Below are 115,343 nucleotides of genomic sequence, written 5' to 3' on the forward strand. Positions count from 1 at the left end.
CGAAGTCCTGTACACGGCCCTGCACCATGCCCGTGAACCGGCCGGAATGAGCCAGATGCTCTATTTCATGTGGTATTTGCTCGAAAATTACAACCGCGATGCGTCTGTGAGAACGCTGGTCAACGAACGCGAGCTGTTTTTTATACCTTGCGTGAATCCCGATGGTTATCTGTACAACGAAGAAACAGAACCAACTGGTGGGGGGTTCTGGAGAAAAAATCGAAATCCCAATCTCGACGATATAGGTACCGACCTCAACCGGAACTATGGTTATGGTTGGGCTTACAACAACTCGGGCTCGAGCCCTTCAGGTACCTCCGATGTTTTCAGGGGCGATGTTGCTTTTTCTGAGGTAGAAACACAGGCCGTCAAGTTTTTCTGCGAAAATCGGGATATTTCTATAGCTTTAAATTACCACAGTCACGGCAATCTGCTCATCATTCCCTGGGGTTACCTCAACCAGCCTACTGAAGATTCACTGCTCTATTACGAGATGGCAAAGGACATGACGCGGTACAATAAATTTCAGGTAGGCACTTCCAACGAAACACTTAATTATTCGGTAAATGGTGTATCCGATGACTGGATGTATGGAGAGCGCAGTTCAAAAAAGAAAATATTAGCGTTCACGCCTGAAGTGGGTTACGCATTCTGGCCTAACAGAATAGATATATATGCCATCAATCATTCGGCGCAATACATGAATTTCATGGCAGCCTGGAATGCCGGTAGCGCAGCACATGTACACGAAACCAGTTCTGTTTCCGTATCTGGAGATACCGCCTATTTGCAACTGGAAGTCAGTCGCACCGGGATCCAACAAAACACCATCACTTTGGAATTGACGGCTTCAATTCCGGAGATCACATTTTTAGAAAACGATATTCAATTTCAAATCGGACCTGGCGAAACGATCAAAAAGCAAATCGCTTACGTTTTTAGTTCAAAACCCAAAAAAGGAGATTCAATCGATTTTCAGGTTAGACTGACCACCGGTTCTTTTACTGAATCCATTTCCAAAAAGAAAATTTATATCGGCAATTCAAATTGGTCTGAAAATTTTGAAGATTTAAACCGCTGGTACCATAGAGGCGATCAGGGTTGGTTGCTTACTACCGAAACTTTCTACACGGCTCCATATTCGCTGACGGATAGTCCGAATGCGCCGATGGATCCCAATATTCTAAAAATCCAGCAATACACAAATACCATTGATCTATCCAATGCCAATTATGCTTTTCTGAGATTTAAAGGGAAATGGCAAATGGATAATGAAACTGATTTTGCTCAGATCAAAGTATCCGACAATGGTCAGCATTTTGAAGCTTTATGCGGTTATTATACCGTCAATGGAACTTTGTCACAGGCATTCGACGAACCCGTATATTGCGGCGTTCAAAATGATTGGGTAACAGAATGGATCGATCTGAGTGCCTATCTTGGAAAACAAATCCAGTTGCAATGTTATATGTCCTCCGGTCAGAATCTCGACCTCAACGATGGAATTTATCTGGATGATTTCGAAATTTATACGGACATCGCAACAAAAGGAGAAGAGCTTGAAGGAAATTGGAATTCTATGATTTACCCACAGCCAAACCGGGGTATATTTACTTTACAAATCGACAGCGATTTGGATTTAGCGACCACTAAATTTATCATGACAGGTAATTCCGGAATCAGTACAGAACTGCATCCCACTTCAGATAAAGCTCAATTAAGATTTCAAATTTCTGATTTCAATGCTGGAATCTATATTTTGTCTGTAATCCCAAAGAAAGGTGTGCCCAGGCAGCACAAGATCGTAATACACTGATATGGATTTAAGTTTTTTAAATAGGCTTCAGCTGCTTTCTGATAATCACGGCAGCTGGTGTGGCTCTGCTTCATTTCCTTCTACAGAACAAATCGCTTCCCGTTCGCCTGTAAATGGTCTGCTCATCGGCAAGGTTGGAGTGACCGGAAGAGAACATTACGACGAAATTGTTCAACAAGCCATTCAGGCACAAAAAATCTGGCAGTCAGTTCCTGCTCCCAAAAGAGGAGAGATTGTCCGGCAATTTGGCGATGCCTTAAGTCATTATAAAAATGAACTGGGGCAACTGGTTTCCTATGAAATGGGAAAAAGTCTTCAGGAGGGTCTCGGGGAAGTCCAGGAGATGATCGACATCTGTTATTTTGCAACGGGACTTTCAAGGCAGCTATATGGATTGAGTATGCACTCAGAAAGGCCTAAACATCGCATGTACGAGCAATGGCATCCCCTGGGTTTGGTAGGCGTGATTTCAGCTTTTAATTTTCCGGTTGCAGTATGGTCCTGGAATGCCGCACTGGCCTGGGTGTGTGGTAATGCGGTGATCTGGAAGCCTTCCGAAAAAACACCGCTCTGCAGCATAGCCTGCCAAAACATTATTCAACAGGTATTTGCACAAAACGGCGTTCCCGACGGAATTTCTTGTATCGTCAATGGAGATTATCGGGTTGGAGAATATTTAAGCGAGGATTCGAGAATTCCATTGGTTTCTGCTACCGGTTCTGTCCGTATGGGCAAAATTGTAGGGAAAGCGGTTGCATCCCGGCTGGGTAAAAGCATACTCGAACTTGGAGGCAACAATGCCATCATTGTTTGTCCAAGTGCAGATTTGAAAATGGTATTGACAGCAGCCGTATTCGGTGCCGTAGGGACAGCCGGACAGCGATGTACAACAACCAGAAGATTGATAGTACACGAAAGTATTTATAGCACGGTAAGACAAAAACTGATCGAAGCTTATTCACAGTTGAAAATCGGAAATCCTCTCCAAACTGAAAATCACATGGGGCCATTGATCGACGAACAGGCCGTTGAAAATTACCTCAATACTTTGAAAGAAATTGAACTGCAGGGAGGAAAATTCGCAGTACCCGGGGAAGTGCTTACCGATCCCGAATACATCAGCAAGTGTTATGTAAGGCCTTGTATTGCAGAGATCGATCACCAGGCGAGTATCGTTCACCACGAAACCTTTGCTCCCATCTTATACCTGATCCCTTATCGCACACTCGATGAAGCCATAGCCATCCAAAACGAAGTTCCTCAGGGGCTTTCTTCCTCGATCATGACGCAAAATCTTCAGGAAGCCGAATACTTTTTATCGCAATTGGGATCCGACTGCGGCATTGCCAATGTCAACATCGGCACCAGCGGAGCGGAGATCGGTGGTGCGTTTGGGGGCGAAAAAGAAACCGGTGGAGGACGCGAAAGCGGTTCCGATGCCTGGAAAGCATACATGCGCAGACAAACCAATACCATCAACTATTCATCGGATCTGCCTTTGGCACAAGGCATTCAATTCAACTTATAAACTAACAGTTGTTAGTAAATTTTTAAAATGATGTCTGAATTTAAAAAATCTTTATTTAAATATTTACAAAAATATTTATAGAATTATGTAAAAAAATGTATTTTTGGTGAAATCTTGGACTGTAAATGAATGAAATTATTTTTTTAATTGAAGAATCTTTGGAAGGTGGATATGAAGCTCGTGCTTTAGGGTATTCAATTTTTACACAAGCTGAGTCCATTGAAGATTTACATGAAAAAGTCAGGGATGCAATCCAATGCCATTTTGAAAATGGAGATACTCCTTCAATTATCCGGTTGCATTACGTAAAGGAAGAAATATTGTCCTATGAAGTTACCTAGGGATATATCTGCTGAAGACCTGATTAGACTTTTAAGGAAATTAGGCTACGAAATAACAAGACAGACCGGAAGCCATATCAGACTAAGTTGTAACCTCGAAAATTTCCAGTATCACATAACGATTCCAAATCATGACCCTATTAAAATAGGAACGTTAAATTCTATTTTGAATACAATTTCAGTTCAAATGAATGTAAGCAAGGAGAAATTAATCGAGATGCTTTAAATTTTTTAATTTATTCCTTGATTTCTTGAAATTTTGTATAAAAATGGGTTAAAATATAAAGTGTAAAATATGCCCACTTTGAATACAGATAATATATCTTCAATTTGATCAGTAATTCATCCTAATTAAGGCTTCAATAAAATAGATGATCCCACCTTAAACAAGCTAAACTTACCTTTGTTAGCGTTAAATAACAGATTCAGCAACATGAAATATCTTGTACTCCCATTACTTTTCCTGATTTCAGCCATCCAGGCTCAGGATCCGCGCCTGGCTCAGGAATATTTCAACAATGGCGAATTTGAAAAAGCTGCATCCCTCTATCAGGAAATGTTGAAGAAAAATCCGGCAAATCCGGGTTTTTTCGAAAAATATTTCGAATGCATTCTTGCCCTTAAAAAATATGACGATGCTGAAGAAATTCTGAATAAGGAAATCCGTAAACGGCCCAAAGAAGCCTTACTTCATGTTTTCTATGGCAATTTGTGGACCTATAAAAATGAAGTCAAAAAAGCCGAGCAACAATACCTTTTAGCTGTAGAAAAAACGCCATCAGATGTAATGGGTGTACATAAATTGGGCAATGCTTTGATTCAGCTCACGCGTTATGATCTGGCCATTCAGGTTTATGAAAAAGGGGAAAAGAATATCAAACCGCAAACGAGGTTCACCTACAACCTGGCCGATCTGTACAGAAGGAAAGGCGATTATTCTAAAATGATCCTGTATTACCTGAACGGGGTTGAGGAAAAAACGGTTCAACTCATCAATGTCCAAAGCATCATTGTGGCGTATTTCTCTGAGGAAGAATACCGCGAACTTCAGGCTCAACTATACGAACGCATCGAAGCTAAACCAGAAATTCCGGAATTTTCAGAATTGCTCATGTGGTCTTATGTTCAGTTGAAAGATTACCAGGGAGCCATGCAACAAGCCAAGGCGCTGGACCGGCAGTTCAACGAAAATGGAAATCGGGTTTTTCAATTGGCCATGACAGCCTACCTCGATAACGATTATCATACCGCAATTTCAGGTTTCTCTTACGTTCGCGACAAAGGGCCTTCGAATTCATTTTACCATGAATCTTACAGACAACTTTTGGTTTCACGGCGCAATTTGATCGTCGAAAAAAAGGACTATTCAAACACTGACCTGATTCAATTGGAATCCGATTATCAAAAATATCTGGCGGATTTTGGAAGGAATTATTTGTCTGCTCCTCTGATCATTGAATTTGCCGAACTGGAAGCCAGATATCTGGGAAAAGTAAGGGAAGCCATCATGCTCCTGGAAGATTTGATTAAACTCAGTTATGTCGATAATCATATCAAATCCAAAGCCAAACTCAATCTGGCAGATTATTATTTAATCATTGGAGAAAGATGGGAAGCAACCTTATTGTATTCTCAGGTGGATAAAGATTTTACTGAAGATGAACTCGGAGAAATGGCACGTTTTAAAAATGCACGGCTCTCCTATTTTGCAGGCGACTTTCAATGGGCGCAGGAACAATTTGACATTTTAAAAAATGCAACCAGCAGACTGATCTCAAACGATGCAATCGATCTCTCGGTTTTTATTCTCGACAATCTGAACCAGGACTCAACAGGTGAAATACTTTTGAAATACGCTTCAGCAGAATTAAAATTATTCCAGAATCAGTACGATTCGGCACTGTGGATACTCGACAACATCTCGTTTACGGATCCTGAAGTAGTTTTCCTGGAAGACGACGTGTGGTATCTCCAGGCTAAAATTTATCAGCAGCAGCAACGTCTGGATGAAGCCATTGAAAAATATCAGAAGATCCTCGATAAACATCCGGAAGAGATCAGAGCCGACAATGCCTTATGGGAAATGGCTAAAATATACGATCAGCATTTAAATAACACAGCTAAAGCCATGGAGCTCTACGAAAAATTGTTTATTGATTTTAGCAACAGCGTACAGGCCGTGGAAGCCAGAAAACGATACAGACAACTCAGAGGCGATAAACTTCAATAAATTGCTACTGAGCTTAAGGGGGGGGGGAAAATTTGGGGGGGGGGTGGGTAGGGAGGAATTTTTTTTTTTTTAAAAAAAAAAAAATTTTTTTTTTTGTTTGGGAAGAGGGAAAAAATTTGGGGGGTCTTTTTTTTTTTTTGGGGGAAAAAAAAAAAAAAATAATATATATTTGGGGGGGGGGGGTTGGTGTTTCCCCCCCCCCCTGTGTGGGGGGGGGGGGCGGCCGCGGGGGGGGGGGTGTGGGTTGGGTCTCGAAAAAAAAAAAAAAAAAAAAAGGTGGGGGGGGGGGGGAGGTTTATTTTTTGTTTTTTTTTTTGTGTTTTTTTTTTTTTTTTTTTTTTTGGGGGGGTTTTTTCCCCCATTAAGGGGGGGGGGAACCGGGGGGGGGGGGGGGGGGGGGGGGGGGTTTTTGGGTTTTGAAAAAAAAAAAAAGTTTTTGATTTGATCCCTTTAAAATTCCAAACGGAATTTATCGCTTAAATAGAGTACCCAAAAGTTTTCCAAACAATCCTCCACCACTGCTTTGATTTGCGGCAGGTTGACCGCCACTCAAAACTCCTCCGATTACATTTCCTAAAAGGTCTCCAAAGGCACCTCCCTGGGCAGATTGTGCAGAGCCCATGAGAATGCTGGCAAGATCGATGATCTGTCCGGCTCCACCCGAGGGCGCAGCTTGTGCTTGTGGGGCATTACCCCCGGAGCGTAATAATTTACCCAAAACCGACATGACAACAGGTGCCAATATGGGCATCAGTTTCATGATCTGCGATAAATCCAATCCTGATTTCTGACTGATGTTTTGAGCGACTGCTTCCTGTTTATTGCCAAGAATATGGCCTAAAATTCCCATACCATTGGCCTGATTGCCGCTTGCGGTTCCCGACATCATACCACCAACAAAACCCATGATATCGTCCAGCGAACTGCCATCGTGGTCGCGGTCCAAAGCGCTAAGAAGGGAGTTCAACCCGGTTCCCGAAGAAGTATTGTTTGCCAATCCACCCACCAGGGCAGTAAAAATTCCTTGGGTAGCGGTTGCAGTCTGGTCTTCAGAAGCTCCAATCTGCTGACTGATTTGGCCAAGAACCTGATTATTCATCTGGTCCTGCAGCATTTTCATGAGGTCCATATTTCTTTTTTTAAAATTAAGGTACAAAGGAACACAATTGCAAACAGATTTCCTAATGCTTATGTCTTGCTTAAATGAACAGGAATGTTCTGCCTTCTAAATTATTTTTTTCTGAAATTTAAACTTTCTGAAATTAATAAACTAACGTTCGTTAGTAATTATTCTGACTTTAAATACAAATCAAATAAAAAAACCTCCCAGCCTCCCAGCCTATATGCCTACATGCCTCCAAGCCAAGCCTCCAAGCCTCCAAGCCTACATGCCTCCCAGCCTCCCAGCCTCCCAGCCTCCCAGCCTCCATGCCTCCAAGCCTACATGCCTACATGCCTCCAAGCCTCCCAGCCTCCAAACACTTTGCTCTCCCCTCCATCATCCCTTCTCCAGCTCTTTTTCGATCAACGGTTTTTCATCGCTCACGTGCTGACCGCTTAACGGGGAAGGTTCTGCTGATTTGTCTTTGTGATAGGGCGACGGACCAATCAATCGCTCTACGTCGGATTTGTGTAAGACTTCTTTGCGAAGTAATTCCTGGGCAAGAATTTCCAATTCTTTTCCTTTATCCTTCAATAAATTTTGAGCACGCAGATATTGAGATTCAATCAGAACTCTTACTTCCTGATCCATGATGCGGGCTGTATCTTCACTGTAGGGTCTTTGAAAGGCTTCTTGTGAAAGTCCGTAGTAAGATACGTTGCCTATTTTATCGTTCATCCCAAAAACATTGACCATACTGTAAGCCATTTTTGTGACGTGGTCCAGGTCGCTTTGAGCTCCGGTCGATATTTTATCAAACATGATCTTCTCCGATGCTCGTCCGCCTAATGTCATGCACATGCGGTCGAGTAAAGCTTCGGTGCGCGTAATGTATTCCTCCTTGGGCAGATACTGAGCGTATCCTAAGGTCCCAATCCCTCTTGGAACAATCGTGACTTTGACCAACGGAGATGCATATTGCAAATACCATCCGATAATGGCATGTCCGGCTTCGTGGTAAGCAATGATCTCCTTTTCTTCGGGGGAGATCAGTTTGTTCTTCTTTTCCAATCCGCCGATGACGCGATCCAGAGCATAGTTGAAGTCATCCAGGTCGATGGCTTTTTTATCTCTTCTTGCTGCAACCAAAGCGGCTTCATTGCAAATATTGGCAATTTCTGCACCAGCAAATCCGGGCGTCATTTCGGCAAGAACATAAGGAGTCACATCTTCAGCAAGTTTCAAGGGCTTCAAATGAACCTTGAATATTTCCTCGCGCCCCTTGAGGTCAGGAGGATCTATACCAATTTGCCTGTCGAATCTTCCGGGGCGCAGCAAAGCGCTGTCTAAAACATCCGGACGATTGGTAGCTGCCATCAGGATTACACCAGACTCTGTTCCAAACCCATCCATTTCCACCAGCAACTGATTCAGTGTGTTTTCGCGTTCGTCATTTCCCCCCTGAATTGTGTTTCTGCCCCGGGCACGGCCCACGGCGTCGATCTCATCGATGAAAACAATACACGGAGCTTTTTCGCGGGCCTGTCGGAATAAATCCCTTACCCTCGAAGCCCCGACACCCACAAACATTTCCACAAAATCGGAACCCGATATGGTAAAGAAAGGAACAGCGGCTTCTCCAGCCACAGCTTTGGCCAACAGTGTCTTTCCCGTTCCGGGAGGCCCTACCAGCAAAACTCCTTTCGGAATTTTTCCTCCGAGCGAAGTATATTTTTTAGGATTTTTTAGAAAATCCACTATTTCCATAACCTCTTCCTTGGCTTCGTCCAATCCGGCCACATCTTTGAATGTCACATTGGTCGATTCATCTTTTTCAAACAGCGTAGCTTTCGATTTGCCAATGTTGAAGATTTGCGCTCCCGGACCGGAACCTCCACCGCCGACGCGACGCATCAAAAACATCCAGATGGCCAGGATGATGAGAAAAGGAACAACAAAAGACAAAATCGGACCCAGCCAATTTTGTTTTTCTTCATAACTGATGCTGATTTTATTGGGAAGATGGTCGTTATACTTGTCGATTTTCTCCTGGAATTTTTCAGCAGGTCCGATATTAAAATAATATTGCGGACGACTGCCTTGAGTTGCACTCAACTTGTCTTTGTAATCATCTTTGTTGATCGATTCAGGCCTTAAATAAACATAAGCCTGTTTTAGATTGACCACTTCAATTTTCTCGATATCGCCCCTCAAAGCCATATCGTCAAATCTCACTGAATTGATGTTGCCTTTACCGGGTGAAGCCATATAAAATAAATTCACTCCGATAATGACCAGTAAAATGATTCCGTATATCCAATAGGCGTTAAACCCCTCTCCGGGTTTTTTTGGTTGGCCGCTGGGCGATGGTTGTTTTTGCTCCATGTTGATTGAATACTAATTCCAGATGATAAACGATGTACTTCAAATTAAGTTGCGGCTCCTACAGATTCTGGTACTCTGTAATGCGGGCATCACTCCATAAATCCTCGAGTTCGTAGTACCTCCTCGTTTCCTTATCGAAGATGTGCACGACTACGTCAAAAAAATCGACCAATACCCATTTTGCCCCAAGCTGGCCTTCTGAGTGGGCTATATTTCCGGTTTCTTCTTTGACCCGGCGTTCCACATTCCCTGCGATCGCTTTTATTTGTGTGCTGCTGTCTCCCTCGCAAATGATAAAATAAGAACTTGGCGCATCGGGAAGCTTTCGCAAATCAAGAAGGACGATGTTTTTACCTTTGATATCGCGAATGGCATCGATGATGAGGTCCAGAAAAACTTGATCTTTTTGGGAGGCGGATTTGGATTTTGATAACAGTGTTGACAATATTAACTATTGAATTTTAAAGAAGTAAATATATAAATATTTTTGAATATAATATTATAAATGCTGCCCATGCGATTTGATTTTCCACACCTGTCATTTACAAGTACGGACTCTACGAATTTGCAGGCACTAAATTACCTATCAAAAACCAATCCAGAGTCGGGTTTTATGCTGATTGCAGACTTTCAGACAGCAGGCAAAGGACAATTTGGCAGAAATTGGGAAAGCGAGACGGGTACGAACCTACTCTGCAGTTTCATTTTTGGTCCGCTAAACTGGTCAATCAAACAATTATTTAATCTGCATTTAATATCCGCATTGGCTATTTTCCGGTTACTGGAAGAAAATCAACTCAATAAACTGAGTATCAAATGGCCCAATGACATCTATGCAGGCAACAAAAAAATAGCAGGAATATTAATCCAAAACATCATCAAAGAGCAAAAACTCCAATGGACGGTGATAGGATGCGGAATAAATGTCAATCAATCCCAGTTTTCAGATACCATAAATGCAAGTTCCATATTCCTCGAAACCGGAATGAAATTTTCAATAGATGTTTTGGCCTGCCGCTTAAGAGAATTACTTATTGAATATTTTCAAGCCGGGCACCGGATGGAAGATTTGTTGGCCAAATACAACGCTGCCTTATATGGCAAAAATCAATTGAAATCATTACGCTTAAAAAATGATGAATCAATTCGCGTAGAAATTCAATCCGTCAACGCGATCGGAAATTTAATCGCCAAAAATGAACATGGCGAATTTTTAGAACTGACTCATGGCGAAACGAATATTGATTGGTAATGCATGTATTTTCTGCTATGGTATTGGATTTAAAATCATTCCATTGAAATATTACAAATTCGCAATCAAATTTCACAAGCTTAACTTCAACTTTATTTTCCAAGGTTTGATTACCTAAAAGTCAAAAAGTCGAAGGGCCGAAATGTCAATTTATTTCCCGCACCGGCCGGGGGGGTTTTTTTTTTTAAAAAAAAGAAAAAAATTTTGGGGGGGGGGGGGGGGGGGGGGATTGGGGGGTTTCTTTTAATTAGTTTTTTATCAAAATTTCAAAAAGTCGAAACTTCGAAACTTCGAAACTTCGAAACTTCGAAACTTCGAAACTTCGAAACTTCGAAACGTCAAAAGGTCAAAAAGTCAAAAAGTCAAAAGGTCAAAAAGTCAAAACCTCTCAAATTAATACCGCCCCTAATTAAAATGTTTTCTATCCTTTACTATAATTTGAACCGGATTTTCTCCTTCTCCATTTAAAGAACTCCATCCATATCACACTTAATAATCCCAACCCCGCACACATCATAACTTCAGCAAACTTTAGAGCTTCAAATCTGAAAACCGTTTGCAATGCAGGATGATAAAGTGTTGTCATCAAGGCCAGAATGGAAATTCCAAGAATGAGCGGAACCAATTTATTTTTATAACGCAGCGTGGTCCAGATCGATTCGATAAATGAGCGATTAACGAGCGTTAGGAACACGTTTGCAAAAACCAGGTTCGTATAAAGCAAACTCCTCACTTTTTCTTCCGGATAGGAAGCATACATCGCGTACCGGGCAACGGCCAGACAAAATGCTGTGATCACAAGTCCCTGGACGATGCTGGTATTTAACTCACTCCAGGTGAACAATTCATTGGTGGATTTTCTCGGAGGTTTGACCATCGATTGTGGCTCAATGGGTTCATTTTCAAATACAATAGAACAAGTTGGCCCCATAATGAGCTCTAAAAAAACAACGTGAACCGGTGAAAAGAAATCGGTATAATCCCAAAAGAAGATCAGCGGCAAGGTCACAATCAGGATGATGGGGATGTGGATGGATATAATGTATTGTATGGCCTTCTTCAGGTTTTCGTAGATACGTCTTCCCAGTGCAATTCCATCGACCAATTTAGAAAGATCGTCATTGGCTAAGATCAGAGAAGAACTTCGCCGGGCCAATTCGCTGCCTTTGCGTCCCATGGCAATGCCGATGTGCGATGCTTTAAGGGCCGGGCCATCATTGACACCGTCGCCCGTCATCGAAACAATTTGTCCGGAATTCTTCAAGGTTTCAATGACCTTCAATTTGGCTTCTGGGTACATTCTGGAAAATACTGCGGTCGAGTTCAACTCCAAAACTAACGATTGTTCGTTCATCGCCATGACTTCATCTCCCGTGCAAAATTTGCTTGTCTGCTGAATGCCGATTTGCCTGGCAACAGCAAGCGTGGTGTTTGAAAAATCACCGCTTAGAATTTTTACGTCAATGCCTGCCTGATAAAATTTCCGGATGGTATCTTTTATATTTTTTTTCGGGGGATCGTAAAAGCTGACTAATCCCAGCATCTGCATTTTAAATTCAAAGGGATCCGCCGGAAAATCAGATAATCGTTCGTTGCTTCCTGCGACGGCAAGCACCCGATGCCCTAAATCAGCCAGACTTTGCGATTGTTCAACAAGCCGTTTTTCCTCTTCTGGAGTGAGGCCGCAAATTTTTATGACGCTTTCCAACCCACCTTTACAGGCCAGAAGCTGTTGGCCTTCCGGGTTTTCAAATACATGAATCATCATAGGAGGCCTGCCTGCTAATGGATATTCCCGGACCATGCTAAACACCAGTCTTAAATCTTCCGTGCAAATTTGTTCATAGGCCTGGTGAATGGACTGCTCCATGGGATCAAAGGGCGATTCCTCCGAACTCCACATGGCAAATTCAATCACCTTGTTTGCCGAAGCATGTCGTTCTTTCAACTGAGAAAGTTTACCCTCCTGAAATGAGTAAATCCCTTCCAGCTGCATTTGATTTTCGGTGATGGTTCCGGTTTTATCCAGACATAGCACGCTGACACCGCCCAGCGTTTCAACCGTCATGGGGTTTTTTACAAGCACCTGATTTTTATAAAGTTGTAAAGCTCCCAGGGCCATGAAAGTGCTGAAGGCTACCGGAATTTCTTCGGGTAAAACAGACATACTCAAGGTCAATCCTTTCAATAATCCAAAAATAAAGTTTTGTGTAATGTAATATTGAATGGCCCAGATGATCGCGAAAGCAACCAATCCGAACTGCACCATTTTCTGAACAAAATTTTGAATCTGGATTTGGATCGGGGTTTTTACAGCTTGGATATTTTTGAGTTGCTGCTGTATTTTTCCCAATCTGGTTTCTCTTCCTAAAAACTTAACTTCTGCGATGCCATAACCCGACATGACTTGTGTGCCTTGAAAAATGTCGCGGTCATTCGAATCCAGGCCTTTATATAGGGGAATCGACTCACCAGTCAGGATACTTTCATTTATAGTTAGATCGTGACTTTCCAACAGCTTCGCATCGGCAGGGATCAGATCTCCATCTTCGATCAAAAAAACATCTTCCAATACCAAATCATCCTGTTCTATCATCAGAAATTCGGCATTTCTGAATACTTTGATTTTTGGTTCGAGTAGCGATTTCAACGCCTTCTCGGCCCTGGAGCTTCGATGTTCCTGAAACAGGCTGATGCCCGAAACAAAACCAAGTGCAGCAAGCATGATCCATGCTTCTTCGTTCTCACCAAGTAAAAAGTAAATTCCGGCAGTTGCGACAAGAATAAGAAAAAGAGGTTCGGTGATGATGGAAAGCAAAATTTCCAACCAACCGGGCAGCCCTTCTTTTTGGAGCTTCTGAACTTCCGATTTTTTTCTCTGAACCTTGACCTGTTCGCTGGTCAGCCCGGTATATTTTCCTGTGATCACTCTGATATATCTCTATGATCCCGTTTTCAAAATCTCATATAGTCGGAGGGATTGACAGGTTTCCCCTTATACCACAATTCAAAATGCAAGTGGGGTCCGCTGGTCAATGTGCCCGTATTTCCAATGATCGCAATGGCTTCACCGGACCTTACCCGGGAACCGGTTTTCTTCAGGAGCGCTGAATTGTGTTTGTAAATGCTCACCAGATTGTTTCCATGCTGAAGCGCTATGGTATGCCCATTTTCGATGGACCAGTCTGCCTGGATCACGGTTCCTTCGAGGACTGCTTTGATGGGTGTGTTTTGGGCAGCCATGATATCGACCCCCAAATGGCCGGTTTCGGGATTGTATTTTGCACCCATGGGTCCACGGATCGGAGATATCAGTTGTACCGGTGAATTGACCTCAGAGACATCGGTTCCCAGACTTCTGGAAATGGGGATGGATTTGCGCTCCTGATTTTTGTCTTTTTGGGGATTTTCACGGGCCAGTAATGACTCAAATTCAGCCCTTAGAAGACTGTCTTCTTTGACCTTTGGCTCGGATTCCGGTTTAACCTGCTTGATTTGCACGTTTTTGGTGACCTCCGACCGGGTTTGCGGTTTGCCCTCCAATATTCTTTGGATTCCTTCTATGTAAGTGTCGCGGGCTGCGATTGATTTTTCCAGTCCCTGAATCTTCCTGTCCAGTTCCATAAACTCCCTTTGAGACCGGACATCCCCGTAGCCGGGTATGTACTTTTTCACAGGGGTAAATATGATCAGCAACAACAGAAATAAACCCAAAACAAAAACCAGGGTGCTGGCCAACAGATAAATATTCTTCAGCGTGACCCGGTAACTTGCAGTTTCTTCAAATGTTTCTTCATTCCGGATGATGAAAAGGAACCGTTTTTCAAGGTGTTGCTTGAGCCATTTTCTCGCTTTTTGGACATGAATTGACATTCTTAAAATTACTTTAAATTATAATAAATTTGCGCGAATTCAGTTATAATAGACATCTTTGATCGCATTCATGAAAATTTCCATTCAAACCCTGTTTTTAAGCCTCCTCATTTGTGCACTCCTGACCGATGGTTGTGTTAGTCGGAGAAAGAAAGGAGAAACTTCTGCCCTGGGTCGGTTTTATCATAATACTACGTCAAAATACAACGGTTATTTTAACGCCAACGAAATCATGCAGGAAGTCGTTCTGACTTTACATCAGAATCACAAAGATAACTACAATAAAATTTTACCGGTTTTTCCATATAATGCTGTCGAATCTGCCGATCCGGTGAAATCCAAACTGGACAAAGCCATAGAAAAAGTAGGTGTAGTCATTACCAACCACCGGGTGAGTCATTGGACAGACGATTGTTATTTATTGCTGGCGAAAGCCCAATACCTCAAGAAAGATTACGAAACGGCCGAAAGTTCCTATAAATTTTTTCTGGAAGAATACGATCCTTTTAAGAATCGATTGAAATCTAAAAAGATCAAAGCAAAAACCAGCAAAGAGAAAAAGAAGGAAGCCGAAGAATTGAAAAAAGAAAGGCAAAAGGCCGCTGAACAAAAGGCAAAAGATCGCAAAAAAGCCCAGAAAGAAAGAGCAAAAGCCAGAAAGAACAAATCAAAGCCATCTGAAGCTAAACCAGCCGACGATAAAAAACCTGCAGCCGATAAATCTGAACTGGCTACACCAACCCCGGTTACCCCTAAACAAGACCAATCTGATCTCACCAATGAAGGCTCCTGGTTGTTTCCTCATTATCCCGCCTATTGGGAAGGTGCTATCTGGGCTGGTAAAAACCTCGTTGAACGCGGTAAGCCCTACGAAGCAGAACAACTGTTCCGAAAAGTTGAAAACGATCCTTATGCAAGAAGTGAACTGAAAGCAGAACTCTATGCTTCCTACGCAGATTTGTACCTCAAAACGGATCAGGATGCAAAAGCAATTTCCGCCCTGAAATCGGCCATCGAATTTTCCGAAGAGAAAAAAGAACGTGCACGTTATGCATACATCCTCGGACAGCTTTACCAAAAAGCAGCACGCTATGAAAATTCAAACGAGTATTTTAATGCATGCATCAAAGACAAAGCAGGTTACGACTTGGTTTTCCATGCCCGATTGAATGTATTGCTCAATGATGCTGCGGCAGGAAATTCTGTACAAGAGATCGCTAAAAAGATGGAAAAACTTTTGGAAGATCCTAAAAACAGCGACTACAAAGGAGAAATGTACTATGCTCTGGGTATGATTTCTTTAAAAGACGGGAACAAGGATACCGCCGTTTCCTATTTTAATCTGTCGCTTCGATCTCCAAACGTAAGTAACACGCAAAGGGCAGAGTCCTTTTATCAGCTTGGGGAATATTATTTCGAACAACAGGACTATCTCAAAGCCAAAAACTACTACGACAGCACCATGACCATGATGGGCAAGACCGACCCCAGAAGAATTGCAGTAGCTAAGGTGGTTGCGAATCTCGAAGAAATTGCGAAACATCTGGAAAGCATTAGTCTGAACGATAGTTTGCTGCGCATTGCAGCACTTTCAGTAAAGGACAAACGGGCATTAGCCATTCAATTGAAAAACGCGAAAAAAGCCAAAGTACCCGAAGCGGTAAAAGATAACCGCTCGCGCTTTGCAGAACTCGACGGACTGGCAGCCAATCCATTTGGCAGAGAGAATTTTGGAAACCAGGATTCCAAAAAAACACAGAGCAATTTCTTTGCTTACGATCAAAGATCCATCAACCGGGGCAGGTCCGAGTTTGAACAAACCTGGGGAAACCGAAATCTGGAAGACAACTGGAGAAGAAAAAATAAGAATACATTTTCTATCAATGAAATTGTAAGCGAAGAAGTGGAGGAAGAGCAAGATAGCCTGGAAGCCGATCTGGCTCAGATTCTGAAAGGGATTCCGGAAACTCCCGAGCAGATCCTCGATGTAAAAAATAAAATAGCTGAATCCAAATTTCAATTAGGGGTTCTGTATCGCGAGAAACTGGACAATTTTGTCAAATCTTCTCAAAGTCTGAAAAATCTGCTCGAAGAGTATCCTAAAACTCAACGTAAACCCGATGCGCTTTACTATTTATATCTCAATTGCCTGGATCTCTCAGACGATGCATGCATGCATTCCTATAAAGACCAGATCATTTACGAATTTCCCGGCAGCCATTATGGCAAAGTATTAAGCGATCCGGAATACGTGAAAGGCCTGTTGGCTAAAAGAGACGAGATCACAAACGAATACAATAAAGCATACAGCTATTATTCCAACAAGCAATTCAAAGAAGCACTGGATTTGCTTCAATTGCTTAAAAACCGCATGGGCGGAGGACATAAATTATTGGCGAAAGCAGCCTTGTTGTCTGCATTCTGCATTGGCAATACCGAAGGCAAAGATGTTTATATGAATGCTTTGAAAGATGTGGTGGCCAATCACCCGTCGACCCCTGAAGAAATCAAAGCCAAAGAAATTTTGAGATTTTTAAAAGGTGATCAGGATGCATTTGTACAGATCAGGGCTTCGGAATTGGATAAATTCAATTTCAAACAGGAGGATGAAAAATTGCATTTTATGTTGGTGGTGTTGTACAATCCGGAAGATAAAATCGAAAATAAAATTAAAATATCCATATCCGACTATAACGTCAATTATCATCAGCCGGAGAAACTGAAAATGACCAGTGTGGAACTCGATACCGAATCCAACAATCCCATCCTCGTCATCCGCAAATTCGATACCAAGAAACAGGCCATGAAATATTTCGAAGGCGTCATGAAAAAACCCGAAGAATTCATCCCGGATTTTGACAACTGGGAATTACTGGCTGTTACCCAAAATAACTATCGCGAAATCCTCCGGCTCAAAAGCCTCTCCGAATACAAAAGCTACTTTAAGAAAAATTACGAGGGGAAGGAGTAAGAGCAAAAAGCTGAAAGGAAAAAAGGCTAAAGGCCAAAGGATGGAGAATGGATTAAGGAGCAAAGCTTAAAGCATAAAGCTCAAAGCATAAAGCTCAAAGCATAAAGATGAATGTTCGTTCAGCTGAAATTTCAAAAAAAGTTTAATTTATAGGAACTTTTAGTTTTTACACTGGATTTGCCAAAAAGCCAAAAAGCCAAAAAGCCAAAAAGCCAAAAAGCCAAAAAGCCAAAAAGCCAAAAAGCCAAAAAGCCAAAAAGCCAAAAAGCCTTCTCTTCCCTCAACACGTCATCCCGATCGTCAGCATCGAAATCCTGCAATGGGAAGCTTTTAATAGCTGCAGTGCACAGGCCTCCAACGTGGCTCCCGTAGTGAGAATATCATCCATGAGAGCGATGTGTTTGTTTTCGATTTTCTCAGCCTGTTTAACAGAAAATACCGAATGCATGTTATCGATGCGTTCCATCCGGTTTTTATCGACCTGACTTTTGGTTTCTTTGCTTCTGAGCAGCACATTTTCCACAACCGGAATCGAACTCACTTCCGAAAACCCCCGGGCGATCATGGCCGATTGATTGTAACCACGGATTCGTTGTCGACTTGGATGCAATGGGACAGGCATTAAAAGATCGACGTTTTGTAGCAATTCGTTCTGCTTCAACAATTGGGCGTAATATGCACCAAGGGAAATTCCGATGTCCGGTTCGTTTTTGTATTTGAGTCGCTCCATGGCCAATTGAAGCCGGCTTCCTTTCTGGTAATAAAAAAGTGCAGCTCCCAGGCTCAGTGGAACCCTTCCTCTGAACTTTAGTGTAAACTCATTTTCGCGATACCGGTACATCTCACTGGGGGGCAACTGGCTTTGGCATTCCAGGCAAAATTTCTGTCCGGGTGTCAGACATTTCCCTTCGCAACAAATACATAAATTGGGGTACAGCAATTCCAGACAGCCATCCCACGAATTCTTAAGCAGTTCAGTGATCCATCGGGTGTTCATAGCAAAAAAAAATCCCGGCATTGCTGCCGGGACCTTCAAACAAAACGAAAAACCAACTTTATAGAAAGCTACAAAAGGCTACTATACAAGCTTATATCATTTTACGGATTTTGACGGGTATCTCTTTAATTTGGCCGTTGCGAATGACCTTAGTATAGAGTGTCTCGCCAACCTTGGACAAAGCTACAACTTTTTGTAATTCTTCAACCGTTTTAATCGATTTATTATTTACTTCGATGATCACGTCATTGGGAAGTAAACCGGCATATTTTGCCGAACCTTTGTCCTCAAGTTCAGTAATTAAAACGCCGTAATCCGCATTTAAGTTCAGCTCTTTTTTCAATTCTTCATCGATGGGAACTACTCCTACCCCGAATCGCCCTCTGTCGAAACTACCATGCTGGATCAGTTCGCGCACAATTTTAGTCATGAGGTTGGATGGGATCGCAAACGAATAACCGGTATAGTATCCGGTTTTACTGGCAATCGCCGAATTGATACCAACCAGCCGGCCATTCACATCGACCAGTGCGCCTCCACTATTTCCGGGATTTACTACGGCGTCTGTTTGGATGAATTCTTCAATGCCAGCTCCTGAAGAATACCGATTTCTTTGGAATGGATTGTAATATTGGTTGTCCTGATTGTCTAATAAATTCAAATCTCTCCCCTTGGCACTAACGATTCCGGCGGTAACAGTGGAAGTCAGATAACCAAATGGATTTCCGACGGCCAATACCCATTCGCCTACTTTGAGTTCATCTGAATTAGCAATGGGAAGTACGGGCAAATTATCAGCTTCTACTTTTAAAACGGCCAGATCGGTTCTGGGATCTGTACCGATTTTCTTAGCGGCTAATTTTCTGCCGTCTTCTAAAATCACTTCAATATCATCTGCAAATTCAACAACGTGGTTGTTGGTGACGATGTATCCATCCTGTGAGTAAATAACTCCGCTGCCTGAGCCTTTTTTCTGCTGGTAGGGCATTCCAAATCCAAAAGATCTCAAATCGAAGTCGCGAAATAAGGGATGATTTAAAAACGGATCGGTTTCCTCCATTTTTTGTCTGGCCAGTTTTTCGCTTTCCTGCGCATTGATTTGGACTACAGAGTTTAAGGCTTTTTCAGCAGCCATCGAGAAATCGGGACCCGTTGTCGGGTAGTGAAGCGAACTAACTGATTGCGCGATGGGAGTATTTTCCGGTCTTGCAATGTTATTGTTTTGATACCATAAAAAACCACCCATAACGAGCATCCCACCTACGATTCCGGATAACACAGGTTTCAAATGATTTTTCATATGCAATTTGTTTTTAGTATTTAAACATTCAAACGCTAAATTATAAAGAGAGATTTTGCATGGAATTGCTTTAACTTGGATTTAACGAGTATCTTTTATATGGCTTTTCAGGATTTTTCCAATCAGAGCCCGGCTTTCGTTAATAGGGCTGCTCTTTTGACTATCTATGTATAGAAATTCTTTTTCCAACATTTATTACACTAACAGCATAAACAAGGCCTACTTTATCTAAGATCCCGGAGGGATCTGACACCGTTCCCGGGAAGTCAAAAGTGAACGGCGACCACAACAAATGAATTCTTTTTCCAACATTTAAAAGACTAAAAGCCTAAACAAGGCCTACTTTATCCAAGATCCCGGAGGGATCAGACACCGTTCAATTCCCCTTCAAACCCCGATCCCGGAGGGATCAGACACCGTTAACGAGATGACTAAAATGAAACGTCAAGCAAAGCAACGGAATTTTTTTCCAACATTTAAAACACTAACAGCATAAACAAGGCCTACTTTATCCCCGATCCCGGAGGGATCTGACACCGTTCAATTCCCCTTCAATCCCCGATCCCGGAGGGATCAAACACCGTTAACGAGATGGCTAAAGAACACGTCGACCACAGCGTGGTCGGATACTTCCCGAACCTCATCACTACTCATCGAATGAGATAAGTACCCCCACACCCCTGATTCCAGGCAGCAAAAGAATAAGTGGTTAAATACACAGCAACATTTTTATTGTGAATTCTATTTGAAATCAATGGTTTTACGAAGTTTATAAAGATGATTCGATTAAAACCCTGCCTTTCGATCATAAGGCTGCCACGTTGAAGATATCTATATAGAAGAGGAATTTTTTTCCAACATTTAAAAGACTAACAGCATAAACAAGGCCTACTTTATCCCCGATCCCGGAGGGATCAGACAGGCTTCAAAGCTTCCTCATTTTCGGTTCGACCTTTCTACCGGAACCAAAACATATAATATTTTTTTATAATTTGTAAATTATTGTAATTTTGCATTTATTCTCATATAAAATTTTAGAAATGAAAGATACCGTTAAAATATTGCTCTACGTGCTCCTGGTTCTTTTAGTGGGCGCGATTGTTTTCATGATCTACAAAAGAAGTCAGGCACCAGCTGAAGATATTTTGCCTGCCGCTGAAATGGCAGACAGCCTGTTTATGGACCAACACCACGCGCCCGGCACGGCCTTGACGGGTGAAGACAGCATGATCCTCGATTTGACGGGACAGTTGCCATCTCAGGTGGGAGCACCAGCAGAAAGCCAAACACCGGAACCCGCGCCACAATCGGGAACTGGAGTGGACTATACACAAAAAGAAGTAAAAACCGAACCACAGGCAGCAGTCAACACCGACCCGAAAGCCCAGAAAGTCGCTGATAAGCCTGCGACGACGGAAACCAAAACCAAAGCCGAAGAAAAAACAAAATCATCTGCGACTTCTACAAAAGCTGCATCGAAGCCTGCAGCATCCAAACCGGAGACCAGTAAGTCCAAAGCAAGTGCTGCCGGATTTTATGTGGTATGCGGTAGTTTCATCAAGGGAGAAAATGCAGACGACCAGGTGAAGAAGCTCAAGAAGATGGGTTATTCAGGCGCGCACCGGAAGGTCTTTGGTTCATCTGAATATTACTCGGCGGTAGCCGGATCTTACAATTCGAGAGCAGAAGCCGAGAAGATCGTGGCAAAACTCGAAAGCAAGGGAGAAAAAGCATTTTTAAAAGCGAAATAAAACTGCATTCATGTGTGGCCGGGGTTCGCTCACGCGTGTCGAATCTGAACTCGAAGAACGGTTTGATGCGACTTTTTATTCCGAAGATCTCGAGCGCTACAATCCGCTACCCAGCTTTAATATTGCACCAACCCACTGGCATCCCGTGGTACCGATGTCGGATAAACAACATTTTCGATATTTCAAATGGGGATTGATTCCGTTTTGGGCCAAGGAAGCATCGATAGGTTCGAAGATGATCAATGCAAGAGCCGAGACCCTGGATGAAAAGCCCAGTTTCAAAACAGCCCTGCAAAAACGAAGATGCCTCGTGCCCATGGATGGATTTTACGAATGGAAAAAAGATGCATCCGGTAAAAGACATCCTTACCGGATCTGTCGCAAAGACCGCGATGTTTTTTTCATGGCCGGACTTTTTGACCAGTGGAAGAATCCCGAAGGAATTCTCATTCCGAGTTTTACGATCATTACCTGTGCTGCAAATGAAATGATGAAGCCACTTCACGACCGCATGCCGGTGATGTTGTTGCCCGAAGAGGAAAAGCTTTGGCTGGAAGAACAATGGAGTATGGATCAGCTCCATGCCTTCTTAAAACCTTTTCCCGATGAATGGATGGAGGCCTATCCGGTGTCGGAGCGGGTGAACAATGTAAGGAATAATGATTCTGATCTTGTAATTTGTCAAAATATTGACTGAATAAAACATTGGATTTTTATTTTATAAGATTATTTTATCTTAAATTAACAATGATTCCTGAATTTACCTTTATAATCTGAAAAGCCTCCCAAATAAGTTCTTAAAAGTTAATTAAGAATAATATTTTATACATTAAAAAAAATTATATAAATAATAGTATTATGTGAACGAGATGTTTTTACTATATTTGGCTGCTTCTTTCGATTGAAGGAAGGGCAATTTTTCCAAACCTAAACAAATCAAGATGAATACCAGGTCTTTATTCCAATTTTTAATTGTTGTATTTTTATTTGGAGCCCTAAACTTAGAGGCGCAAACTCAAGGTCAGTCAGAAGTGATTCAGGATTGGTCCAAAATGCATGACAGCCATCCGGATCTCGATATCTATTCAAGTTTGGTCCAATGCGATGGCAAATTGACATTCCTTCTTAAAATTAAGAACAATAGCACGATTGCTAAACAAGCGAGATTCAGGCTTGATGTTTTTAATAACTCAACGGGTCAGAAAATTTCAACGCAAATATCATCTTTGATTGAATCATTAGTTGAAATTCAGGCAATTTGTGGCGAAAGCGATCATTCCAATCTGCAAATCGAATTGCCCGAGGGATTTGATCCAAAATCTCTTTATTCAGCAATTACATTTTAATTTCATCAATTCCATACATCATGAAAAAACTAACACAAATCTTTATACTTCTTTTTATCGTTGGAGTAATTGGACAACTAAATGCTGTCCCAACTCCTCCAGCGGGCTATAAAATTCGTAAAGCGGCTTCAGGAGGTCCTCTTGCTGGACAAACCTTGTTTGGCATCGTGGTAGACCCGAACACAGCTGATGTTTATGTAGCAGGCGTAAGTGCTTTCATTGGAGGAAATTTTAATCTCTATAAAATTACTCCTTCCGGTACTGTCAGTTTTATTGCAAACTATCCATTTGGATATTTCCAGGCTGTAAAAATGGCCTGGGGACCGGATAATAAAATTTATACCCACAACAGCAATACAAATAGTGTTCATTCCATAGATCCTGTTACAGGAACTTCTACCGTTTATTCAACAGGTGTTGTTTTGGGTTCTCCGCGTCATAGCCTTAATTTTGATGGAAGCGGTAAATTGATTGTCGGTTATGAGTCTATGTTCGATTTTATTTGGGCAAAAAATCCTACTGCTGTTTATTGGGGATCAGTTACCGCTTCTGTACCCAATGGCAATCACGGAGATGGATTTGGAATTCTGCCCAATGGCGACTATGTTGTCTATTCCGATTGCGGTAGTCAAAATAACTATGCAATAAGTACTGCGGGACATACACAAGGTGCTAATTTTCCATCATTAGCTTGGACGGGTACTACCAACATTTTTACGATCATGACAGGATGTCAATATTCTCTTGGGACTGTTGATCCTACAAACGGAAATGTTTTTACCACTATAAACAACGGGGGCTCGGGGAACAGCACTATTATTTTGACAGGCGGAAGCGGAGGGGCAAGTACTGTTTACATCAGCGGAGCATCTGCTATAACAGATATTTATTCGGGAAAGGCATCAAGTGGTCCTGGTAACCATTTGTATTTTGTAGATAGAATAGATAATGCAGTGTATGAAGTCGTAGAATGTGCATGTGATAATAATGGATCGTTTAACGGAAGTTTCGAAATCAGTTGTGTGCCACCTAATACAATTGGATTTTTATCAGCTGTAACAGGATGGACTACCAATGACAGCAACTTTGAAATTTGGGGTACAGGTAATGAAGGGGTTGCAGCTTACCATGGTTCCAATTATTGCGAAGTCAATTCCAATTTTCCCAGCACCATTCATCAGGATGTGACTACATGCGATGGCGTACTTTATTATTGGCAGTGCGCTCACCGGGGAAGATTAGGAACTCAAACTGCAGTACTGGAAGTAGGCCCGGTGGGAGGTCCATTTACAACCCTGGCGACCATGACAGATGGCACCACATGGAATTTGTATTCAGGAAGTTATTTAATTCCTGCAGGCCAAACTGTATCCAGATTGCGAGTGCGGGGAATAAATGGTGGTTCTGTTGGAAATTTTGTCGACGCCATTGGTTTGGTTCCTATGTCCTCCTGCTTAAGCTTGGATAATGATGGCGATGGATTGTCTGCAAACTATGGTGATTGCAATGACAGTAATCCCAATGTGAAACCTTGTGCACAGGAAATCTGTAATTCGATTGACGATGATTGCGATGGATTGGTAGATGGTGACGATCCGGGGTTTGTAAGTACTGATCCTAATGCTCCGGAATACATTGATAATACTTTACCGATAATAATATGTCCTGCCAATGTAAGCCATACAACTTCCAGCGGAAACTGCGGTCCGGTGCCTTCTGGTTCAGTTGCTTTAGGTCTGGCAACCGCTACAGATAATTGTATTGTGATCACTTCTATAGTCAACAATGCTCCTGGTTCTTATCCTTTGGGAGTGACCAATGTGAAATGGACGGCAACGGATAAAAAAGGAAATAAATCAAACTGTATTCAAAAAGTGACCATCCTGCCTTATGCATGTGGGGTCCCCATACAAATTTATCACACAGATACAACCTCTACTACAGCTAAAATAAAATGGAAAGCTGGAACATGTAATACAGATTACCAACTACGCATAAGAAAAGAAATTACTCCAGGTGTTTGGGGTTCCTGGGGTGGATGGGTATATTATAGTGAAGATCCTGCACTCCAACACAATTTTTTGGGTTTAATGCCTTCTAGTTTCTACCAGTATCAGATCCGCTCTAAATGTGGTGCTCCTACAAACTCTATTTCAGTTAACGGATGGTTCCATACCCTGGCTCCTCCGCCTTTAAAGAAATTGTTGAATGTGATTGCGGAGAAGTTGAATTTCAGCACGTATAATGAAGATAACCAAAAAACGATTGGAATTGAATCTGACTTGGCAATCATTGCCATTCCAAATCCTGCCCGCGATTTTGTGACTATTCAGATTGAAGGATTTAAAACGAATGATAAAGAACTGTCCATGTTTGACTTAATGGGCAAACTGATTTTCAGAGTTCAGTTGGATGCTGTAGAAAACAATCCGGAAATTGACTTGAAGCAATTGGGTGTCAAGCCGGGAGTACACATGATCCGCGTGAGCGATGGAGTGAATCAAAAGACCATACAGTTGATAATTGGATCGTGATTCGGATCCATGTTCATGAATAATGCGATACTAACAACTGTTAGTTATAGATAATAATTTGAAGTCCGGTATTTTTTACCGGACTTTTTTATTAGTTAGATATAATTTTTACTTCTTCATCTAATGGAGGAAAAGTAAAAATTGAATGTCGAACAATCCTGCTAGAGACGGTAGGTTTAAATCTTTTTTCTTGGGAAAAATTCTAGTCCGGCTTGTTCTGGGGTGCATACCTGTGATATCCGGGGCAGGTCCGGCTTAGGAAATAAGTATGGGTTGAAAAAGTAATTCTTTACCGGCTATCTTAAAGAGGTTATTGCTCCCATTAGTAATTCATCATGGGGGATTTATTTTAAATAGATACTTGAATGGACTTTTAATTTCTAATACCGGAAAAGAATTAAAAAATCATTTCAATTGTAAAATTCTGAAAATCAATTAAAAGTTCAATCTGCAAATATTTGTTAAAAAATAATATAAAATTTATCTAATATGTTGATAATCAAATTTATCTTTGGACTTTCGACAGACAAAGATTCCAAAGAATCAATGGCAAAATGCTACAATAACCCTTAATTCTCATAAATCATTAACCAAATCATATGAAAAACCAGATTTTTATCAACTTAGTGTTGTTTTGTTGCGTGTTGTTCATGCATCAATCTTTTGCGCAGACCAACTCCGAAATTGCCCTGCAGTTTATGAGGGCAAATCCTCAGGAATTCGGACTTTCTGCAAATGATGTCAAAGAAATTGCAGTCACCAACGAAACTTTCTTTAAACCTGCTGGGTTGCACAACGTTTACATCCAGCAAAAGTATCTTGGCATTCCGATACACAATGCCATTTTCAGCGTCCATATAAAAGATGGACAAGTAGTGTCTACAAGCAACCGCTTTTGCCAGGACATTCATTCAAAAACAGGTTCTTCTGAACCCGTACTCACTCAAGGCCAAGCCTTGATGCGTGCAGCAGAACAACTGGGTTATCCTGCTCCTGCATCCATGCGAATGATGGAAAACAAAGGAGGATCTCAAAAAGAAGTTGTTTACGAAAAAAGCAATTTATCATTAGAAGATATACCCGTCCGGTTAGTGTGGGTTGCCGCAGAAGATGGAAAAATTTACCTGACCTGGGAAGTATGTATTTATGAAACCACTGCTCAAAACTGGTGGTTGGCCCGTGTGGATGCTTCTACGGGCAATCTGACTGATAAAAACAATCTGGTTGTGCATTGCAATTTTGATGCACCCGAAGGCACCTGTTCCGGTGGCGATCATGTTCATTTAGATGAATTCGTAGCCTTTTCTCCTTTGGATGGAAGTTCCTACAGAGTTTATAAAGAGCCCATCGAAAGTCCCAGTCATGGTGGGAGGACTCTTGAAAATGAGCCTGCTGATCCAACAGCATCCCCTTTTGGTTGGCACGATACAAACGGTGCAGTTGGACCGGAGTATACTACAACTCGTGGCAACAATGTGCACGCATATACGGATACTGATGCTAACAACAGTCCTGATCCGGGTTCAGATCCGGATGGAGGCGCAGGATTGGATTTCGATTTTACATTAGATCTGACGATGCACCCAAGTACTTACCGTCCCGCAGCGGTTACCAATTTATTTTACTGGAACAACTATTTGCATGATTTTGCCTACCAATATGGTTTTGATGAAGGAAATGGAAATTTTCAGGTCAATAATTATGGCAATGGTGGAATAGGCAATGATGATGTTAGAGCAGAAGCCCAGGATGGCAGCGGAACCAATAATGCCAATTTCGGAACTCCTGTTGATGGTATGAGACCCAGAATGCAAATGTATGTTTGGACTTATACTTCTCCAAACAGAGATTCTGATCTGGATAATGGGGTTATTGCACATGAATATGCGCATGGAATCTCAAACAGACTAACAGGAGGTCCAGGTAATGTAAGCTGTTTAAATAATGCAGAGCAAATGGGAGAAGGCTGGTCTGATTTTTATTCCTTAATGACATGTTGGACAGGGAGTGCCAGCGATAGAGGAATCGGAACTTATGTTTTAGGCCAAGCTACCAATGGGCCGGGTATCCGCCCTGCCAGGTATTCAACAAATATGGGCGTAAACAATTATACTTATGCAAACCTGCCAGGAATGGCAGTTCCCCATGGCGTTGGTTTTGTCTGGTGTACCATGTTATGGGAATTGGTCGATGGCCTGGTAGCGAGACACGGAGCAACTGCTGGCTTCGAAAAGGCAATGCATTTGGTTAATTTAGGAATGATCTTACAACCCTGTGGTCCCGGATTTGTAGATGGTAGAAATGCTATATTGGCTGCAGATGATATTTTATATGGAAAAGATAATGAATGTGTTATTTGGAAGGCTTTTGCTAAAAGAGGTTTAGGCTTAAGTGCTTCACAAGGGAGTGCGAACAGCACATTAGATGGTTCAGCAGCGTATGATGTTCCATGTAATTGTGACAATGTAGCCCCTGTGGTGAGCTGCAGAAATGTGGAGATTATGGTTGGTGGTCCGGAAATTGAATTAAAAGGCTTACCACCTGTACCAACAAACTTACCTGCCCAATTAAAAGGTGTTGGATTTCCTTGTTCAGGCGTCGTTGCAGCACCAGACGTCATTTGTAATTGTCCAACCGGCTATGTCGTTGTTGGTTATGAAGCAGATTATGGAAACGGTTGGGGAAGTGGAGTTCTCAGTAAGTTCAGACTGCGTTGCCGCGAAGTGAGACCAGATGGAATGTTTGGTACCAATGAAGTTTGGACCTGCTATAATGGTTCTGCAGTTGGGTCAACACCTAATATATCAGAAATGGCACCCGCAGGGCATGCACTTGTAGGTTTTCAAAACAGAATGGGTTGTGCAATTGACCGTTTAACGGGAAGATCCAAACCCATTTCAGCAATTTTGGCTAACAGCCCCAATTCAACAAATAACATCATGACGGGCGTTGGTGGAAGTGGTGGAGGTTTGCAGCCTTTGCAATTGGCACCGGATGGACACGTTATTATCGGAATGCAAACTTATGTGGATCCGGTTGCTCCAAATATAGGGGTTTCCGGAGGCTATGCATGGAAGTATGCTAAGCTTTCAGATGTAATGAAATCCATCGTTACTGATCTGGATCCTTTATGCAATGGAATTTTTGATGTACAATTTTCTAAAAATAATTTCGATTGTGCGGATGGAGTGGGCGTGCATAATGTTTCTGCTTTCGTAACAGATTATGCAAACAATACAACGACCTGTAATTTTACAGTGACTGTAACCGGACCTCCTTCCATTGGTTCTTGTCCATTGAATCCAACGGTGTACAATGCCCTTGGTAGAACCTCTGTATTTACTTCTGTAAATTTAGCGGGAACAGGTAGCAACGTTGCAAATGTTAAACCGGGTCAGGCTGTCAGCTTTACTTTCAATAGGACTACAACTGTAAATCCCGGTTGTGGTGGATGTTGTGGATGTATCACGCAGCATTATGTCGGATTAAATGCAGGAAGTGGAAATATTTTTTCAACATGTTTATTTAGTGCTGTAGGTGGTTCATCTGCTTCACATAGTATCAACTTTACGGCACCTACTGTTCCAGGGGTCTATTATTTGAATTTAGTTGCATCCTGGTGGTTTTCTTGCAATCAGTTTGGAGAACCTTTACAATCGAGATATGCCTCCAACCCTCTGGCCATTTTAATTGTGGGTTGCGGACAAACAGAATGTCCTGCAGATACAACTATTACGACTGTCCCAGGAAATTGCAATATGATATTCTCCTATAAGAGTTTGTGTGTGTATGATGATAAACCAGGTGCAGGTATTATACAGACCAGCGGATTGGCTTCCGGTGTAACTTATCCTCTTGGCAATACAACTAACACTTTTGTTGCAACAGATTCAGATGGAAAGACAACCAGCTGTTCATATACAGTAACTGTGAAGGCCGGTACCTGTGGACAACCCATTCAAGTATATCACATTGATACCACAACAAGCACAGCTAAAGTAAAATGGAAAGCCGGTACGCCTTGTGTAACTGGTTATCAATTGAGAATACGCGAAGAGATTTCCCCCGGAGTCTGGGGTAGCTGGTCGGGTTGGGCCAATAAATCCGGACCCGGAAATGAACATATGTTTACAGGACTTGATGATGCTTCTTTCCACCAATATCAAATCAGATCGAAATGTGGATCTGCTACAAATTCTACCGTAGTGAATGGTTGGTTCTGGACCCTGGGCGGAGGGGCTCTCAGAAAAATGGATGACGATATTGTACATTATTATTCTAAGGTCGAAGAATTCAAGCCTGATCAAAAATCAATAGGCGATTTGTCGGGATCTATTGATCTGCAGGCCATACCCAATCCAGCCAGAGATTTTGTAAGTATTTATCTGGATGGATTTGATTCTGCACCTAAAGAATTGATGATGTTTGACCTCATGGGTAAACTCATTTTCAGAGTGAAATTAGATGCTGCAGAAAACAATCCGGAAATTGATCTCAAGCGATTGAATGTAAAACCTGGTTTACACATGATCCGCGTGAGCGATGGAAATAATCAAAAGACCATACAGTTGATGATTGGGTCGTAAACGTCCAGGATCAAACTGCGATAAATGACCGAAACTAACATTTGTTAGTTATCTTATAAAAGTCCCGGTAAATTTTACCGGACTTTTTTTGTTATAAATAGCTTGATTGGACTTAAAATAGGATAAGTGATTTCTGACAACAAGGAAGAAAGACCATACGGAAAGGTTTGATATAGTCCAATTATTCTGTGTTCTTTGTTGGGCTGTATAAAATGCAAAGTATTTGTGGATGAATTCCAAAAAATTGTATTTTTGAGACCCGCCGGTCCATTCCTTCTTTTAAATTAAATACCAAAATTCATGAAAAACACAACAAACTCATTTAGAATGGTTTATTGGAAGTTAATTGTTTCTTTTATGTTCATTCTTTCAGTAAACGCTGCTCTTGCCCAAACCACGGTAACTTTTAACTATACAGGTGCCATGCAAAGTTGGGTGGTTCCGGCGGGGGTCACAAATATTTCTATTGAAACTTATGGGGCTCAGGGCGAGAACAGCGCATGCGCAGGGAATTATGGAGGCTTTGGAGCGAATGGAGGATTTGCCAGTGGTGATCTAGCGGTGACTCCTGGCCAGACCTTGTATTTATTTGTGGGCGGTCAAAGCGGTTATAATGGAGGCGGACTTGCGTACTGTTGTCCGGGTGCAGGTTGCAAAGGAGGAAACGGTGGAGGTGCCTCCGATTTGCGAGTTGGCGGAATTTTGTTGGCGAACAGAGTGATCGTTGCTGCGGGTGGGGGCGGCGGCGGAGGTGGACAAAATCCCTACCAAGGTGGAGACGGTGGAGCTGGTGGAGGAGTGACTGGAATCAATGGTGTAGGTAGCACAGGTGATTGTTTACCATGGAGCGGACAAGGTGGTTTTGGTGGAACTCAGAGTTCAGGAGGGGCAGGGGGTTGTGGTGGTTTATTGCCATCTACTTGCATGTTTAACGGATACCCTGGATCATTTGGTTTAGGAGGAAATGGGAATGACCAAGATTGGAAAGGCGGCGGCGGCGGCGGCGGCGGTTATTTTGGAGGTGGTGGAGGTGGAAGTTATTGTGCCAATGGCGGCGGCGGCGGTGGATCAAGTTATATTGGTGGCGTGAGTTCAGGCACGACAGTGAGCAATGTAAATTCGGGCAATGGTCTGATTGAAATTAGCTATGATGATTGCAACTTAACATGTCCTGTAAATATCACTACGATAGCCAACCCAAATAAATGCAGCACCTATCTGGACGATCTCATGCCGGAAATTTGTGGTGGAGAATTGGGCACGCGCACTGCATTGAACTTTGATGGAGCCAATGATGTAGTTCATGCTCCTGATGATGTTATCCCCAATACCGGTGAATTCACAGTCATGCTGTGGGCTAAGCAAAACTCAAGCCAGGTAGGTAGTTTTAGAAATATCATTTCTCAGGGTCGGTGTTTTTACATAGGACATGACAACAACAATCCACCCGGAGTAAGAATTGGTGATAGTTGGGGGAATCCGGGTGTACTTTGGCCCACTGATTTTATGTGGCATCACTACACTGTCGTCAGAACGGCCTCCAATGCGTATTTATATATAGACGGGACATTAAAAGCGACCAAAGGAAGCCCGATTGATAATCCAAATTGTGGGGTAGGCTGGCCACACAATCTGAATATTGCTACACAATGGACCGGTGCTTCTGAACATTTTAATGGGGATATCGATGAGCTGCAGATCTGGAATGAAGCTTTGGATATTAAGTCCATTCAATGCAATATGAATCAAAGGATGTTGGGTAATGAACCCGGTCTTACAGGTTATTATGACTTTGAAGATGGCACTGGAAGTACAATTCTGACAAACAAGGTAAACAATGCACACAACGGATATTTGGATGCCATGGATCCGGCAACAGATTGGGTGGCATCGCCACAGCCTTTGTCCAATAAGAATTCTAAAAATTCTTTCAACAACAGCTGTGATGCCTCCGGAGACTATCCGGTGGGAACAACCACGGTCACATGGACGGTTGAGGATCAATCCGGAACTACCGAAACCTGTAGTTTTACAGTTACGGTCATCGATAATCAGAAACCTACAATAGCTTGTCCGGCAAATGTAGAAGTCACAACACAAGCGAACGAGTGTTCGGCTCAGGTATGTTATCCGGATCCAACGGTAACGGATAATTGTCTGCCGGCAGCACCTCCGGGATATACTTACAAAACCAGTTATGGCAACAGCCATTATTATCAGTCCAATGCACAATCTAATTTTACAACGGCGTACAATAACGCAATTGCAGCAGGAGGGCATCTTGCAAGCATCACTTCAGAACCAGAGAAAAATGCAATTGCTGCAAGTGGAGCCGGATTTGCATGGATAGGAGGAAATGATGCGGAGACTGAAGGCGTCTGGAAATGGAACAATTGCGAGCCCTTTAGTTATGTGAATTGGTGTGACGGTGAGCCCAATGGTGGTGCTGGAGAAAATTATCTGGAATTGGAAATTGGAGGTTGCTTTAATGACCTTTTTCACAATGCCAACAGATTTGCCATTCTTGAAATGGAAGGAGCTAAATTACAACGCACTGCAGGTTTGGCGCAGAATGCTTTATTTCCTCTGGGCAATACCAATATTACCTACAAGGCGACAGATGCTTATGGAAATACGAGCACCTGCACATTTAAGGTGACCGTACAAGCTGCCAATTGCGGACAACCCATACAAGTATATCATAAAGATACCACCACGAATTCAGCAAAGATCAAATGGAATCCAGGAACTCCTTGTAATACAGCTTACCAATTGAGGCTCCGTTATGAGATGAGTCCGGGAGTTTGGTCGAGTTGGACATCCTGGGCTAACAAATCCGGCCCTGGAAACGAACACGCGTTTGGTTCACTAATGCCTGGAACTTTTTACCAATATCAGATCAGATCCAAATGCGGGGTAACCAATTCAATTATTGTCAATGGTTGGTTTCATACGCTACCTTCTGCTTTGAGAAAGCAGGACGATGGCCTTGTTCATGCATTTTCAACTATTGAAAATTGGAAAAATGACATCAAACCGGATCATGAACTAACCAATGTTGGTATCAAAGCCATACCGAACCCGGCTTCAGAATTTGTAAGCCTGTTATTGGAAGGATTTGACTACGGGCCCAAAGAGATGCATATGTATGACCTTTCCGGTAAACTCATTTTCCGCGTACAACTGGCGACATCTGAAAACAATCCGGAATTGGATCTGAAGAGATTGAATGTAAAACCTGGTTTACACATGATCCGGGTAAGCAATGGAGTTAACCAAAAAACGATTCAGTTAATGGTGAATTAAAGTATTCCAGAGATTATGATATAACTAAAAAATGTTAGTTTAATTTGTAAAAGTCCGGTAATGATTACCGGACTTTTTTTATCATATCATATTCACTTTTTCTATATGGGTGATTCAAAAAAAAGTCATAAAACTAACGAACGTTAGTATTTAATACCTAATAACGCGTAATAAGATGAAATTGTTGCGGGTATTTTTATGAACGGATAGTATCCTGGGTGTTCAATCCACGGTTGAAATTTCATGGGTTTCCGCATTTTTTGAAGTCGGAAGGTATAGCCACGTTTTCCAGGGTATATATAAAATACTGAAAGAAGACAAAAAACTTTACAAAAAACTTGCATTTATCACATATGAGCTTTACATTTATAGGCCAGGATCATGAGGTCTCTGCTTCAGGAGACCAGGAGAGGGTTTGATTTTTATCACTTCTTAAATCATTTTATATGAACCCGGTTCATTTAAGATCCCTTAAATCTTTATGTTTTTTCTTCATTTTATTTTTAGGATTCACTGTTGCGGTTTGGTCGCAGGGTAAAAATCAGATTGGTGTTCGCAATAACCAAGGTACCGGTATCCCAAACATTCTGGTGATGGTCTTCGAGAAAGGGGCTCCGCTCTGTGCCTGTCAGAATGGAAAATGTGTACCCATACCACATGCACAGGAAACCACCGGTAAAAATGGGATAGCTAAATTCGATAAGGAAAAAGATTCCTTTAAGCCCAATACTGAATATTTAGCAACAATAAATATGATGTGCATCACTCCTCAGCCCCAATGCAACAACAACCAACAATGTGGCTCCAACATCAGCTCTACGCCATTTACAACGGATAAAAAAGGCAAATTCAAAGGATTCAATATCGTAAAATAGTGTGTTTGTTATGGATATTATACAATGCGTGGATCAGCTGTGAATTCTAATCAGTATGGCTTAATAATAGTAAAGCGATATTTATTTCGAACTCTTATTGACTCTTTAATTGTAGATTTAAAGCGAATTGATTTTTATTCAATTTCAACCATCTTATAAACATTATGAACCACTCTTTGATTTTCAGAACTGCAACATTCATTGCTTTGCAATTTTTCTTAAACCTGTTAACGGCTCAGAACACCTGCATAGAAGTTGGACTTACGGTTTGTGTAGGCGAGTGCCTCCCGGTCAACTATATTGGTACGGGCTCTCCCACAGCAAGCTATCAATGGTCAATCAGCTGTGGAACCATCACCAATCCCAACGATCAGAATCCGCATGAGGCTTGTTTCAATAAACCGGGGGTCTGCACCATCAAAGTAGTATGGCAGGACCGGGGCCAGGCAAAAGATTCCTGTTCGGTAGAAGTTGTTGTTTTTGATTTACCTAAAGTCAACTTGAGTCTGGATAAAACTGAAATTTGCGAAGGGGAATGCACAAAGTTAAACGGCTATTTTACAGGTTACCCTCCGTTCATTTTTCAGCTGCAAGCCAATAACGACGTTACCAGACATGTATTGGATACCGGTTATTTTGAACTGGAAGTTTGTCCAATTGTGAATACAGCATATTCGATACTGGTCATCACCGACGCCAATTGTACCCAGGATAGTCCAATGGCCACGACAAATCTTTATGTCACCCAGGCATTCACAGCCTCAGTTATGCAAAACAATAATGAATTATGTGCCTTTCCCGAATTTAAAAATTACCAATGGTATGCCTGCAATGATACAATACTCTTGTCCACACTCAATTGCTTTGCGCCAGATACAAATGGATGTTACTGTGTAATAGTCGATGATGGAATTTGTAAAGACACGGGATGTTCGAGTTTTGCCTGTGATTTAACCTGCTCGTTTGCGTTTCCGGATACAGCTTGTATTGGTGATTCCGTTCAAATCTTTTATACAGGCAATGGCGGGCCCAATACGATATTCAACTGGCTGCTCGATATCGATTTATTCAAGGGCCTGCATTTTTTTAATGTCAATACACTGGACCTCATTTATACGATTCCGGGTTGTTATCCCATTTCACTTGAGGTCAAAGAAGGCAATTGCGTCAGACAATGTACGGATACGATTTGCATCATTGAAAAACCATGCAGCTGTGATTCCTTCACTACAAATTATGTCTATCCGATTTATGCGGCACCTTCGGGTTGCTGCTTTGAAGTGGGAGGGGATATCGCTTCCCTGAAATGTTTTACATCCATGCATGTCGTTGTCAGTAATGGAAGTTTTTCAAACATCCAGCCCAATCTGAATTGGAATGCCAATCTGATCCAACCAAATGTTTTACAATTTATTTCTGCAGCCGGGGCATTCCCACCGGGCAACTTTGTAGCGGGAAGTTTTTGTGTATCCGGTGCATCATTCTATACCATCGATGTCATTTATTTTTATTCCGTACTTGGAGTTCGCGATTCCTGTAAGTTTCGTTATGTTTTCGATTGTCCATGGCCTCCGGATCCGGTGAGCTGTGATTCTTTATTTAGTTTTTTGGAAAAACAACATACACTTCCTTCGTTTTGCTGTTTTAATATTCATACCGACAATCCATACCCAAACACCTTTAATCAGGTTTATGTGACTATTCAATCGGGTACATTTTCAAACACTCAGGCAAATACACAAGCTGGGTTCAATTTGCTTTCCAATAATTTGCAGGATTTTAGTTTTGACCATGCTTCGGGATTTATTCCTCCTGGGGATGAGCCTGCCCGCCTGGTTTTGTGTAAACAATTCAAATAATCCGGTAAAAGTAAATGTACACTACATATCATCTCATGCGATGGGCAATGACACGTGTAGTTTCGAATTTGAATTCGTTTGTCCCGGACCTGACCAGAAATTGTGTTGTGACTCGACATCTGTTCAATTGATGGATTTGCCTCCCGGACCGGGTGGATCCTGTTGTTATGATGTCCACGTCAATTCCAATCAACCGAAATGTTTCAGCCAGATTTGTTTTTCTGCCAGCACTGGAAATTTTACCAACATCATTGCAAATACAGGTTGGAATGCCACTTCAACTCCAAATGGCATTTGCTTCATTCCAACCGGACTTTTTGTTCCTTCAGGTCCGGTAAATCCCGGTTCGTTTTGCCTGAACGGGGCATCTAATCCTGTTTATATCACTGTTGATTTTTACGACTTGAATGGGATGCTGATGGACTCGTGTCGCAAAGTGATCACTAAAGAATGTTCGAGTCCGCCGGAACCCTGTAATTGCGATTCGTTGCAAGCAAATATTCAATCGACCTCCGCGATGCCGGGTTTATGTTGTTATGAGCTGAATGCAAATATCCCGTCCGCCAATTGTTTTCGGAAAGTTCAATTACTATTGAGTGCAGGTCAATTCAGCAATGTCAATGCGAATTCCGGATTTGTTGCGACTACCAACAATGCACAGGATATTTGTTTCAATGCGATTGGACCGTTTTTTCCGGCAGGGAATATAACACCAGGTTCATTCTGTGTCACCGGAGCCGCAGTGTACCAGATCACAGTTTTGTTTTTTTACAACAATACCGGTGTGACAGATACCTGTATTTTTAGGTATAGTTTTGATTGTCCGACACCGCCACCTCTTTGTTTGTGCGATTCCATTTCAACACAAATTCTGCAAACCAGCCAGTTGCCCGGGGTCTGTTGTTACGATATCCAGGCTACGATCCCGGGAGCCAACTGCATCAGCCATATGGAACTGCAACTAACGAGTGGTAGTTTTTCGAATGTACAAACCGCAACAGGTTGGACAGCGACTGTAAGCAGTCCACAAACCATAAGTCTTACCCACAGTTCCGGTTTCGTGCCCCCCGGTTTCATTCAACCGGTCAATTTCTGTGTGGTTGGATCCAATCTTCACACGATCACGGTGATCTATTATTTGAATTCAGGTGGTGTCAAAGATACTTGTGTCTATTCGCAGCCCTTTGACTGTCCGCCTGTAATGGATACATTATGTGTGGGTACACAATGTCCTTCGATGTCGAGAGCATGGCAAACAGTTGCTTTGGGTCTGACGCAGGTGTACGATCTCGAAGTGTATCAATGTAAACTCATCGTCGCAGGTCAGTTTACCATGGCGGGAAATGTTCCTGTGAACAACATTGCTGCATGGGATGGTACCAACTGGACGCCTTTAGCACAGGGAGTAAGCGGTATCGTAAGCGTTTTAGAAGTACATAATGGGCTGCTCTTTGTTGGCGGTCAGTTTAATACGGCAGGAAATTTGAACAATGTCAATAACCTTGCAAGCTGGAATGGAATCAGCTGGTCGCATTTGGATAATGGTGTGACCGCTACAGGAGGAGCCTATGTTACTGCGCTTAAAAGTACACCCAATGGATTGCTTATTGGCGGAAATTTCAATACAGCTGGATTGAATTCAAATTTAAATTGCCAGAACATTACCAGTTGGAATGGGAATGCATTTGTAAATAACTACAACAATGGTTTTAACGGGCCGGTATATACGATTTCGGAATTCAACGGACAATTGATTGCCGGAGGTTCATTTACATTTCCCCATCTGAACATTGCTGCCTGGAATGGTTCGACCTGGAACAACCTGTCCGGAGGAATAAATTTATCTCAACAGATCATTTCGCGTGGAGTTTTCAGTCAATTTGTATATAATAATAATCTGTTAGTTGGTGGACAATTCATTAATACTAGCAATGTGAATACCACGCAAAATATTGCAGTTTGGAATGGATTTAACTGGTTTGCGATTCCCGGCGGTGATATCCCGGATACCATTTCCAGAGTTAATGATTTTTTGCCCTTCAACGGCAAATTATATGTTGGTGGTGAATTTAATATGGTTGCCAATCAGAGTATCCTGGGTGTTGCAGAATGGAATGGTGTCAACTGGTCTACCACCAATCATCTGTTTAAAGTGACGAGGGCATTGGAAGCTTATGATTCCTGTGGTGCACTCAGCTGCGATATGTATTCAGGGGGAGAGGGATTTTTGAATCGGTGGATCTGTGTTACAAGTGTCAACGATCAGAAAAGCAGATCTATTACGAGATTGTATCCCAATCCTACAAGAGACATTCTAAAAATCAGTTGGTCGGAAAATCTCTCAATATTTAGTGGGACAATTGAAGTGAGGGATCTGCAGGGGAAAACATACAAACGTTTATCTCTTGATCGGGAAAACATCGACCAGATATCGATACAAAATTTACCACCCGGATGTTATTTGTTGGAATTGCAAAAGATCCAAACTAAACCAGAAATGTATATATTTATGAAATTCTAGATTTAAATATTAAGTTGAGTTAACAATATACGTCAATTAGTAATTTGATATTTGCAATGCATAAGAAACAGTATTCGCATTTCTGGAGAATAATCCAAGATGAATAACTTGTTTAAACGCAGCACATAAAGTGTTGTTTTATTCGTAAAGATTAATAAATTTGTACCAAATTATCAGTTATGACTAATAAATCTTTGTATTTACTCGCCTTTGTTGGTATGATTCTGTTATCCATTGCTTGTGGAAGCGATGATGATGATGGTGGATCTACTCCTTGTTCTGTGAATTATGGTGTGGAGCTTCAGGATGAATTGAATGCGCTGAATGCTGCTGCTCAAGCGTATGGTCTGAATCCAAATATGACTACTTGTCTCGCATACAAGAATGCCGCACAGGCTTATGTGAATGCATTGGAACCATATGGTAATTGCAGTCTACTTACAGGCCAGCAACGGGCTGATTGGGAAGCATCATTAAATGCTGCTAAAGCTTCTGTGGCAGCAATCCAATGCTAAATAAGTATAACAAGCTTTTTGCTGGAATTTTAAATTATTTATTCAGACCGACGCTAAAGTTAATAGGGTATAACTATTTCAATTGCGGAAACACAATATCAATAGTCGTCGTTTCCAATATCTTTCTGCAATCAATTATAATTTTCACCTTAAATCAAGCAATATTTCCTCAATAAGTTTATTCACATTATTGATAGCGGTTGGAGCGGTGAATTTTAATGTGGGAATTGATAAATTCAGAGTTTGGAATTCGCGGTTTTAACTAATTGTGAAACGATCAGGTATCCCAGAAAGTAAGGGAAGTTGCTTTGCCAATTTAATTTATTAACTTTGTTGCTGTTACTCCAACGGTTTACATTTGATTTTTATTAGTGACATTTACTATTCGCTTTCAAGGGATTTTTTTAGGTATAGTTTGGATACTATCATCGATGAGCGGGCCCCATATATCAATTGCCCAATCCGGATTTTATATTCCTATAGAAACAGAACAAAATGATCTCGAAAATCTGCAGACACACTCGGGCATTTTATATAAGTTCCACAACGGTATAAAGCCTTATAGAAGGATTGCTGTAGCTCAGCAATTGGGAGAATTCACGGACTCTGCACAGTCTGAATTAAATCCATACATACATGCTGCCAGGAAGCATTTTCCCGATTGTAATTTTTCGGGAGAATCTGCCGAAGCTCAAGTAGCAGATTCTATAAAACCAGTTTTGAATCATTTCTATAAGGATGGCAAACACTTTTACAGTTATTCCAATGATCATTTTTCATTTGCCGTTGATCCTGTGCTGCAGCTTGGTTTTGGAAAAGAGAGTAAAAACACCGACTACCTGTATCTGAATCAAAGAGGACTTCAATTGCAGGCCGGCATTGATCAAAAATTCAATGCCAGGTTATTCATTTTGGAAACACAACAATCTGCTTTGTCTTTTGTAAATGAATACGAGCAATTGTACGATGCGTTTCCCGGAGCAGGACTTTACAAAAACTACGAAGGAAAGTTGATTAAACTCAACCGGGGATACGATTACCTGTTGGCTGAAGGGGAACTTTCTTACGATGCCAGCAGGCATGTCAGTATCAGTGTAGGGCACGGAAAAAATTTTGTTGGGTTTGGGCAGAGAAGTTTGCTTTTATCTGATTTTTCAGCCCCTTATTTTTTTCTAAAATTGCAGACGAACGTCTGGAAATTGCATTATCAGAATATTTACGCCGAGCTCAGTTCAGAAACCCTGGCCGACAAGGGGAACCGACTCCTTCCGAAAAAATACATGGCTTCGCATGTACTCAGTTTGAATATTACGAAGCGGTGGAATCTCGGATTGTTTGAATCCGTTGTATTTGGAAGGCAAAACCAGTTTGAATTTCAGTATTTAAACCCCGTCATACTTTTCCGTTTTGTCGAGCAATCGTTGGGAAGCCCCGATAATGCATTTTTGGGATTGCAGTCTCAATATTTGCAGAATAAATCAATGATGTTATATGGTCAACTCATTTTTGATGAATTCCTGTTGAAGGAATTTGTTCAATTCAGTGGGTGGTGGGGAAATAAATACGGCGCGCAATTGGGCTTGAAATACTTCGATGCATTCCGGATAAAGGACCTGGGTATTCAGGCCGAATGGAATGTGGTCAGACCCTATACATATACATTCAGAGACAGCATCGCAAATTACAGCCACTATCATCAGTCGCTGGCGCATCCTTTGGGTGCAAATTTTTCCGAATGGCTGTGCAAAATCAGTTACCGAATTTCAGATAGGGCATTCTTGAAATTCTCTGCCAACTATTATCAAAAGGGCTTAGACCGGGACAGTTTTAATTTTGGTGGAAATATCCTCAAAGATTACGATACCCGTATCGGCGATTCAGATAATTTTTTATTGCAAGGTGAAAAGCATCGGGTTCTCAATTTTAAATTGGAAAGCGCTTATAAATTGTGGCCTCAAACTTATCTGGATCTTGGGATTTATTTAAGGAATGAAAATTCCGGATTAAACAAACGAACGTTCGTTTGGTTTCAATTGGGCTTTCGGATGACGATAGCCAAACAAAGCTTTGATCTATAACCCAGCTATGAGAATATCATTACTTGTTATTGGCGATGAAATTTTACTGGGGCAGGTGGTTGATACCAACGCCTCAGCAATGGCCAAAATATTATACGAATCGGGACTGCACATTCAATCCAAATTGACCGTTTCTGATGTGGAACATGAGATCATCAAGGGATTGGAATTTCTATCAGCGGATTCTGATGTGGTACTGATGACCGGAGGATTGGGCCCCACCAAAGACGACGTCACCAAAAAATCTCTTGCAAAATTTCTAAGTCGGCCATTGGTTTTCAGCGAAGAAGCCAAATTGCATTTGGAAATGTTCCTCAGAAAAAGAAACCGGGATATAGATGCATTGCAGTTGAGCCAATGTTATATTCCTGAAGGATCGACGCTTTTGAACAATGATCTGGGGACGGCTCAGGGGATCTGGGTTCGTTTATCAAACACCACATACATCTCGATGCCGGGAGTTCCTTATGAAATGGAATCCATCCTGAAAAATGAGGTCATGCCACTATTCTCAAAGTTTCCCCGTCAGCAAAAGATATTACACAAAAGTTTACTAACAGGAGGCCTTGGTGAAACCCAAATTGCAGCCCGCATAGAACCTTTGTTGAGCGATATGCCTCAACAGCTGAAGTTGGCTTATCTCCCTTCCATTGGAAAGGTCAGACTCCGCTTGACTTTACAACAATCGGAAAATGATATCGATGTTGCTCTTTTAGATAGATATTTTGGGATCATCTATAAAGAATTGGAGGACGTGGCCATTGCAGAAGGAAATTTAAGCATTGAGGAGATGATTGGCCAGGTGCTAAAGGAAGCTGGCCTGACCCTGTCTACCGCAGAAAGTTGCACCGGAGGATTGATAGCCAGGAAAATATGTTTAATTCCAGGCGCATCTGACTACTACCGGGGAAGTGTTGTCGCCTATCAAAACGAACTGAAAGAAAACCTCCTTGAAGTTGAGGCCGATATCCTCGAGCGGGATGGAGCCGTAAGTGAAGCTTGTGTAATCGGGATGGTATCCGGTGCATGCAAACATCTCCAAAGCGATTTTTCAATAGCCTGCTCGGGCATTGCGGGGCCTACAGGAGGGAGCGAAGACAAGCCGGTTGGAACGGTTTGGATGGCATGTGGCAGAGAAAATGACATCATCACTAAGAAATATGTATTTCCCTGGGATCGCCGCAGAAATATTGAAGCCACCTCGGTATATGCTTTGCTTCTTTTCTGGCAATACCTGAATTCGAGAAAGATCTTCCAACCACATGTTTCCTGATAAGGGGTTCCGGGCGTTTCTTCCGGACTGCAAATTGATTACTTTTGCCTAAATTTTAAGGTATGGCTAAACATGAACTGGTATTGCCCAAAATGGGCGAAAGCATCATGGAGGCCACCATTCTGAAATGGTGGAAAAAGGAAGGCGATCGGGTCAATCAGGATGAAACCGTGCTGGAAGTGGCTACGGATAAGGTGGATAGCGAAGTTCCCTCACCTGTATCAGGGACGATTTCTCAAATTTTGTTTCGCGAAAACGATGTGGTTGCCATTGGTAAAACTATTGCTATTATTGAAACAGAGGCCGGTGATTATCCTAAAACCCCAATAACGGCTCCAATTAAAGAAGCCCCAAAAGAAACTGCAGCCCTTCAGATTGAATCAAAAACAGCTCCCGAAGTCAAACACGAAGTTCCGGTTTCGAAGTCTGATTCAGGAAGATTTTATTCTCCCTTGGTCCGTTCCATTGCGAAAGAAGAAAACATCAGCCTGGCGCAGTTAGACAGCATTCCGGGTACAGGTCAGGACGGAAGGGTAACCAAAAGAGATGTATTAGCCTATTTATCCAATAAATCTCAAACTCCTGCGGTTGCACCGGCTCCGTCGGTATCTACCCAAATAGAGAGCCCAAAAGCTCAGGTCAGTTATTCAGCCGGGCAGGTGGAGATCATAGAAATGGACCGCATGCGCAAACTCATTGCCGACCATATGGTGATGAGCAAGCAAACCTCACCTCATGTGACATCGTACATCGAGATCGATGTAACTCCATTAGTGAGCTGGAGGGATAAAGTGAAAAATAACTTTGCCAAAACCTATGGCCAGAAGCTCACTTTTACCCCCATTTTTATCCAAGCGGTTGCCAAAGCGATCAAGGATTTTCCAATGATCAATGTTTCCGTACAAGGAACGCAGATCATCCGCAAACTGGATATCAATATCGGGATGGCTGCAGCTCTTCCCAGCGGAAACCTGATCGTACCTGTAATAAAAAATGCCGATCGGCTTAATTTGGCAGGACTTACTTATGCCGTAAACGATCTGGCACAACGGGCCAGGAACAACAAATTGAAACCCGAAGAAATTCAGGACGGAAGCTTTACTGTGACGAATGTGGGAACTTTTGGAAATATCATGGGGACCCCCATTATCAACCAACCTCAGGTGGCCATATTGGCAACCGGAATCATCAAAAAGAAACCGGCCGTGATAGAAACCGAATTCGGAGACACGATTGGTATCCGGCAACTGATGTTTTTGTCGTTGTCTTATGATCATCGGGTGGTAGATGGAGCCTTAGGAGGTTCCTTCCTGAAGCGCATAGGAGATTACCTCGAACAATTTGATGTCAATCAAAGCATTTGATGCGAAAGCAGTTCAGTTCCAGGATCGGTTTATTCTTCATATTAAATTGCATGTGGCTATCGTTTTCAAATGTGCTTGTTGCACAGGCCTCTGAATATGAATTAAAAGCGGCATTAAAACATCTCAGAGACAATAAGCTGAATGCAGCATCCATAAATTTTCAGGCAGGTTGGAATGCATTCCGGAATGACCAAAACCTGTTGTTCAAAGCTGGAAATTGCCATCTGGATGTCAATAATCTCAAGGACGCTAAAATGTGTTTGGAGCGACTGCATGAATTAAATCCCGGGTTTTCAGGATTGCCCTGGAGTTTGGCCAGAACTTACCATTTTAACCAGGAGTTTTATAATGCCATTAAATTTTATAAAGCGGCACTCCGCGAATTGGGTACCGGACATCGACAGGCAGATTTCATACGCAATGAATTGATTCGATGTGCGTATGGAAATCAATACCAACGAAGGGATCCGATCGCCCTGGTAGAACCGTTTGGAAATGATATCAATAGCGAAAACGATGAATTCGCAGCATGTCCCAGTGTAAATTATAATGGAAAATATTATTTCAGCATAAAATACACGCTTTCCGGAACAAAACTAACGAATGTTAGCAAAAAAATAAAAAAGGAACAGGCCGATGTTTTTGTAACGCAACTGGAGAATGGCAAATGGACCGCTCCTCTCAAATTGCATTCCGAACTCAATAGTAATTTGAATGAAGAAGTTTTAGATTTTTGCAGAGATGGAAACGTTATGATTTTTTCGAGAGAACTTCCCGGAAAAAATTATGAAATCTTTACGGATACATTTCATCGCGACGCCGCTTCCCTGCATTATAGTGTGTGGAAGAGTCCGGTACAAAGCAGCATAGGCGATAAGTCTTTGTGCATATTTCAGGATTCTGTATTGATATTTTCGAGCGCACGAACAGGAGGATATGGTGCCAATGATTTGTACTTATCGATTTGGAGACAAGGCATGTGGATGGATCCCGTAAATCTGGGTCCACAGGTCAATGGGCCCTTCAATGAAGCCTATCCTTATCTTTCTAAAGATGGAAAGACCTTGTATTTTTCATCGGATCGGCTGGAATCTATGGGCGGATATGACGTATTTAAGCTCAAATATTTTGCTGAATCCAATTCCTGGAGTGAAGTTTTTAATCTGGGAATTCCGGTAAATTCTCCAGGCGATGACACCCATTTTAAATTGACTCAGGACGGTTTAGCCGCAGTAATGACTTCAGACCGGAAAAGAAACAACCTGGGGAACAGGGATCTTTATTTTGTTTACTTTAAACAGGCATTAGAAGAGCAGAGCGAAGATGCACAGGGTTCAACATTATCTTTACTTATGAACCCTGAGGTTCCTGAAATTAAAATCATTGATGTACCGGCTTCAAAGGATATAAACAGGAGAACAGTTCACAGCCTGAGTGCAGAGCCTTTTTATTACCGGGATGAAAATTATCTATTGGAACCTAAAAACAAACTGGCTGCTGATCAGCTGGCAAAATTTTTAATGCATAATCCCGGATTACATTTACAAATAACCTGGACATGCCTATGAAGAAAATAGGGATGCGCTCAATTTATTTTTTTCTGTGAAGAAAGCAGAATCATTGAGCCTCTATCTTCAGAAACAAGGCATCGATAAGAACAGGATGATACATGCCGGACTTGGTCGGGCGATACCGCTTGCAAAAACAGAACCAGGTCAATCCGGCAATGCAGCCGCAATGAAGTTTAACAAGCGGATTGAATACAAGATCATAGGAGCAGACAGCAGTTTACATGATATCAATTACAAGCCCCTACCCATCCATCCTCATCTCAAAGCTGAAATAGAAGCGAATTGTTTTTCACAAAGTGAGCATGTTTTTTACATCTTATACCTGGGAGAAGCGCCGAGTATATTGAATCATCCCCTGGTAGATCATTCAAAAGGATTTGTGTTTGCCGAAAAATCTGAGGGTTCTGATCTTTACCGCTATTATTTTGGAAGTTATAATGCATTTAAACAGGCCTTTGAAGACTGGCAAAATTTTCGAAAACAGGGTATTGAAATAAAAGGGATAAAGGCCAGGTACAAAGACCATTGGATACTGAAAAATGATATCGTAGATCTTGCCCTGGACTTTCCAGACCTGCTCAATTATCTCGATTTTTTGAATTCTGAGGAGTAGATTTTAACTTTTGCCGACAGATTTTAAAAATTGGCTCTTACGCATACATTTATGTACGCAACGCGAATGGTGCATATTTTTCCAATGAAAATTATTTATGCGATTTCGCTTCCGGATTAAAATTCAGGCAGAGCTGGATCCAGTATTCGAGGTCTTTGTCGAGGTCAAAACCATCGGGCATAACAAATACAAATCCTTTCATGGGTTTGCCGGTGAAATCCATGGGTAAGCAATGATTTTTTTGAAGGGCTTCGGCATAAGCCTTTTCACCAACACGCGCCATAAGCAGGTCTGTGTTTTTTTTCTTATCGTAATGGATTCCGCAACACATTTTATCGTCGACCATAAAACAAAGCCCTCCCATCATTTTTTTCTCGACAAAATGTGCCTGTTTGTTTTTTAAAATCCTCCGTATGCGCGAGGCAAGCAGTTCATCGTAAGACATAAGATTAGAATTTATTCCCTTTGGAATCACAATTTAGTAAAATTACCTGGATACTCTGTTACTATTTTATGAGTTTTAATTCAAACTATAAAAATAATTATGATCCACATTGTGAAACTTTGTGCCTTTAAGTCTTTGTGCAAAAAAACTAGCTTATGAAAACTGTAAATTTTGAAATGACTGAGCAAATGTGGTAAACCATATGATAATATTTTCCCGCAGATTTCGCAGATAACGCAGAAGAAATGGATAAAATGAAAGTATGCTACACGAAAATTATAATCAACGCGAATCCCCCTAATCCCAGCCTGAACGTATGGATTTTGATATAGTTTATAACAATATTTCAGTTGGGCAGGTGCAGGAAATAAATTAATCTTTTTCTAAGTTTTGACTTTTTGATAAAAAAAGTAAATGAAAAGATCTGCGAAAATCTGCGTAAACCCCGCCTGACCGAATGAGTTTTCCTTGAATTTAAAACAGTATATCAGTCGGGCAGGATCTGGAAATAAATTGAAGAGTTTTTCGTCCCGATAAAATAAAGGGAATTATTTCTTTTCTAAAATATTATTCTATTTCATCGGGATTTTGGCATTTTGACTGTAGCATATACAGTTGAATAGTTTGGAATTACGCTGCCTGTTTTCTGCTACAAAAGCGCCAGGACACAAGGAAGCATAAAAACTTTTGCTGGCAAGTTGATCTTTAAGGATCATTTAAAAACTAAAATGAAAAAGGCTGATCTGAAATCAGAAATTAGAGAAATGAAAATATTTTATTTGCCTTGCGCCTTTGGCCTTACGCCTTAGGCCTTACGCCTTAGGCCTTAAGCCTTACGCCTTAAGCCTTCCGCCTTTCCGCCTTTGGCCTCTTGAAATAAAATGACCCGATGTTAACGATTGTTAGTTATAAGTCAAATTTAAGATTGCTGTTCCTGTTGCCCGGAAGGTTCCGTTTTTTGGAAGATATGATTTTGGATGGATAGCAACAATTGCCGGGCTTCGGCAAATCCATGGACCTGCTCGGCAATGAGGATGAGTTGTGTCTGACTCTGTTTGATGCTGAATCTCGACCCGGTCTGAGTAATATATTGCATCATTTTTTTAAATACACCGCTTTCAAAATACTTAGATGCAGGATTAGCGATGAAATAACATTGCAATTTCTTCTTTTTCAGGATCAGTCTTTCAAATCCAAGCTCTTTTCCCAACCACCGGAGTCTTAATCCGTTAAAAAGTTCTTCGACCTGCAATGGGACATCGCCAAACCGGTCTTTAAGTTGGGCAGCAAAAGTCTGAACGTCATTTTCGTTTTCAATTTTATCCAGACTTTGATACAAGCGAAGTCTCTCTTGTATATTCGAAACATAAGCATCTGGAATCAGCATTTCGATGTCGCTGTCAATGCTGGTATCTCTGATGAAGTCATGTTGTTCTTCTTTTTGATCTTCGAAAAGTTCCTTGAAATCATTTTCCTTAAGCTCCCAGATCGCTTCTTCCAGAATTCGCTGGTAAGCTTCATAACCAATGTCGGCAATGAATCCACTTTGTTCACCGCCAAGCAGGTTGCCTGCTCCGCGTATATCCAGATCTCTCATGGCGACATTAAATCCACTCCCGAGATCCGAAAATTCTTCAATGGTCTTTAATCTTTTGCGGGCTTCCATGGTAAGCACCGAAGAAGGCGGAGCAAATAAATAACAGTAGGCTTTTCTGTTAGAGCGGCCTACTCTACCCCGCAGCTGATGCAGATCACTCAGTCCAAACTGATGTGCATTGTTGATGATGATGGTGTTTGCATTGGGAATGTCCAAACCCGTTTCGATGATGTTCGTGCAGGCGAGTACATCAAATTTGTGATCTATAAAATCGACCAGGACTTTTTCCAGCTTCTCTGCTTCCATTTGTCCGTGAGCCATAGCTACATCGACATTCGGACACAGTTTCTGCAGCATGCTGACAATTTCCGGAAGACTTTTGACTTTGTTGTGAACAAAAAAAACCTGACCTCCTCTGTACACTTCGTGTAAGATGGCCTCGCGGATCAGATCGTCATTAAATACCCTGCGTTCGGTATGTATGGGTTGGCGATTGGGTGGCGGAGTTTGAATGACACTCAGATCCCTGGCGGCCATTAAAGAAAACTGGAGTGTACGTGGTATGGGTGTGGCCGTTAAAGTAAGTGTATCGACATTGTGTTTGAGTTGACGGAGTTTTTCTTTGGAAGCCACTCCAAATTTCTGTTCTTCGTCGATGATGAGCAGTCCGAGATCTTTAAATTTTATTTTAGAGTTTAAGAGACTGATCGTACCGATGATGATGTCTGTTTTTCCGGAAGTGAGATTTTTGACAATTTGCGTTTTCTCTTTGGCGCTGCGAAATCTCGAAATGTAATCGACATCCACAGGAAATTCTTTCAGCCGGTCTTTCAGTGTTCTGAAATGTTGGAGAGCAAGAATGGTTGTTGGCACAAGAATAGCAACCTGCTTTCCATCCTGAACGGCTTTGAAAGCAGCTCTGACCGCAACTTCCGTTTTTCCGAAACCAACATCGCCACAGATCAGGCGGTCCATTGGACAATCTTTCTCCATATCGGATTTTACATCCAGTGTGGCTTTGTATTGATCCGGAGTGTCTTCGTACATAAACGAAGCTTCCAGCTCGGTTTGCAGATAGTTGTCGGGATGAAATGCAAAACCTTTTGAGGCTTTTCGTGATGCATAGAGTTTGATCAGCTCTTTGGCAATGTCCTTGACTTTCTGCTTGGTTTTTTGTTTGAGGACTTTCCATTGATCAGAACCCAGTTTGTGCAAACTCGGAATGGTGCCTTCTTGTCCGACATATTTAGAGATCTTATGCAGCGAATGGATGCTCACATAGAGTATATCGTCGTTTCTGTAAATCAACCTGACCGATTCCTGTTGTTGTCCGTTGATCGTTATTTTTTCCAGTCCGGCAAATCTTCCTATTCCGTAATCCATGTGGGTGACATAATCGCCCGGTTGCAGTTCTCTCAAAATTTTAAGACTCAGCGACTGGTCTTTGGTAAATCCCTGTTTTAGTTTGAATCCATGAAATCTCGAGAAGATCTGATGATCCGTATAACAGGCCAATTTGAGATCGTGGTCTATAAATCCTTCGCGCATCGATCGCACTTCCGGAACATATTGTACCTGGGCTTTCAGATCTTCGAAGATGTTGTAAAACCGCTCTATTTGTGCCGAACTGTTGGTCATTAAATAACAACTGTAAGTTTTGGCATTTAAGGATTCCAGATTTTGGATGAGCAGTTGAAAGTTTTTATTAAAACTGGGTTGTGCTTCGCTGTGGACCTGAATTTTATGAAATTTGCTATAAGCATCGGGTAAACTTTGGTAAAACACCAAAGGAAAATTTTGGAGAGCATTCAGAAAATCTTCGGGAGTGATGTATTCTTTCTGACTCAGCAAGCTGACTTGTTTTTCCTCTTCGTAGTGTAACATTTTTTCTGACTGACGTACAGCCGATTCGAAACAGGAATTTAAAGCATCCATACACGAAGGAAGGTCTTTAATCCAGACGATTGAATCCGTTGGTAAAACTTCGAGCAAAAGATGTTTGGTACTTGAAGTGGAATCCGATTGAGTATTGGGGAGGATGGCAAAGCGACTGATCTTCTGAACAGAAAGTTGCGATTGCGTATCAAAAGTCCGTATGCTTTCAATCACATCGTCGTTGAGTTCAATCCGATAGGGAAGTTCGTTTGCAAAAGAAAACAGGTCGAGTATACCCCCGCGAACCGAAAACTGACCGGGTTCGTAAACAAAATCGGTGCGCTCAAAACCATATTGATGAAGTTTATTGAGGATTAAATCCAAGTCGATTGCATTCCCGGTCTGGAATTCGAGCATCGACTGCAATATGCTTTTCGAAGAGGGAATTTTTTCAAATAAAGCTCTGGATAAGTGACCAGTATAAACGGTATTTTTTTGCCCAGTTTCTGGAGTACCTCTACGCGTTGTTGAACCTGAAAATTATCCGCTTCGTCAAATACCAGGGGCCGTCTGAAAGAATCGGGAAAAAAGCTAGCCTGATGTTTTTCGGACAATGCATTCAGATCATCGAGCATGTAAGCCGCTTCCTCTTTGTCGGCACAAACCACTAAAAAAAGTCTTTTATTTTGAAGAAAGCTTGATAAAAGCAAAAAGCTATCCCTGGATCCGCACAGACCCTCGATATAAATGGGCAATCTTTCTTGCTGATCCAACAGCGCGTTGAGTTTTACGGCGATTGGATCGCGGTTCAGATAATCTGAGATCCGCTTCAATTCTTCCAGCACGGTGTAAAGATAGGAAGGAAAAGGGAGAATGGCGATTAGATATAAAAATAATAAATTGAAATAATATCCAGCTTATTCAATTGAAAAAAAGAAAGTGAAAAGGCGATCGCTTCCAAAATCAATATACGAATTATTCTGATTGATATTTACAATTTTGAAATACTTTATGAATATAATTTCAATTGATTCTGTGATTAAGCTTAAGTTTGCTTTGTATTGGTTATGATTAAAAATTACCCTTCCAAAATATTGATTGCAGGAGAATACACTGTTCTCATGGGTTCCGGTGCTTTCGCTGTTCCATTCACTTCTTACCATATGAGTTGGGAATTTCAAGCCGGAAATAATGATATCGAATTGCATAAATTCTTTCGATATCTTTCAAATCATGTAGAATTTCGTTTGTATTTTAACTTTCCTTTGTTTGAACAGGACCTCCAAAACGGAATTTATTTAAAGAGTAACATTCCTCAGGGTTATGGCCTGGGAAGTTCGGGTGCCGTTTGCGCGGCTGTCTGGGATCGCTTCAGAAATGAACAATCCGAAAAATTTAGTATTGAAGAAATTCATGGAGTCTTGAAACAAATGGAATCCTGCTTTCACGGACAAAGTTCCGGTATGGATCCTTTAATTTCCTTTTGCCGGCATCCTGTTTTTTTTGATGGGAAAGAATTCAGAGTTCTGGAAAATTATCAAATGGATGATTTAAAAAATTATCGCATGGCTTTAATCGATTCCGGCAAACGTCGCGATACCCAGGAATTGGTAAAAGTTTTCAATACAAAAATAATGCAGCCCAACCTGCAGAATCAATTGCAAGAATTATCCGAGCTAAATAAATCATTGATCAACTCTATCATTACCTATAAATTATCTATTTTTTCGGAATACTGGAAAAAAATCAGCTTGCTGAGTTTGAACCTGTTCGATGAAATGATCCCTGAAAATATCAGAAAATTCTGGATGACCGGAATTGAAGAGGAGCGATTTTATCTGAAGTTATGCGGTGCCGGAGGAGGAGGATATTTTCTGGCTCACGTTCTGGATGAGGATACTTTTCAGGAGTTAAGCAAAGATCATGGATTCCCGGCTACGATGCCATTTAAAATCAGCTAAAAACCAAGTTTACCCTTGACCTAAACTCAGCCGGCCTGGATTTCTGAAATCAAAAGACCGGAAAGTTTCAAATTAAATTATTTTTGCATATGAAATAAGAAGGATGCAGCCATCCGGTCAAACACAGTCAACAAATTCCTATTATAGTCTTAAAGAACTTGTCAATTGGACGGGGTCCTACCTTAGTGAATTTAAATTGCGTTGGAAGACTTTAGTACTGGCTTTAATCCTGGGTTGTGCCCTTGGCGTAATTATTAAACTCAACAGAGAAAAGACTTACGAAGCCGAAGTGAGTTTTATGTTGAATGAAGAAACGGGTTCGTTTGGAGGTGTTTCTTCAGTAATCGGCCAGTTTGGGGGATTGCTGTCGAGTGGTGATCAGGTCAACCTTCATAAAATTCTGGACCTCGCGAAATCCAGAAAAATTGCTGAAAAAATATTTTTCAAAAAAATCAGCCTGGACGGAGGGCATTCAGATTATCTGGTTAATCATCTCATCAGGGAACAAGAATCAATAGGCAAATGGGCCCCCTCGCCATTTTATAAATCAAATCATCCTTTAAAGGGTTTCAAATTTCAAAGAGATCATCTTGCATCCTTCGAACGGATTGAAAACATGGCCCTGCTTCAGGCGCATCAATTATTCCTTTCAAAAATATTGACCCGGGTGAGCGACAAAACCAATTTGATGTACTTGAATATGAGCGGCTCTGATGAAACGCTGACCTTTGAACTTGCTACAAATTTATTCGGAGAGCTCAGCCAGTTTTACATCGATAAGTCCGTTGAAAAACAAGAGGATACTTATAGGGGATTGCTGCAAAAGACCGACTCCCTTAAGGCATTGCTCGATATCAATCAGCACCGGCTGGCAGGCTTGAAAGACAACTTTCGGGGCAGCTGGCTGCTGACAGAAGATGTACCCAAAACCTTGCTGGATCAGGATATTAAAATTCTTCAACTGGTATATGCAGAAGCCATGAAAAATAAAGAAATGGCATCTTTTGCCCTCATCAATAAAACACCTTTTATTCAGCCGGTTGATCTCCCCATACTTCCGTTAAAATGTAATCAAACCAGTTGGCCTGTAGCTCTGCTCATGGGCATGATCTACGGCTTGTTTGCCGGATTCCTTTACATCGGATTTCTGAAATTTTTCAGGGATTCCGGGATTTTTGAGTAATTTTGTTACTCATTTATGCTCGAGGCACTCATTACATCCAAAACCCGTCTCAGATTGCTGCACCGATTTTTTATCAGTGCTCAAAATCAGGCATATTTGAGAGGCCTGGAAACAGAGCTGGGGGAGTCGACCAACAGCATTCGCGTCGAATTGAACCGTCTATCCCGTGCAAAATTATTGATATCGGAGTCCCGGGGGAACAGGAGGTATTTTAAAGCGAACACGGCCCATCCTTTTTTTGACGAACTGCATCAGATCGTCTTGAAGGAAGCAGGAATTCCGCAAATAATGGCGGGATTAAAATCTGCACCGGGGAATTTTCAGGCATTTTATTTAAGAGGAGACTTAAGCAAAGGCCTGCAATCCAAAAAAATCGATTTGATCCTGGTGGGAAAGTCAAATTTTACAACGCTAAACAGATATTTCTCCAATGCAGAAAAACTAAAAGGAAGGAAAATCCGTTTCAATCTGTTTAGCCAACGAAAAGACCCGGAATTGCTACAATTATTGGAAGAAGAAAGCCCCATTTTATTGTGGGAAAGTAAACGATGAACATGTTCAGAGATTTAATTGAAAAGAAGGAAAAACTTGCAGTGATAGGCTTGGGTTATGTAGGGCTTCCATTGGCGCTTGCCTTTGCAAGAAAAATGAAAGTGATCGGATTTGACATCAATCAGGAACGCATTGCGCTGATGCAAAAAGGAGAGGATCCCTCCAGAGAAATTGAAAAAGAAGGATTTGAAAACGCCGACATCAGTTTTACAACCGATCCGGAAATATTGCGGGAAGCCAGGTTTTTCATAGTCGCCGTTCCAACGCCGGTCGATCATCATAAAGTTCCCGATTTAAAACCTCTGATTGGAGCATCGGCTACGATTGGGCAAGTATTGAAAAAAGGAGATTATGTAATTTTCGAATCCACGGTTTATCCGGGATGTACAGAAGAAGATTGTCTTCCGGTCATCGAAAAAATATCGGGTTTGAAAATGGGAACCGACTTTAAACTCGGTTATTCTCCAGAACGGATCAATCCGGGCGACAAATCCAAACCTCTTGAGAGTATTTTAAAGATTGTATCCGGAAGCGATGATCAAGCCCTTGAAGAGATTGCATTGGTTTATGGAAGCGTCATTACTGCGGGTATTTACAAAGCCCCCAGTATCAAAGTTGCTGAAGCTGCCAAAGTGATTGAAAACAGTCAGCGGGATTTGAATATTTCATTTGTAAATGAGCTTGCCATTATTTTCGATAAAATGGGAATCGATACCAGAGAGGTTCTCGATGCTGCTGCAACCAAGTGGAATTTTTTAAAATATTCACCAGGCCTGGTGGGTGGACATTGCATTGGTGTGGATCCTTATTATCTCGTACATAAATCCAAACAACTGGGATATGATCCCGAAGTCATACTGAGCGGAAGGCGCATCAATGATCGGATGCCCGCGTTTGTTGCTAAAAAACTGGTTCAGCTGCTTATTTCCAAAGGCAAAAACCCCAGTGAATGCCAGGTATTAATTTGCGGAATTACCTTTAAAGAAAATGTATCGGATATACGCAATTCAAAAGTTGCAGATCTGTTTCATGAATTGAGAGCATATTCAGTAAAAGTGGATGTAGTCGATCCACATGCAGATCGGGAGGAAGTTCATCATGAATATGGAATTGAAATGAACGAAAAGGCGGGTGCCTCATACGATGCAGTCATTTTAGCTGTTGCTCACGATATTTATAAAAATACGGCCCCGGAAACATTTGTTTCGATGATGGGTGCCGAGCCCATAGTCATCGATTTAAAAGGACTCTATAAAAAAGCGGACGTGAAAGCGACCTATTGGAGATTATAAAGAAATATCAATGAGAATCAGTATTGTTGGGACCGGATACGTTGGATTGGTGACAGGAACCTGTTTTGCAGAAACAGGGAATCAGGTTCTTTGTCTTGATATCAATGTGCACAAAATTGAGCGATTGTCTTCTGGTGAAATCCCGATTTTTGAACCGGGGCTCGATGTCTTGTTTGAACGCAATGTCAAGGAAGAACGACTTCAATTTACCACCGATCTGGATAAAGCCGTTGAATTTGCAGAAATTATTTTCCTTGCTTTGCCAACCCCACCGGATGAAGATGGTTCAGCTGATCTGAGTTACGTGTTGAATGCTGCACGGGAGATCTCCAAACGCATTAAAAAATATACGGTCATTGTCAATAAAAGCACTGTGCCTGTTGGCACAGCAGAGCTGGTACACGAAATCATGTCGGAGCATTTGAACATCGATTTGTTTGATGTGGTGAGCAATCCTGAATTTTTAAGAGAAGGTGTAGCCGTAGAAGACTTTATGAAGCCCGACCGCGTAGTCATCGGCAGCCGTTCTGAAAAAGCAAAACAACGTTTGGAAGAATTGTACGAGCCTTTCGTAAGACAAGGCAATCCAATTTACACGATGGATCTGAGAAGTGCAGAACTCACCAAATACGCTGCCAACGCTTATCTGGCGATGCGCATCAGCTTTATGAATGAATTGGCAAATTTATGCGATAAAACCGGTGCGAATGTCGATTTGGTGCGCAAAGGTATCGGATCCGATAACCGCATTGGTAAAAGATTTTTATTTCCCGGTGTAGGATATGGCGGTTCCTGTTTTCCAAAAGACGTCAAAGCACTCTTTAAAACAGCCCAGGATCATCATTACCGCTTCAGGATTCTGGATGCTGTCATGCAGGTCAATGAACTTCAGAAAAAGTTGCTATCAGATAAAATCAAGGTTTATTTTGATGCAAACTTATCCGGTAAGACCATGGCTGTTTGGGGACTTGCATTTAAACCCAATACAGACGATATTCGGGAAGCACCATCCATTGAAATCATGAATGACTTGTTGCAACAAGGTGTTCAGTTGCGCGTATACGATCCGGAGGCGATGGAAAACATCAAAGCCATTTATGGAAACCAGCTTTACTTTGCAAAAGATATGTACGATGCATTGGTTGGAGCTGATGCATTGATCCTGATCACCGAATGGAATGTCTTCAGATCTCCGGATTTCGATGAGATGAAAACCAGGATGAAACAAGCCATTGTATTTGATGGTAGAAATGTATTTGAACATAACAGAATGAATGAAATGGGATTCAGTTATACCAGTATCGGAAGACCATAGCGCTGTAAACGAAAAATGAAATCATGAGTATGAAATTACATATGGTGGACCTTGCCACCCAGTATTCCAAAATTAAAACGGAAATTGAATCTTCATTGATGGAGGTTTTGGATTCTACCATTTTTATCGGCGGACCAAAAGTGAATGCTTTTAAAGAGCATTTGGAATCGTATCTACAGGTCAAACACGTCGTTCCTTGTGCCAACGGGACAGATGCTTTGCAAATTGCTTGTATGGCTTTGGGTCTCGAACCCGGAGACGAGGTCATTGTTCCTGCATTTACTTACGTGGCTACGGCAGAAGTCATCGCTTTATTGAAACTAAAACCGGTTATGGTCGATGTTTACGTCGATGATTTCAATGTCGATACCAATGCCATCCGCATGAATATTACGCCAAGGACCAAAGCCATTGTACCCGTGCATCTGTTTGGTCAATGTGCCGATATGGAAACCATCATGCAAATTGCCAAAGAACACCAATTGTTTGTCATTGAAGACAACGCACAGGCGATCGGATCGGCTTATACATTTCAAAACGGGACGGTTCATATGGCTGGAACCATTGGACACATCGGATGTACTTCTTTCTTTCCTTCAAAAAATCTGGGCTGTTATGGAGACGGTGGAGCCATCTTTACCCAGGACGACCATTTGGCAGCACAACTCCGGATGATTGCAAACCACGGACAAGGTTCGACCCGGTATTACCACGATGTTGTTGGTGTAAACTCAAGGCTGGATGCCATACAGGCTGCCATCCTCGATGTCAAATTGAAATACCTCGATACCTACATCGATGCAAGAAGGAAGGCTGCAGATTATTACGATAACGCTTTTGCCGGACATCCGGCATTGATCACGCCATACAGAAACAACCATTCCAGGCATGTTTTTCACCAATATACACTTCGGGTGACCAATGGAAAGAGAGATGCACTGAAAACGTATCTCGACCTCAAGAATATTCCGAATGCAATCTATTATCCGGTACCTTTGTACAATCAACAAGCTTTTCGAGAATACTCGGGAGGTATTGAGCAATTACCCGTTACAGAGTTGTTGTGTAAAGAAGTGATCTCATTGCCCATGCATACGGAGTTAAACCCGGAAATACAGGATGTGATCATCAAAGAAGTCTTAACGTTTTTAGAAGGATAATTATGGATGATAGTTACTATGCCCATCCGACCGCGATCATAGATGATTCCTGCTCCATAGGAAAGGGAACAAAAATCTGGCATTTTTCACATGTCATGTCCGGTTGCATCATAGGAGACCACTGCAATCTTGGACAAAATGTTGTGATCTCACCAGAAGTCATCCTGGGCAATCATGTGAAAGTGCAAAACAATGTTTCTATTTACACCGGAGTGATTTGCGAGGACGATGTGTTTCTGGGACCATCGATGGTGTTCACCAATGTGATCAATCCACGAAGTGCAGTGAACAGGCGTGGCCAATACTTACGAACGTTCGTTAGGAAAGGAGCTACCATCGGCGCCAACGCAACCATTGTCTGCGGCCACGAGATCGGAACCTTTGCATTTATCGGTGCCGGAGCAGTGGTGACCAAAGATGTACCGGCTTATGCACTGGTCATTGGAAACCCCGCCAGACAAATGGGCTGGATGAGCGAATATGGACACAAGTTGCACTTTGATGAACGTAGCGAAGCGATCTGTCCGGAATCAGGTGAAAAGTATAAAATTGTAAACGGACAAGTACAGAAAATCCATGAGTAAAAAATTTGCATTGATCGGTGCGGGGGGTTACATTGCTCCCAGGCACATGAAAGCCATCAAAGAGACCGGAAATGAATTGGTTGCAGCGATGGATAAAAACGATTCGGTTGGCATCATGGATTCTTATTTTCCGGAAGCTGATTTTTTTACAGAATTTGAAAGATTCGACAGGCATTTATACAAACTCCGAAGGAAAGAAAACGGAATCGATTATTTGAGCGTATGCTCTCCCAATTATTTGCACGATGCGCATATTCGTTTTGGCTTGAGACTCGATGCCGATGTGATTTGCGAAAAACCTCTGGTCCTGAATCCCTGGAATATCGATGCTTTGAAAGAAATGGAAGAAGAAACAGGCAGAAAAGTTTACAACATTCTTCAACTTCGCGTGCATCCTAAAGTGATTGCCCTGAAGGAAAGTCTAAGCAAGTCACAAGTATCCGGCAAGCATCTCGTAGACCTCGTATACATTACTTCCCGTGGAAAATGGTATTATTCAAGCTGGAAAGGCGACATCAGTAAATCCGGCGGCATCGCGACCAACATCGGAGTTCATTTTTATGATTTATTGGGATGGTTGTTTGGCAACGTTCAAAACAATATTGTTCATTTATTGAGCCACGACCGGGTGGCGGGATTTTTGGAATACGAAAACGCCAAGGTTCGATATTTTTTAAGCATCAATGAAAATACCTTACCCGAAAAGATCAGATCCAGTGGCAAAACAACTTACCGATGTCTGGAAATCAATGGCGAAGAATTTGAATTCAGCGAGGGATTTACAGATTTGCACACCGTGTCTTATCAAAGAATTTTGTCGGGGCAAGGTTTCGGACTCGAAGAAGCCAGATGTTCTATACAAACGGTTCACGACATCAGAAATATGGAAGCGATCGGACTCACAGGCGATTATCATCCTTTGGCTGTAGCTCAATTGTAATAATGAAACATACGCAACTGATCGCGGAAATCGGACAAGCACACGACGGAAGTTTGGGGATCTTACATTCCTACATCGATGCCCTGGCAGAACAGGGAGTGGATGCCATAAAATTCCAACTACACATAGCACAGGCAGAAAGCAGTCCCTGGGAACCATTCAGAACGAAATTTTCCTATCAGGACGCATCGCGATTTGATTATTGGAAGCGAATGGAATTGAGTTTTGAACAATGGTTGGGTATTAAAAAACACTGTGAAGAAAAGAAACTCGAATTTCTCGCCAGTCCGTTTTCAATTGCAGCAGTAAAACTTCTGGAGCAATTGGAGGTGAAGCGATATAAAATCGGGTCGGGAGAAGTCAACAACAGCCTGATGTTGGAAATTATTTCAAAGACCGGTAAACCCGTTTTATTGTCGAGCGGAATGAGCAAGCAAGTGGAACTGGATCATGCAGTTGAAACCATCAGGAAGCACCATCAGCACATGACCATCATGCAATGTACAACGGCATATCCCAGTGAACCGGAGCAATGGGGACTGGCAGAGATCGGAAAGATCAAACAACGCTATCAATTGCCAGTCGGATTTTCCGATCACAGCGGTACCATACATGCCGGAGTGGCTGCATGCGCGTTGGGTGCAGAAGTCATCGAAGTGCATAGTGTTTTTGATCGAAGAATGTTTGGACCCGATTCAAAAGCATCGCTTACAGTGGATGAGATCGGAGAGCTTAGACAAGCCCTGAATTTATTAGACCGTTCGGCAAACAGTCATTTTTCGAAAGAGAGCGATGAGATATTTAGCGAATTAAAAATAATGTTTGGAAAGTCTTTGGCCGTCAATAAGGATCTTCAATCCGGCCATGTCGTTTGTCTGGAAGATCTGGAAACCAAAAAACCCATGGGCCACGGTATTCCGGCATCCGACTTTAAGATGCTGCTGGGAAAAAAACTAATCAGCGATATACAGGCTTTTGAATTTATAAACTGGACTGATGTCGAATAATACGCGCAGAAATATTTGTGTTGTCATTACAGCAAGACCGAGTTATTCGAGAGTGAAGACTGCACTGGAAGCCATTCAACAACATCCTGAATTGAATTTACAATTGGTTGTTGCGGCATCAGCATTGCTCGACCGATATGGAAATGCATTCAGGTATATCGAAGAGGACGGATTCAAAATTGAGGCAAAAGTGTTTAATGTGCTCGAAGGAGAAAATCTACAGGCACAAGCAAAAACTACCGGCCTTGGAATACTCGAACTAACGACTGTTTTTGAACATTTAAAGCCGGATGCAGTAGTTACGGTAGCAGACCGGTTTGAAACCATGGCTACTGCCATTGCTGCGAGTTATATGAACATTCCTTTGGTTCACATTCAGGGTGGTGAAGTTACCGGCAACATCGATGAGAAAGTAAGACACGCCATCACTAAATTATCGGATCTGCATTTGGTGGCATCGAAAGAAGCCTGCGACAGAGTCCTCAGAATGGGAGAAGATCCCGATTATGTGATCGTTACCGGTTGCCCGTCACTGGATCTTGCCAAAAGGATAGCAGGTGAAAGTAACAATCAAAGCGAATTTGATCCGGTGAAAAAATATGGTGGTGTAGGGATTTCCGAAGTGGATCTGGACCACTTCATTGTAGTCCTGCAACATCCGGTTACAACCCAATACGATGAAGCCAGAAAACAGGTGGAAATTACGCTGGAGGCTATACATCAAATGGGCATTCCCTGTTTGTGGTTCTGGCCCAATGTGGACGCAGGATCAGATGGCACTTCCAAAGGGATTCGGGCATTCAGGGAAAAGCATACGCAATCAAAAATTCATTTCTTCAAAAATATGGAGCCGGAAGATTTTTTGAGACTGTTGAAAAAATGTAAATGTCTGGTTGGGAATTCAAGTGCGGGAATACGCGAATGTTCTTTTCTGGGCATACCCGTGGTAAATATAGGGCAAAGGCAACAAGGAAGGGCGCGGGGCAGGAATGTTGTCGACGTTCAACACGATGTACTTGCGATCCGTTCGGCTGTTGAGAATCAAATACGTCATGGCCATTATGAACCTGAATTTATTTATGGAAATGGACAGGCCGGAGTACAAATTGCCAATGCTTTGGCTAAAAGTCCCTTGCGTTTTGAGAAGAAAATTCAATATTGATCAAAAATGTTTTAAGAGATCCGGTTTCGACTGGACAGATTTAAATTAATCAGAATAATCAGACCACCAGATGCCTTCAATTTTAGGAATCATACCTGCCAGATCGGGATCCAAAAGGGTACCGATGAAAAATTTGCGAAAGCTGGCCGGTAAAACTTTGGTTGAATATGCGATTGACGCAGCATTGGATTCCCGTCTCCTGAATTATATTGCATTGAGTTCTGATTCTACAGAAATTTTAAAGCTTGCTGATTCCTATAATAATAAAATATGGCAGATCCAAAGACCCGATGAGATATCCGGCGATACATCAACGGCTTTGGAATACGTGGAACACACCTTGGAAGTAATGAAAGGTTTGAATTTGGAAACGCCTCAATATGTGGTCATCATTCAGCCAAGCAGTCCGTTCACCAAAGGGGAGGACATCGACGCTACCATCCGAAGGCTGCTGGAATTAAAGACAGACTGTGCGGTCAGCGTAAGAGAAGTACAATTTGATCTGCATCCTTCTAAATTCAAATACATCAGGGATGGAAAGTTGTTGCCTTATTTTGAAGATACGGGAGATCATATGGCCAGACATTTGCTGGATAAAATTTATGTTCGAAACGGCTCCGTTTATATGAGCAGCATAGAATTAATCAGATCCCGAAAATTGCTGAATGACTCCTGTGCAGCTTATGTCATGCCTCCGGAAAGATCAATTGACATCAACGATCTGCTGGATCTCGAATTTGCAGAATTTTTGTTACAAAAAAATGTAAAAAAATAAAAGATCATTAAAATTGGCTTCTTCATGAGCTGAAACATAGTAAAGTAAATTATAAATTGATACCATCAAAACTTAAATGAGAAAGATCATCCAGGTTGTAGGGGCCAGACCCAATTTTATGAAAGTTGCACCTGTGCACCGGGCACTGAAGGAAGGGGGCAGGTGGGAGTCGCAGATTGTCCATACCGGACAACACCAGGATGTAAACATGAGCGATATTTTCTTCAAACAATTGAATCTCGATCTTCCCAAACATTTTTTGGGGGTACAACCGGGAAGCCACAGCCAGATGACCGCAGGAATCATGCAATCCTTTGAAAAAGTCCTCCAGCTGGAAAAACCAGACTGGGTGGTTGTTGTCGGAGATGTTACATCGACTTTGGCCTGTGCGCTAACAAGTGTTCGTTGTAGTATACCTGTTGCACATGTGGAAGCCGGATTGAGGAGTTTTGACAGGCAGATGCCCGAGGAAATTAACAGATTACTTACGGATCAACTGAGCGATCTTTTATTCACAACTGAAAATTCGGCAGCAATTAATCTGGCCAAAGAAAACATTGCCGCTCATAAAATCCGGTTTGTCGGTAATTGTATGATCGATTCCCTGATTTATTTTTTGCCAAATGCAAACGCTTCTTCACTTTTGAAACAACACGGACTGGAACAAAAAGATTATGCTGTGATGACCATGCATCGGCCTTCTAATGTGGATTATCGCTCAGGCCTTGAACAAATACTGGACATGATCAGGTATATCGTTTCTGAATTGCCCCTGGTATTTCCGGTGCATCCAAGGACTGAAGACCGGCTTAGGCATTTTGGTTTATGGGAAGATTTAAAGCAAATTAAAGGTTTAATTCTCACTCCTCCGTTGGCGTATCTCGATTTTATCGGACTGATGAAAAACAGCAAAATGTTGTTGACTGATTCGGGTGGAATTCAGGAAGAAACCACTTATCTTAAAATACCCTGTCTTACTTTCAGGAAAACCACGGAAAGACCAATTACAACCGAAATGGGTTCAAACATATTGATCAGCGACTTAAATGTTGAAAATGCCTGCCGGCAGATTTATGAAGTGCTTCAGGGAAATATCAGAGAAGCCTGTATTCCCGAAATGTGGGATGGCCAGGCCGGGCAAAGAATTGCAAATGTATTTCATGAAATTTAATCCACGTTGAGTTTAATCCTGAAATATTTTTATACGATCCGATATCTGCATATTAAACAGCTGATCTATTTTTTAAAGTACAGAATTGCCGATCGAATTTTTCACGTCTCCGGATCTTATCGCAGATACCAGGGAATTAATTTCCGGACACATTTTGTGGATTTGAATTTTCTTCCGGTGCGAACGAAAATTTTGAAATTAAACCAGCTTGAAATATTTCATTTGAAAAAGGAATATGCAAAATTGCCGGATTGGAATGATCGGGATCAGGGAAAACTATGGAATTATCAGTTGCAATACCTGGATTTTCTACTGGATAAAACACTAGATACAGAAATACAGATCACTTTACTTAAAGACATTTCTGATAAAATCAATTCCGGGCAGCTTTTACTTGAGCCTTTTCCGGTATCTCTGAGGTTAATCCATATTTGGGCGGGCAGACCCCGGTTCCAGGATTTCGATAAGGGAATTCAAACCGCTTATCAGAAGCAGCTGGAATACCTGGAGTTGCACCCGGAATACCACTTATCGGGCAATCACCTGCTTATAAATTACATTGCCTTGTGTTATGGATTTCAGGCATTGGGCAATTCAGCCAGGCTTCAGCATTATTTGAAAATATTAATGAAGGAAATACAAAGGCAGATCCTGCCCGACGGAGCCCATTACGAACGCAGTCTTTCGTATCATTTGGATATCCTTGGTTATTTGACTGGTTTATATCTGATTTTAAAAGAAACCAAGGAGTGCGAAACATACAGGGATCAACTTTATGAAAAGTGCAAACAAATGTTTGACTGGATTATGTATGTGACACACCATCTTAAAATTGTGCCCTTATTCAATGATTGCATTCGATTGGATAAGATTATTTTTGAAAAACTAAGCAATTATTATAACAACAATCTTGATGTTGGAAAGACATATGAATTGAAAGAAAGCGGGTATAGAAAACTCTCGAATGCAAGTTGTCTTTGTATCGTCAATGCAGGAAATATTACTGCTACGGAACAACCGGGGCATCAGCATGCCGACATGCTTCATTTTTGTCTGAATATTCATGAAAAAGATGTACTGGTCGATACAGGAATATCTACTTACGAAGTATCCCCTGAACGCTTGCTCCAGAGAGCATCAGCATCTCATAATGTGGTTGTAGGATGTCAGGACCAGAACCAGTCTGAACTGTGGGCTTCCTTTCGAATGGCCCGAAGAGCCTGTCTTGAAATCACAGAGGACTTTCCGGATCGTTTATCGGCTAAAGTAAAATGGTATCAGGGACATGTGCATCAAAGAAAATTCAGTTTGCAGGAAAACGAATTAAGGATTGAAGACCAATTTGATTACGTAAAGAATTCATCGGAACGATCCCTTGCTCTTTTTCATTTTGATCACGTGGCTGGTGACTTGAAAGTTGTGGAGCAAACAGTGGTTCTCGAAAAAACAGGAATTAAATTTAATTTTGATGGAGCAAGGGAAATCAAAGTAGAAACCTATCAGCAGAATTTTAACTTTTGCGAATCTGTAACAGCTCAGCGTATTCTGGTGTATTTTTACGGTTGTTTGCAAACAAGGATAAGCTGGAGTTCTTGAAAAAAATTATCTATTTATCATATCACTATCCCCCCGACCTCAGTGCGGGATCATTCAGGAATGCTTCACTTGCAAATGCATTGGCAGGCAGGTTGGAATCGCAGGCAGAAGTTCATTTATTTTGTACCCAGCCGAATCGTTATTCCAACCATATTGAGCCAGCAGCTGAATTTGAACAAGAAGGAAATTTATTTATTTATCGCATCCCTGTTCCACAACATAAGAATCGATTTTTTTTACAAATGCGTTCATTTTATGTATATTTTAATTACGTAAGACATAAGGCGCCAAAGATTCATGCCGATTTTATTTTTGCATCAACTTCTAAATTATTTACGGGATATCTGGCTTACCGGATTTCAAAAATGGTGAATATCCCTTATTACATTGATCTCAGAGATCTGTTTGTTGAAAATTTAAAAGAATTTCTGCGAATACCTTTTTTAGCTAAGTTTAGCAGTTGGTTTATTGGTAAATATTTTGAGAAGCCCTGTCTTTTGCAAGCGGCACACATCAATGTAAACTCCCGTGGATTTCTTTCTTCGATTCCCAAAGACTTTACAGGCACCACAAGTTTTTATCCGAACGGCATCGATGAAATGTTCCTGAATTGGAAAAAAACAGATCATCCGGAAGAACAGGTAAAAATCATATGCTATGCTGGAAATGTTGGAGAGGCACAGGGGCTGCATTATTTTATTCCTGCCCTGGCAAAAAAGCTCGAAGCGCATTTCAGGTTTTTAATCATTGGCAATGGTTCTGCTATGCATAAATTGAACAGGGAAATTTATAAACAGGATATAAAAAATGTGAATTGCATTCCCCCGGTCAACAGGTCTGTATTGCTCAGCTATTATTCCAATTCCGATTATCTTTTAATTCATCTGCATCCATTTAAATCGCTGGAGAAGGTTTTGCCATCAAAATTATTCGAATATGCAGCGGGCGACATACCTGTACTGGCAGGAGTATCGGGATACACGAGAGATTTTATGGAATCGGAGGTAAAGAATAATATTTTTATATTTAATCCGGGAGATGTGGATGCAGTTTGCGATTATCTGGTGCAGCACATTTACAAAAAAGAGGCCAGACCGGAGTTTGTTGAAAAATACAACCGCACTACGGTAACACGCAATATGGTTGAATCTGTAATTCAAGTAATGCACAAACATACAGATGCCGTTTAAAATTGCAATTGTAGCCAACTCATGCTGGAATATTTATAACTTCAGAATGGAACTGATAAAACATTTTTGTGAAGCAGGCCACGAAGTTCATGTATTTGCCGGTAAAGACGAGTTCTGTGCACAATTGAATTTTTCATCGCACGTTCGATTTCGTTTATTAAACTTTTTAAAGCCGGTGTCAAAAAATCCGGTATGGGATATTTTTTGTTTTGTTGAAATTTTAAAAAATTTATGGGATGTAAAACCGGATCTTTTGCTGAATTATACGGTGAAACCAAATATTTACGGGAGTCTGGCTTCCCGAGTACTCGGCATCAGGACGGTTTCGAATTTAACAGGGCTTGGATTCGCAGCAGAGAAAACCGGATGGCATAAGTTCATTTTTAATTTTTATAAAATGGCTTTGCAAAAGAACGAAGTAGTTGTTTTTCACAATGAAGAAGACAGACTTTGGTTTGTAAAAGAGAAATTGATTAAAGAGGCTCAAAGCATTTGTATTCCCGGGAGCGGAGTGGATTCGGAATATTTTAAACCGGAGCCCGGGAAGCAGAAGGGTGAAAAGTTTATTTTTCTTTTTGTCGGAAGGCTGATCAAAGCAAAAGGTATTTTTGAATTTTTGGATGCGGCGGAACGATTGGCCCAATACTACCCACAAGCAGAGTGGTGGATTCTAGGGAGACCAGCAAATGAGCGTAATCATAAAAAGCAGGAGAAGAAGTTTGAGCACTTTCAAAAGAACAAACAGATCCGCTTTTTGGGATTCCAGCAGGATGTGCGTGTTTATTTAAGGCAAGCCCGGGTTTTTGTTTTGCCTTCCTACCGGGAAGGGATGCCCCGCTCTTTAATGGAAGCCATGTCCATGGAATTGCCTGTAATTACAACGCGTGTAGCCGGATGTAAACATGCCGTTGAAGACCGGTTGCATGGGTTTTTAGTAGAACCTGAGAGCGGCCAGTCACTTTATGTTGCCATGGAGGCATGTTTGAATTTGCCGGAAACAGAATTGGAACAAATGGGAAAAAATGGCCGGCAACGCATTTTAAATAATTTTGCGATGGGCAGGATTATACAGGGATATGACAAGATTTTGAATAAGCTGATCAACCAGCACCCGTTAAATTCCAATCGTTAATTTAAAGCAGAATGCAGCATAAAATCCTTCAAAACAGGAGATATTATCATAACAGGATTCAGGCCGTGCTTAAAGAATTAGATATTAGAGAGGGCAGTGTACTCGATCTGGGTTGCGGCGAAATGCTTATAAAACCTTATCTGAATTCAAATAACATCCGCTATATAGGGATTGATCAGTTTCCTTTTCAAGAAGAAGAGGATTTTTACTGTGCAGATATATTGAATTACCCATTGGAAAATGAGACATACGATTTTATTTTCCTGCTTGGGGTACTTGATCACATGAATTTCAGCGACCAGATCCGCATACTTCAGAAGATCCAAAACCGGTTTCAGAAAACGCTGGTAGTAAGCCGGTGGAATTGTTCAAATCTGATATTAAGAATGTTTTATTACAAACGGAAGTGTGTCGATATAGAAAGCCATTTCAAAGGGTATCGCCTGAAAAGATTAGCTTTTGTAAAATTTCCGAGATTGAAATTTCTATGGAAACCGGGAGAAGATAAATTCTGGTATAAATTTATGGCGACGGAGTATGTGTACATTATTCAGCCTGTTGCCCTGTAAAATCTGAAACAATTTCTTTCACCAGCAGTTTGGCCAAGTCGAGTTTATCATTTGTGATTACATAATCAAAATGTCTGGCATAATCCAGTTCAATTTCCGCTTTTTGGATTCTTTTGGATATGGAATCATCGTTGTCCGTATTTCTCAATTTTAATCTTTGCCTGAGTACTTCAATATTGGAAGCTTTCAAAAAAATGCTCAGGGTGTCGTATTTATTTTCAGATTCTATCCGAAATGCTCCCATGACGTCTATATCCAGCAGAGGGATTTTTTCAAGAGCCCAGATTCTATTGATCTCACTATGTAAAGTGCCGTAAAATTGGTTGGTATATACTTCCTGGTATTCAAAAAATTCATGATTACGAACACTTGTTAGGAAGTCGTGGGTTTGCATAAAATAGTAGTCCTGACCATGTATTTCTCCGGATCTGGGAGTTCTTGTAGTGGCTGAAACCGAGAAACAAAGACTATTAAACGTTTCGAGGAGGTATTTGGCCAGTGTCGTTTTTCCCGAGCCGGAAGGAGCAGTGAGTATGACGATTTTCCCGGATTTCATTAAAGAATATTTGCCATTTGTTCTTTGATTTTTTCGAGATCATCTTTCATATTGACCACCAGTTTTTGGATGGGTGAAAATTGCGCTTTCGAACCGAGTGTATTGATCTCCCGGCCTATTTCCTGGCTGATGAAATTAAGTTTTCGGGATTTGATCATTCCTTTTTTATTCAGTTCCTCGAGAAAATATTCGCAATGTTGCTTGAGGCGGACTTTTTCTTCGGTGATATCGAGGCGTTCCAGATAATAAATGATCTCTTGTTCGAAGCGATTGCGGTCGATGGCTTCCGAGTCGAGATTGGACTCAATGGTTTTATTAAGTTTTTCTTTGAGTAAGCTCAGACGTTCGGGATCCAGACTTTCTACCTTGTGCAAGTGGTTCAGTATCGATTGTGTACGCAAAGCCATGTCATTGGCTATGATGGTTCCTTCGATGGATCTGAAATCGTTGAGTTTTTCGATGGCTTCATTCAAAAGATCCAGAGTATAATCGTATTGATTTTTTGAAATCAGGGTATCCTGAGCAGTGATCACATTCGGGAATTTGAGGATGGCATTCAGAATATCGGATTGTTTGAGATCGATAGAATCTGAAAGCTTTTGGATTTGATTGTAAAAATTCTTAAAAAGAGCATGGTTCAGAGTAAACTCATCGGTTATGCCATCGGAATCAATGGAAATTGTCAGATCGAGTTTTCCTCGTATGACTTTGTCATTGAGCATTTTCCGGATATCGAGCTCGTGCTGGCGATAGCTGTTGGGTAATTTAAGTCGGAAATCATTCACTTTGGAGTTGATGCATCTGAGTTCGATTACGATCTCGCGTCCCTCAAAGTGGCCTTTGGCGTTTCCAAATCCTGTCATCGACAATAACATACTTCGGTATTTGAGGCACTAAGGTAGGATTATTTTTACTTGTGATGTGCGGGTACAAGCCCTGTAAAACCAGCATATCTCCTTGATATAGAAAAAGTTATAATATATAATTTGTAATAAAAAAACCAATAAAAGTTTTGAGAACCAAATTAAATTGCGAAATTTGCCACGCTCTTTTAGGGCGGCTATTCATAACTCTCTAAATATCAAGCAAATGAGAAAAGCTGATCTGGTAGCATTGATTTCAGAAAAATCCGGAGTTCCCAAGGTTGATGTCCTGGTATCTCTTGAAATGTTTTTCAAGGAAGTCAAACAATCCCTGGCACAGGGTGAAAATGTTTACATCAGAGGATTTGGTTCCTTTGTTGTCAAGAAAAGAGCTAAAAAGATCGGCCGACACATCAAAAAGAATGTAGCAATTGAGATACCCGAGCATTTTATCCCATCCTTTAAACCGGCTAAGATATTTGTCGATCACGTGAAACTGGGGAAAGAGCCCGAGCATTCTGAGGAGGATGAAGATGAAGGAGATGATCTTTAAGCTTAGCGCATGAATCCTATCAGGTTAGGAATCCTTTTCTTTTGTCTGCTGCTGCTTTGTTATTTTGGGCTGAGTACCGTTTCACCAAAAATCAGAAAGTCATCGGGCGAGCGGATCAAGGATCTCGAGGCAACCGGTGTTGAAAACCTGATCCAGGCTCAGATGAAAAAACTGAATGAAGTTCAGAAAGCTGAACTGAATGTTTTAAATACCAAATTTTCGAATGTAAGTACCGGGGCAGACAGCATTGAAGTTTACAAAGAAATTTCGGGTTATTGGTTTAGGCAGGGAGCGCATAGCATAGCGGGCAGTTATGCACGCCAGGTGGCTTCCCTGGAAAAAACGGCCGAAAGCTGGAAAATTGCGGGAACAACATTTTTATATGGACTGGAAAGTGAAACCGATCCTAAACAAAAATTGTTTTGTCAGCAAATGGCTGTCAGTAGTTTCGATCAGGCATTGTCGTTGGATCCCGATGAAGCGGAATACGAAATGTACAAAGCTCTGGCCTTTGTAAAACTGCCGGGCAACGAACCCATGAAAGGGATCAGAATGATGCTGGACCTGGAGAAAAAAGTTCCTGAGTACCTGCCTCTGCAGATTCAACTTGCGGAATTGGGGATGCAGACCGGGCAATTCGAAAAAGCGGAATCGAGATTAAAGAAAGTTTTAAAAGCGGATCCGGTTCATCAAAAAACCAATTGTTTAATGGTTGATTTGCTGAATCAGACCCATAGGACTCAAGAAATAGAAAAATATATAATTCACTGTAAACAATAAATTATGCCTTGCGGTAAAAAAAGAAAAAGACATAAAATCGCTACGCACAAACGCAAAAAGCGATTGAGAAAGAACAGGCACAAGAAGAAGAACAGGTAGAATCATTATTCTGCGTAATGTTGCGATTTCCACAGATGGAAAATCTTTCTTCTCTAACTTCTAAAACTGCGCTGTCCGGTTATTTATCCGGTTCAGGGTGGTTGTCATATGGTTTTTAAGTTTGTACCCAAACCGAATACCCAAACCGGCAAATTTCCTTTTCGGCCTTTTCCTAAAACCGAAGAAACCAACAGGGCCAAACGGGATTGACTTTAAGACCATACGTACAGCTATCTCCATGCTGTGATGTTTGCAAACATTTCGCATCATTTATAAATGGTGCATGGAAAAAGAACTTATTATCTCTGCACAACAAGGTTCTGTAGAGATTGCTTTGCTTGAAGACAAAAGACTGGTAGAACTTCACAAGCAAAAGTCAAACACACAATACAATGTCGGGGATATTTTCCTTGGGCAGGTAAAAAAGCTCATGCCGGGTTTGAATGCGGCATTTGTGGATATCGGGCACAGGAAAGAGTCCTTTTTACATTACACGGACATGGGTCCGCTGTTTAATTCCAATCTGAAGTACACGCAGGATTCAGTTGACGGCAGGTACACCGGTGGATTGCTGGATCAGTTTGAATTGCAGCCCGAAATTCCAAAAAATGGCAAAGTTGCCCAGGTGCTCGACAAACGCGCTCATTTGTTAGTTCAGATCCTCAAAGAGCCCATTTCTACAAAAGGGCACAGATTGACTTGTGAGATTACGATCCCGGGCAGATTTTTGGTCCTCACTCCGTTTAACAATACCATTGCCATATCGAAGAAAATTGCCAATTCGGAGGAAAGAAACAGGTTATTTCACCTGGTGGAGTCCATCCGGCCCAAGAATTTCGGAATCGTCGTTCGAACTGCAGCAGAGGGTAAAAAAGTTGCTGAAATGCACGAGGAGATCAACAACCTTTGCGAACGTTGGAAAGCAATGCATGCCCAAATGTTCCGGGCGAAACCACCCGCTAAGCTCATGAGTGAACTGGATAAAACTTCGAGCATCATCCGGGACTTACTGAACAGTAGTTTTTCGAAAATTGTGGTAAACGACAGAGATATTTACGAGGGCATTAAAATTTATCTCGAAAATAATTTACCCGAGAAAGCCAATATTGTACAGTTTTACAAAGGAAGCAAACCCATTTTTGAGAACTTTGGAGTCAGACGACAAATCAAAGCCGCATTTGGTAACACGGCTACCTTAAGCAGCGGAGCCTACATCATTATCGAACACACTGAGGCCATGCACGTGATTGATGTCAACAGTGGGCCCAAATCGCAGCGCCAGGATCAGGAAAATGCTGCATTGCAGGTTAATAAAGAAGCTGCCCAGGAAATTGCAAGACAATTGCGATTGCGGGATATCGGGGGTTTGATCATTATTGATTTTATCGATATGAAGAACTCCGAAAACAAAGTGGAGCTCTACAATGCGATGAAGCAGTACATGATTAATGACCGGGCCCAACACACGATACTTCCCCTGAGTAAATTTGGATTGATGCAAATTACCCGGCAAAGGGAAAGACAGGAGTTGAAAATTGATACATCAGAAGTATGCCCTTCCTGTGCAGGAACCGGAAAAGCCAATGCTTCCATTTTTCTCATTGAACATATTGAGAAAGATCTCGACTTTATTCAAAGTACGAGACCTACGAAGCAACTGAGCCTGGAGGTCCATCCGTTTATTGCAGCTTATTTGAAAAAGGGCATTTACAATTTTGCATTCCGTTGGTTTTTTAAATATATGAAATGGATCAGCATCAGGGAAAATCCCGATCTGCCTTTGATAGAATTTAAATTTTTTGACGGTCCCGACGAAGAAATCCGACTAAAGGGTTAAGAAAATTTAAAATACAGGCAACGGACCTACGCCTATATTTACAACGGCTATTGGACGGCTCTGCGAATGAAAGAATTGCCAAATGTATTGATTTGTCCGCAACACTGGGGTTTGGGGCATGTAACGAGAACCATACCCGTAATCAGATATTTCATCAAAAGAGGATATCCTGTGGTCCTGGCTTCTTCCGGTGCGGGCAATGACCTGCTGAAACTGGAATTCCCAAATTTAAAAGTGTATGAGCTGCCCGATTACGGCATTACTTATCCTTTCAAAAACATGTATTTAAATATGGGCTTGCATTTGATTCAAATGCATATAGCCATCATCAAAGAATTTTTTGTGGTGCGCAAGATTTGTAAAAAGGAACATATCGGTTTGATCGTATCGGATGCCCGCCTCGGTGCAGCGCAGCCCGGTATTGCTTCGGCAATCATTACCCACCATTTACATTTTAACTTGCACAACAGATTTTTTGAATGGGTCAGTGATGTTTGGATGAAATTTTTTTATTTTCGGTTCAGACAAATATGGATACCTGATATTGAAGGTGAAAAAAATTTAAGTGGAGATCTGTCTCATTTGTTCAAATCTTCGAAGCATTTTTTTATAGGGGTTTTATCCAGATTTCAGGTATTGGATTTGCAAGTAAAATATAAATACGCTTTTATATTATCCGGACCCGAGCCTCAGCGCAGTCATTTTGAAGATATTTTAATGGAACAACTCAGGAGCTTGCTGCCTTGTTCCTGCGTTCTGGTGAGAGGCACCAAAAAAGGAACAGACCTGATACAAAGATTTCCATATCTCAAGGATCATCTTGAAATTCACGAGTTAGTTTCAGGCGACACTTTAAACTCCCTGATGTGCAGTTCGGAACAAATTATTTGCAGATCGGGATACTCCAGTTTATTGGATTTGTGTGTATTAGGTAAATCGGCTTTTCTGGTTCCAACACCAGGCCAACCTGAACAGGAATACCTGGCAGAGGAGTTGCACAGAAAGAAATTATTTTATTGTAAATCGCAGGATGATATTGAACTCGGGAAAGATCTGCAGGCGGCAAGATCATATAGTGGGTATAAAAATGTTGATTTGGGTAAATCCCTTTATGAAGTTTTGGATGAGCGCGTAGCTGATTTATTCAAATATAAAATGTAACTCAAGTTACAAAATGTATGGTGAGTTTTCGGGAAATTTGATAAAATTTTAATTATGAAAAAGAATATGGGTCGGGTCGACCGATTGATCAGAACAGGCATTGCAATTCTTATCGTTGTATTGTATATGACAGGGCAGATAAGCGGCCTGACTGCAACCATTGCGCTATTATTAGGAGCCATATTTTTATTGACTTCTTATCTGCGTTTTTGCCCTTTGTATTTACCCTTTGGAATTTCTACCATTCGGGAAACCGAAGAGGATCAAGAGTAAGCCATCATAAATCAGGCTTGTTTAATTTTTTTTCCCGCATCATTTCGGGGTATCCTTGTTTTTTTAACATAGCAAAAAAACAAGCTTCTATTCTTTTAAACCGCGTTTCAGGAGTTTTGGCTGTTTCGATCCATTTGGAAAAGTAATTCCGGTGTGATTTACTCAAGGTATTGAAATGAGCTATGGCCTTTGGATCGGATTCCAGTGCTTCCAAAAGTTCGGGATGAAGTTGATAAGCGCTGCTGTCGGGCATCAATTCAAGGTTAATCCGTTCGCCTGCTTTTTTATGTAAAAGTTTACGCATAGCGGCATTCAATGGAAGTATAAAATTTCCACCTCCCATTGGAAGAATACTCAATCCTTCGACCGGGTGCTGGTCTAAAAATCCCTTTACCCGATAAGAGGTTTTGATGCCCGGATTTATTTGTTGCGCAATGTCCAGGCTAATTTCGGCATAAGTCCAGCCAGTTTTTTCACCTTTCTTATCAAACTTCCTGATGATTGTTTGAAATTTTATCATACCATTTCAATAGTGATTTCGATTTAGGCGGATTGTAAATTCTAATCGTCTGAGCATTTTTTATCAGACAGCCATAATCGTAATACATTTTTAATTCCAATCCATTTTTCAATTGCATCACATGGGTGTGATAATCCGGGAGAAAACCCAGGTGTTTTAAAACGTCTGCAGAAATAACCGGATTACATCGGGAATGGTATACATGTGAAAGTACATTGCGGTTATGCATCAGTTGTTTGTTGATGTATCGGATGCAGGACGGTACATTGCGATTTTGCATTTGATGGTGTTGACTTCTGCAGTGGTCATCGCAAAATTTTTTGTCGGATCTGCCCATGAGGATAGCTCCACAAACGAGACATGTCTTTTGTGTGTTCATAATAGTGTATTTCATAGTAAAGATAAAAGAAATCGCGAAACGGCAAAAACGGGAGACCTGAATTTTATCCGTATATAAACGGATAATACTTTTTATTTCAGAAGACAACTTTGATCTTGCACCGATTTCATTCTGATCAGATGAAAAACATATTATTCACAATTACAATTTAACACGTATGAACAACCTTAGAAACAGTGTGCGCCTGATAGGAAATCTGGGCGCCAATCCCGAAATCAAACAGTTTGAAAAGGGCTCGAAAATGGCACGCTTCACTATGGCCACCAATGACGTACACAACGACAAAGATGGCAAGAAGGTCACTGACACACAGTGGCATCAGGTAGTAGCCTGGGGTAAATCTGCCGATATCGTCGAGGAATACCTGTCGAAAGGAAGTGAAGTTGCCATTGAGGGCAAACTCATTTCGCGCAGTTACGATTCCAAAGATGGCGAGAAAAAGTACATCACGGAGATCGTTTTAAACGAGCTTATGATGTTGGGTAAGAAAGCCTGAGTTATTCACCGGAAAGCCGGGCAGGTTTATTGTCCGGCTTTTGATTATGGACACTTCTAAAAATCTCTGGCCCTTCGTTGTGCAAATTTTTTAAACTCCTTCCCGATATGCGGGGTACGCAGTATAATCCGGGTTTAAAAAATGGGGCAAGTTCATTGTATGGGGAGTAATTTCTTATAGCAAGAGATCCAATTTGCGAAACTTTGAGCCTTAGAGCCTTCGTGGCAAAGGTTTGAGACTGCCTTATGCCTTACGCCTTACGCCTTACGCCTTCAGCCTTACGCCTTATGCCTTAAGCCTTATGCCTTACGCCTTACGCCTTAAGCCTTGCCTTATGCCTTACGCCTTATGCCTTACGCCTTTAAGCTAAGAAACTGGATTCCATTGCATGAATTGGGATGATTAATCAATAATAACAAGGCCAGTCTTCGTTTCTGGGTTAATTACATTAAGTTGAGTCCGTTTTTATTTAAATTAACCAAGCCTTCTTAATTTAGGCTACTCCGCATAAAATTAACTTGATCCTAAAAAATTCACACGTCTCCTCTGATGGTAATTTAGAAATCCCCTATTATTATTCAGGATCTAATAAATTCCATACATCAAATGGATTTTATCACTTTCAATTGGATGGCATGGATTCCCTGGCTACTGGCTTCGCGGCCGTTCTGCTGAAGTTTAAGATGATAAGATCCTGGAAAAGGAAACTTGATGTTCGGTTGAAGTAGAATGGGCGTTTTGCAAACTGCATTTCCGCATTTTCCATAAGGCCTGCCGCTGCTGTCAAATAATTCGAGACTTAAAATTTGTTCTGATGAAGTGGAGTCGGGAAATACAGTTAAGGCTTTTACATATTGATTTTGAAATCGGAAGTTGAGCTCGTGGGTAATCTCAAGTTCCATGTCGTAAAAGGATGTCGTGTCGACGATGTCCCAATCAAATTGAACTACCTGGCTGGAATGCCATGTTCTTTCAGCAATTTCAAATTTTTGTAAGTACGTATCATTAGACGAACAGGATAGAAAAATGGGAATCAGAAGCAAATAAAAACTGAATTTATGAAACATGAGTATTCTTTAGGATCAGCTAAAATACTCTTTCATCCGTTCAAAAAAACTTTTATCTGCTTTACCCGGATCGGGTTGGAAATTAGGCATGGTTTTTAATTTTTCTAAAATAGCTTTTTCTTCGGATGTTAATGTCTTTGGTGTCCAGATATTGACATGAATAAGTTGATCACCTTTTCCGTAGGATTGTACTGAAGGTAATCCCATATCTTTTAATCTGAAAATTTTACCGGCCTGAGTGCCGTTGGGAATTTTAATTTTGGCAGCACCTTGTAAAGTTGGAACTTCAACCTGACAACCTAAAGCTGCATCGGCAAAATTGAGATACAAATCGTAGTAAATGTTATTTCCTTCACGGCTAAATTGTTCATGCGCTTTCTGTTCGATGCTGATCAATAAATCGCCTGCCGGACCCCCATGATTTCCTGCATTGCCGCGACCTCGCATCGACAATTGCATGCCGTCTTCTACACCTGCAGGTATTTGAATTTCTATGGTTTCTTCACCAACTTCATGCCCTGAGCCTCTGCAACTGTTGCAAACGGCAGCAATGGTTTGTCCTGTACCGTTGCAGTTAGGACAACTTGTAGTCGTTTGCATTTGACCTAAGAATGTATTTTTTATTTGCCTGACGTATCCTTGCCCGTTGCAAGTGCTGCAGGTTTTTACGCTCTTGCTGTCTTTGGCACCCGACCCTTGGCAAGTTTTACAAACCAGTTGTTTTTTGACTTTGATTTTTTTAGTGACTCCTGTGGCAATTTCTTCGAGGCTTAAACTCACCTTGATGCGCAGGTTACTTCCGCGATTACCTGTATGGCTTCTTCCACTTCCGCCTCTTCCAAAAAAGGATTCAAATGGAGAACCGGAATCTCCAAAAATGTCTCCAAAATGACTGAAAATATCATCCATAGACATGCCTGAAGCCCCACCATAACCAGAATTCGGATCGACACCTGCATGACCATAGCGATCGTACCTGGCTTTTTTATCCGGGTCACTCAACACTTCGTAGGCTTCTGCCGCTTCCTTGAATTTATCTTCTGCTGCTTTATCTCCCGGATTGCGATCCGGATGGTATTGCATGGCCACTTTCCGATAGGCCTTTTTGATGGCATCGGAATCTGATGACTTTGCAACTCCTAATATTTCGTAATAATCTCTTTTCGACATTTCAATAACAATAAGGTATTAAATCATTGTTTACCAACAATGACCTTGGCAAATCGAATGACTTTTTTATTCAGGAGATAAGCCTTTTCAATGGTATCGACGATTTTTCCTTTCATGGATTCATCCTGCACCGGTATTTCAGTAATGGCTTCGTGAAATTCCGGATCAAACTTTAAACCCTGGGCCTCCAGTTCTTCGAGTCCTTTTGATTGCAAAATTCCTATCAGTTTGTGATGGACAAGGCGCATTCCTTCCGGATAAATGGAATCGTTTTGTTGTTCTTCCGACAATTTTTTGGCACGATCGAAGTCGTCTAAAACTACAAGCAGATCCTGAATCAGTTCCTGACTGGCATTGCGGATCAATTCAATTTTTTCTTTCAGGCTTCTCTTCTTGTAATTGTCAAATTCGGCATACAATCGCAAATATTTGTCTTTTTGGGAAGCCAATTCCTCAACAAGCCCTGAAGCTGTACTTTCAGTTTCTTCCAATGCAGCAGACTCCGAAGTTTCTAATTCTTCAGCTCCATTTTCGTGGGCCTTTAATACTTCTTCATTTGCCAAATTTTTTTCCTCAATCATGTCATGTATTTAAACTGTTCTGCAGAGGTCAATAATATTGCCAACCCAAAAAACAGGTCAATTTGTCAGTTTTTTTGAGTTTGATAGGCCAAAAACGCATCCAACTCGGCAATGCTTGGGTCTGCAAGGATAATTCGAGAATCTGGTCCGATCAAAAATTTTGAAGGTATAGACCGCACCGAATAGGCTTGGGCGATGGGACTTTGCATCAAATTTTCTTCGATGATGTGGTGAGGCCAGTTCAGACCATCATTCCCGATAGCTTTAATGGCATCTTCTTTGTTTTTTTCTAAAGCTACACCCAGGAAATCAATGCCATCTGCAGTCTTAAACTTAATGTTCCGATATTTATCGTACATCATGACGAGAATCGGATTTTCCTTTCTGCAAGGGGCACACCAGGATCCCCAAAACTCAATTAAAAGGTATCTGCCTTTGAATTGTTCGAGTTTGATGGAATCATTGTTTAGGTCTGTCGCCTGAAAATCAGGAGCCATTTGGCCCAGTACCAGCATGGAATTAAAAAAGAAATAATAGACCAGATATCCTATAAAAAGTATTGCAGCCGTTGGAAGCAGTAATTTTTTCATTTCGTGTATTTAAATTCAGAAAGTCCGCAAAATACCATCTGTTGCGTATTTTGTTCCGTTTGCGATAAATTTTCGAGGCTCAGACAACAACAATTGAAACCCGAATGGGTTTATAGTCCTGTTCCTCAGCCGAACATTTGAATCCATATTCCATGAAAAAAAAGATCATTCCGGGTACGATACCCACCGGTGAGTTGCACCAGTATTTGTTAGGAGCGGTTGCTCCAAGGCCTATTGCATTTGTGAGTACCCTTGACGAAAATGGGGTTCGGAATCTGGCGCCTTATAGTTTTTTTAATGCTTTCAGTTCAAATCCGCCCATACTGGTATTCTCATCCAACAGAAGGGTGGAAAGCAACACGACTAAGGATACCTTGCACAACATCCAAAAAAACAAAGAGTGCGTTGTCAATGTGGTCAATTACGAGATTGTGAGACAAATGATGGTCTGTTCGGTTGATTTTCCAAAAGGTGTTTCTGAATTTGAACAGGCAGGGCTCACGCCAGAAGAAGCAGATGTGGTGAAACCACCACTCGTTGCAGAATCTCCTGTTAACATGGAATGCAGGGTTACCGACATCATCACGCTGGGCGATCATGGAGGAGCAGGTCATCTTATTTTATGTGAGGTTGTAAGAATGCATATTTCAGAGCACGTCCTCGACGACCAAAATAAGATCGATCCAAACAAACTGGATCTCATGGGCCGTATGGGGCGGGCTTTTTACGTAAGAGCCAGTGGCGATGCATTGTTGTCATTGCCACAGTCTCAACATTTGCCCGTTGTGGGATATCCCAATTTACCCAAACACGTAAGAGAGAGCCACGAACTTTCTGCAAATTTCATCGGTGCACTTGCAGGCATGAAACATTTTCCAGATCGTCAACAGGCCCATGAATTTCTGCAACAGCATCCCGAATTGCAATCCATATTAAATCAGTCTCTCGAATCCATCCATAAAAAATCCATGGAACTATTTCATCAGAAAGATCTTGAAAAAGCGGCCTTCTTGCTTGCAGGAGTAGGGAGCAGTCCTCAGTAAACAGTTTGCAGTTTGCGGTCCCGACATCAAGATTTGAACAGTACCATTCAAAAATCTTCATGTCGGGAGCAGTTTTCAGTTTCGATGATCTTTGAAAGATGCCGGTCGCCGAGTGTTGGTCCGTGTATAAAACTAACAAACGTTCGTTAGTTTTGTACACCATGCATACCAATTGCTTAAAGCTTTTCGCTTTTTTGCCTTTTGCTTAATATTTTTCAACTTCTCCCTTCTGCCTTAGGCCTTGAGCCTTGGTACCTCCGCTTCTTCCATTCCCCTTCCGCCAATCCCCTCTTGATTTTTTTGACCATCCACGGACCTTCATATATCAAGCCTGAATAAATCTGAATCCATCCCGCACCGGCTTGCATGCGCTGAATGGCATCGGATGCCGTGAATATCCCACCAACACCTATGAAATTCATGGATCCATTTGATTTTTGCACCAGATATTCCAGCTTAGACTGCGCAAGTTCCCGGATCGCAGCACCGCTAAGCCCGCCGGCTTCATGAATAAGTTGTTTTTCTTTAAGGCTCTCCGGCCTGGTGATGCTGGTATTACTTACAATGATGCCTGACAATTTATTTTTTAGAGCAACTTCGAGGATGTCATCCAAAGCAGCGTTTTCCAGATCAGGTGCAATTTTTAAAAACAATGGTTTCGGTTGGGGTTGGTTTTCATTTTCTTGTTGAATAGATGACAAAAGTTGATCAAGAGGTTCCTTTTCCTGCAATTGTCTCAATCCGGGTGTATTGGGGGAACTTACATTGATCGTAAAGTAATCTACATAAGGAAATAAAATCTTAAAACAATACAAATAGTCATCGACTGTTTTTTCAGGGCTGGTGTTTTTATTTTTTCCAATGTTTCCGCCGAGAATAAAACCTTCCGGTTTTTGAAATTCTTGCAATCGCAAAGCAAGCTGCTCCACACCAAGGTTGTTAAAGCCCATCCTGTTGATGATAGATTCATCTTTCTTTAATCTGAATAATCTTGGCTTGGCGTTTCCTTCTTGTGCAAATGGGGTCACGGTCCCCAGTTCGATATGACCGAATCCCAACAACGGTAGAAGTTTGAGCCATCTTCCGTCTTTGTCAAATCCCGCAGCCAGGCCTATAGGATTTTTGCATGCCATTCCGATAAACTCTCCATGTAAGTCCGGATGATCGAACGAAAACGAATGAATAAGGAGTTTATTTAAAATTGGAATTTTTATAGCAAGGGATAATAAATCCATTGCAAGGTAATGGGCGCGTTCCGCATCGAACCAAAAGAAAAAGTATCTGATAATTTTCCAGAACATGGCGGTTAGTCTTCGTCCAGTTTGAGTTGCAATTTATCTTTAAATGATGCAAGATGTGGATTTTTCTGAACCATCAATTCCCATTTTTCAATTCCGGAATAATACTTCACGGGTTTTTTATTTTCCTGGTCAGCCAACGTCGGATCGATTTCAATATAAACACGAATGTTTTTATCAGAAAAAGTCTTTCTAATCCTTTCGTCCAGTTTTAATTCGGCACGGATGGTTTCTCTGGATATAACGTTGCCTACCATGATGTGCATGGAGTGGGCTTCAACTTTACAGACTGCAGCTTTCATGAATGCTTTCAGAGAAACCGGAAGTTCGGATTCGAGCAATTCATTCCAGAAAGCTAAAGCTGCTTCTTCATTAAATGCAATGAGATTTTCTTTGCGTAGCTTTTCTTCTTCAATGATTTTGGTCTTCAACTGATCGATGTTGCCCAGTTTTGGTATGTTCAAACTGACCGGAGGAATCGACAAAGCAGGAACTTCTTTTTTGACAGGACGTGCAGAAGTTTTGGCGGGTTCTTTTTCAGGAATTTCCTGAATCAGGGTGTTTTTTTTTTCTTCGCTTTCTATGGAGGGCGCTGCTGGTAATGGTTTCTTTCTGGAAATAAAAGTCAGTTTGAGAAGCAGAATTTCTGTATGCAATCTTTTATTTCTGGCACGAACCATGTTGACATCAGCTTCATTGACCAGATCCAGCCAGGTCATCAACAAAGAGCTGTTACAACCCTCTGCCTGTTGACGGTAGCGCTGTTGAAGCACTTCGCTGCCTTCGACCAGATTGACCGTGGATTGGTCTTTAATGACCCAAAGCTGTCTGAAGTGGCCGGCAAGACCTTCCAACAAAACTTCAGGATCAAAGCCGTATCTCAATACATCATCGAGTAGCATCATACTTGCACCGGCATCTTCCCGGAGAAAAGCATCGACAAATTTGAAATAGTAATCGTGATCCAGGATATTCAGGTTATCGAGGACATCTTTATGCCGGATTTCATTTCCAGAAAAGCTTTTAATGCGGTCAAACATGGATAAGGCATCGCGCATAGCGCCATCTGCTTTTTGAGCGATCAGGTAGAGTGCTTCTTCATCTGCTTTAAGTTGCTCCTTCTCGACGATAGATTGCAATTGACGCACGATGTCCTTTTCACTAATCCGTCTGAAATCATAAATCTGACAACGACTGAGTATCGTAGGAATGATTTTATGCTTTTCTGTTGTAGCCAGAATGAATTTAGCAAATGGCGGTGGTTCTTCGAGTGTTTTCAGGAATGCATTGAAAGCAGCGGTGGAAAGCATATGCACTTCATCTACGATGTAGATTTTGAATTTTCCATATTGAGGCTGGTATCTGACCTGTTCAACCAACTCTCGAATATCATCCACAGAGTTGTTGCTCGCCGCATCGAGTTCAAAAATATTGAACGATGCATTTTCCATGGAGGCTTTACACGAATCGCAGCTATTGCAGGGTTCCCAATCGGAAGTGGGTTGATTGCAATTGAGAACGCGTGCGAGGATGCGGGCACAGGTGGTTTTTCCAACTCCTCTGGGGCCGCAAAACAAAAATGCATGTGCGATTTGTCCTTTGGCGAGAGCATTTTTCAGGGTATAAGCCACGTGTTCCTGTCCGATGACATCGGCCCAGCGGAGGGGTCTGTATTTTCTGGCAGAAACGACGAAATGACTCATATCAAAGAGGGGCAAATGTAGGGAAAATTGATCGGTTATGGGGGTTTTTCATGGGAATTGTACTTTTGATTCAGATGCCTGGAAACTAGTTAAAAATCAAATTCTACGACAAATTATCTTTGCCAGGGTTATGCGTGATAAGTTCAACGCTTTCGTTTGATTTCTCCTTAGAATTCTGAATTCATGAAAATCGCAATATCGCAACTGAATTATCACATCGGAAATTTTGAAGCCAATTTCAAGGCGATGGAAAGCGATGTGTATCGGGCCATTGATGGAGCCGCCGACCTGATCTGTTTCAGCGAACTGGCCGTTTGTGGTTATCCTCCCCGTGATTTTCTGGAATTCAAAGATTTTATCCGGCATTCGATGGATGTGGTCAACAGACTTACTGCGCTTACAGATAAAATAGCGATCGTGGTAGGTGCGCCTACCGTCAATCCGGAATTGGAAGGCAAAGATTTGTTTAACTCCGCATTTTTTCTTTATCAGGGAAAAGTACAACACCTTGCCCATAAAGCTTTATTGCCCAATTACGATATATTCGATGAATACCGGTATTTCGAACCCAATCGGGAATTTAAAACAGTTCAGTTTAAAGAAATGACTATCGCCATCACCATTTGCGAAGACATCTGGAATCTGGGCAACAACAATCCGATGTACACGATTTGTCCGATGGATATCATGATCGAAGAAAAGCCCGATTTTATTCTCAACTTATCTGCCTCTCCATTTGATTACGAACATGCGGAAAGCAGGTTGGATGTCATTCGGGCCAACGTACTGAAGTACAGGATTCCGATGTTTTATGTCAATGGTTACGGGGCGCAAACCGATATCATCTTTGACGGAGGGTCGGCTGTGCTTTCTCCGGATGGAAATTGTTATGAAGAGTTGCCATTTTTTAAAGCAGCATTTGAAATCTATGAACTCGACAAGGTCATTCAGGGAGGAATTTCAAGAGAACAAGATAAATCAAAAATTCCTTTGATCTACGAAGCATTGGTGATGGGTGTCAGGGATTATTTCCATAAAATGGGATTTCATAAAGCTATATTGGGTTTGTCGGGAGGAATCGATTCTGCGCTTACTGCGGTCATTGCTGCTGATGCGCTGGGAAAAGAACATGTAAAAGTTTTATTGATGCCTTCTGAATTTTCTTCACAAGGTTCGGTTGATGATGCTAAAGCACTCGCATTGAATCTTGGAATACAATTTGAGATCATTCCTATTCAAAACGTATATACTTCCTACGACGAAACTTTAAAATCCTATTTTAATGAAAAGCCCCGCGATGTAACGGAAGAGAATATTCAGGCGCGAATCAGAGGTATGTTGCTGATGGCCTTCTCTAATAAATTTTCGTACATTCTGCTCAACACCACCAACAAAAGTGAAATGGCAGTGGGTTATGGAACCTTATACGGAGACTTGTGTGGTGGGATTGCTGTTTTGGCTGATGTTTATAAAACGCAGGTGTATCAGCTTGCGACCTATGTCAATCGCGACCAGGAAATCATTCCTGTAAACACCATTCAAAAGCCGCCCTCTGCAGAGCTCAGACCGAATCAAAAGGATTCCGACTCCTTGCCGGATTACGATATACTGGATCCTATACTCTATCAATACATAGAATGCAGAAAGGGCCCCGAAGAGATCATTTCCATGGGATATGAGGCAACTTTGGTTTATAGAGTCCTAAAAATGGTGAACCGAGCCGAATTTAAAAGATTTCAATCACCTCCTGTGCTTCGCGTTTCTTCCAAATCATTTGGCCTTGGTCGGAGATTGCCCATTGAGGCAAAGTATTTGGGGTAGTTATTAATTTAAAGGAATTTATTTTAAACTGGTAAAGTTTCGAATGTATTTTAAAGTTGATTGCAGAATGTAGTTTGCGATCAAGGAGTTTATTAAATTTCCAATTTTTTAAACAGAAATACTCTTTAAAAATCTTTCTAATTCAACTATCGCAGATTTCATAATTACAAACTCCAAATAAGGATGCTTTTGCTCCTGCAAATAAATACTTCCGGGATCATTGGCTTCCCAGCAGAAATGGATGACGGGAATTCCGCTGGCTACGTATTCATCGAGTTTGCTGGGAATGCCCGGATAATTTTTATTTGCAAAATTTAATAAAATATGCGTAGTGGAATAAGCCGCTAACAGTTTTTCATCCGAATCGCAAATTCCCGTTTGAATCCAGGATGAGTGCGGGCGTATTTTTTGCAATAAGGGGGAATACATCATACCTAACAATTGTAAGTTAAATTGCATCTCTGGAAATTGAGTGTATAAATTTATGAAAAGATCTATTTCTGCAAGTCCATCGCGTATTCCTTCATAGGTATTACCAATAAAGGTCAATTGTAAGGTACCGGAAGTTGGCCGTTTCAATGTTGAAAAATCGAGCCGGTTGCCATTGGGAAGTACCTCAAATTTAGCGTAGTCCAGATGGTATTTCTCCGCAAAATAATTCCGCATCGAATTCGCATTGACACGAATGTGGTCACAAGTGGAAAGTACTTTTTGTTCAAAATGCGGATTCCATTTTTTGAAAGGATGGGCTTTTTGATGTGGAAGATAAAAAAGATCCCCTATGTCGGCAGTCCAAACCTGTTTGTGAATTTTTTTGAGGTAGTATCCAACGAGGTGTATGCTGAAGGGATGTGATACCGTATAAATATGGTCATCGCGTTTGCGAAGGAAGAGTATGTAATAGACTAAACTCAAGAGGGCGAAGAATACTTTATCATCGGGCCAGATGAATTTGTGAAAAAATCGCAGGAGGGAATATCTTTTGAGTTGCTGGCGTAAGGGACTCTTTTGGTTTCTTTTGAATCCAATCCGGTATATGTTTTTTTCATCTTTAACTTCCCCCTTTTCACACTTTGATGAAATGACCAGGTAATCCCGATTCGGATGCAGAGAGCGAATCTGGTTTTCCATTCTAAATGCCCTCGGGTTTCTCATCGGAGGGAAATTAAAACTAAAGAAAACGACGCGCATGAGCACAAAGTAAGGCAATTCTCCTGCTATCTGATTGATTTTTCAGGTAAACCACTCAGGGCCTAGAAATTATCGGATGGATGTCAACAAAAATTGAATGGGCTCCGTAGATTTACAGGGAATTAAGAGAGCTTGTATGCAAAAAATTCCAAACAGTATCATCAGGCAAGGTTTTCATTTAATTCTGATCCTTTTGTTGGGAAGCCTGATCTTCTGGCAGTTGCATCTTTTTGTACCTGCTTTCTTGGGTTCTTATACCTTGTATATTCTTCTTCGCAAACCTTATATTTTCCTGATCTCCCGATGGAATTTACCGAAAGGACTTGCAGCCATGACACTCATGATCCTAAGCCTTCTGGTGATTGTCATCCCCTTGAATACGCTCATTCGCATGCTGAGTTCGAGGATTCTGCCGCAGATCAAAGACGCCAATTCCATATGGACGTCTGTTGAACAATTTATTCACGAGCTGGAAATCAAATACAATATTGCGATTTTAACAAAAGAACATGTAGGCAGCATCGGCGATTTCATACTGAAGGAATCCAGCAATGTATTGTCCGCGACATTCAACAGCATTGGTTTGATTGCCATCATGTATTTTGTTTTGTTTTTTCTGCTCACCGGTGGTGCCAAAATGGAACATGTATTTACTTCCTGGTTACCACTGAAAATAAAAAATCTGAATTATTTCAGAGAGCATCTGAACAGTTTGGTGTATTCGAATGCTATAGGTATCCCATTGGTTTCTCTTTTTCAATCTCTGGTTGCATTTATTGGTTATTGGATTGCGGGCATCGATGAGCCTTTTTTGTGGTTTGTAGTGACCTTCTTTGCATCTTTTATTCCTTTTCTGGGGGCCATGGTTGTTTATATTCCATTGTCGATAATGCTGATACATATCGGGCAGAATAATTATGGGATCTTTCTTTTGCTTTATGGGTTTGTGATCGTCGGATCCGTTGATAATCTGTTTCGGCTGGCTATTCAAAAAAGAATCGGCGATACCCATCCATTAATCACGATATTTGGGGTGATAGCCGGATTAAAACTGTTTGGCTTCATCGGATTGATCTTTGGTCCCATCATCATCTCATTATTTATTTTGCTTGTCGATGTTTATCTTAAGGAATATGGTGAATACAGTGCCGATGATTAGTGTTTTGGTTCATCCATCCATGGTTCTTATACCATGCGACATACCCCTTTCATCCATGAAGCCAATCAAATCGTTTGTAGTCCGGTTGCCCTGATCATTTTTCCTGTACCAAACCATTTGATTTTTAATAATTTAGCGCTTCTTTTCTGAATTTAAGGGCATGATATCTTACAAAAACATTCTTACACTAGCTGCAGTAATGAGTGCGGTCTGTTGCTGCGAGGCACAACTTACTTTTCCGGTAAACGGATTGCGGTATCCGGATAACCACCAAATCCTTATTCGCAATGCTGTGATTCATCAGGATAGCGGACTCGTCCAACACCATGCGCAATTGCTGATCAGGAATGGAAAAATTGTCAGCATTGGCAAGCAGATTCAAGCTACGGATTCCGTGGTAGTGATTGATATGGAGGGCAAACACATTTATCCGGCTTTTATTGAACCGTTATGTTCCATTGGAATGCCTGAGCAAAAAAGGAATGCATCGGAAAACAACTACGTGAGCAACAGGAATGGTAGTTTTTCCTGGAACGAATCGCTGCGTTGTGATGTTGACGCCGCCGCTCTATTGAAAAATCCCGAAGATATGGCGGCCAAATTCCGTCAAGCCGGTTATGCACTTGCTCAGACTCATCAGGCTGATGGAATCTCCAGAGGAAAAGCCTGTGTGATCCAACTGCGTCCGGGAGAGGAAAACGAAATTATTCTGAAAAATTCATCTGCCCATATAATGAGCTTTCAAAAAGGAAGTTCAAATCAATTTTATCCGGGTTCGTTGATGGGTATCATCGCCTTGTTGCGCCAAACCTATCTCGATGGAAAATATTACGAAAAAGCCATCAAACCGCATGAAGTCAATTTGTCTTACGAACACTGGAATGCGCTACAAACCCTCCCACAATTTTTTGTAGCCGGAAATCCCTTGAATGCATTGCGTGCTTCGAAAATTGCAAAAGAATTCAATTCTCCATATATACTCGTTGGAGACGGAAGAGAATACCAGCAAATTGAAGAGCTTAAAAACACAGGAATGAAATTTGTGGTCCCGGTAAATTTTCCAGCTGTATTTGAATTCGACGATCCTTTTGATGCATTGCAAATCGATCTTTCCGATTTAAAACATTGGGAACTTGCGCCTTCCAATCCTGCCATCCTCGCCAGAAATAAAATTCCGTTTGTTTTTACCGGTGAAGGGCTACAGGACCTTAAAGACTTACTAACAAACGTTCGTAAGTCAGTAAAAAGAGGGCTTTCAGAAAACATGGCAATCCATGCACTGACAGCAGGTCCCGCAGAGTATTTACAGATTCAGGACAAAGCAGGTACTCTTCATACAGGTAAGCTTGCGGGATTCATTGTAACAGATGGCGACCTGTTTGACGATAAGACTAAAATACTGGAAACCTGGGTTTCGGGCAGAAGATTTCAACATCAGCAGGTGATTCAAAAACAAGCCTTCGATGGTGAATATAAATTTCAACTGGATACTTCTACGATTCAACTAAAAATTTTTACGGCTGATCATAAAACTCAGCTCAGACTTATTTCCGATGACAGTACCAAAATGAGTTTGTCGGCGAAAATTGAACAATCCTATCTTAATGGGATGCTGAACAGGAATCATCCCGGGGGTGTAATCTTGTTGTCTGCGTGGAACATTTCCGAAAACAAATGGTCTGGTAGAGCCCAACTGGAGAATGGCATCTGGCAGGAATTTGAAATGATTAAAACAGGTTCTGTACGGGATACCCAGGAAAACAGAAACTCCGGCAAAAAAAATATGAACGACAGTTTAGGCACGGTTACATTTCCATTTACTGCGTTTGGATGGAATGAACGGCCAAAAGCTGAGAACATTTTGATTAAAAATGTCACTGTTTGGACCAATGAAAAGGAGGGTATTCTGAACAACCACGATGTGCATTTTGAATCAGGAAAAATCCGCGCTCTGGGCTCCAATCTGAAGGTTCCCGGTGCAATAATCATTGATGGATCTGGTAAACATCTCACGTCGGGTATCATTGACGAACATTCGCATATTGCCATACAAGGAGGGGTGAACGAGTGTTCGCATTCCGTTACGGCAGAAGTCAGAATTGGCGATGTAGTCAATAGTGAAGACATCAATATTTACAGACAATTGTCAGGAGGAGTGACTACAGCCCAATTACTGCATGGATCCTGCAATCCGGTAGGTGGCCAAAGTGCTTTAATTAAAATGAGATGGGGCTATGCACCGGATCAGATGAAATTCGAGCATGCAGATCCTTTCATCAAATTTGCATTGGGTGAAAATGTAAAGAGGAGTGGAGGCAACACGAGCAACAGATTTCCGGATACCCGGATGGGCGTAGAGCAAACTTACGTAGATGCATTTCAACGAGCCAGGCAATACGACCTTGCAATAAAAGCCAATCCGAATACCACCCGGCGCGATTTGCAACTCGAGACGCTGGCCGAAATCCTGAATAAAAAAAGATTTATTACTTGTCACTCCTATGTGCAATCTGAAATCAATATGATGATGAAAGTTGCCGAACAATTTGGTTTCACATTAAACACGTTTACCCATATTCTTGAAGGTTATAAAGTGGCCGATATCATGCGCAGGCACGGAGCGGGTGCAGCGGGATTTGCAGACTGGTGGGCTTACAAATACGAAGTATATGAAGCCATACCCTATAACGGCGCAATTCTACATCAACGCGGGGTGACTACCGCATTCAATTCGGATGATGCAGAGATGGCTCGAAGGCTGAATCAGGAAGCAGCTAAAGCGGTGAAGTATGGAAACGTTCCCGAAGAGGAAGCGCTCAAGTTTGTGACCCTGAATCCAGCCAAACTTTTGCACATCGATCACCGGGTCGGCAGCATCAAACCAGGAAAAGATGCAGATCTGGTACTTTGGTCTGATCACCCTTTGTCAGTCCAATCAAAAGCCGATATGACCTTTGTGGATGGCATCCGTTTTTACGACAGGAATAAGGATGTTACTCTGCAACAAGTGGTGGCAGCAGAACGAAATCGGCTGATCCAAAAAATGATCAAAGCGAAGTCGGAAGGCGAAAGGTCGCAGAAGTTTAGTTCCCGCAGACGCAGGATGTACCATTGTGATTCAGAAGGCATGGATGATTACGAAATGGAACATGTTGATTAACATCTAATAGAATTGAAAATGAGAAATTTAATTTATATAAGTTTTACTTTGGTATTTTCCTTTTTTGTTCTAAGCCTGAATGCCCAACCTGCTCCTGCGCCCGTGCAACGCGAGGCCATTGCAGTGACCGGAGCGAAGATCCACGTAGGTGATGGAAAGTTCATCGAAAACGGAATTTTAATTTTTGAAAATTCAAAATTCGTTTACGTAGGAGAGGATGCAGGAAAAATCAAGGGAATCGCACGAGTTATCGATGTGAAGGGTAGCCATGTTTATCCGGGATTTATTTCCATGGCCTGCAATCTGGGCCTTGCAGAAATCGAACAGGTCAAGGCTACATTGGATTACCGCGAATTGGGAAATTACAATACGAACATCCGTTCGTTAACTTCGTACAATACAGACAGTAAGGTAATTCCTACGGTGCGCAGCAATGGAGTGTTGATGGCTCAGGTAGCGCCGCAGGGTGGTGTTATTTCAGGGCAGTCTTCGGTATTTCAATTGGATGCATGGAACTGGGAGGATGCCGTGTATGCAGCCGATGAAGGAATTTTCTTGAACTGGCCGAATCCGGGGGCCGTTGGCCGCAGAAATGCTCCGGACGCAAATGCTGAATCTTCCTATCAAAAAGAGACCCATCAGTTGCGCCAATATTTTCAAACTGCGAAGGCCTATGCACACGAACTCAATCCATCAGAAAAACATCTGGCATATGATGCCATGCGCGATTTGTGGAGGAACAAAAAAACACTTTACATCCGCGTGTCACAACCGAAAGCCATGATCCATGCCGTATTGTTTGCCAAAGAATTTGGTCTGGATCCCGTTTTAGTCGGGGCTCAGGGTGCGCAACATGTATTGAGTTTTTTAAAAGAGCATAAGGTTCGCATTGTGTTGGCTCAGACACACCGACTCCCGGTTTATACCGATGATGCTGTTGACAGCCCATTCAGACTTCCGGCAATCTTGCAGGAAGCCGGAATTTTATTTTGTCTGAGTATGGATGGATTCTGGGAGCAACGGAATCTTGCTTTTCAGGCAGGACATTGTCTTGGTTATGGATTGAAATACGAAGCTGCAGTTGCTTCGATAAGTTCAAATCCAGCAAAAATATTGGGAATTGACAAAACCTGTGGGACTCTGGAAACGGGTAAAGATGCAACGTTTGTTATAAGCAACGGTGATGCTTTCGATATGCGCAGTCAGAACATCACACATGCTTTCATTCAAGGCAGGGAACTCAATCTGGATGACCGGCAAAAGGAGTTGTACAGGAGGTTTGGCGGGAAACCCTAGAGAATGGATTATAGATGATGCATAATGGAGAATTGGGCTTAAAGCGGGAAGCTAAAAGCGATAAGCGAAGAGAGCAATGTGGAAAGAACAAAGTTCTAAGAGTAAAAAGCTTGTTACTTTGAGAAGGCTCCTAAAATTTTAATAATAATGACCCAACTACAGAACAATTGAATCCATTAAGAATATCGCATAATATAATTCAACTCACGGGAACTAAAAGCACAGGGATCGACCTTTTCAAAAAGCCTACAAGCCTACAAGGCTACAGGCCTACAGGCCTACAGGCCTACAGGCCTACAGGCCTACAAGCCTACAAGTCATCCAAAACTAACGATCGTTCATCAATTTGTACTGATCCCTCCTTTATGAATACGGACTGCTAATTTTTACAGACAGACATTATCAAACAACTTTGAGCTTTCAGCTTTTCGTTTGGAGCTATTCTACTTCCTCATTTCAACCTCGACCCGTCAATTTTCGTATCTGCATGTTTCCAGGCTTCAGCGATGCGCTGATCGGTTTTCATTTCCGACTTCTTGTCTCTTTTGGCGGCGTATGCTTTCTTGAGACCATGTAAAGCCCAGCCATTTTTGGGCTACCACTGAAGATCTTTCTCATAAACTTTGATCGCTTCGGCGGGTTTGCCGGCTTCCAGGAGTACCGCGCCCAAATGATGGCGGATCGAAAAAAACCAATCTGGTGGTCCAGGTTACCTAATTTTAAAGCCAGATTTGAATAAACTGTAGTTTCATTGCAAAAAATAAATTAGCTGAATTTACAATATTTTATATTTGTACAAGGTAAGGTCTTTTATTGGTGATTTTCAAGGAACCATATTCGGCCTAGATTTGGGATAAGTCCCTGATTTTCAGCACTTATATCTTTTCTGCCATTAAACTGTTCTCTTACCAGTTTTATTTTAACTATTGCTAATCGTTGTGTGAATTACATACTAAATCATTTTATATGAAAAAACCAAAGATGTTATTTTTATTTGTTCTATTGACTTCATTTCTGGCTGTTCAGGCACAGGATAAAAATGCAGTGCAGGCGGTCAATAGTTATTATACCTGGTTTGATCAGGGAAAATCCCACCAATTCAAACGAGTACTCGACAAAGCTTTTATGGGAGAAAGTTCGCATGCACCGGCACCTATGGATATGGCAGCCTGGATGGAATGGGCCAATGCTGTTAAAGCGGCTTTTCCTAACATGAAACATGAGCTTCAGGAAATTATTTCGGAAAAAGGCAAGGCAGCCGTGAAGGGTGTATTTAAAGGAACCAATTCCGGAAACTTTATGGAAAAACTTCCTACAAACGTGGAAGTCATGTTGCCATTTAATGCGGTATTTCTATTTAAAGGCAGTAAAATAATTTCACTGAGCCTCACTTTTGATCCGCGTTCCTTGGAGACGCAATTATATGGCGGTGCAGAAAACCGCGATAAAAAAGCAAAACAGGCAATATTGGATATGGCTGCAGCGATGGATGCCGGTCAGACTGCCAATCTGCCGAATTTTTGCAGTGCCGACTTTACATACAGCAATCCCGCTTTGCTGGAACCTACCAACATGACAGGCTTTCAAGAACTGGTATCAAACAGAAAAAAGGGTTTCCCGGATATGAAAACCGAAATCCTTTCTTCAATGCTCACCGGAACTCACATTGTCAGCAAAGGCATTTGGAGAGCAACCCATACCGGAGTCTACAATGATCTGGAACCTACCGGCAACAAAATGGAAATTAATTTTATTGTGTTGGATGAGTTGGATGCCAAGTTTAAAATCAAAAACCGACTCGTGCAATACGATGTTAAAACATTCGAAAATCAATTGAACGCCGGAGTTTCTGACAAAATGCAACAAATCCTGAAAGACATGACCGCCGCAGCTGATGCAGGCGATGCTGATAAATTTGCCAGCTATTGGGCACCAACCGGTATCAATCATTTCAATGGAAAAGACAATACTGTTGAAGAGACCAAATCCAGAGTCAAGTCATTGAAAAAAGCTTTTCCCGACGTTACAAGAACCCTCGATGCCATAACTGTATGCGGTAATAAAATATTTATAAGGGGAATCATGTCCGGTGTAAATTCCGGACCCCTAAACGGGAAACCAGCAACCAACCGTTATGTCAACATGATTTGGATGGGTGAATACCATTTTAATCCTATGGGTAAAATAGAAGCAGCCTGGACAGAAGTGGATTATGAAACACTGACCAAACAACTTTATCCTGGGAAAAAATAAATAAGTTCTTAAAATTTAAGAGACAACACGGTGTGTTGTTTACCAATTTTTAAAGAAAGTTAAAATTCATAAAGCCATCGGGATTAAAGCTTCCGGTGGCTTTGTGTTTTATACCTTGATTGTAACCTGTGGTCTTAGAGCGAGGAATTGGCAAACCTGGCAACTTCTTTATGAGAAAAATTTATATTGGGAAACATTTCTGAGAAATGCATATCTTTGCCACGCACCCGTCACCATTTTCTTTATTCAAAGTCACATTCTAAAGCCTGATATCCTGGCATTAGAGTCCATTTGTAATTTATTAAATTTTAACATATGAAAAGAACACTACTGCTTTTATTATTTATTATCGGTCTTTCAACCACTTATTCACAGGTGATCTCCCATCAATTCAATTACCGGGTGAGCCCTGACCAGGATGCACATTATCCATTATTTAATCCGGGGCGGGGAAATCGCGTTGCATTAAAATTTGATATTTCGAGAATTCCTCAGGGTGCTGAAATCAAAGCTGCGCAATTGAATGTTCATGTGCTTTATTCAGAAGTCAACTGGGATGGAGATGTCATTTTTTACAATTTGAACAATCAAAGCTGGGATGAAACTCAGCCAGCTGATTCATTGGAATTGTCCTTCCGGTCAGACTCCACCCATCAGGATAGTCTGTTCGGTATGATGCAATTGGGATGGCACAACTCCATCGATCTTTCGCAGATAGTTCTGAGGGACTATACTCAGAAAAATCAATATTGCACTATATTCATGGTTGATCCCGATGATCAGGATAGCCTCTTTACAGCCGGTACCCCACTTTTTGATCACGATACTTTGGTGTGTGGCGAAGAAATGGCAGATGGCAAAATGGTCTTTTGGTCATCCGAAAGTCCGGACACCAGCTTCAGACCTTATCTTGCGATCAGATATTGCTTTCATACAGATACTCAATTCAGTTTATCGGCCTGCGACAGCATTTCGCTCAATGGAGAAACCTTTTATACTTCCGGACAATACCAGCAAGTCATTCCAAATTCCTCGGGTTGCGATTCCACACTTACCATTGATCTTACGATAAATCACAGCAGTTCTTCAGACCTGAAACTGAGCGGATGCGACAGCATTGAAGTGAATGGTTTCAAATATTTTCGTTCCGGAAATTATAAACAAATTTTCGTCAATCATGTAGGTTGCGATTCGGTTTTGAATCTGCAACTGACTGTCCATCCCAGTTATTTGAGTCAGTTGTTATTAAGCGATTGTGATAGCGTCATTGTAAATGGGGTTTCCTATACCACATCCGGCATTTATTCGCAAGACTTTAAAAGCATTTATGGCTGCGATTCGATTCTTGAAATTAAAGTTGTCATCAACCCAACGACGTTTGGAACGATAACCAGAACAGCTTGTGACAGTATTTTTATCAATGGCGAACTCTTTGACCAGTCCGGTATATTTACCCAGGTTTTGAAAAATTCCAATAATTGCGATTCCATACTTACTATAAATCTGACTATCAACCACAGCAATAGTGAATTACTGGAAATCGAAGATTGCGACAGCATTGTTGTCAATGGTGTAAGCTTTTTCAGATCGGGAAATTACCGGCAGACTTTGAAAAATAAAGATGGTTGTGATTCGTCGCTGCTTTTAAAACTCACCATACACAAAAGTGCGATCGATAGTTTTGAATATACGGCATGTAACGGGCTGGTCCTTAATGGAGTTACTTATGACTCCAGTGGATATTATACGCAACATTTGCAGACTATTCATGGATGTGATTCAACCCTGTTGCTATACATCACCATCAATCAAAGTACTAGCAATGCAATCAGTTTAACAGAATGCGATAGTGCCATTATCAATAACCAGAAATACGATTCCAGTGGTGTTTATACACAGTTGCTAACCAACGCGGCAGGATGCGATTCTTTATTGTTTATTAATCTCACGGTCCATTACAGCAATTCTGAAGTTATTGAGATTTCCGATTGTGATAGTGTTGTTGTGAACGGAACAGCTTATTACCAGTCTGGAATTTATACACAATCCCTAAGCAATACAGATGGTTGTGATTCTTTACTGATCATCGATGCGATGGTATTCATAGCCGATACTTCCATTCTTGTGAATGGCAATAAGCTGATCAGTCTGGACAGCAGTTCTTTATATCAATGGGTGGATTGCGACAATAATTTTGCTCCCATTCCCGGCGATACCAATATCATTTTCACAGCAACTAAATCAGGGAATTATGCGGTGGTCCTGTTTCAGGGGGGCTGCGCCGATACATCAGCTTGTTATCCGGTAATGGTCGTGGCCACAGATGATCAGAACAAGAGCGAAATGATCAAAGTGTATCCTAATCCAACTCAGGATATTTTGATTCTGAAACTTGAAAAATCTCAACCAAATCTTATGGTACGATGCATGAGCATTTCCGGTCAACTTCAGTTTGCATTTCAATTGAATTCCGAAGTGAATCAAAAGCTGGATGTATCCATGTTGCAACCGGGGATTTATATTCTTGAGATTTCAAATCATCAAATGCAGAATAGAATCAGGTTCTTTAAAAATTAAGATAAAGGCCATTTCAAAAACGATCAAACAGTTTATCCCGACGGGGGTAAACTGTTTTTTTTTGACTATTTTGATAAATTAAAAGTACATCGCAAAGTACCCTGTGCGGCTCCGAATAGTCGAAATACCTCTTCTATTTATTTCCCACATGTACCCGACTGAAAATGCTTATAATCTATAGCAGAAACAAGTCGTTCATTCGTGGATTCACGCGGATCAAGTTACTTATTAGGTCGGAATTATAGACATCCGAGAATGAAAAGAATACCTCTATGCTAAATTACTTTTCACATTATAAGAAATTCTATATGTTAAAGTTTTAAAATAACAACAGAAAAATTTGCATTTTCCAAATTGATTTTCCAAATTGATTTTCCAAATTGATTTTCCAAATTTGTTTTTTATTTTATAAATCTTGTCTTTGTAAAGGCGATTTATAAATTAAAAAAAACCAACAGATTGAAGATATTTATAATCTATTAAATTCTTTAATTATGGAAATCATTGCATTTGAGCCACCCCTTTAGTAAGGACTGAATTTTAAGTTACAATTTGACTTGTTGTAAACCCTGATAACACCTTGTTTTATTGCCCCAGACTCTAAATTCAGTTCTTAACACTATCTATCATTCATTAAGCTAAGTTTTTTCAAAACACAACTATTTTAATGCTTAATATGGTCCAACTATGAGTTGTGAAATTGAATAAGAAAGATTGAATGCGGATCAATCGCATTACTAATAAGGTGTGACCTAAACCATCGACGACAATGATTAGGCCGCAATAAAGCGGTAGGACATCCCATTTCTTAATTCAATTTATGACGTTGAAAAATTCAAATCAAGCTTGTATTTATTCAGCCAGAGGAGGGATAACTTCTTATGGCAGGATTATTTCTTAATTTTTAAATTTAAATTTATGAAAACGCTTGTATTTCGAATATTTCATATTCCATTTGGACAAAATGCATTGTATTTTGGATTTAGCATTTTAATTCTTATTTTTCATTCCTTGCAACATTTTAAACCAAGGGATCCATCACAGCAAAAGATTTCAGCCATTGATAATGGGTCCAATCCGTGCTTTATTGATACGAGGTTGTGTGGTATATATGGCGGGGGAACTCCGGATGTTGTCATCGGTACGGATATTAACTCTGACAATGATATTACAGATTATTTTACTCCCGATGCTTATGGTACGGTAACACCACCCTCTAATCATTATATAGTGATTCAAGGTACGTTGAGAATGAATGCCAATTTCAGAGGTAACAGTTTAAAGCTGCGATTTGGCGATGGAGCAAAAATAATTATTGAGTCAGGTAAGACCTTTTATGGATCTTCATGCAAATTTTTCTCTTGTTATGATATGTGGCGGGGTATTGAGGCTCCAAGTGCAAAGAGCATTTCATTAATATCATGTCAGATTGAAGATGCTGAATATGCCCTTTCGGTCGGATCGACTGTTGGACTTGGAATGCTCAACAATGATTTTACGTTGAACTTTGTAGGGATACGCAATCTTGGTGGCACTTTAAAAGTTGGTGCTTGTATTGGCAATGTATTCAGAGGAGTTGAAGATCTCAATTTGAGGCCTCACTATAATTCTGATACTGAAATTATTGACCATTACGATGCCGGGACACCTTATGCAGGCATTTTACTGAATAATTGTTCTGCCAATATTGGTCGAAGTAACGGGAGCTCCAGTTTTACATTTTCCAGAGTTGTATTTGGAATTATAGCCAACCATTCCACTTTGGTAGTCAACGGGGCAAACTTTAATCATATTTATGGAACCGGAGCTGATCCTTTAGGAGCAGGTATTCAAGCTGAAAATAGCAATGTAACTGTTAATAAAAGTAATTTCTCGGATATTTACTTCACTGGAGTCTACGGATTTAGTACGGTGCTAAACATTTCAAAATGTACATTTGAGCACTGTGCAAATGGAATATTTTCAGAGTATAATGTAATGGGCGAGATCATAAATATTTATGACAATATATTTGAAATGAATTCAGGTTCTTTTGAAGATACCAAGACTACAAGTAATGACTACGAAAACTACGGTATATGGATGAGCAGGAGTGCGGGGGCACCCGGACCGATTAACAATATTGAATCCAATACGTTTTACATTGGAGGAGATAACTTTAATGCATTTTCCGCCTGGGTAACTGAACAAAGCATTTCTTATGGAGGAGAATCCATACAGTTTAGAGGAAATAAGTCGATTATAACATCTTCTGAGGATATGGTATGTGGATATAAAATTCAGTGTTATCAATCAAATTTTGTCATTATTGATACTGATACTTTTATTTTTAACAACCCCACACGATTGAATATGAGGAATGCGATTACAGCACATAGTTTTGGAATAGGGCATCAGGTGCTCAACAACCGATTTGAGTCTACCACGACCCGGACGATGAATATTGGATTTTACGGTGGAGAATTTGCCAATGCCTCTTATTGCGACAACTACTTTCTTAATGCAATGGAATCGTTTTATTTTTATGGCAACTGCGACCGGTCCAGTCTGGCTACCAGTACTTTTGACAATGCTTTTCGGGGAGTTTTTATCAGAGATCATAATACCGAACCAGGCCGCATTGGTGTTCAAGATAGGAAAGGAAACGAGTGGGATTGTAATCTAGCAGTGAACCAGTGGGCAGGTTATAATGCAGGGTTAAAACCTATTGATAGTAAATTTTGGATAGAAACAACAGATTGTCATAGGTTTCCACAAACTGGCATTTTTCCACCCACTTGGTTTGAACTTTCTAACGAATCAGAAGCGTTGGATTGTATGGTTCCTACTGTCGCGGATAGCTGTGGAGATATCCTGGGTTTTTCACTTTACGATTGGGATATAATTTCTGGCAATTATCCGGAAGGACCTGCAAATGGTTTGCAGATATTCAATGCCGATTACCGGCTGCTGGAGAGATTGATCCAAGATCCGGATCTATTAAATTGCGATACCCTGGTGCAAAATTACTGGAATTCAAAATCCACATCCACTGCTGCTGAGCTTGCCGAATTATTGAATGAGATCAGAAAGGCCATTGAGATTCCTGGAAGTATCCTGTCAGATTTGGAGGAAATTTATGAATCCAGAGATGAGTTGAATTACTCTATAGATACTTTAAAAGAAAATCACAATTGGCAGGATTCCTTAGGACTTGACAGCATTTATTTGGCAAAACTTGACAGTTTTCTCGATCAATTGGATGATATTAAAAATCAGGAGGACAGTATTTATGAAGAACTGCGCGTATTGCGCTACGACGATTTGGAAGATCTTAGCGATGCCAATGATACCATCACAACGGATTCAATTTGGGAGACTTATCTGAAAACGATGAATACGTTTGTGATTCATGTCTTGCAGGGAGTAGCTGATTCTACAGATTATGCCAATGCAGAATACATTGCAGCTCAGGATTTTGGAGAGGGAGGTCCCGCGGTTTTGCATGCAAGAGTATGGTTTGAAGGAGAAGATGAAGAAGAATCACTGAGAAAAGTTAAGAAGAATATTGGAGACTCCGAAGAACAATTTGATGCGCTCATTCATAATAAACAAAAGAACTTGGTAGAAGTTTTTCCAAATCCGGGTCAAGGTTCTTCCTTTATCGTGAGTGCCAACCAGAGTATTGTATCCATTGCATGTATGGACCTCCATGGAAAGGAAGTATTATATATGAAAGGAAGTGGAGATCAAACATTCATAGAATTTGAGGGAAAAGATTTTATTCCGGGAATTTATTTATTGAAGGTAAGTCTTCTGGATGGAATTGTAGAAACGCATAAGATTTTTAAAAATTGAAATTAATCACAGCCTGCTCCTGAACTCAGGAGCAGGCTAAATTAAAGTTTATGAAATATAGTCCACTTTTATTTTTTATGATGATCATAGGTGTAGTTACTGCACAGGATAAACACGATAATGTATGGATATTTGGACACAAACCAAATATAGCTCAGAGAAATTTTGGTGGTACTATGATTTCTTTCAATGAAAATAATTTTAATTCAAATTACTTTGAAATCAATTGTAATTTGGAGGAAAATAGTTCGTTCTGTGATGAGGGTGGAAGCATTGTTCTATATACAGATGGTTGTTCTATTTATGGAAGTGACCACAAAATCATTGAAAATGGCGATAGTTTAAATCCTGGTCCAATTTATAATAGTTATTGCACTCTTGGAGAAAAAAGCTTTTATTCATCGAATAACACAACAATTTTTATTCCTGGATTCAATGCGGATACGGTTTATTTATTTCATGTCGGAAGAAATAGCAATGCATTAACGGGTATTTTTTATAAAACTGCAATCTACCAATCAATGGATAAAAAGTTTACAGTTGCATATAAGAATAAAATATATGGATATTTAGCCGCTATGGAAGGATTACAAGCCGTTCGACATGGCAATGGCCGGGATTGGTGGTTTGTATTAAAGGAAAGAGGTTCAGCGCGATTTAATATATACCTTCATACCCCAAATGGTTTGTTTGGCCCTTATAATCAGACCATTGGTCCGGTATGGGAATACCCTTTGCAGATAGTCCAGGCAACATTTTCACCAGACGGAAATTATTATGCCATTGCTTCACAGGCAAATGGAATACATTTATTTCACTTTGACCGGTGTACCGGAGAATTGTATAGATATCTTCCCTTAAAATATCCACCTGAGGATTACCGCTTTTATCCAATGGGTTTTGCCTTTTCCCCAAATAGTAAAGTACTCTATTTATCTTCTTATTTTTCCATTTACCAATACGATCTGGAAGCAAGGGTCATTGTCAATTCTTATACTTTGATAGATACATTAGATGGTTTTTCACCACCTGGTAGTTTTCCTTTGACATTTTATCAATTAAATTTAGCGCCTGATCATAAAATTTATTGTAACACAACAAACGAAACCAATGTGCTTCATGTGATTCACGATCCGGATAAGAAAGGCAAAGCATGTAATCTAAAGCAACATGACATTTATCTTCCAACAAGTTATATCCAAAGTATGCCTAATTTCCCACCTTATCGATTATATGATAAGGATGGGAGCATTTGTGATACCCTTGGAATTGACAAAGTTGTGCATGCAGACTTCCGCTACCAACAAGATACAAGTCAATATCTGAGTTTTAATTTTATAGATTTGACAGCCTACCAACCGGAGGCATGGCAATGGAATTTTGGCGATCCTGCGTCTGCCAATAATACAAGTACAGAACAAAATCCTTATCATCGGTTTTCTGCAGAGGGAACCTATAGCGTATGTTTAACAGCCTATAACAAACATGGCTCCAGTGAAGCGTGTAAAACCATACAAATTGGAACGGTAAATACAAAAAACAACAAAGCCCCATATAAATTTTCAAAAGTATTATTGCAATCCCCAAATCCCGTTTGCGAAATATTGCAGATAAATATAAATGAGTATTTTCCGAAAAATCTCCAACTTTACCTCATCAACAGATTAGGGCAGCAAGTTTTATCACAGCGGATCTATCATGGAAACAACGCCGTTTCTCTTCAGGGTATAAAGTCTGGGATCTATTGGGCACAATGGGTGGAGAGTGGAAGGATTGTGCATTCCGAGAGTTTGTATATAGATGGAACAGGATATTGATAGATTTTTGGAAAAGGCTTAAGGCCTAAGGCGGAAGGTTGAAAAAAGTGCAAAGAGGTAAGTGTAAAGATTAAAGAGCAAAGTAAATAAGAGGCCTACCATCCTGCCAGCCTCGAAACTCCGAAAAATCGGCTTGATAAAATAGTCTGATTTCAACAACATTTTACCAAAAAAAAAATCATAAGTTCATTTCATTTTTGAATTTATACTTCTGCGAAGCGAAAGAACAGTGAAGCTGATTAGCATTCGAATTCATTGCGAACATATCATAAAATAATTTAACTCAAGGGAACTGAAGAATGCGGTTTCGAATTTTCATAAAAGTCGAAAAGTCGTCCCGATAAAATGAAATTGCTCATCATAATAGAAATAATCATGGACATTTTATCGGGAGGTCGAAAAGTCGTTCCTAACTAACAAATGTTCATAAATTTATCTAACAACCAACAACTAACAACCAACAACTAACAAACCAACAACTAACAACTAACCTAATCCTGCATGTACACCAGCTTTTTCTCCTCAAAATAAGGATTGGGAAACTTTGTATGGATATCCCAAATTTCGTAATAATGTTGTTTTTGTATTTCGCGAATCTCGCTGGTCAGGTCGCCGCCTTTGTAGGCAATGATTCCGTTGGGTAAAGGGCAGATGTATTTGTTGTGGAGCAGATGTCTTGAATATTGGGCTAATAAAGCAAGGCTGCAGACGGCCCGGCTCACTACAAAATGAAAATTGCCTTTGAATTCTTCGGCACGAATGTGGATAGCCTTTACATTCCTGAGATTTAATTCTTCGGAAATCCATTCTACCGCTTTAACTTTTTTTCCGGTTCCGTCTATCCCGGTAAATTCCAATTCGGGATAAAGGATGGCCAAAGGGATGAGCGGAAATCCGCCTCCTGTGCCCAGATCCAGTATTTTGCAACCGGGTTTCCAGGGGACGAAAGCGGAGATGGTAAGCGAGTGCAAAACATGGTGCAGGTAGAAAGCGTCCATGTCTTTTCTGGATATGAGATTCACCCTGGCATTGTAGATCTCGTACAATGATTTGAGTTTTTCAAATTTTGTAATTTGATCCGGTTGAAGATATTTGAAATAATAAAGGATCTCGTCCATGCTTACCAGTGCTTTCGTTTAAAAAAGAGGAAAGGCAATTGAAATGAAATGTGACAAACATAAAACAGTTCCAACAATGGATAATACTTCGACACATCTTTTTCGTCAAATATTTTCGTTTGTCTGTGGAATACCGGCCAGCAAATCATGTGTTTCAACATGTAAAAGCTTATGGCTTCAATCCAATTTCCATGACAAGTCAGCAGAACAATTCCCACATAGAAAATAATTAAACTCCCAAAGTACAAACTCAAATAGCTTATGGATTTGAAGTTGTAGGTCTTCGAAGTGGCATAATGGCGCATCTTCTGACGAAAATAATCAAGATAAGTCTGTTTGGCAGTGGTGTAAATAAACCCTTCCGGATCCAGGCAGGAAGAAACTATAATGTTTTCGGAATGATGCTGTACCAGCAGATCGTCGTCTCCATAGGGAATTTTTATTTGAAGTGCGGATTCAGTTAACAGTGACCTTTTATACGCCATATTCCTTCCAACAGCAGCATAAGGCAGCTGCATGGCTGCAGCGCTAAACATTTGGATAGCATTCATACAGGTTTCATAACGGATGAAGGCATTGAGTATACCCGATCGTTTTTTGTAGGGAGCGTAGCCAAGGATCAGATCTGAATCATGGTGTGCTGATTGCATCATAGATTTTAACCAATATTTTCCTTTCGGAGTACAATCGGCGTCGGTCAGTGCCAACCAGGGATGTTGTGCCAAACTAACAGCCGTAAGTAACGCTGGCTTTTTGCCTTGCTTTTTTTTTTCAATCCGCTTAAAGATGAATTTTGGATTTCCTGTATACGTTTTTGAAAAGAAAATTTCTGTTTCATCGTCTGAACCATCATCAATCAGGATCAATTCAAATGCCGGATAATCCTGTTCCAGAAACAGAGGAATATTTTGCCGGAGCTGAGGAAATTCGTTATGGCTACAGATCAGGATGCTGACCGGAGGACAAGCAACTGCAGCTTTTATGGGCTTATTGGGCCTGGATTTTACAAAAATTAGCCTCCAGAACAGTATTTGGATAAAAAAAGAAGCCAAAACGGCCAGATACAAGTAATTCAGGCACACGGTCAAAGGTAAATAAAATGGCAGATTTTCTTTTATATTACATATAATTGTAATATGTTTGTGCTTAATTTATAAATGCTTCTTTCAATCAAATCTATGATTCGCTCGACAATTTACATTTTCTTCTTTTTGTTATCCCAACTAAATGCCCAGATGAATTTTCAGGGTCAACTCATTTTTGGGAATGAATGGTATAAGTCAGGTCAAAAGTATTGGAAAATTAAAGTCCCGGTGGATGGGATCTATAAAATAACTTATCAGGAATTGCAATCAGCAGGATTTCCGATCTCGGATGTTCCGGCATCCCATTTCCAGCTGTATAAATTTGGACAGGAAGTTCCTGTGATTCGTTCTTCTTCCGGACTCATGGGTACGGGGGATTATCTGGTTTTTTATGGATTGAAAAACAGAGGAGAGTTGGATCAAGCCCTTTTTGATCAGGCTGATCTGATGATGAACCCGGAATATAGCATGTTTAACGACACTGCAGTTTATTATTTAACGGTAGGGGATCAGCCTTCTGCTTTGGATGTGAATCGCATTCAAAACGATCTTTCTGCACCTTTGCCTAAAGACGAATATTTTATCCAAAACCAAAAAACAGTATTCAACGAAATTTCTTTTAAGCGAAGTACGGGATTTGGAAATGACCAAAAATATCCCTTGTTTGATGCTGCGCAGGGATATTCTTCCGATATATTCAGGTCTCGGGACTTTCAAATCAACTTTGATAAATTTTATCCGGATGGCCCGGATGCACAAATCCTTGTGCGATTGACAGGTTACGGCGACGACAATACCGCCCACCGCCCAAATTTCTACCTGGATGGTACCTCAAATGGTACAGAGATTTTTGCAGGATATAAAATCCGGAACAAAGAAATCATCATTCCATCTTTTGGAATGAAAAACCAATATACCTTAAGTATCAGCGGTGAAGCAAGTCCGGAGGATAAATTGTCGGTTGCTTTGATTGAAATGAATTATCCCAGATTGTTTGATTTTAATCAACAAAGAACTGCGCTGCTCAAAATTGGAAAAAGCATCATCCGTAAATACCTGGAACTTGAAAATTTTGACGGTGGCAATGAAATCATGGTTTATGATCTGACCAACCGGATTTATCTTAAAAGTTTTCGAGAGCCCAATGGAATTTACAGACTTAGTATTCCGCCTTCAAACGAAGACAGGGAATTGCTCGTATGGAATCCATCGGTAGAAATCAACTTGCAAGGCATTCAAGCTGTCGAAATGCAAAGTTTTTCGCCGGGAAATTACAATTATGTGATTCTCTACCATCCCAGACTGGAAGAACAGGTAAATGGCCTGAATTACGTACAGGAATATGAACAATACAGATCATCCGCACAGGGAGGTTCATACCGGGTTGCTATGGTCAACATAGAAGAACTTTACGATGCTTTTGCATTTGGGATCCACACCCACAGTCTGGCTGTTCGCAATTTTAGTCAATACGCCAGAACCATTTGGCCGGAGATGAAATATTTTATGATTTTGGGTAAAGGTTTGGAATATCCTTATTACAGACAAAGCGGATCGAATCCCGATTACTTTTTAGTACCTACATACGGTTCTCCTGCAGCAGATATTGGATTGGTTTGCGACGCAGAAAAAAAACCATTCTGTGCATTCGGAAGATTACCAGTCATCAATGGCTCTGAGATCAAATCATATCTCGATAAAGTTAAATCGCATGAATCATTCCTGGAAACCAGTTCTTATTCCATTGAAAACCGCGAATGGTTGAAGCGCGTGATACATCTTTCCGGAGGAGATCCCCAGATCTATGCACTCATCAGCAGTCAGTTGGCGGGTATGGAAAATGTAATTGAAAATAATACTGCAGGTGCCGATGTCAAAACATTTTACAAACAAAGCAGCAATACGATTGAGGTGGCCAACAGTGAATTGTTGCGAAAATTCATCAACGAAGGCAGCAGTATCATTTCATTCATGGGGCATTCAGCAGCGATCAGACTTGATTTTAATCTCGAGAATGTAGATTCCTACATGAATAAAGACCGTTACCATCTTTTCATGGCGATGGGTTGTTATGCAGGATCGCTTTTTGCCAACAACAGGTCTATCAGCGAAGATCACAACCTTGCACCCGAACGGGGTTCAATAATTTATCTTGCCAATACAACTGCCGGTTATCCCGACATACTCGGTATTTTTGGAAATGAATTTTACAAACAATTGGGCGGAACAAGTTATGGAGGATCTACGGGCGAGGCCTTAAAGGAAACACTTCTCCAATTGATCAATAAAGGAGGCGAACGCTTGTTAACCCAGGCATATTCCGTAACATTCAATGGAGATCCGGCGGTCAAACTAAATTTTAATAGTTCGCAGGATTATACTTTAGATCCTAAAACATTGACTACCGATCCGGCTTTGATCTTTACTACGCAAAAAGATTTTGAATTGAAATTTGATGTGGTAAGTTTAGGAACGTACGACAAAGACAGTATTCAGCTGACCATCGAACGGGAACTCCCCACAGGAGTGAAAACTACAGTTTTCGATCAATATATTGCTAAACCGTCATGGAGAAGCGAAGTCAGTTTGCGTGTTCCTGTTGGTGGAGATACTGCAGTGGGATATAATAAACTTTTCATCAGGCTGGATGGTAAAAATCTGATCAATGAAGGTCCTTTGCCGGATGCCGAAAATAATAATGAACTTGAAATTAATGGAGAATCAGGCTATGTGTTTTTTGTTTTTGGCAATGAAGCAAAACCCGTTTATCCGAAAGAGTTTGCAATAATCACCACGACTGCTCCGCAATTAATCGCAAGTAACGGAAATACACTTGCTGAAGAAATACAATATTATTTTGAATTGGATACAACAGAATATTTCAACAGCCCGTCCAGACAAACTTACATTACCAAACAAACAGGTGGAGTGATCAGCTGGACTCCGGGGCAACAACTGATGGAGAACATCGTGTATTATTGGAGGGTTTCACCTGGATAGTGTGGGTGCCGGACAATTTGCCTGGAGAAATTCTTCTTTTGTTGTTTTACCCGGAAGCAGTCCGGGTTGGAACCAATCACATTATTTTCAACACCGGAAAAATGATTTTTTAAAAATTCAATTGGAAGAACCCGGAAGACAGTTTCAGTATGCTCCCGGATTTGTGGAGATCCGTGCAAACAATGGTTATATTGAACTGCCAAGTTATATCAGGCCCAGGCTTTATGTTGGAACGGATGTAAGTTCTGATTACGATTATTGGAATTACAATAACAATTTTAGTGGCGTTGTAGTCAATGTATTTGATCCGGTTTCAGGAAGACTTTGGGTAAATGCCACAGGTGGGGACTTCAACAGTTATCAGGATGGCAGGTATGCACGTAAGCCATTTTTTATTTTTCAGACGGAAACTGCCATTCAGCGTGCTTCACTGATGGATTTTCTGGAAAACACGATTCCATACGATCACGTTGTCGTATTGAGTACATTAAGCCAGTATCAAAATTCATATTTTCCCGAATTGTGGGAATCTGATGGTGTAAGAAATTTGTATACCGTTTTAGAGGGTTTTGGAGCCAAGGAAGTGAGAAGCCTGAGATCGTTCAATTCAGTTCCTTATATTCTTGTTTACAGAAAAGGAAGAATGGATTTTGAAGTTAAAGAAAGCGTTGGAAATTTTACTGACGAGAATGAAATCTCGCATGTTTTCAGTATTCCACAAACCGAAGGTACTGTTCAATCAAAGATTGTTGGTCCGGCAAGTTCATGGCAACAATTCAGCTGGGATTATAAATTGTTCAATCCTACTGAAGACGAACAACAGATCCGTATTTTCGGAATAACAGCCAATGGAAATAAATCTCTTTTAAAGGGACCATTTACTGATGCCTTACAAGACCTGAGTTCAATATCAGCGAAAGAATATCCTCAGTTGTTGTTGGAATGGAATTCAAAGGACACCACCAGCAGAAGCAGCAGTCATTTGGATTATTGGAGGATTCACCATGTTTCATTGCCTGATGCTGCTTTTCATCCAAACTTGTGGTTTAAGAAATCAAAGGATACCATAAATCAGGGCGAATCATATGCGATCGAAATTATGGCTCAGAATATTGGCGAAGCCGATATGGATAGTCTGCTGGTAAAGTTTACAGTAGTCAACCAGAGCAATCAGCAAATTGTCAGTTATAAAAGATTTGTACCATTGAGTTCACTGGCTACCGTGATCATTCCATTTAATTTCCAGACTTCGTCTATATATGGGCATTACAAATTATTTATCGAATTGAATCCTGATGGCGACCAGCCCGAACTTTATACATTCAACAATACTGCCGTTGTACCCTTTTTTATAAGACGCGACAAGGGTAAGCCATATATGGATGTGACCTTTGATAAGAACATGATTTTCAATCTGGATATCGTATCGAGCAAGGCGTTGATTGAGATCAGCATACGCGACGACAATAAAGACCTTTTGCTCAACGACACCGCTGCTTTTGAACTGCGCCTCAAAGAACCCGGAGGCAATCCTCAGCGTGTTTATTTTGGACAAGGTCAGGTGGAATTTATTCCGGCGAACTCAGGAGAAAAATCCATTAAAGCCATCATCCATGGAAATTTCAATAAAGATGGAGTCTATACGCTTTTTGTAAAAGCATTCGATGCATCGGGCATTTCGGCTCCGGATCTTGAATACATGGTTGACTTTACCATTGTAACCAGATCGTCTGTATCAAATTTTCTAAATTACCCCAATCCGTTTACCAGCAAGACAAGATTTGTATATACGTTGACCGGTGATGTGCTGCCTGAATATTATTCCATTCAAATACTTACGGTATCTGGAAAAATTGTAAGAGAAATTACAAAAGAAGAAATCGGCCCATTACAAATAGGGACCCACATGACGGAATTTGAATACGATGGAACAGATCAGTTTGGAGATAAATTGGCAAATGGAGTTTATCTCTATCGTTTCAAAGTAAAAGATCAGAACAAAAAACAATTTGAGAAATACGACAGCGGAACAGATGTCTATTTTAACAAAGAATTCGGAAAAATGGTCATTATACGTTAAGAGGAGCTCACATCCGTTTGAAAAATTTCTATTTATTCCATTACCTTGCAACTGTTTGAGAAATGTACTGTTGGAGTAATAATGAAATTTGAATCAATAGATCAATGTGGAGGAAATTCAGGTACTGGCTGATTAAAATTTCCAGAGACCAGGGGACAACGCATGAAATTGCATTTGGCGCAGCGGTCGGAACATTTATCAGTATTTTTCCAACTTTTGGAGCCGGGACGGTAATCGTATTATTTTTATACCGTTTGTGGAAGTTCAATTTACTGGCTGCAATTGGTGGCAGTATGGTAAGCAATGTATTTACCAGTCCGTTTTTTATGGCAATCAGTTACAAATTGGGCAGTCTCTTTTTTGTAAGCAAAGCGGATATTAATTTCAAAGAATGGTACAAGCACCTGGACCACCTGAGCATTTCAGTGCTGGCAGGCAGTTTAATCATCAGCACCGTATTGGCTTTCGCAATGTATTACCTCATAAGTTATTTCGTAAGTAGATACCGCAGAAGAAAAACCAGATTACAGTCGGTAAATTAAGTTTATGGAATGAAGTTATTCGACCAAAGGCATCAAACATACGTCCATGCTTTCCAGCCGGCAGATGCTGTTAAATTGGTTCAAAGTGGACAGGAATATTTTGATGTACTGGTTGATTTGATCAGGAAAGCAAAAAGGAGCATTCATCTTCACACTTATATTTTTGCCAATGATGATATTGGAAAAACAATATCGGATGAATTGATTTCTGCTGCAGAAAGAGGGGTTGATGTTTCTGTAGTGATGGATGGGTATGGTTCTCTTGGATTTTCACCTAAACTTTTTCAGGAGTGGAAAACAAAGCGCATCCAGGCTCATTTTTTTCGAGGATCTCTATTTTCAAAAATCTCAATTTGGGAAGGCGGCTCCATCATAAAATCTGTGTTGTTGATGATTTCCGTGCCTTAGTAGGAGGCATCAATATTGCTGATAAATACCGGGGAACGATGGACGAGGCGGCCTGGCTGGATTTTGCGATATTTATCGAAGGGGAAGTCTGCAACGAGTTGAAGAGAATCTGCGGTCAAATCGAAGAAAGACAATTCCCAGTCTTTAAACCCTCTCCAAACCAGAAATACCACGGACAGAATATCCCACAAATCAATATCAGACAAAACGACTGGCTCCGGAACAGAAATCAAATCCACTATAGCTATCTTATGGCTTTTGAAAAGGCCGAGCGGAGTATATACCTCGTGGCTAGTTATTTTCTGCCGGGACGTAAATTGAGAAAATCACTGGAGCGCGCTGCAGCCAGAGGTGTGAAAATAAAAATCATACTTGCCGGCAAATCAGACATTCCGACTATATTAAATGCAAGTTTGTATTTATACAGGTGGTTGTTAAGAAACAAAATAGAAATTTATGAATGGCAAAAATCAGTGTTGCACGGTAAACTTGCTATAGTTGATAACGAATGGATGACAATAGGTTCTTTTAATCTAAATTTACTCAGCACGTATGCCAGTATTGAACTCAACATCGATATAGAAGACAAAGATCTTGCAAAATCATCGACGGATTTATTAAACCGACTGATTTCGGAAGGATGTACTCAAATCGATACACAGCGCCACCGGACCGTCTTCGACAGAATATATGAATTTATTGCCTATCTGGCAGGAAGGACACTCATCCGGTGGATTACTTTTTTTCCTGGAGTCAGGAAGAGAATAAGATGAGTGAGTGCTGAGTGCAAAGAGCAAAGAGTATAGAGAAAGAGTAGCAAGAAGAGAGCAAAGAGTATAGAGTAAAGAGCAAGGAGTATAGAGCAAGGAAAGCCTGATGCTCAAAGATTAAAGAGAATGGATAAAGTTGAAGCGTCTAAATGTCGAAACGTCTATGGGTCAAATCTCCTCAACTGACAAGGCTCCCTCCACCAGCAAGCGTCTAAAAAGAATTTTTGAGTCCAGTTCACTATTCTAAATGGAAAATAAGTCTTATACATGGGGTGAGAAGCCGGAAAGGCACCTCTTGTACCTGGATTTTTAGAATGAATCTGAATTTTTAAAAGGAAGTTTAACCAATAGTCTCCGGCAGATTTTGCCAATTGGTCATTTGTAAAATGATACATTTGATAGTACAGACTGGTAAATTGAGCAAGGCCAGTTGTGCAGATATAGCTGACGTTCCAGTGCTGATCTGATGAGAATTCAGCAGGAATGGAGTTATAAACTAACGAACGTTTGTTAATATCATAAAGCTTTTCGAATACCCGGTTTTTCTGATCGGAATCATTCAAAATTTGGGCACAACCGAGGAGGCCTTCAAGGCCATAAGCCAGCGTGTGGCTTAGACAGGGCAAATTGGGAAAAAATCCGCATTGCCCGTAGAGATCTGATTCGGCTTTGTGTGCAAGCAACGCATAAGTTTTTTTCAAAATATCCAGATTTTGGCCGAGGGTGTAATGCATATCAATTTCCAACAGTCTCCACAAAGCATGAGCATAATAAACCGGAAACCAGGATTTTACGTACAGTCCTTCCTTCCAGGAGCCATCTTCCCGGATGTTCTGAAGCAACCATGAATGGACTTTTAATAAACTTAGTCTGTATTTCTCATCGGGCCAGATGCAGTTTAATTTATGTAGTCCAAACATAATTTGTGCGCTATTGAAAGCGCTTACCCGCTTTTTTTCAAGTCCACTGTAAAAATACCCTTGCTGGGATTGTTGATTCAATAACCAATCACCGGTTTCCTTCGCAATTTTGTATTGAACTTGTGGATAAATGAGATTGCGTTCGATAAGATTTTCAAGCAGGTAGCCACTGGTCTCCGGATAAGCCGCTTTCCAGGCTATGAATTCAGGAAGGAAGAACCAACGACTGTGAGGTATTCCTTTATATTGTGTTCTGCGGGCAGCATGGATCAACCAATCCATTGCTGCAATTTCAGCGGAACGCACAGAATTGGAATTTAAGGGCTTGAAATCAATCTCGTTCAAAACTCAACATTAATTTGTAAACGCAAATGTGCAAGCGCTGCTTGAAATGTGTACAAACATAATCATTTCTCTAGAACGCATGTAGCAAATTGAAGGAGTTAAAGCCCTGGATGAATTTCATTCTATCCGGTATATTAATACCTTTTCAAGGGATAAATTTCCAACACATTGTATCATCTTTGTTCCCATGTCACTTGAGCTGCCTAAACTGATGTATTTGGGGTACCCGGGGAGTGTATTTTCAAGAAACTTTATCCCGGCTTTGGCTGATTTAAAATCTTATCGTCTAAGCTGTGTTTTTGTAAAGGAAGAACCAAGAAATCTTTGGCCGCAGGAAATGGGTATGTTTTTAAATTTGATCCAATGGCTCCAACAACTTTTATCCGGGATACGTTGCAAAATCGCATACTATTATTGGAGGATTTATGGTTACCACCGATCGATTGCGGTCTATTATTTCGACTCTGTTCAAAACGATGATCTTAATGAACTCGCCAGGGATTTTGATTATTTGCTCACAGCCGGAATTCAGCATAAATTGAAAACAAGTTTTATTTCTGCCTTTAAAAATACTGTCTATAATTTCCATTATGCGTTGCTTCCAAAATACAGAGGAACATTTCCATTATTTTGGCAGCGGGTAAATGGTGACTATGATTATGGTTATACATTTCATGTGTTGAATGAGAAAATAGATGGTGGTGATATCGTATTGCAAGAAAGGCTAAGTGTTAATCCTGGATATAGCGATTCAACGATTGGTAATTTACTCGTAAGACATGCCGCATTTCAGTTGCATCGTTTATTTTGTGAACCTGTAAAAATGATACAACAGTTGGATACAGATGCCACTACATATACGACGAAGGATTATCTTAAGTACGTGAACATTCAAATGGATTCCAACTGGATAAATAAATTGGCAAACTGTCGAAGATGGATCCTCAACCGAAAGTACCTGGTACATGTTATTGAAGTTTTTGAGTGCGAAGAACGATCCGGATTATTTTTAAAGGGGCTTCATCTGCATTTTCAGGCAAAAGGAAGAACAGTGAAAATCATAAGAGTAAATTACCTTCCATCCGTTTTCTATTTTTGGACTTTAAAGTCAAACCTTGCAAAACGCTAATCACATTCAGGGAAGTTCGATCGCTTTAAACAGCATGTTCCGATGGCAGTTGATGTCCTCGGTCTATCTTACTATACTGCAAATAGCCGGTATCGTATTTCTTGGTAGATTTTTGGGATATCAGGAAATGGGTATTTACGCCATATTCCAATTGATATTCCGATTCGCCACAGCGCTGTTTGAACCCGGAATGTTTGTATCTGTCATCCAGAGAAAATTTCACTCCAAGACGATCCTTAATAATTTGTACAAGTGGCAAATGAGTATTGCAGCAGTAGGTTTTATAATGATCTTTATTTTTTTTATTACAGAGGATTCATATTATCGCGAGAACCTGATATTTGTTATAACTGCTCTTTTCCTGTTCCTGTGGATCGCATGGGGAGCGCGTTATACAGCCATACTTACCCATCATTTGAAGCAAAAGCAGATCAGTATGGCATTGATCGCCGGGGCAACACTTGAGTTTCTTTTCATGTTGTGTTTTATTTGGCATTTTGATCCGATGTGGGTTTTTCCGATAAGCTTTTTATTTCGGTTCCTGATTTATTATGGGGCATGTTATATCCTCACTTTAAAGAATAATTTCGAATTGCATCCAATACTCGATGGCGTGGAGGAAAAAGCACACATCAGGTTTTCGATGTATCAAATTGTCAATCAGGGATTGAGTTTTATTCAGGGAAATTTTGATACGGCATTAATTCTATTTGCTTTCGGGCTGCAGGTTCTGGGGCCATATAATTTTGCTTCAGAATTGAGTTATTTATTGTTCTCAAAATTAAATCCTGTTTTTAATAAAGCGGTCTTTCCCGTGCTGGCAAAACATCAGGACGATCCATCTGTACGGCAAGAGATCATGTCGGAGTCCCTGCTGAGTCATGCTCTGGTATGTCTGGGCTTGTACCTGCTTTTTTATTTTCATCTTCCCGAAATCATCGGACTCCTTTTTAAAGATGAGTTGGGTCAGATCTTGCATTTCTCCAAATTCATATGCATCATGGCTATGATCAGGTCGGTTACCAATCTGGTTTTCAGTCAGCTGTTAGCCTTAGGTGCATCACGTAAATTATTACAGTGGAACGTTACAGTATTACTATTGAATTATGCATTTATTTTCATTATTTATTTGACAAAGAGTCATGTAGATACTTTTTTGACAATTAATATTTTTGTAAGCCTGGGAGTTTTCATGTTCACGCTGATGCATATGTTCAAATACTACAGCGATGTCAAAAAGGGAATGCATCAACTGCTCTATTTTGTCTTTTATTTATGTGTATCCGGAATCATTCTGTATGGCATTCAATTTACCGGCTTTGGTCTTTGGATTTCACTGACTGCAAGTGGAATGGCTGTTATAAGTCTGGATTACTTGTTTTACCGTCAGAAATTCCTTAATTTAATTCGATTCCGAATACTTTAATATGAATGACTTTTTGCTTGAAGTAGGAAGACTTTCCCCTAATGATTCGGTTCGCAATAATTCAGGGGATACATATAACTTATTTGATGATGTTTGTCTGCGTGATCATGGAGCATTGAGTTATGTATTTCATAATCAAGTCAGTCTTCGAAAACTGTTCGTTATAGGAAATGCAATCCCACGGAAAGCTGCAAAAAGTAAAATTGATAACTGGTTGAATGGAAGTGAAGAGGCATTTGACTTGACAGGTCTCGATTGGGTGAAAATGTTTAACGGAATCTTCTTACTCATTTTTGTGGATAGCCGGACAAAGAACTTAAGTCTCGTTACAGATTTATTGGGATTTTACCCACTGTATTTCATTCAAACGTCCACGCAATTTTGTATTTCGAACAGGATGCAAATTTTATCTCAGCAGGTCACGACTCCTCCTGAAATCAACGAAGCAGCGATATACACTTATTTGCATAATGGCCACCTGATGTTTGACCAAAGTTGGTACCGTGAAATTTCGCGTTGTCGCCCGGCTTCAGTGTATAATTTTCATTCCGGGTCTGTGACCCCGGAAATTAAGCATTATTGGACCTGGAATCAGATCCCGGCAAAGACGAAAGCTGGTGTAGCTGAGCAACGCAATTTTGCCCACTTGTTTCAAAGGAGTGTGCTTGATATGGATTATCCGGAGATGGCTGCTATTGGTTTAGGCTTAAGTGGAGGTTTAGACAGCAGATGGATTGCACATACTTTATCCGGATATAAATATTTCACAGCACATTGCTTTGCGATGCAAGGGAGTTATGAATTAAAATTATCGCAAAAAGTTGCCAAGGCTTTAAACATTCCTCATCAGTTCCATGAATTGGATAAAAAGAATTGGCTGGAAAACCGGTTGGAATCTTTTTGGATGGCAGATGGTTGTTTGCACC

General features: G+C 41.0%; 85 protein-coding genes (2 of these 85 cut by a window edge). 61 read left to right on the forward strand and 24 right to left on the reverse strand.

All coding sequences use genetic code 11. The features are described from left to right. The 5 genes from IPM34_02195 to IPM34_02215 all read left to right on the forward strand — a co-directional run. A protein-coding gene (locus IPM34_02195) for an immune inhibitor A (GenBank protein MBK8954349.1) crosses the window boundary here: on the forward strand, positions 1–1,816 show its 3' portion. Its footprint begins 515 nt before the window's first position; 1,816 of the gene's 2,331 nt are visible here — the last part of the coding sequence; its start codon lies beyond the left edge, outside the window; it ends in the stop codon at positions 1,814–1,816. 1 nt (position 1,817) lies between these two features. Beyond that, on the forward strand, positions 1,818–3,344 hold the full coding sequence (locus IPM34_02200) for an aldehyde dehydrogenase family protein (protein ID MBK8954350.1): 1,527 nt from the start codon (positions 1,818–1,820) through the stop codon (positions 3,342–3,344). Positions 3,345–3,469: 125 nt separating this feature from the next. Next, a complete protein-coding gene (locus IPM34_02205) occupies positions 3,470–3,685 on the forward strand; it encodes a 2-oxoisovalerate dehydrogenase (GenBank protein ID MBK8954351.1) in 216 nt (71 codons plus the stop codon). Next, positions 3,672–3,911: a type II toxin-antitoxin system HicA family toxin gene (locus tag IPM34_02210; protein MBK8954352.1), complete on the forward strand. Its 240-nt coding sequence runs from the start codon at positions 3,672–3,674 to the stop codon at positions 3,909–3,911. The genes IPM34_02205 and IPM34_02210 overlap by 14 nt, the downstream gene beginning before the upstream one ends. A gap of 207 nt (positions 3,912–4,118) precedes the next feature. After that, positions 4,119–5,915, forward strand: a complete 1,797-nt coding sequence (locus IPM34_02215; GenBank protein MBK8954353.1) for a tetratricopeptide repeat protein — start codon at positions 4,119–4,121, stop codon at positions 5,913–5,915. Between the two features lie 469 nt (positions 5,916–6,384). Here IPM34_02215 and IPM34_02220 read toward each other — a convergent pair whose 3' ends face one another. From IPM34_02220 to rsfS, 3 genes are all read right to left on the reverse strand, one after another. Next, on the reverse strand, positions 6,385–7,044 hold the full coding sequence (locus IPM34_02220; GenBank protein ID MBK8954354.1) for a DUF937 domain-containing protein: 660 nt from the start codon (positions 7,042–7,044) through the stop codon (positions 6,385–6,387). Positions 7,045–7,413: 369 nt separating this feature from the next. After that, complete coding sequence (gene ftsH / locus IPM34_02225; protein ID MBK8954355.1) at positions 7,414–9,402, reverse strand: ATP-dependent zinc metalloprotease FtsH; 1,989 nt, start codon at positions 9,400–9,402, stop codon at positions 7,414–7,416. 58 nt (positions 9,403–9,460) lie between these two features. Further along, entirely contained in the window at positions 9,461–9,847 is a 387-nt protein-coding gene (gene rsfS / locus IPM34_02230) for a ribosome silencing factor (GenBank protein MBK8954356.1), read from the reverse strand. Between the two features lie 69 nt (positions 9,848–9,916). Between rsfS and IPM34_02235 the strand changes: the two genes are divergently transcribed. Then, entirely contained in the window at positions 9,917–10,654 is a 738-nt protein-coding gene (locus IPM34_02235) for a biotin--[acetyl-CoA-carboxylase] ligase (protein MBK8954357.1), read from the forward strand. 421 nt (positions 10,655–11,075) lie between these two features. On the opposite strand, the gene IPM34_02240 is transcribed toward IPM34_02235, so the two are convergent. Both IPM34_02240 and IPM34_02245 read right to left on the reverse strand, forming a co-directional pair. Then, complete coding sequence (locus tag IPM34_02240) at positions 11,076–13,583, reverse strand: cation-translocating P-type ATPase (GenBank protein ID MBK8954358.1); 2,508 nt, start codon at positions 13,581–13,583, stop codon at positions 11,076–11,078. 26 nt (positions 13,584–13,609) lie between these two features. Further along, the gene (locus IPM34_02245; protein ID MBK8954359.1) at positions 13,610–14,527 is read right to left on the reverse strand and encodes a M23 family metallopeptidase; all 918 of its coding nucleotides are present in this window, start codon (positions 14,525–14,527) and stop codon (positions 13,610–13,612) included. Between the two features lie 70 nt (positions 14,528–14,597). Here IPM34_02245 and IPM34_02250 point away from each other — a divergent pair, with 70 nt between their 5' ends. Further along, positions 14,598–17,498, forward strand: a complete 2,901-nt coding sequence (locus IPM34_02250) for a hypothetical protein (protein MBK8954360.1) — start codon at positions 14,598–14,600, stop codon at positions 17,496–17,498. A 280-nt stretch (positions 17,499–17,778) separates the two neighbouring features. On the opposite strand, the gene IPM34_02255 is transcribed toward IPM34_02250, so the two are convergent. Both IPM34_02255 and IPM34_02260 read right to left on the reverse strand, forming a co-directional pair. Beyond that, positions 17,779–18,495 (reverse strand): ComF family protein, encoded by a 717-nt coding sequence (locus IPM34_02255; GenBank protein MBK8954361.1) that lies wholly within the window; start codon positions 18,493–18,495, stop codon positions 17,779–17,781. A gap of 91 nt (positions 18,496–18,586) precedes the next feature. Further along, on the reverse strand, positions 18,587–19,795 hold the full coding sequence (locus IPM34_02260; GenBank protein MBK8954362.1) for a trypsin-like peptidase domain-containing protein: 1,209 nt from the start codon (positions 19,793–19,795) through the stop codon (positions 18,587–18,589). 1,010 nt (positions 19,796–20,805) lie between these two features. Between IPM34_02260 and IPM34_02265 the strand changes: the two genes are divergently transcribed. The 15 genes from IPM34_02265 to IPM34_02335 all read left to right on the forward strand — a co-directional run bounded on the left by IPM34_02265 (position 20,806) and on the right by IPM34_02335 (position 45,987). Continuing rightward, the gene (locus IPM34_02265; protein MBK8954363.1) at positions 20,806–21,546 is read left to right on the forward strand and encodes an SPOR domain-containing protein; all 741 of its coding nucleotides are present in this window, start codon (positions 20,806–20,808) and stop codon (positions 21,544–21,546) included. Between the two features lie 10 nt (positions 21,547–21,556). Beyond that, complete coding sequence (locus tag IPM34_02270) at positions 21,557–22,243, forward strand: SOS response-associated peptidase (GenBank protein MBK8954364.1); 687 nt, start codon at positions 21,557–21,559, stop codon at positions 22,241–22,243. Positions 22,244–22,487: 244 nt separating this feature from the next. Continuing rightward, entirely contained in the window at positions 22,488–22,892 is a 405-nt protein-coding gene (locus IPM34_02275; protein ID MBK8954365.1) for a hypothetical protein, read from the forward strand. A 20-nt stretch (positions 22,893–22,912) separates the two neighbouring features. Beyond that, entirely contained in the window at positions 22,913–25,426 is a 2,514-nt protein-coding gene (locus IPM34_02280) for a T9SS type A sorting domain-containing protein (GenBank protein MBK8954366.1), read from the forward strand. Between the two features lie 599 nt (positions 25,427–26,025). After that, on the forward strand, positions 26,026–30,012 hold the full coding sequence (locus tag IPM34_02285; GenBank protein ID MBK8954367.1) for a M36 family metallopeptidase: 3,987 nt from the start codon (positions 26,026–26,028) through the stop codon (positions 30,010–30,012). Between the two features lie 357 nt (positions 30,013–30,369). Beyond that, entirely contained in the window at positions 30,370–33,318 is a 2,949-nt protein-coding gene (locus IPM34_02290; protein ID MBK8954368.1) for an HYR domain-containing protein, read from the forward strand. 446 nt (positions 33,319–33,764) lie between these two features. After that, positions 33,765–34,193, forward strand: coding sequence for a hypothetical protein (locus tag IPM34_02295; protein MBK8954369.1), 429 nt, complete (start codon positions 33,765–33,767; stop codon positions 34,191–34,193). A 164-nt stretch (positions 34,194–34,357) separates the two neighbouring features. Then, a complete protein-coding gene (locus IPM34_02300; protein MBK8954370.1) occupies positions 34,358–36,052 on the forward strand; it encodes a hypothetical protein in 1,695 nt (564 codons plus the stop codon). Continuing rightward, positions 35,985–38,573: a T9SS type A sorting domain-containing protein gene (locus IPM34_02305; GenBank protein MBK8954371.1), complete on the forward strand. Its 2,589-nt coding sequence runs from the start codon at positions 35,985–35,987 to the stop codon at positions 38,571–38,573. Before IPM34_02300 ends, IPM34_02305 begins: the two co-directional genes overlap by 68 nt. A 179-nt stretch (positions 38,574–38,752) precedes the next feature. Continuing rightward, entirely contained in the window at positions 38,753–39,088 is a 336-nt protein-coding gene (locus tag IPM34_02310) for a hypothetical protein (protein MBK8954372.1), read from the forward strand. A gap of 431 nt (positions 39,089–39,519) precedes the next feature. Next, the gene (locus IPM34_02315; protein MBK8954373.1) at positions 39,520–41,166 is read left to right on the forward strand and encodes a hypothetical protein; all 1,647 of its coding nucleotides are present in this window, start codon (positions 39,520–39,522) and stop codon (positions 41,164–41,166) included. A 7-nt stretch (positions 41,167–41,173) separates the two neighbouring features. Next, positions 41,174–42,439 carry a CinA family nicotinamide mononucleotide deamidase-related protein gene (locus IPM34_02320; protein MBK8954374.1) on the forward strand — a complete coding sequence of 422 codons (1,266 nt, stop codon included), beginning with the start codon at positions 41,174–41,176 and terminating at the stop codon, positions 42,437–42,439. 62 nt (positions 42,440–42,501) lie between these two features. Then, positions 42,502–43,803 carry a 2-oxo acid dehydrogenase subunit E2 gene (locus IPM34_02325; GenBank protein ID MBK8954375.1) on the forward strand — a complete coding sequence of 434 codons (1,302 nt, stop codon included), beginning with the start codon at positions 42,502–42,504 and terminating at the stop codon, positions 43,801–43,803. A 50-nt stretch (positions 43,804–43,853) separates the two neighbouring features. After that, entirely contained in the window at positions 43,854–45,371 is a 1,518-nt protein-coding gene (locus IPM34_02330; protein ID MBK8954376.1) for a PD40 domain-containing protein, read from the forward strand. A 34-nt stretch (positions 45,372–45,405) separates the two neighbouring features. After that, the gene (locus IPM34_02335) at positions 45,406–45,987 is read left to right on the forward strand and encodes a hypothetical protein (protein MBK8954377.1); all 582 of its coding nucleotides are present in this window, start codon (positions 45,406–45,408) and stop codon (positions 45,985–45,987) included. A 91-nt stretch (positions 45,988–46,078) separates the two neighbouring features. Here IPM34_02335 and IPM34_02340 read toward each other — a convergent pair whose 3' ends face one another. The 3 genes from IPM34_02340 to IPM34_02350 form a co-directional block, all read right to left on the reverse strand. Next, entirely contained in the window at positions 46,079–46,432 is a 354-nt protein-coding gene (locus IPM34_02340; protein ID MBK8954378.1) for a TfoX/Sxy family protein, read from the reverse strand. 919 nt (positions 46,433–47,351) lie between these two features. Continuing rightward, the gene (gene mfd / locus IPM34_02345; GenBank protein MBK8954379.1) at positions 47,352–50,321 is read right to left on the reverse strand and encodes a transcription-repair coupling factor; all 2,970 of its coding nucleotides are present in this window, start codon (positions 50,319–50,321) and stop codon (positions 47,352–47,354) included. Then, positions 50,279–50,749: a hypothetical protein gene (locus tag IPM34_02350; GenBank protein MBK8954380.1), complete on the reverse strand. Its 471-nt coding sequence runs from the start codon at positions 50,747–50,749 to the stop codon at positions 50,279–50,281. The genes mfd and IPM34_02350 overlap by 43 nt, the downstream gene beginning before the upstream one ends. A gap of 222 nt (positions 50,750–50,971) precedes the next feature. Here IPM34_02350 and IPM34_02355 point away from each other — a divergent pair, with 222 nt between their 5' ends. The 16 genes from IPM34_02355 to IPM34_02430 all read left to right on the forward strand — a co-directional run bounded on the left by IPM34_02355 (position 50,972) and on the right by IPM34_02430 (position 67,493). Beyond that, positions 50,972–51,865: a hypothetical protein gene (locus IPM34_02355; protein ID MBK8954381.1), complete on the forward strand. Its 894-nt coding sequence runs from the start codon at positions 50,972–50,974 to the stop codon at positions 51,863–51,865. Between the two features lie 103 nt (positions 51,866–51,968). Continuing rightward, positions 51,969–53,048 (forward strand): hypothetical protein, encoded by a 1,080-nt coding sequence (locus tag IPM34_02360; protein ID MBK8954382.1) that lies wholly within the window; start codon positions 51,969–51,971, stop codon positions 53,046–53,048. Positions 53,049–53,063: 15 nt separating this feature from the next. Beyond that, positions 53,064–53,600 carry an ArsR family transcriptional regulator gene (locus IPM34_02365; protein ID MBK8954383.1) on the forward strand — a complete coding sequence of 179 codons (537 nt, stop codon included), beginning with the start codon at positions 53,064–53,066 and terminating at the stop codon, positions 53,598–53,600. A 2-nt stretch (positions 53,601–53,602) separates the two neighbouring features. Next, positions 53,603–54,892, forward strand: coding sequence for a nucleotide sugar dehydrogenase (locus IPM34_02370; protein ID MBK8954384.1), 1,290 nt, complete (start codon positions 53,603–53,605; stop codon positions 54,890–54,892). A gap of 10 nt (positions 54,893–54,902) precedes the next feature. After that, positions 54,903–56,207: a UDP-glucose/GDP-mannose dehydrogenase family protein gene (locus IPM34_02375; GenBank protein MBK8954385.1), complete on the forward strand. Its 1,305-nt coding sequence runs from the start codon at positions 54,903–54,905 to the stop codon at positions 56,205–56,207. Between the two features lie 41 nt (positions 56,208–56,248). Then, positions 56,249–57,367, forward strand: a complete 1,119-nt coding sequence (locus IPM34_02380) for a DegT/DnrJ/EryC1/StrS family aminotransferase (protein ID MBK8954386.1) — start codon at positions 56,249–56,251, stop codon at positions 57,365–57,367. A 2-nt stretch (positions 57,368–57,369) separates the two neighbouring features. Beyond that, on the forward strand, positions 57,370–57,951 hold the full coding sequence (locus tag IPM34_02385; GenBank protein ID MBK8954387.1) for an N-acetyltransferase: 582 nt from the start codon (positions 57,370–57,372) through the stop codon (positions 57,949–57,951). Further along, a complete protein-coding gene (locus tag IPM34_02390) occupies positions 57,944–58,891 on the forward strand; it encodes a Gfo/Idh/MocA family oxidoreductase (GenBank protein ID MBK8954388.1) in 948 nt (315 codons plus the stop codon). The genes IPM34_02385 and IPM34_02390 overlap by 8 nt, the downstream gene beginning before the upstream one ends. A gap of 2 nt (positions 58,892–58,893) precedes the next feature. Next, positions 58,894–59,898, forward strand: coding sequence for an N-acetylneuraminate synthase family protein (locus IPM34_02395; protein MBK8954389.1), 1,005 nt, complete (start codon positions 58,894–58,896; stop codon positions 59,896–59,898). Continuing rightward, a complete protein-coding gene (neuC, locus tag IPM34_02400) occupies positions 59,888–61,060 on the forward strand; it encodes a UDP-N-acetylglucosamine 2-epimerase (hydrolyzing) (protein MBK8954390.1) in 1,173 nt (390 codons plus the stop codon). Before IPM34_02395 ends, neuC begins: the two co-directional genes overlap by 11 nt. A gap of 70 nt (positions 61,061–61,130) precedes the next feature. Further along, positions 61,131–61,835 (forward strand): acylneuraminate cytidylyltransferase family protein, encoded by a 705-nt coding sequence (locus tag IPM34_02405; GenBank protein MBK8954391.1) that lies wholly within the window; start codon positions 61,131–61,133, stop codon positions 61,833–61,835. Between the two features lie 76 nt (positions 61,836–61,911). Next, positions 61,912–63,006, forward strand: coding sequence for a UDP-N-acetylglucosamine 2-epimerase (non-hydrolyzing) (wecB, locus tag IPM34_02410; protein MBK8954392.1), 1,095 nt, complete (start codon positions 61,912–61,914; stop codon positions 63,004–63,006). A 6-nt stretch (positions 63,007–63,012) separates the two neighbouring features. After that, positions 63,013–64,602, forward strand: a complete 1,590-nt coding sequence (locus IPM34_02415; protein MBK8954393.1) for an alginate lyase family protein — start codon at positions 63,013–63,015, stop codon at positions 64,600–64,602. Beyond that, positions 64,599–65,792 carry a glycosyltransferase family 4 protein gene (locus IPM34_02420; protein ID MBK8954394.1) on the forward strand — a complete coding sequence of 398 codons (1,194 nt, stop codon included), beginning with the start codon at positions 64,599–64,601 and terminating at the stop codon, positions 65,790–65,792. The genes IPM34_02415 and IPM34_02420 overlap by 4 nt, the downstream gene beginning before the upstream one ends. Positions 65,793–65,838: 46 nt before the next feature. Further along, a complete protein-coding gene (locus IPM34_02425; GenBank protein MBK8954395.1) occupies positions 65,839–66,924 on the forward strand; it encodes a glycosyltransferase family 4 protein in 1,086 nt (361 codons plus the stop codon). Between the two features lie 11 nt (positions 66,925–66,935). Then, entirely contained in the window at positions 66,936–67,493 is a 558-nt protein-coding gene (locus IPM34_02430; protein ID MBK8954396.1) for a class I SAM-dependent methyltransferase, read from the forward strand. Here the strand turns inward: IPM34_02430 and gmk are convergent. Together gmk and IPM34_02440 are read right to left on the reverse strand one after the other, a co-directional pair. Then, entirely contained in the window at positions 67,471–68,049 is a 579-nt protein-coding gene (gene gmk, locus IPM34_02435) for a guanylate kinase (protein ID MBK8954397.1), read from the reverse strand. The genes IPM34_02430 and gmk overlap by 23 nt on opposite strands. Further along, on the reverse strand, positions 68,049–68,924 hold the full coding sequence (locus tag IPM34_02440; GenBank protein ID MBK8954398.1) for a YicC family protein: 876 nt from the start codon (positions 68,922–68,924) through the stop codon (positions 68,049–68,051). The genes gmk and IPM34_02440 overlap by 1 nt, the downstream gene beginning before the upstream one ends. Before the next feature lie 214 nt (positions 68,925–69,138). Here IPM34_02440 and IPM34_02445 point away from each other — a divergent pair, with 214 nt between their 5' ends. The 5 genes from IPM34_02445 to IPM34_02465 all read left to right on the forward strand — a co-directional run bounded on the left by IPM34_02445 (position 69,139) and on the right by IPM34_02465 (position 73,615). Next, positions 69,139–69,465 carry an integration host factor subunit beta gene (locus IPM34_02445; protein ID MBK8954399.1) on the forward strand — a complete coding sequence of 109 codons (327 nt, stop codon included), beginning with the start codon at positions 69,139–69,141 and terminating at the stop codon, positions 69,463–69,465. 9 nt (positions 69,466–69,474) lie between these two features. Beyond that, on the forward strand, positions 69,475–70,245 hold the full coding sequence (locus IPM34_02450) for a hypothetical protein (protein ID MBK8954400.1): 771 nt from the start codon (positions 69,475–69,477) through the stop codon (positions 70,243–70,245). Positions 70,246–70,627: 382 nt separating this feature from the next. After that, the gene (locus IPM34_02455) at positions 70,628–72,181 is read left to right on the forward strand and encodes an Rne/Rng family ribonuclease (protein MBK8954401.1); all 1,554 of its coding nucleotides are present in this window, start codon (positions 70,628–70,630) and stop codon (positions 72,179–72,181) included. Between the two features lie 66 nt (positions 72,182–72,247). After that, on the forward strand, positions 72,248–73,342 hold the full coding sequence (locus IPM34_02460; GenBank protein MBK8954402.1) for a hypothetical protein: 1,095 nt from the start codon (positions 72,248–72,250) through the stop codon (positions 73,340–73,342). 54 nt (positions 73,343–73,396) lie between these two features. Next, positions 73,397–73,615 carry a DUF2892 domain-containing protein gene (locus IPM34_02465; protein ID MBK8954403.1) on the forward strand — a complete coding sequence of 73 codons (219 nt, stop codon included), beginning with the start codon at positions 73,397–73,399 and terminating at the stop codon, positions 73,613–73,615. A 4-nt stretch (positions 73,616–73,619) separates the two neighbouring features. On the opposite strand, the gene IPM34_02470 is transcribed toward IPM34_02465, so the two are convergent. Both IPM34_02470 and IPM34_02475 read right to left on the reverse strand, forming a co-directional pair. Next, positions 73,620–74,135: a DUF1905 domain-containing protein gene (locus IPM34_02470; GenBank protein ID MBK8954404.1), complete on the reverse strand. Its 516-nt coding sequence runs from the start codon at positions 74,133–74,135 to the stop codon at positions 73,620–73,622. Beyond that, entirely contained in the window at positions 74,101–74,514 is a 414-nt protein-coding gene (locus IPM34_02475; protein MBK8954405.1) for a hypothetical protein, read from the reverse strand. The genes IPM34_02470 and IPM34_02475 overlap by 35 nt, the downstream gene beginning before the upstream one ends. Before the next feature lie 178 nt (positions 74,515–74,692). Here IPM34_02475 and IPM34_02480 point away from each other — a divergent pair, with 178 nt between their 5' ends. Further along, a complete protein-coding gene (locus IPM34_02480) occupies positions 74,693–75,031 on the forward strand; it encodes a single-stranded DNA-binding protein (protein ID MBK8954406.1) in 339 nt (112 codons plus the stop codon). 602 nt (positions 75,032–75,633) lie between these two features. On the opposite strand, the gene IPM34_02485 is transcribed toward IPM34_02480, so the two are convergent. The 4 genes from IPM34_02485 to IPM34_02500 all read right to left on the reverse strand — a co-directional run bounded on the left by IPM34_02485 (position 75,634) and on the right by IPM34_02500 (position 78,439). Beyond that, complete coding sequence (locus IPM34_02485) at positions 75,634–76,098, reverse strand: gliding motility lipoprotein GldH (protein MBK8954407.1); 465 nt, start codon at positions 76,096–76,098, stop codon at positions 75,634–75,636. A 15-nt stretch (positions 76,099–76,113) separates the two neighbouring features. After that, a complete protein-coding gene (gene dnaJ, locus IPM34_02490) occupies positions 76,114–77,268 on the reverse strand; it encodes a molecular chaperone DnaJ (protein MBK8954408.1) in 1,155 nt (384 codons plus the stop codon). 23 nt (positions 77,269–77,291) lie between these two features. Next, complete coding sequence (locus tag IPM34_02495) at positions 77,292–77,849, reverse strand: nucleotide exchange factor GrpE (GenBank protein MBK8954409.1); 558 nt, start codon at positions 77,847–77,849, stop codon at positions 77,292–77,294. A gap of 65 nt (positions 77,850–77,914) precedes the next feature. Further along, positions 77,915–78,439: a TlpA family protein disulfide reductase gene (locus IPM34_02500; GenBank protein ID MBK8954410.1), complete on the reverse strand. Its 525-nt coding sequence runs from the start codon at positions 78,437–78,439 to the stop codon at positions 77,915–77,917. Positions 78,440–78,591: 152 nt separating this feature from the next. Here IPM34_02500 and IPM34_02505 point away from each other — a divergent pair, with 152 nt between their 5' ends. Continuing rightward, positions 78,592–79,482: a flavin reductase family protein gene (locus IPM34_02505; GenBank protein ID MBK8954411.1), complete on the forward strand. Its 891-nt coding sequence runs from the start codon at positions 78,592–78,594 to the stop codon at positions 79,480–79,482. Between the two features lie 215 nt (positions 79,483–79,697). On the opposite strand, the gene IPM34_02510 is transcribed toward IPM34_02505, so the two are convergent. Both IPM34_02510 and dnaX read right to left on the reverse strand, forming a co-directional pair. After that, positions 79,698–80,783 carry a quinone-dependent dihydroorotate dehydrogenase gene (locus tag IPM34_02510; protein ID MBK8954412.1) on the reverse strand — a complete coding sequence of 362 codons (1,086 nt, stop codon included), beginning with the start codon at positions 80,781–80,783 and terminating at the stop codon, positions 79,698–79,700. Positions 80,784–80,788: 5 nt separating this feature from the next. Next, a complete protein-coding gene (dnaX, locus tag IPM34_02515; protein MBK8954413.1) occupies positions 80,789–82,483 on the reverse strand; it encodes a DNA polymerase III subunit gamma/tau in 1,695 nt (564 codons plus the stop codon). Between the two features lie 183 nt (positions 82,484–82,666). On the opposite strand from dnaX, the gene IPM34_02520 reads away from it, so the two are divergent. Then, a complete protein-coding gene (locus IPM34_02520) occupies positions 82,667–84,304 on the forward strand; it encodes an NAD+ synthase (GenBank protein MBK8954414.1) in 1,638 nt (545 codons plus the stop codon). Between the two features lie 108 nt (positions 84,305–84,412). On the opposite strand, the gene IPM34_02525 is transcribed toward IPM34_02520, so the two are convergent. Continuing rightward, entirely contained in the window at positions 84,413–85,459 is a 1,047-nt protein-coding gene (locus IPM34_02525; protein MBK8954415.1) for a glycosyltransferase, read from the reverse strand. Positions 85,460–85,592: 133 nt separating this feature from the next. Here IPM34_02525 and IPM34_02530 point away from each other — a divergent pair, with 133 nt between their 5' ends. From IPM34_02530 to IPM34_02560, 7 genes are all read left to right on the forward strand, one after another. After that, positions 85,593–86,654, forward strand: coding sequence for an AI-2E family transporter (locus tag IPM34_02530; protein ID MBK8954416.1), 1,062 nt, complete (start codon positions 85,593–85,595; stop codon positions 86,652–86,654). A gap of 160 nt (positions 86,655–86,814) precedes the next feature. Then, on the forward strand, positions 86,815–89,814 hold the full coding sequence (locus tag IPM34_02535) for an amidohydrolase family protein (protein ID MBK8954417.1): 3,000 nt from the start codon (positions 86,815–86,817) through the stop codon (positions 89,812–89,814). Between the two features lie 18 nt (positions 89,815–89,832). Next, positions 89,833–91,110 (forward strand): amidohydrolase family protein, encoded by a 1,278-nt coding sequence (locus IPM34_02540; protein ID MBK8954418.1) that lies wholly within the window; start codon positions 89,833–89,835, stop codon positions 91,108–91,110. Positions 91,111–92,076: 966 nt separating this feature from the next. Continuing rightward, complete coding sequence (locus IPM34_02545) at positions 92,077–93,363, forward strand: ester cyclase (GenBank protein ID MBK8954419.1); 1,287 nt, start codon at positions 92,077–92,079, stop codon at positions 93,361–93,363. A 315-nt stretch (positions 93,364–93,678) separates the two neighbouring features. Continuing rightward, entirely contained in the window at positions 93,679–95,940 is a 2,262-nt protein-coding gene (locus IPM34_02550; GenBank protein MBK8954420.1) for a T9SS type A sorting domain-containing protein, read from the forward strand. Positions 95,941–96,858: 918 nt separating this feature from the next. Beyond that, positions 96,859–99,777 carry a T9SS type A sorting domain-containing protein gene (locus IPM34_02555; GenBank protein MBK8954421.1) on the forward strand — a complete coding sequence of 973 codons (2,919 nt, stop codon included), beginning with the start codon at positions 96,859–96,861 and terminating at the stop codon, positions 99,775–99,777. Positions 99,778–100,298: 521 nt separating this feature from the next. Further along, positions 100,299–101,594 (forward strand): PKD domain-containing protein, encoded by a 1,296-nt coding sequence (locus IPM34_02560; protein MBK8954422.1) that lies wholly within the window; start codon positions 100,299–100,301, stop codon positions 101,592–101,594. A gap of 491 nt (positions 101,595–102,085) precedes the next feature. Here the strand turns inward: IPM34_02560 and rsmG are convergent, their stop codons facing one another. Next, complete coding sequence (gene rsmG / locus IPM34_02565) at positions 102,086–102,712, reverse strand: 16S rRNA (guanine(527)-N(7))-methyltransferase RsmG (protein ID MBK8954423.1); 627 nt, start codon at positions 102,710–102,712, stop codon at positions 102,086–102,088. 2 nt (positions 102,713–102,714) lie between these two features. Further along, a complete protein-coding gene (locus IPM34_02570; GenBank protein ID MBK8954424.1) occupies positions 102,715–103,794 on the reverse strand; it encodes a glycosyltransferase in 1,080 nt (359 codons plus the stop codon). 153 nt (positions 103,795–103,947) lie between these two features. Between IPM34_02570 and IPM34_02575 the strand changes: the two genes are divergently transcribed. The 5 genes from IPM34_02575 to IPM34_02595 all read left to right on the forward strand — a co-directional run bounded on the left by IPM34_02575 (position 103,948) and on the right by IPM34_02595 (position 110,600). Continuing rightward, positions 103,948–106,797 carry a hypothetical protein gene (locus tag IPM34_02575; GenBank protein MBK8954425.1) on the forward strand — a complete coding sequence of 950 codons (2,850 nt, stop codon included), beginning with the start codon at positions 103,948–103,950 and terminating at the stop codon, positions 106,795–106,797. A gap of 1 nt (position 106,798) precedes the next feature. Further along, positions 106,799–108,877, forward strand: coding sequence for a hypothetical protein (locus tag IPM34_02580; GenBank protein MBK8954426.1), 2,079 nt, complete (start codon positions 106,799–106,801; stop codon positions 108,875–108,877). Positions 108,878–108,981: 104 nt separating this feature from the next. Then, the gene (locus tag IPM34_02585) at positions 108,982–109,419 is read left to right on the forward strand and encodes a DUF2062 domain-containing protein (protein MBK8954427.1); all 438 of its coding nucleotides are present in this window, start codon (positions 108,982–108,984) and stop codon (positions 109,417–109,419) included. Positions 109,420–109,428: 9 nt separating this feature from the next. After that, positions 109,429–109,827 carry a hypothetical protein gene (locus IPM34_02590; GenBank protein ID MBK8954428.1) on the forward strand — a complete coding sequence of 133 codons (399 nt, stop codon included), beginning with the start codon at positions 109,429–109,431 and terminating at the stop codon, positions 109,825–109,827. Further along, a complete protein-coding gene (locus IPM34_02595; protein MBK8954429.1) occupies positions 109,773–110,600 on the forward strand; it encodes a hypothetical protein in 828 nt (275 codons plus the stop codon). The genes IPM34_02590 and IPM34_02595 overlap by 55 nt, the downstream gene beginning before the upstream one ends. Positions 110,601–110,758: 158 nt before the next feature. On the opposite strand, the gene IPM34_02600 is transcribed toward IPM34_02595, so the two are convergent. Then, the gene (locus IPM34_02600; protein MBK8954430.1) at positions 110,759–111,823 is read right to left on the reverse strand and encodes a hypothetical protein; all 1,065 of its coding nucleotides are present in this window, start codon (positions 111,821–111,823) and stop codon (positions 110,759–110,761) included. A gap of 226 nt (positions 111,824–112,049) precedes the next feature. On the opposite strand from IPM34_02600, the gene IPM34_02605 reads away from it, so the two are divergent. The 3 genes in view from IPM34_02605 to IPM34_02615 are tightly spaced (at most 1 nt apart) and all read left to right on the forward strand, a layout consistent with a single transcriptional unit that may run on beyond the window. Continuing rightward, entirely contained in the window at positions 112,050–112,991 is a 942-nt protein-coding gene (locus tag IPM34_02605; protein ID MBK8954431.1) for a hypothetical protein, read from the forward strand. Further along, positions 112,978–114,417: an oligosaccharide flippase family protein gene (locus IPM34_02610; protein ID MBK8954432.1), complete on the forward strand. Its 1,440-nt coding sequence runs from the start codon at positions 112,978–112,980 to the stop codon at positions 114,415–114,417. The genes IPM34_02605 and IPM34_02610 overlap by 14 nt, the downstream gene beginning before the upstream one ends. Position 114,418: 1 nt before the next feature. Continuing rightward, positions 114,419–115,343: the 5' portion of a hypothetical protein gene (locus tag IPM34_02615; protein ID MBK8954433.1), read on the forward strand. It continues 701 nt past the right edge of the window; only the first 925 of its 1,626 coding nucleotides appear in the window; the start codon lies at positions 114,419–114,421; the stop codon falls past the right edge of the window.

This window comes from Saprospiraceae bacterium (genome assembly GCA_016716185.1).
Taxonomy (GTDB): domain Bacteria; phylum Bacteroidota; class Bacteroidia; order Chitinophagales; family Saprospiraceae; genus Vicinibacter.

Bases quoted from the DNA above. Each gene is read 5' to 3' on its own strand.
- rsmG (MBK8954423.1), bottom strand. From the start codon at position 102,712: ATGGACGAGATCCTTTATTATTTCAAATATCTTCAACCGGATCAAATT.
- IPM34_02500 (MBK8954410.1), bottom strand. From the start codon at position 78,439: ATGAAAAAATTACTGCTTCCAACGGCTGCAATACTTTTTATAGGATAT.
- neuC (MBK8954390.1), top strand. From the start codon at position 59,888: ATGTCGAATAATACGCGCAGAAATATTTGTGTTGTCATTACAGCAAGA.
- IPM34_02320 (MBK8954374.1), top strand. From the start codon at position 41,174: ATGAGAATATCATTACTTGTTATTGGCGATGAAATTTTACTGGGGCAG.
- IPM34_02330 (MBK8954376.1), top strand. From the start codon at position 43,854: ATGTGGCTATCGTTTTCAAATGTGCTTGTTGCACAGGCCTCTGAATAT.
- IPM34_02585 (MBK8954427.1), top strand. From the start codon at position 108,982: ATGTGGAGGAAATTCAGGTACTGGCTGATTAAAATTTCCAGAGACCAG.
- IPM34_02305 (MBK8954371.1), top strand. From the start codon at position 35,985: ATGCTTCGGGATTTATTCCTCCTGGGGATGAGCCTGCCCGCCTGGTTT.
- IPM34_02590 (MBK8954428.1), top strand. From the start codon at position 109,429: ATGAAGTTATTCGACCAAAGGCATCAAACATACGTCCATGCTTTCCAG.
- IPM34_02370 (MBK8954384.1), top strand. From the start codon at position 53,603: ATGTTCAGAGATTTAATTGAAAAGAAGGAAAAACTTGCAGTGATAGGC.
- mfd (MBK8954379.1), bottom strand. From the start codon at position 50,321: ATGCTCGAATTCCAGACCGGGAATGCAATCGACTTGGATTTAATCCTC.
- IPM34_02285 (MBK8954367.1), top strand. From the start codon at position 26,026: ATGAAAAACCAGATTTTTATCAACTTAGTGTTGTTTTGTTGCGTGTTG.
- IPM34_02485 (MBK8954407.1), bottom strand. From the start codon at position 76,098: ATGTTTCATAAATTCAGTTTTTATTTGCTTCTGATTCCCATTTTTCTA.
- IPM34_02430 (MBK8954396.1), top strand. From the start codon at position 66,936: ATGCAGCATAAAATCCTTCAAAACAGGAGATATTATCATAACAGGATT.
- IPM34_02445 (MBK8954399.1), top strand. From the start codon at position 69,139: ATGAGAAAAGCTGATCTGGTAGCATTGATTTCAGAAAAATCCGGAGTT.
- IPM34_02510 (MBK8954412.1), bottom strand. From the start codon at position 80,783: ATGTTCTGGAAAATTATCAGATACTTTTTCTTTTGGTTCGATGCGGAA.
- IPM34_02535 (MBK8954417.1), top strand. From the start codon at position 86,815: ATGATATCTTACAAAAACATTCTTACACTAGCTGCAGTAATGAGTGCG.
- dnaJ (MBK8954408.1), bottom strand. From the start codon at position 77,268: ATGTCGAAAAGAGATTATTACGAAATATTAGGAGTTGCAAAGTCATCA.
- IPM34_02405 (MBK8954391.1), top strand. From the start codon at position 61,131: ATGCCTTCAATTTTAGGAATCATACCTGCCAGATCGGGATCCAAAAGG.
- IPM34_02290 (MBK8954368.1), top strand. From the start codon at position 30,370: ATGTTCATTCTTTCAGTAAACGCTGCTCTTGCCCAAACCACGGTAACT.
- IPM34_02455 (MBK8954401.1), top strand. From the start codon at position 70,628: ATGGAAAAAGAACTTATTATCTCTGCACAACAAGGTTCTGTAGAGATT.
- IPM34_02245 (MBK8954359.1), bottom strand. From the start codon at position 14,527: ATGTCAATTCATGTCCAAAAAGCGAGAAAATGGCTCAAGCAACACCTT.
- IPM34_02380 (MBK8954386.1), top strand. From the start codon at position 56,249: ATGGTGGACCTTGCCACCCAGTATTCCAAAATTAAAACGGAAATTGAA.
- IPM34_02260 (MBK8954362.1), bottom strand. From the start codon at position 19,795: ATGAAAAATCATTTGAAACCTGTGTTATCCGGAATCGTAGGTGGGATG.
- wecB (MBK8954392.1), top strand. From the start codon at position 61,912: ATGAGAAAGATCATCCAGGTTGTAGGGGCCAGACCCAATTTTATGAAA.
- IPM34_02280 (MBK8954366.1), top strand. From the start codon at position 22,913: ATGAAAAAACTAACACAAATCTTTATACTTCTTTTTATCGTTGGAGTA.
- IPM34_02470 (MBK8954404.1), bottom strand. From the start codon at position 74,135: ATGATAAAATTTCAAACAATCATCAGGAAGTTTGATAAGAAAGGTGAA.
- IPM34_02575 (MBK8954425.1), top strand. From the start codon at position 103,948: ATGAATTTTCAGGGTCAACTCATTTTTGGGAATGAATGGTATAAGTCA.
- IPM34_02560 (MBK8954422.1), top strand. From the start codon at position 100,299: ATGGATAAAAAGTTTACAGTTGCATATAAGAATAAAATATATGGATAT.
- IPM34_02340 (MBK8954378.1), bottom strand. From the start codon at position 46,432: ATGTCTTACGATGAACTGCTTGCCTCGCGCATACGGAGGATTTTAAAA.
- IPM34_02450 (MBK8954400.1), top strand. From the start codon at position 69,475: ATGAATCCTATCAGGTTAGGAATCCTTTTCTTTTGTCTGCTGCTGCTT.
- IPM34_02460 (MBK8954402.1), top strand. From the start codon at position 72,248: ATGAAAGAATTGCCAAATGTATTGATTTGTCCGCAACACTGGGGTTTG.
- IPM34_02425 (MBK8954395.1), top strand. From the start codon at position 65,839: ATGGAACTGATAAAACATTTTTGTGAAGCAGGCCACGAAGTTCATGTA.
- IPM34_02275 (MBK8954365.1), top strand. From the start codon at position 22,488: ATGAATACCAGGTCTTTATTCCAATTTTTAATTGTTGTATTTTTATTT.
- IPM34_02365 (MBK8954383.1), top strand. From the start codon at position 53,064: ATGCTCGAGGCACTCATTACATCCAAAACCCGTCTCAGATTGCTGCAC.
- dnaX (MBK8954413.1), bottom strand. From the start codon at position 82,483: ATGAGTCATTTCGTCGTTTCTGCCAGAAAATACAGACCCCTCCGCTGG.
- IPM34_02355 (MBK8954381.1), top strand. From the start codon at position 50,972: ATGATTAAAAATTACCCTTCCAAAATATTGATTGCAGGAGAATACACT.
- IPM34_02270 (MBK8954364.1), top strand. From the start codon at position 21,557: ATGTGTGGCCGGGGTTCGCTCACGCGTGTCGAATCTGAACTCGAAGAA.
- IPM34_02325 (MBK8954375.1), top strand. From the start codon at position 42,502: ATGGCTAAACATGAACTGGTATTGCCCAAAATGGGCGAAAGCATCATG.
- IPM34_02315 (MBK8954373.1), top strand. From the start codon at position 39,520: ATGAGCGGGCCCCATATATCAATTGCCCAATCCGGATTTTATATTCCT.
- IPM34_02505 (MBK8954411.1), top strand. From the start codon at position 78,592: ATGAAAAAAAAGATCATTCCGGGTACGATACCCACCGGTGAGTTGCAC.
- IPM34_02525 (MBK8954415.1), bottom strand. From the start codon at position 85,459: ATGAGAAACCCGAGGGCATTTAGAATGGAAAACCAGATTCGCTCTCTG.
- IPM34_02530 (MBK8954416.1), top strand. From the start codon at position 85,593: ATGGGCTCCGTAGATTTACAGGGAATTAAGAGAGCTTGTATGCAAAAA.
- IPM34_02495 (MBK8954409.1), bottom strand. From the start codon at position 77,849: ATGATTGAGGAAAAAAATTTGGCAAATGAAGAAGTATTAAAGGCCCAC.
- IPM34_02300 (MBK8954370.1), top strand. From the start codon at position 34,358: ATGAACCACTCTTTGATTTTCAGAACTGCAACATTCATTGCTTTGCAA.
- IPM34_02255 (MBK8954361.1), bottom strand. From the start codon at position 18,495: ATGAACACCCGATGGATCACTGAACTGCTTAAGAATTCGTGGGATGGC.
- IPM34_02205 (MBK8954351.1), top strand. From the start codon at position 3,470: ATGAATGAAATTATTTTTTTAATTGAAGAATCTTTGGAAGGTGGATAT.
- IPM34_02250 (MBK8954360.1), top strand. From the start codon at position 14,598: ATGAAAATTTCCATTCAAACCCTGTTTTTAAGCCTCCTCATTTGTGCA.
- IPM34_02375 (MBK8954385.1), top strand. From the start codon at position 54,903: ATGAGAATCAGTATTGTTGGGACCGGATACGTTGGATTGGTGACAGGA.
- IPM34_02520 (MBK8954414.1), top strand. From the start codon at position 82,667: ATGAAAATCGCAATATCGCAACTGAATTATCACATCGGAAATTTTGAA.
- IPM34_02360 (MBK8954382.1), top strand. From the start codon at position 51,969: ATGCAGCCATCCGGTCAAACACAGTCAACAAATTCCTATTATAGTCTT.
- IPM34_02605 (MBK8954431.1), top strand. From the start codon at position 112,050: ATGTCACTTGAGCTGCCTAAACTGATGTATTTGGGGTACCCGGGGAGT.
- IPM34_02210 (MBK8954352.1), top strand. From the start codon at position 3,672: ATGAAGTTACCTAGGGATATATCTGCTGAAGACCTGATTAGACTTTTA.
- IPM34_02480 (MBK8954406.1), top strand. From the start codon at position 74,693: ATGAACAACCTTAGAAACAGTGTGCGCCTGATAGGAAATCTGGGCGCC.
- IPM34_02215 (MBK8954353.1), top strand. From the start codon at position 4,119: ATGAAATATCTTGTACTCCCATTACTTTTCCTGATTTCAGCCATCCAG.
- IPM34_02220 (MBK8954354.1), bottom strand. From the start codon at position 7,044: ATGGACCTCATGAAAATGCTGCAGGACCAGATGAATAATCAGGTTCTT.
- IPM34_02545 (MBK8954419.1), top strand. From the start codon at position 92,077: ATGAAAAAACCAAAGATGTTATTTTTATTTGTTCTATTGACTTCATTT.
- IPM34_02475 (MBK8954405.1), bottom strand. From the start codon at position 74,514: ATGAACACACAAAAGACATGTCTCGTTTGTGGAGCTATCCTCATGGGC.
- IPM34_02555 (MBK8954421.1), top strand. From the start codon at position 96,859: ATGAAAACGCTTGTATTTCGAATATTTCATATTCCATTTGGACAAAAT.
- IPM34_02235 (MBK8954357.1), top strand. From the start codon at position 9,917: ATGCGATTTGATTTTCCACACCTGTCATTTACAAGTACGGACTCTACG.
- IPM34_02395 (MBK8954389.1), top strand. From the start codon at position 58,894: ATGAAACATACGCAACTGATCGCGGAAATCGGACAAGCACACGACGGA.
- IPM34_02540 (MBK8954418.1), top strand. From the start codon at position 89,833: ATGAGAAATTTAATTTATATAAGTTTTACTTTGGTATTTTCCTTTTTT.
- IPM34_02550 (MBK8954420.1), top strand. From the start codon at position 93,679: ATGAAAAGAACACTACTGCTTTTATTATTTATTATCGGTCTTTCAACC.
- IPM34_02390 (MBK8954388.1), top strand. From the start codon at position 57,944: ATGAGTAAAAAATTTGCATTGATCGGTGCGGGGGGTTACATTGCTCCC.
- IPM34_02465 (MBK8954403.1), top strand. From the start codon at position 73,397: ATGAAAAAGAATATGGGTCGGGTCGACCGATTGATCAGAACAGGCATT.
- gmk (MBK8954397.1), bottom strand. From the start codon at position 68,049: ATGAAATCCGGGAAAATCGTCATACTCACTGCTCCTTCCGGCTCGGGA.
- ftsH (MBK8954355.1), bottom strand. From the start codon at position 9,402: ATGGAGCAAAAACAACCATCGCCCAGCGGCCAACCAAAAAAACCCGGA.
- IPM34_02385 (MBK8954387.1), top strand. From the start codon at position 57,370: ATGGATGATAGTTACTATGCCCATCCGACCGCGATCATAGATGATTCC.
- IPM34_02200 (MBK8954350.1), top strand. From the start codon at position 1,818: ATGGATTTAAGTTTTTTAAATAGGCTTCAGCTGCTTTCTGATAATCAC.
- IPM34_02310 (MBK8954372.1), top strand. From the start codon at position 38,753: ATGACTAATAAATCTTTGTATTTACTCGCCTTTGTTGGTATGATTCTG.
- IPM34_02295 (MBK8954369.1), top strand. From the start codon at position 33,765: ATGAACCCGGTTCATTTAAGATCCCTTAAATCTTTATGTTTTTTCTTC.
- IPM34_02440 (MBK8954398.1), bottom strand. From the start codon at position 68,924: ATGTTATTGTCGATGACAGGATTTGGAAACGCCAAAGGCCACTTTGAG.